This is a genomic window from Kosakonia sp. HypNH10, from assembly GCF_029850615.1.
In the GTDB taxonomy this organism is placed as follows: Bacteria; Pseudomonadota; Gammaproteobacteria; order Enterobacterales; family Enterobacteriaceae; genus Kosakonia; species Kosakonia cowanii.
The window spans coordinates 513157-611807 of sequence record NZ_JAOTIU010000004.1; the positions used below are offsets into that span (position 1 = coordinate 513157).

Below are 98651 nucleotides of genomic sequence, written 5' to 3' on the forward strand. Positions count from 1 at the left end.
GCCGATGGCGACAGCGTGACCGTAATTAAAGACTTGAAAGTAAAAGGCAGTTCTTCAATGTTGAAGATCGGCACTAAAGTGAAGAATATTCGTCTGGTGGAAGGCGATCATAATATCGATTGCAAAATCGATGGCTTCGGGCCAATGAAACTGAAATCGGAATTCGTTAAAAAGAATTGATGATTCGCCGGCGGTGTTTATCGCCGGGCGCACCACCGAAACAGGGAGCCGATCGCGGCTCCTTTTTCTTTTTTCATCCTGGCGCAATCAATACATAACCCAACTGCAACATTCCCGCGGCACCATAGAGCCACATTAACTGAGTCTGCGGGGGAATGATGACAATCCACTTATCCAGACATCCGACCAGCTTCCCAACACGTTACCAGGAGATCGCCGCCAAACTGGAGCAGGAGCTGCGTACCCACTATCACTGTGGCGACTGGCTGCCCGCCGAACAGCAGCTGGCTGCACGTTTCCAGGTGAACCGCCACACTCTGCGTCGCGCCATCGATCAACTGGTCGAAAAGGGCTGGGTGCAGCGCCGCCAGGGCGTTGGCGTGTTGGTGTTGATGCGCCCGTTTGACTACCCGCTCAATGCGCAGGCGCGTTTTAGCCAGAACCTGCTCGATCAGGGGAGCCACCCGACCAGCGAACGTCTGCTGGCGGTGTTGCGCCCGGCCTCCGGCCATGTCGCCGATGCGCTCGGCATTACCGAAGGCGATAACGTCATTCATCTGCGCACCCGTCGCCGGGTGAACGGCGTCGCGCTCTGCCTTATCGATCACTACTTTGCTGACCGCCAGCTCTGGCCGCTACTGCAAGAGTTTGATAGCGGGTCGCTGCATGACTTTCTGCGCGATCGCGCCGGTCTTGAGCTGAAGCGCACACAAACGCGCATCAGCGCCCGCCGTGCGCAGGTGAAAGAGAGCCGCTGGCTGGAGATCCCCAATATGGCGCCGCTGCTCTGCGTGCGTACCCTTAACCACCGTGACGGTGAGATCAACGCGACGGAGTACTCCGTCAGCCTGAATCGCGCCGACATGATCGAATTTACCATGGAGCACTGAATGCAGGTTGATACCCCTACGCGCCACACCGGCCGGGTCGAGGCCTCTGTTCCGGTGCGCGGAGAGAATGCATGACACTACAACCCGCCTTCGCGTCGGCGGTTCACGACGCTCAGCACGCCTTTCGTCGCCTGTTAAAAGCAATGAGCGAGCCGGGAGTGATTGTCGCCCTGCCGCAGCTGAAACACAGCTGGCCACCGCTCAACGCGGCGACCACCAGCGTGCTGCTAACGCTGGCAAACAGCGACACGCCGCTGTGGATCGCAAACGCGCTGGATAACGATCTGCTGCGCCAGAACCTGCGCTTTCACACCCAGGCACCGCTGCTGGAGGCGCCGCAACAGGCGCTCTTCGCCATTGCCGACAGCACGCTTAATCATCAGCAACTTAGCGCCTTGCCCGTGGGTCAGCCGTTAAACGCAGAGAGCAGCGCGACGCTGATTTTACAGCTGCCTGCGCTCAGCGGCGGGCGGATGCTGCGGCTCACCGGCCCCGGCATTCAGGAGGAGCGGATGATCGCCCCGCTGCTGCCGGAGTGCATCACCGATGAGTTAACCGACCGTCCACACTCGTTTCCGAGCGGAATCGATGTGATCCTCACCTGCGGCGAACGCGCGCTGGCGATCCCGCGAACCATCCTGGTGGAAGTGTGTTGATGGGGTAAGAATGACCTTAAACCGGGTGTGAGGCGCTGCACGACTTATCCTAACGCATATCAGATATGCCCTTGATCAAGGGATGATGAAAAACCCGCTGCCGACGGGGCCTGAAGCAGGTTATGATGGCCTGCGGATTGTGCTGGATTAGACTGACCATTGTGGCTATATTGCGTCCCGCAACGCCCGGCAACGCCGGAGCGGAAAGCAGCCAGTATGTGGTCGTTTGTAGGATGAAGCGGACAGACTCGCACCAGAGGGTTGCCAGAAAATAACGCAACCGGGTCTTAATACCCGCGTATGACAAGAGGTAACGGGCTCAGCGCGGCTTGATGAGTATCGACTTGCATGAATGTGCTTTTTATTTGTAGCCGGAACCAATGGCGCAGCCCCACCGCTGAGCAGCTGTTTCGCCGCTATCCTGGGCTGAATGCCCGCTCCGCCGGTATGCAACGCCAGGCAAAAAAAACCGTTTCGCCCGCGATTCTCTCCTGGGCAGATGTTATCTGCGTGATGGAAGAGGAGCACAAAGAGCGCCTGCTGACCGACTATAACCGTCTGGTGCAGCATAAACCGCTGCATGTGCTCAATATCCCGAATCACTACGCCTTTATGGACCCGCAGCTGGTCGCCATGCTGGAAGATATTGTTCCCGAACGGCTAGGGCTGCGCGTCCCTGCATAAGCGCTAAAAATTACCCCGCCGGGTGGAGAAACTGCACACGCGGCGCGGGTGAGATCAGCGGCGCGTGCTTATTGACATACTCCGTCAGCAACTCCGCCATCGGCACATCGTAACGATCGCGGATGGCGATATCGCGAATACCAAAATCACTCACCTGCTCATTACACGCCACGCGATAGATTTTATCCCGCGCCAGCGGTTGACCGTTGACCTCGATGGAGATCATGCGATCCCCGGCAGGCCGCGTGAAATCGACGCTGAAACGCAGGCCGCTGACGTGGGCATAAGCCCCGGAAATAATGTTCTGCTGCGCATAGTTGTGCTCAATGAACGCTTTGATCTGCTCGCCGCTCATCTCCCGCGTCACCAGCGGCAGGCGAAACGGCAGCGCATTCAACACCTCGCCATAGGTCACCGGCCCGGCCGGAATGGTGTCGCGCAGAAATGCGCCGACGGTAAAAGCGATATCAGCGTTGGCATACTCCCGCTCGGCATCGGCCAGCAGGCTGCCGAGGTTGGTCTGCCCGGAGCGCACCCGCTCACGCTGGCCGTTGAGGGTAAAGGGGAGCGCCATCACCACTTTATTAAGCACCTCTGCGCTCGCAGCCCGCGCTTGCTCGATACAGGTCTCGGTTTCGCTATCCGCTTTCAGCGCCGTTAAGCTCGCCGCATCCAGCAGCTTTTCACTCCACGCGACGATCTTTTTATCTTTTACCGTGAGCGTCAGATGGCCGAGGTAATCACCATACTGCCCGGCGTTAACCATCACTGTTTTACCCATCTGCTTACCGGCCTGCACGGCAATATGGTCGTGACCATCCACCAGCACATCGATCTCCGGCACCGCTTCCAGCAGTTTGCTGATATTCACCGCCGGATCGGTTTTCCCCAGATGCGCCAGCACAATGATCAGATCGCTCTTCCCTTTCACCTGTGCCACCGTGTTACGCACCGCCTGAATCGGATCGCTGACGGAAAAACCGGCCAGTTTGCTGTCGGTAGTCGCCACCATCGCATTGAGCGGCGACACGCCGATAATGGCGATATTCAGCCCCGCCATCTTTTTCATCACATAGGGGCGAAAGGCGAGCTTGTCGTGGTAGTAAATATTGGAAGAGACAAACGGGAAGCGGGCTTTATCCCGCAGCGAGAGCAGCTCCGTGCCGCCGAAAATAAAGTCCGCATTGCCGGGCGTAAAAAGGTCATAGCCCATGGTGTTCATGGCGCGCACATTGCTCTCGCCCTGCGTCAGATCGGTCACCGGCATGCCGCTTACCGCATCGCCAACGTCGACAAACAGCACGTTGGCGTCCTGTTGGCGCAGATTTTTTACATAGGCGCTCATTTTGCCGTAGCCAATACCCGATTCGCTCATCCCGCGCCCGTGCGTATCCCCGGTGTGAATAAGCGTCACTTTAGCCTCTTGCGCCTGCGGTGCGCTGATACTCATCAGCAGCAGAAACGCGATAACCCCTTTTTTCATTGTTACGTCCTTTTCCTTTTTATGACCGACAAAAACAAAAAAACCTGAAACGCAGCGCAGAGGTTAATCACCAGTGCGTGGGTTTCAGGTTTAGCCGTGAGGGAGTCACTATCCTTAAGGCAAATAATCTATCGGGCGACAGACGTCCCGGCAAGCCAGCTTTTTATCACCCTGTGAGCGCCGTCACCTCATACCGCGATGCGTTGCAGGGCCTGCGCCAGCTGCGCGCGGGTGAAGGGCTTGCGTAACAGTTCGACCTCCGGCAGCGCCGGGTTGTGGGCAGGGCGCAGATCCTGGCCGCTGATCAGCAGCATCGGCAAGTTTGGCGCGTGCTGGCGAGCGGCGGCGATCACCTCTGCACCGCTCAAGCGCCCCGGCAGCATTAAGTCGCTGATCAGCGCGCCAATCTCGGTAGAGGCGGCAAGCATCTGCAATGCCGCATCGCCGTTTTCCGCCTCCAGCGTCAGGTAGCCCAGCTCGTGAAGCTGCTCGCACAGGGTCTGGCGCACGTCGGCTTCATCCTCCAGCACCAGAATCAGCGTATCGCTGCGCACATGGCGCGCATCGCTGGCGGGTTCAGCATTGCTTACCGCCGGGAGAGTGGCGCGCGGCAGTTGTAAACGCACCGTGGTGCCCTGCCCTGGGTTACTTTCAATCTCCACCCGTCCGCCGGACTGGCGCACAAAGCCGTAAACCATCGACAAGCCCAGCCCGCTGCCGCTGCCGGTCTGTTTGGTGGTGAAGAAGGGTTCGAACACCCGCGCTTTGACCTCCTGCGACATGCCGCAGCCGCTGTCGATCACCTCCAGCGCCACCATATCCTGCCTGCGTCCGTCGGTGCGGGTGACGCGCTGGTTCCAGGTGCGCACTTTGATCACGCCCGTTTGCCCCTCCATTGCATCGCGGGCATTCATCACCAGGTTGATGATGGCGTTCTCCAGTTGCCCGACGTCGATCCACGCCGGCCAGGCGGCGTGCTGCGCTTCAATGTCAAGGGTCAGCGTTGAGGGGAGCGAGTGGCGCAGCAGCTCGTCGAGATTCTCCAGCAGTGCCTGCATCTCTACCGCGTGCGGGTGGAGCGACTGCTTGCGTGAGAAGGCCAGCAGCCGCTGGGTGAGCAGCGCCCCGCGCTCGGCGGCTTTCAGCGCGCGGGAAATGCGCGCCGCGTCCGGCGAGTCGGTTGAGGCCAGCTCCAGGCTGCCGATAATCACCGCCAGCAGGTTATTAAAATCGTGCGCCAGCCCGCCGGTAAGCTGGCCGACCGCTTTCATCTTCTGGCTGTGCAGCAGCGCCTCCTCCAGCCCTTTGCGCTCGGTGCGATCCAGCACCACGTTGACCATCCCGCGCCCCGGCACCGGGCTGAAGCGCAGCTCAATGGTGCGGTTATCCGCCAGCCGCAGCTCCTGGGTTAGCGGCAGCGGGCGCGCCAGGTTCTCCTGCACATGGCCGGGAAGATCGCTCACCTGGCGCAGCAGGCTGTGGTAGTGCTGACCGCGCCGCAGCGGCTCCTCGCCCAGGCCCAACAGCAGCGGATATTGCGGGTTCCACACCACCAGGCAGCCCTCGTTATCAAACAGCGCAAAGCCGTCGCGCATGGCATGAAAGGTGGTCTCCAGCTGCGTGCTCTTCTCTTTCAAAAGCGTGGAGGTGTGTTCCAGCGAGGCGGTGTTGCGGGCAAAGACGTTAAAGGCGCGCGCCAGCTCGCCTAACTCATCGCGCCTTTGCAGCGCAGGCACCGAAACATTCGCTTCCCCGCGCGCCAGCCGCGACATGGCACGCGAAATGGCGGTCAGGTTCGATCCCAGATTGCGGTAGATATACCAACCGGCGCAGGCGGTGATCGCCAGCGCCAGCAGCGCAAACAGGCTGATAAAGATGCTGATGGAGCGCATCTCCTGGTGGCTCTGCGCGGTGCGCTGTTCGGAGGCCTGCGCCACTTCCGCCACATACTGGTTGATATCGTTGTTAAGCAGCGCACCCAGCGCTTTGATATGAAACATCGACCAGGTGATCGCCAGATCGCTCTCTTCCAGCTGGCCCGCGAGTGGCATCAGCTTGTTCAGCTCGGCCTGAAAATCGGGCAGGATAAAATCGAGCAGCGGATCGCCCGCCCGCGCCGGAAGCTGGCCGACAATCTCCGCCAGCTGCGCCAGCGTCGCGCGCGGCGATGGCGTCTGGATGGCGGCGAGAAGCAGCCTGTCCATCTCACTGAGCAGGCGCGGGTCGGGGGTGTTCAGCCCGTCGCGCGCGGCGATGGTCTGCAAATGGCGTAAATAACTCTGATTCTGATAGAGGGAGCTGAGCAGCGCGTTGCGCTCAAGGTGGCGGCGCTGCCCGCGTTGCAGCATCTCCGTGACGCTCTGCTGTAACGCCTGGCTGCGGCGGGTGATCTGCGCCACCAGTTGCGGTTCGAGCCGGGCCAGCGGCGCGTTTGCCAGCTGTGTGAGCGAGCGTTGCAAGGCGCTTTGCGTTGCTTTCAGCCGCTCCGCTTCCCCTTTATATTCCTGCGCGCCAACCACCTGCGAAAGCCGCACCGCAGCAGTGGCGACGCTGGCGGTATCGCGCGCGAGGTTCATGCTGGCGGTCATATCATCCAGCGTCTGCTGCTGCACCTGCTCCTGTAACTGGCTGGCGTGGCGAAAGCCGAGCACCGCCACGGCGCAGACCATTAACGTCACCGCCACCACCAGCACATTGAAAAAGAGCAGTCGCCCGCGGGCGCTGGTGAAAAAGGGGTTGGCGCGATAGGGCATAGCGGCTCCGGAAGAGGTCACAACAGTAGCGTGGCGCCACTATGACAAATATGAACAGCTTCTGACATTCTCCATTTACCAACGTGTGATGAAGTGCGTAAATCGTCACTCGCAGGAGCTTCGTCATGCCTAATGTGCCCGTGCTGGAGATGCGTAATATTGCCAAAGTGTTCGGCAAGTTTTACGCCCTCAAAGGGGTGGACCTGACGGTCTGGCCCGGCGAGATCCATGCCTTAATGGGAGAGAACGGTGCCGGCAAAAGCACGTTGATGAAGATCCTCGCCGGGGCCTACACCGCCACCAGCGGCGAGATCCTGATCGACGGCACGCCTCACACCATTCGTGGGCCAAAAGACGCCCTTGCCGCCGGTATTACCCTGATCTACCAGGAGATGCAGCTCGCGCCCAACTTAACGGTGGCGGAGAACATCTTTCTCGGCAGCGAAATCGCACGCGGCGGGCTGGTGCAGCGCAAAACCATGGCGGCGCAGGCGCAGGCAGTGATTGACCGTCTTGGTGCCAATTTCAGCGCCACCGACCGGGTAATGAAACTGACCATCGCCGAACAGCAGCAGGTGGAGATCGCCCGCGCCCTGCACCGCAACAGCCGTATTCTGGTGATGGATGAACCCACCGCCGCCCTCTCCTCCCGTGAAACCCACCGCCTGTTTGAACTCATCATGCGCCTGCGCGATGAGGGGATGGCCATTATCTATATCAGCCACCGCATGGCGGAAGTGTATGAGCTTTCGGATCGCGTCAGCGTACTGCGCGATGGTCAATATGTGGGCAGCCTGACGCGCGACAACCTGAATGCCGCCGAACTGGTGCGCATGATGGTCGGGCGACCGCTCAGCGATCTGTTTAATAAAGCGCGCGATATCACCCCCGGTAAACCGCGCCTCACCGTTCACCACCTCACCGATGGCGGCAAGATCCAGCCGGTCAGCCTGCAAGTGCGCGCCGGTGAAATTGTCGGCCTTGCCGGGCTGGTGGGTGCCGGGCGATCCGAACTGGCACAGCTGATTTTCGGCGTGCGCAAAGCGACCGGCGGCATGATTGAGATCGATGGCGAGCCGGTGGTGATCCACTCCCCGCGCGCGGCGATCGATCTCGGCATCGGCTTTTTGACCGAGAACCGCAAAGAGCAGGGGCTGTTCCTTGAACTGGCAGCGCAGGAGAACATCACCATGGCGACGCTGGAGCGCGATGCGTCGTGGGGCATGCTGAACCGCAAAAAGGCGCAAACCCTCTCCGATGACGCGATCAAATTACTCAATATTCGCGTGCCGCACGCGCAGGTGCGGGCGGGCGGTTTGTCCGGCGGCAACCAGCAAAAACTGCTTATCTCGCGCTGGGTGGCGATTGGCCCACGCATCCTGATCCTTGATGAGCCAACGCGCGGCGTTGATGTCGGGGCGAAGAGCGAGATCTACCGGATCATGAACCAGATGGCGCGCGAAGGGGTGGCGATCCTGATGATCTCCAGCGAACTGCCGGAGGTGGTCGGCATGAGCGACCGCGTCTACGTGATGCGCGAAGGCACTATCGCTGGCGAGTTGCAGGGCGAGGCTATCACCCAGGAAGAGATTATGACGCTGGCGACCGGCGTTAACGACACCCATCACCAGGCGGTACACCATGACTGAAATGAAACCACACCCGGCCACCACGCCGCAGCAGGAGGCCAAATCTGCCTCCGCCAAAAAAGTGCTGATGGGCGATCTGATGCAAACCGTCGGTATCCTGCCGATTCTCATCCTGATCGTCGCGGTTTTTGGCTTTATCGCGCCGAACTTCTTTACCGAAAGCAACCTGCTCAACATTACCCGCCAGGCGTCAATCAACATTGTGCTGGCGGCAGGCATGACCTTCATCATTCTCACCGGCGGGATCGATCTTTCGGTTGGTTCGATCCTCGGCACCACGGCGGTGGCGGCGATGGTGGTGTCGCTGATGCCGGAGCTGTCGATGCTCTCGGTGCCCGCTGCGCTGATGCTCGGTCTGCTGCTCGGCCTGTTTAACGGCGCGCTGGTCGCCTTTGCCGGGCTACCGCCCTTTATCGTCACGCTCGGCACCTATACGGCGCTGCGCGGCGCGGCCTATCTGCTGGCGGATGGCACCACGGTGATCAACTCCGATATCAGCTTTGAGTGGATCGGCAATAACTATCTCGGCCCGGTGCCGTGGCTGGTGGTGATCGCGCTGGCGGTGATTGCGGTGTGCTGGTTTATTCTGCGCCGCACCACGCTCGGCGTTCATATCTACGCGGTCGGCGGCAACATGCAGGCAGCGCGCCTTACCGGCATCAAAGTGTGGCTGGTTTTACTCTTCGTCTACGGCATTAGCGGGCTGCTCTCCGGCCTTGGCGGGGTGATGAGCGCCTCGCGCCTTTACAGCGCCAACGGCAACCTTGGCATGGGCTACGAGCTGGATGCGATTGCGGCGGTCATTCTCGGCGGCACCAGTTTTGTTGGCGGTATCGGCACCATCACCGGCACGCTGGTCGGCGCGTTAATCATCGCCACCCTTAACAACGGCATGACGCTGATGGGCGTCTCCTACTTCTGGCAACTGGTGATCAAAGGGGCGGTGATCATCATAGCGGTGCTGATTGACAAATACCGTACCCGACACCATCAGGCAGCATAATAAAACCCTACAAAACAGTAACATAAGTGAGGATTACAGCATGCGTCTTAAACCTCTTGTCACTGCGCTCTGCGCCACGGCCCTGCTCGCCGCGACGCCGTTCGTTCAGGCGAAAGAACTGAAATCTATCGGCGTTACGGTAGGCGATCTCGCCAACCCCTTCTTTGTGCAGATCACCAAAGGCGCGGAGCTGGAAGCGCGCAAGCTGGCGGGCGATAAGGTCAAAGTGACGCTGGTCTCCAGCGGCTACGACCTCGGTCAGCAGGTCGGCCAGATTGATAACTTTATCGCGGCGAAGGTCGACATGATCATCCTCAACGCTGCGGATTCAAAAGGCATCGGCCCGGCGGTGAAACGGGCGAAAGAGGCCGGAATTGTGGTGGTGGCGGTGGACGTGGCGGCAGAAGGTGCCGACGCGACAATCACCTCCGATAACACCCAGGCGGGCGAAATGGCCTGTAAATACATCACCGATCGCCTGAAAGGCAAAGGCAATGTGGTGATCATCAACGGGCCGCCGGTATCTGCGGTACAGAACCGTGTCGAAGGGTGCCAGAAAGAGTTTAAACGTCACCCGGATATCAAGGTGCTCTCAGATAACCAGAACGCCAAAGGCAGCCGTGAAGGCGGGCTGGAAGTGATGACCTCCCTGCTGGCCGCCAACCCGAAAATCGATGGCGTGTTCGCGATTAACGATCCGACAGCGATCGGTGCCGATCTGGCAGCCAAACAGGCACAGCGTAACGAGTTCTTTATCGTTGGCGTCGACGGCAGCCCGGATGGTGAAGAGGCGCTGAAGCGTAAGAACTCGCTGTTTGTCGCCACCCCGGCGCAAGACCCGCAGGTGATGGCGGCGCGCGCGGTAGAGATTGGTTACGACATTCTGCAAGGCAAGCCCGCGCCGAAAGAGCCGGTGCTGATCCCGGTGACGCTGATCGATAAGCAGAGCGTTGCCAACTACAAAGGCTGGACGGTGAAATAAGCCCTCTCCCTCCCCGCGCGGGAGGGAAAGCGCGATACGGAGAGACGATGAAACGCTCTGCCATTAATGACATTCTCGGCCACACGCGGCAGTTTTTCTCGAAGCACGACGTGCATCTGCCGCCTTTTGCCAGCTTTGCGCCGACCCAGTGGCGCGAGCTGGATCATGAGGCGTGGCGTGAAGTGTTCGAGCTAAAGCTGGGGTGGGATGTCACCGCCTTTGGCGGCGACAACTTTTACGCCGAGGGGCTGACGCTCTTTACCCTGCGCAACGGCTCGCCGGACGGCGCGCCCTTTGCTAAGTGCTATGCAGAGAAGATCATGCATGTGCGCGACGGGCAGCTAACGCCAATGCATCTGCACTGGCGCAAGCGCGAGGACATCATTAATCGCGGCGGCGGAAACTTAATTATTGAACTGTGGAACGCGGATGCGCAGCACCAGACTGACAGCAGCGACGTTACCGTGGTCATCGATGGCTGCCGACACACGCACGCGGCGGGCAGCCAGCTGCGCCTCTCACCAGGGGAAAGCATTTGTGTCACACCGGGGCTTTATCATAGCTTTTGGGGCGAGCCGGGGTTTGGCGATGTGCTGGTCGGCGAGGTCTCATCGGTTAACGATGACCAGCACGACAACCACTTCCTCAACCCGGCGAACCGCTTTAGCGACGTGCTGGAGGATGAACCGGCACATCTGGTGCTCTGTAATGAGTACTCACTCTTTTTAGGGTAAAGGAGGCGGTTATGCCCATGATCTCTCTCGCCGCAGGGCTGGCGCATGCGCGCGAGCACCACTACGCCTTAGGCGCGTTTAACGTGCTCGACTCCCACTTTCTGCGCGCGCTGTTCGCCGCCGCCAAGCGGGAGCGCTCGCCGTTTATTATCAATATTGCCGAAGTGCACTTTAAGTATGTCTCGCTGGAGTCGCTGGTGGAGGCGGTGAAGTTTGAAGCCGCGCGCAGCGATATTCCGGTGGTGCTTAACCTCGATCACGGGCTGCATTTTGAGTCGGTGGTGCGCGCCCTGCGCCTCGGTTTCAGTTCGGTGATGTTCGACGGCTCCGCGCTGGAGTATGAAGAGAATATTCGCCAGACGCGGGAAGTGGTGAAAATGTGCCACGCCGTGGGCGTCTCGGTGGAGGCGGAGCTGGGCGCAGTTGGCGGCGATGAGGGCGGCGCGCTGTATGGCCACGCCGATGAAGCCTGCTTTACCGATCCGGCGCTGGCGCGGGAGTTTGTCGATCGCACCGGCATCGACACGCTGGCGGTCGCCATCGGTAATGCGCACGGCAAATATAAGGGCGAACCGAAGCTCGATTTCGCCCGCCTCGACGCCATTCGCCAGCAGACCGGCCTGCCGCTGGTGCTGCACGGCGGCTCAGGCATCAGCGACGAAGATTTTCGTCGCGCCATTTCGCTTGGCATTCATAAAATCAATTTCTATACCGGCATGTCGCAGGCGGCGCTCGGTGCCATTGAGCAGCGTATGGCAGATCGCCAGCCGCTGTATGATGAGTTCGCCCAGCTGTTGCTCAGTGTTGAAGAGGCGATTGCCGATACGGTGGCCGGGCAGATGCGCATCTTCGGCAGCGCGGGGCAGTGCTGATGGCCCGCCACGGGGTTATCGCCGCTGGCAATATGCTGGTGGATCATGTGCATCATATTGCCCAGTGGCCGGAGCGCGGCTGGCTGGCAGAGATCGTTCAGAGCGAGCGCTCGACGGGCGGCGCGCCGCTTAATGTGCTGCTGACGCTGGCGAAAATGCATGTTGGCCTGCCGCTGCAGGCGGTCGGGCTGGTGGGTGAAGATGGCGACGGCGACTACATTATGGCGATGCTCGATCAGTACCATGTCAATCGCCAGCATGTGCAGCGCACCCCTTCTGCCCCCACCTCGATGTCGCAGGTGATGACCGATCCCTCCGGCCAGCGCACCTTTTTCCACTCGCCCGGAGCCAACCGGCTGCTGGATATCGACGCCTTTGAGATGCTCAACGGCGAGATGAAGATTTTCCATCTCGGCTATCTGCTGCTGCTCGACAGCCTTGATAAGGCTGATGAGGAGTACGGCACGCGCAGCGCGCGGCTGCTGGCGCAGATGCGGGAACAAGGCTTTGAGACCTCGCTCGATCTGGTGTCGCGCAAAGGCGACCCGCGCTATAAACCGCTGGTGCTGCCCTGCCTGCCGCACCTGGATTATCTGGTGATCAACGAGTTAGAAGCGGGCGAGTTCAGCGGGCTGGCGATGCGCACGGCGCAGGATAAGCCGCACGTTGAGAATATTGGCCGCGCGGCGGCGCAGCTTTTGGCGGCCGGGGTGAAACAGCGGGTTGTGATCCATTGCCCGGAAGGGGCGTGGGGTGAAGCGCCGGATGAAGCCGGAGCGTGGATCCCGTCGCGGATGTTAAGCCAGGCGGAGATTGTCGGCAGCGTCGGAGCAGGGGATGCCTTTTGCGCCGGATTTTTATACGGTTGCCATGAAGCGTGGCCGTTAGCGCACAGCATTCAGTTAGCCCATGCCTGCGCCCGCGCCAGCTTGTTGTCCGCCAATGCGATTGACGGCGCGAAAACCCTCGAAGAGTTACAGCTTGATATGGCGCTTTAAACGTTCGCAGGCCGGGAAGTTGTCGGCGCCATCCGGCATGCGCCGTTTCAGCCACACAGCTCCACATATTCACAGACCGGAGACATTCGTAGGCCGGATAAGCGTTAGCGCCATCCGGCATGCGGTGCCACATTCAGCGCACCGCTCCACATATTCACAGACCGGGTACATTCGTAGGCCGGATAAGCGTTAGCGCCATCCGGCATGCGGTGCCATATTCAGCACATCGCCGGATGGCGGCTGCGCCTTATCCGGCCTACGCCGTTTCAGTCACACCGCTCCACATATTCACAGACCGGATAAGCTAAAGGCGTACCGGCTTGATGTTCCAGATATGCTCCGCGTACTCCTGGATCGTGCGGTCAGAGGAGAAGTAGCCCATGTTGGCGATATTGCGCATCGCTTTCGTGGTCCACTCTTCCGGATGCTGATAGAGTGCATCCACTTTATCCTGACAGTCGACATAGCTGCGGAAATCCGCCAGCACCTGGTAGTGGTCACCAAAGTTAATCAGCGAATCAACCAGATCGCGGTAGCGGCCCGGATCCTGCGGGTTAAACAGACCGGTGGCGATCTGCGTTAACACCTGGTGCAGCTCTTCATCTTTTTCGTAATACTCGCGCGGTTTATAGCCCTGACGACGCAGCTCCTCCACCTCATCCGCGGTGTTACCAAAGATAAAGATATTCTCCTCGCCGACGTGATCCATCATCTCCACATTCGCGCCATCCAGCGTGCCGATGGTCAACGCACCGTTAAGGGCGAACTTCATGTTACTGGTGCCCGACGCTTCGGTACCCGCCAGCGAGATCTGCTCTGAAAGATCCGCCGCCGGAATGATCACCTGCGCAAGGCTGACGCTGTAGTTAGGGATAAAGACCACTTTCAGCTTATCGCCGATATCGGGATCGTTATTGATCACCTGCGCGACATCGTTGATGAGATGAATAATGTGCTTCGCCATGTAGTAGGCCGAAGCGGCTTTACCGGCAAAGATATTGACGCGCGGCACCCACTCCGCCGTCGGATCGGCCTTGATCCGGTTATAGCGGGTGATGACGTGCAGCACATTCATCAGCTGACGTTTGTACTCATGAATACGTTTGATCTGCACATCGAACAGCGCTTTCGGGTTGACCACCACGTTAAGCTGCTGGGCGATCACCGTCGCCAGCCGCTTTTTGTTCTCCAGCTTGGCATGGCGTACCGCCTGGTTCACCGCCGGGAAGTCGATATGCTGCTCAAGCTCGCTCAACTGGCTGAGATCGGTACGCCAGGTGCGGCCGATATGCTCATCCAGCACTTCAGAGAGCGACGGGTTAGCCAGCGCCAGCCAGCGGCGCGGCGTCACGCCGTTGGTGACGTTAAGGAAGCGCATCGGGAAGATGGCGGCAAAATCGGCGAACAGCGACTGCACCATCAGGTTGGAGTGCAGCTCCGACACGCCATTCACTTTATGGCTCACAACCACTGCCAGCCACGCCATACGCACACGGCGGCCGCTTGACTCATCAATGATCGACGTGCGGCTCAGCAGCTCGATATCGTTCGGGTGCTGCTCCTGCAACGTCTTCAGGAAGTAGTCGTTAATTTCGAAAATGATTTGCAGATGGCGCGGCAGAATTTTGCCGAGCATCTCAACCGGCCACGTCTCCAGCGCTTCACTCATCAACGTATGGTTGGTGTAGGAGAAGACCTGGCAGGTCACTTCAAATGCCTCGTCCCACTCGAACTTATGCTCATCAATCAGCAGACGCATCAGTTCCGGGATCGACAACACCGGGTGGGTGTCGTTGAGGTGAATGGCGATTTTGTCCGCCAGATTGCTGTAGGTCTGATGCAGCTGGAAGTGGCGATGGAGAATATCCTGCACCGTCGCCGAGACCAGGAAGTACTCCTGGCGCAGACGCAACTCGCGACCGGAATAAGTGGAGTCATCGGGGTAGAGCACGCGGGAGACGTTCTCGGAGTGGTTCTTATCCTCCACCGCCGCGAAGTAGTCGCCCTGGTTGAATTTACCGAGGTTAATCGCGCTACTGGCCTGCGCATTCCACAAACGTAGCGTATTGGTCGCGTCTGTATCATAACCGGGGATAATCTGGTCGTAGGCCACCGCGAGGATCTCTTCGGTTTCAACCCAGCGGCTCTTTCTCCCCTCCTGCTGAATGCGCCCGCCAAACCGCACTTTGTAGCGCGTGTTGTGACGTTTGAACTCCCACGGGTTGCCATACTCCAGCCAGTAATCGGGGGACTCTTTCTGACGCCCCTCGACGATGTTCTGCTTGAACATGCCGTAATCATAGCGAATGCCGTAGCCGCGCCCCGGCAGCCCGAGGGTCGCCAGAGAATCGAGGAAGCAGGCTGCCAGCCGCCCGAGGCCGCCGTTACCTAAGCCCGGATCGTTCTCTTCGTCGATCAGCTCTTCAAGGTCGAGGCCCATCTCATCCAGCGCGTTTTTCACATCCTCATAAATACCGAGCGAGAGCAGCGCGTTGGAGAGCGTACGGCCAATCAGAAACTCCATGGACAGGTAGTAGACCTGGCGCACCTCCTGGGAGAGTTGCGCGCGGGTGGAACGCAGCCAGCGCTCCACCAGCCGATCGCGAACGGCAAACAGCGTGGCGTTCAGCCACTCATGTTTGTTAGCGATAACCGGATCTTTACCGATCGTGAACATCAGTTTATAGGCAATCGAGTGTTTCAATGCCTCGACACTTAGTGTCGGTGAAGCATAGGTAAACGGAGCATTCATATGCGTGATTCCTGGAAAACTATTTCAACCGAGTGTAAAGATCGCGGTATGACTGCGCTGCGACCTGCCAGCTAAAATCCATTGCCATTGCCTGGCGCTGAACAAAACGCCACAGCGAAGGACGGGACCACAATACGAAAGCACGACGAATCGCGCGAAGCAACGCTAATGCGTTGCTGTCCTCAAAAACAAACCCGCTGGCCACGCCGTCGGCGAGGTTCTCCAGCGAGCTGTCAGAGACAGTATCGGCTAACCCGCCGGTGCGTCGTACCAGCGGCAGGGTGCCATATTTCAGACCGTAGAGCTGCGTTAACCCGCACGGCTCAAAGCGGCTCGGCACCAGAATCACATCCGCGCCGCCCATAATGCGGTGCGAGAAGGCTTCGTGGTAGCCAATCTGCACGCCCACCTGGCCGGGGTGTTCTGCCGCTGCCGCGAGGAAACCCTCTTGCAGTACCGGATCGCCCGCGCCGAGCAGCGCTAACTGACCGCCCTGCTCCAGCAAACCGGGCAGCGCTTCCAGCACCAGATCAAGCCCTTTCTGGCTGGTCAAACGGCTCACTACCGCAAATAGCGGCACTTTGTCGTTCACCTTCAGCCCCATGGCGATCTGCAACTGGCGTTTGTTCTCCGCCTTCTCCTCCAGCGTGTCACGCGTGTAGCGCGCGCCGAGCAGCAGGTCGGTGGCCGGGTCCCAAATCTTCTCGTCAACGCCGTTGAGAATACCGCTCAGGCGGCCCTCTTTCTGACGCTGGCGCAGTAACCCTTCCATCCCATAGGCAAAGTGCGGTTCGGTGATCTCCCGCGCATAGGTTGGGCTGACGGCGGTGATGTGATCCGCGTAGTAGAGCCCCGCTTTCAGGAAGGAGATCTGACCGTTGAACTCCAGCCCGTGCATGTTAAAGAAAGACCATGGCAGATCGATGTCATCCATATGCTGCGCATAAAACATGCCCTGATAGGCAAGGTTATGCACGGTAAACACCGATTTCGCCGAGTGGTCTTTCAGCGCCATATAAGCCGGTGTCAGACCGGCGTGCCAGTCGTGCGCATGCACAATGTCCGGCCGCCAGAAGGGATCGAGGCCACAGGCCATTTCACTGCCGACCCAGCCGAGCAGCGCAAAACGCAGCACGTTATCGGTGTAGGCGAACAGGTTAGTGTCATGGTAAGGGCTACCGGGGCGCTCATAGAGGTGCGGCGCATCGATCATGTAGATCCCCACCCCGTTGAAGTGGCCGAAGAGCAGAGAGATCTTGCCGGCGAAGGTATCGCGGCGGGAGATCACTTTTGCATCGGTTACACCACGGCGAATATCCGGGAACGCAGGCAGCAGAACGCGCGTATCAACCCCATCGGCAATTTGTGCCGCGGGCAGCGCGCCAATCACGTCCGCCAGACCACCGGTCTTCAGCAACGGAAACATCTCAGAACATACATGTAAAACCTGCATTATCGCTCCTGTCAAAACCGTTCGGCTCGCGTTGCCGTTTACGGAAAAACAGCACGCGGACCCCTTCCGCGCAAGGATGTAAGTGGTGCTTTCAACCTTGTAATTTGCGCAGCATTTCGCGCGTAACCAGCACAATGCCCTCTTCCGATCGGTAGAAGCGTCGTGCGTCTTCTTCTGCGTTTTCGCCAATCACCGTGCCTTCCGGTATCTCGCAGGCTCTGTCGATAATGCAGCGGCGCAGGCGGCAAGAGCGCCCGACCCAAACATCAGGCAGCAGAACCGCCGAGTCGATATTGCAAAATGAGTTGATGCGTACGCGGGAGAAAAGCACCGACTGCACAACAACCGATCCTGAAATAACGCAGCCGCCGGAAACCAGCGAGTTCAACGTCATGCCATGGCTGCCGGATCTGTCCTGCACGAATTTCGCCGGCGGCAATGATTGATTATAGGTACGGATAGGCCAGTTTTGATCGTACATGTCCAGTTCGGGCATGACCGAGGCCAGATCCAGGTTGGTTTTCCAGTAGGCTTCCAGCGTGCCGACATCGCGCCAGTAGGGCTCGGAATTCGGGTCGGATTGCACGCAGGACAAGGGGAAAGGGTGGGCGAACGCCATACCGGATTTGACGATTTGCGGAATAATATCTTTACCGAAATCGTGGCTGGAATTTTCGTTTTTATCGTCCGCTTCCAGCAGATCGTAGAGATACTCAGCGTCAAAAATATAGATGCCCATACTGGCGAGCGCGCGGGTCTCATCGCCCGGCATGCTCGGCGGACTGGACGGTTTCTCGACGAAGTCGATCACTTTGTCGTTCTCATCGACCGCCATTACGCCGAACGCGGTGGCTTCATGCACCGGCACCGGTAAACAGGCCACCGTACACTGCGCGCCCTTCTCAACGTGGTCGAGCAGCATGCGCGAGTAGTCCTGCTTATAGATATGGTCACCGGCCAGAATGACGATGTACTCCGCGCCGTAGCGACGAATAATATCGAGGTTCTGCGTGACCGCATCGGCGGTGCCGCGATACCAGTTTTCACCGTGAACGCGCTGCTGAGCGGGCAGCAGATCGACAAACTCGTTCATCTCGTTGTTGAAGAAAGACCAGCCGCGCTGGATGTGCTGAATCAGCGTGTGGGACTGATACTGGGTGATAACGCCGATGCGGCGGATGCCTGAGTTGATGCAGTTGGAGAGCGCAAAGTCGATGATGCGGAATTTGCCGCCGAAGTGGACGGCGGGCTTGGCGCGTTTTTTGGTTAAATCTTTCAGGCGTGTGCCGCGTCCACCCGCCAGAATCAGGGCGACGGATTTTAACGGCAGCTGGCGCGCCAACATTGTAGGGTCGTTCTTATCTAATCTCACCATGACTGACTCCGTTTATCTGACCGCTGAAAGAGGCACACGCCGTGCTTTGGTGCCTGCCAGACAGTTATCACCACCGGATTCTCTTCTCCGGCAAAGGGCGACAGGGCATGCCAGTCGCCGGTCGGTAACGCTATTTCCGCCAATTCAGAGGTGGCGTTCATCACAAGTAAGTAGTTATTCGATAACAGGATTTGCAGGCGAGGCGCCCCCTCCTGCCACTCCTGCGGCGTTAATGGCCGCCCATGCTGATTAAGCCAGGCGACGTTGCCGTCGCCCTCTTCCCACCACGCATCGTCCGTCAGCGCGGCGATGTGCGACCGCGCTTTGATAAGCGCAGCAGTAAAGTCGATTAACCCTTGATCCGCCTGGCGCCAGTCGAGCCAGGTGAGCGCGTTATCCTGGCAGTAAGCGTTATTGTTCCCATGCTGGCTGTGGCCCATTTCGTCGCCCGCCAGCAGCATCGGCGTCCCCTGCGACAGCAGCAGCGTCGCCAGCAGCGCATGCTGGCTTGCGCGCCGACGCGCCATCACATCGGCGCTGGCGTCCAGCCCTTCAACACCGTGGTTAAAGCTATGGTTATCGTTAGTGCCGTCGCGGTTATCTTCCCCGTTGGCCTGGTTGTGCTTGTGGTTAAAGCTGACGCAATCGCGCAGCGTAAAACCGTCATGGGCCGTCACCAGGTTGACCGTCGCCGACGGCAGGCGTCCGTTGCGCTTAAAGAGATCGCTGGAGGCGGCAAAGCGCCCGGCGAAAGCGCCCATCGGCAGCGACTCCGTTAGCCAGAAGCGGCGCGCGGCGTCGCGGAAATGGTCATTCCACTCGGCAAAAGGCGCGGGGAAATTGCCCACCTGATAGCCGCCTTCGCCGATGTCCCACGGCTCGGCAATCAGCTTCAGATCGCGCAGCAGCGGATCGTTTTGGATCGCCGTAAATAGCGGTGCCTGCGGGTTAAATTCCGGCGTGCGCCCCATTACCGGGGCCAGATCAAAGCGGAAACCGTCAATGTGAAACGTCTCTACCCAATAACGCAGGCAGGCGTGGGCATACTCCACCACGCCTGGCTGGCTCAAATTGAGGGTGTTACCGCAGCCGGTCCAGTTGTGGTAATCGCCATCTTCTCTGATCCAATAGTAGCTACGGTTGTCGATTCCGCGCTGGCTGAAGGTCGGGCCTGCAAGATCCGTCTCAGCGCTGTGGTTCAGCACAATATCGAGGATCACTTCGATGCCCGCCGCGTGCAGCGCTTTCACCGCTGCGCGGAACTCGTTAATCGCCTGCTCAGGATCGTGGGCGTAAGCCGGATGCAGCGCAAAAAGCGCCAGCGGGTTGTAGCCCCAGTAGTTGCTTAGGCCCAGGCGTTGCAGGCGCTGCTCGTGAGCAAAATGGGCGATGGGCAGCAGTTCGAGGGCGGTGATGCCGAGTTGTTTAAACCAGGCGATCATCACCGGATGCGCCAGCGCTTTATAGGTGCCGCGCATTTCATGCGGAATGTCCGGATGCAGCCAGGTCAGCCCTTTGACATGGGCTTCATAAATTATGCTGTTACCCCACGGCGTGCGCGGCGCTTTATCCCCTTCCCAGTCAAACGTGTCATTCACCACCACGCTGCGTAAGCCGAGCGGCGCGCTGTCGTGGGGATCGGGTTGGTCGAAACCAGCGTGGAACAGCGGGCTGTCTACCGCCTCGCCCTCCACGCGCCGCGCGCAGGGATCGAGCAGCAGTTTCGCCGGGTTAAAGCGGTGTCCCTGCGCCGGTTGCCACGGGCCATGCACCCGGTAACCGTAGCGCTGGCCTGCTTTCGCGCCGGGAAGAAAACCGTGCCAGATATCGCCGCTGCGCGCCGGGAGATCGACGCGCTGCTCATTGCCCTCAGCGTCGAACAGGCACAGCTCCACGCGCTCAGCATGGGCCGAGAAGAGGCTAAAGTTGACGCCCCCGCTCTGCACTTCTGCGCCGAGCGGGCTCACGGAGCCGGCCGTCAGGGAGATCATTCCCCCTCCCGCACCAGCCAGATGGTGCCGAGCGGCGGCAGGTTGAGCAGCAGCGAGTTGTCACGCCCGCGGTTGGCAATCTCGTCGCTCTGCACCAGGCCACCGTTGCCGGTGTTGCTGCCGTGGTAGTGCATCGAGTCGCTGTTCAACACTTCGCGCCAGCGTCCCGGCTGGTTGATACCGAGGCGGTAACCCTGGCGCGAGACCGGCGTAAAGTTGCTGACGACGATAATTTCGTTGCCTGCTTTGTCGCGGCGGACAAAAGCAAACACCGATGCTTCTTCATCGTCGACCACCAGCCACTCGAAGCCGTAGGAGTCAAAGTCCATTTCATGCAGCGGCTTATGGTGACGGTAGAGGGTGTTCATATCGCGCACCAGGCGCTGTACGCCGTGGTGCCAGTTGTCGTCGCCTTCCAGCAGATGCCAGTCGAGGCTGCTGTCGTGGTTCCACTCGCGGCCCTGGGCAAACTCGCAGCCCATAAACATCAGTTTCTTGCCGGGGAAGGCCCACATCCAGGCGTAATAGGCGCGCAGGTTGGCAAACTTCTGCCACGCGTCGCCCGGCATACGATCGAGAATCGACTTCTTACCGTGTACCACTTCGTCATGGGAGAGCGGCAGAATAAAGTTTTCGGTGTGGTTGTAGACCATGCCGAAGGTGAGCTTGTGGTGGTGATACTTGCGGTAGATCGGGTCGAGCTTCATGTAATCGAGCGTGTCGTGCATCCAGCCGAGGTTCCACTTGTACCAGAAGCCAAGACCACCGCCTGATGGCGGGCGCGAAACGCCGGGGAAATCCGTCGACTCTTCCGCCATCGTCACCGCGCCCGGTGCCAGCTCGCCGATAATGCGGTTGGTGTCGCGCAGGAATTTGATCGCTTCAAGGTTTTCGCGGCCGCCGTATTCGTTCGGCACCCACTCGCCCTCTTTGCGGCTGTAGTCGCGGTAGATCATCGACGCCACCGCATCGACGCGCAGCGCATCAATGCCGAAGCGTTCAATCCAGTAGAGCGCGTTACCGACCAGGTAGTTGCTCACTTCCCGGCGGCCATAGTTGTAAATCAGCGTGTTCCAGTCCTGGTGATACCCTTCGCGCGGATCGCTGTGCTCGTAGAGGTGAGTGCCGTCAAACTCCGCCAGACCGAAATCATCGGACGGGAAGTGGCCCGGCACCCAGTCGAGGATCACGCCAAGACCGGCGGCGTGCGCGGTATGGATAAAGTGCAGGAAGTCATCGCGGGTGCCGAAACGGCGCGTTGGCGCATACATCCCGGTGGGCTGATAACCCCAGCTGCCATCAAACGGATGTTCGTTGATCGGCAGCAGTTCAAGGTGGGTAAAGCCCATCCACTTGGCGTAAGGCACTAATTGATCGGCTAACTCACGGTAGCTGAGCCAGAAGTTGTTATCCGTATGGCGTCGCCAGGAGCCAAGATGCACTTCATAAATACTGATAGGCGCATCGAAATTGTTCGCCTGCTTGCGCTCTTCGCTCTGCGTTTTTTTGCCCGGCAGGCCGCAAATCAGCGAGGCGCTGTCGGGGCGCATCTGCGCTTCGAAGGCGTAAGGGTCGGATTTGATGCGCAAATGACCGTTCGCATCGAGCAATTCGAATTTATAGAGCTGGCCGTTGAGCGCGCCGGGAATAAATAACTCCCAGATACCGCTTTCGCGGCGCAGGCGCATTGGGTGGCGGCGGCCGTCCCAGAAGTTGAACTGACCGACCACCGACACGCGCCGCGCGTTCGGTGCCCAGACGGAGAAACGCGTGCCGACGACGCCATCCATCGTATCGGCGTGGGCACCCAGGGTCTCATAGGGACGCAGATGGGTGCCTTCACTCAGCAGCCAGGCATCCAGCTCCTGAATTAATGGGCCGAAACGGTAAGGATCATCAATCAGATTCTGTTGGCCGTGCCAGAAGACGGCAAACTGATAATTAAAGGGATTTTTGCGGCGCGGCACGATGCCGCTGAAAAAGCCGCGGGAGTCGATACACTCCAGTTTTGCCACTTTACGCCCGGTTTTGGTTTCAATCACCCAGACTTCCGTGGCGTCGGGTAAAAGCGCGCGAACTTCCAGACCCGCATCGGTACGGTGCATTCCGAGAACAGAAAATGGATCGGCAAAATGGCCGACAATAAGCGCATTAATCACGTCTTTATCAACATGAACAGACATGGTTCTCATCCTGTTGTTGTGTTATCGCCTCTTCCACCGCCGTTGCGTGCGGTTGCGATACTCTTTTGAACCTGAACGGTGCCGCACGTCATGTGCAATCTGATGCTCCGTTCCACTTTCAGGCAAAATGTAAGACACCCAGCCTAAAGCATAGCCAACGCTTTCAGACTTCTGGGAAAATAAACGCCCATCTTTTAATTTCATTTAAAAAGATCAAAAAAAAGGGTGCCGAAGCACCCTTATAAGGAGGATTGTTCTACGCCAGCTGGCGCAGCATGCGCCGAAGCGGCTCTGCGGCACCCCAGAGTAACTGGTCGCCGACGGTAAAGGCGGAGAGGTACTCCGGGCCCATGTTCAGCTTGCGCAGACGGCCAACCGGAGTGGTCAGCGTGCCGGTGACGGCGGCAGGCGTCAGCTCGCGCATCGAGATCTCACGATCGTTCGGTACCACTTTCGCCCACGGATTGTGTGCCGCCAGCAGCTCTTCGATGGTCGGGATGGAGACATCTTTTTTCAGTTTGAGGGTGAAGGCCTGGCTGTGGCAGCGCAGCGCGCCGATACGCACGCAGAGGCCATCAACCGGAATGACTGACGCGGTGTTGAGGATTTTGTTGGTTTCCGCCTGCCCTTTCCACTCTTCGCGGCTCTGGCCGTTATCGAGCTGTTTGTCGATCCACGGGATCAGGCTGCCGGCCAGCGGCACGCCAAAGTTCTCGGTGCTGAGATCGCCGCTGCGGGTCAGCGCCGTTACTTTACGTTCAATATCGAGAATGGCAGAGGCCGGGTTTTCCAGCTCGGCGGCGACGTGATGATGCAACTGGCCCATCTGCGTCAGCAGTTCACGCATATGGCGCGCACCGCCGCCGGACGCGGCCTGGTAAGTGGCGACCGATACCCACTCGATAAGATCGTTGGCGAACAGGCCGCCGAGAGACATCAGCATCAGGCTGACGGTACAGTTGCCGCCAACAAACGTTTTGATGCCTTTATTCAGCCCGTCGGTGATGACGTCCTGGTTTACCGGGTCAAGAATAATGATCGCGTCATCTTTCATGCGCAGCGAGGAAGCCGCATCAATCCAGTAACCCTGCCAACCGCTTTCACGAAGCTTTGGATAGATTTCGTTGGTATAATCGCCGCCCTGGCAGGTGACAATGATGTCGAGCGCCTTTAGCACCTCCAGATCGAACGCATCCTGCAACGCGCCGGTCTCTTTGCCTGCAAACGCGGGCGCGGGCTGGCCGAGCTGGGAAGTAGAGAAGAAAACAGGGCGAATGGCGTCAAAATCATGCTCTTCAACCATGCGTTGCATGAGGACGGAGCCGACCATACCGCGCCAGCCGATAAAACCAACATTTTTCATAACGAGTTCCTGCGAAGATGTGTGCTGTGTATGCGAGCCAGCGATAACTGGACATCGCTCCACATTACAAAATGCAGCCAAAGTCGCAAGTGAAATTAATAAATGATCGCCACTGCGTTAGAAATGCCGCTAATTACGCCATTTTCGCCGCAAATGTCCGGAATAATAATCAATGAATGAAATCATCTCTGCCGCCGTATTGTTGATATTAATAATGGATCCGCTGGGCAACCTGCCGATATTTATGTCGGTGTTAAAACACACCGAGCCAAAACGCCGCCGCGCGATCATGATCCGCGAGCTGCTTATTGCGCTGCTGGTGATGTTTATTTTCCTCTTCGCCGGCGAGAAAATTCTTTCTGTGCTCAGCCTGCGTGCCGAAACGGTGTCGATCTCCGGCGGCATTATTCTCTTTTTGATTGCTATCAAGATGATTTTCCCGAGTCCCACCGGCAGTAGCTCAGGGCTGCCCGCCGGGGAGGAGCCGTTTATCGTACCGCTGGCGATCCCGCTGGTTGCTGGCCCGACGCTGCTGGCGACGCTGATGCTGCTGTCGCATCAATACCCGAATCAGATGGGGCATTTAGTCATTGCGCTGCTGATTGCCTGGGGCGGCACGGTGGCGATTCTGCTGCAGTCATCGCTGTTTTTGCGCCTGCTGGGCGAGAAAGGGGTGAACGCGCTGGAGCGGTTGATGGGGCTGATCCTGGTGATGCTCGCCACGCAGATGTTCCTCGACGGCATACGCATGTGGATGAAAGGGTAACGGGTGACGATTGCCGGATGGCGGCTACGCCTTATCCGGCCTACGCCGTTTCAGCAACACCGAATCTCATTCGTAGGCCGGATAAGCGCAGCGCCATCCGGCACATGCCGTTTCAGCAACACCGAACCTCATTCGTAGGCCGGATAAGCGCAGCGCCATCCGGCACATGCCGTTTCAGCAACACCGAACCTCATTCGTAGGCCGGATAAGCGCAGCGCCATCCGGCACATGCCGTTTCAGCAACACCGAACCTTATTCGTAGGCCGGATAAGCGCAGCGCCATCCGGCACATGCCGTTTCAGCAACACCGAACCTCATTCGTAGGCCGGATAAGCGCAGCGCCATCCGGCACATGCCGTTTCAGCAACACCGAACCTCATTCGTAGGCCGGATAAGCGCAGCGCCATCCGGCAAAAACTATCCCCTACGCCGCTTTCTCGCCGTGCGCGACATCGGCGGCAAACACATATCCCAGGCCGCGCAGCGTTTTGATAAGCGCGGGCTGATGCGGGTTGACCTCAATCTTGCGCCGCAGGCGCATAATCAATACATCAATGGTGCGGTCAAACACCTCCACACTTTCACTGTGCGTCAGGGTTAAAAGCTGCTCGCGGTTCAATACGCGCCGTGCATTTTGCACCAGCGCCAGCAGCAGGCTGTACTCCCCCTGCGTTAAATCGACTACCTGCTGCTGCGGGTTGATCAATTCACAACGTATCGGGTCAAGATGCCAGCCGTTAAAGGCAAAACCACCGCTTTTCGCTGGAGCTGTTTCAGCCGCCAGCACGCCGGTACGGCGCAGTACGGCGTTGACGCGTGCCACCAGCACGCGGGCATTAAACGGTTTGCCGATATAGTCATCCGCGCCCATCTCCAGGCCGACCACCACATCCGCTTCGCTGCCCATCCCCGTCAGCATGACTACCGGCAACGCAGGGCGGATCTTCTGCAACTGCTGCAACACGCGCAGGCCGTTGATATCGGGCAGCACCATATCCAGCAGCACCAACGCAATCTCAGGATGCTGCGCGCAGAGCGTGATCGCATCCAGTCCGTTATGGCAAAGATGAACCGTAAAGACGTGCTCGCTCAGCACATCCTCCAGCAGCGCACATACCGCCGTATCGTCATCTACTACCAGGATCGCAGGTTTCATTATTCGCTTCCACAGCCTCGCTTTGCTCACTCTTATCTATTCTGTTGGCTGCCTTTAATAAATGCAGTGAATAAATGCTGATTTTTTAAGCGCGGTCACATCCCCTTCGCCTTTCGACACGTCACATTTGACGATGGACTGCGCTTCGTCACTATTTTGCCTGGATTTGCGCCGTAATATCCCCTCACGCCCCTCTGCATTGCGATGGCATAAAAGATGCATAACCGGGAGCGACAGCGGAAACGCAATTTTTTAACTGGAGCGAAAGTGATGGAAAAAGTCGTCACGGTTTGCCCGTATTGCGCCTCGGGATGCAAGATTCACCTCGTGGTCGATAACGGCAAAATCGTTCGGGCGGAAGCAGCGCAGGGGAAAACCAACCAGGGAACCCTCTGCCTGAAAGGCTATTACGGCTGGGATTTCATTAACGATACCCAGATCCTGACGCCGCGCCTGAAAACCCCGATGATTCGCCGCCAGCGCGGCGGCAAACTGGAGTCGGTCTCCTGGGACGAGGCGCTTGATTATGTCGCCAGCCGTCTGAGCGAGATCAAAGCAAAATATGGCCCCGATGCGATCCAGACCACCGGCTCATCGCGCGGCACCGGCAACGAAACCAACTACATCATGCAAAAATTCGCGCGCGCCGTTATTGGTACCAATAACGTCGACTGCTGCGCGCGTGTCTGACACGGCCCCTCGGTTGCAGGTCTGCACCAGTCGGTCGGTAATGGCGCGATGAGTAACGCCATCAACGAAATCGATAACACCGATTTAGTCTTTATCTTTGGGTACAACCCGGCGGATTCGCACCCGATCGTCGCCAATCATGTGATTCGCGCGAAGCAAAACGGGGCGAAAATCATCGTCTGCGATCCGCGTAAAATTGAAACCGCGCGCATCGCCGATCTGCATGTCGCGTTGAAAAACGGTTCTAACATTGCCCTGTTGAACGCCATGGGCCATGTGATTATTGAGGAAAAACTCTACGACGAGGGTTTTGTCGCCAGCCGCACGGAAGGCTTCGAGGAGTACCGCAAGATCGTTGAAGGCTATACGCCGGAGTCGGTTGAAGAGGTCACCGGCGTCAGCGCCCAGCAGATTCGCCAGGCCGCGCGCATGTATGCCGGGGCGAAAACCGCCGCCATCCTGTGGGGCATGGGCGTCACCCAGTTCTACCAGGGCGTGGAGACCGTGCGCTCGCTGACCAGCCTGGCGATGCTCACCGGCAACCTTGGTAAAGCGCACGTTGGCGTCAACCCGGTGCGCGGGCAGAACAACGTGCAGGGTGCCTGCGATATGGGCGCGCTGCCGGATACCTTCCCGGGCTACCAGTATGTGAAAGAGGAGGCCCACCGCGAGAAGTTTGCCAAAGCCTGGGGCGTGGAGAGCTTACCGGCACATACCGGCTATCGCATCAGCGAACTGCCGCACCGCGTGGAGCACGGCGAAGTGCGCGCCGCCTACATCATGGGTGAAGATCCGCTACAAACGGACGCCGAGCTGTCGGCGGTGCGTAAAGCGTTTGAGGGTCTGGAACTGGTAATTGTGCAGGATATCTTTATGACCAAAACCGCCTCCGCGGCGGATGTCATCCTGCCCTCTACCTCATGGGGCGAGCATGAAGGAGTCTACACCGCAGCGGATCGCGGCTTCCAGCGCTTCTTTAAAGCCGTCGAGCCGAAGTGGGATCTGAAAACGGACTGGCAAATTATCAGCGAGATCGCCACCCGCATGGGCTACCCGATGCACTATCGCAACACGCAGGAGATCTGGGACGAGCTGCGTCATCTCTGCCCGGACTTCTACGGTGCCACCTACGAAAAAATGGGTGAGCTGGGCTACATCCAGTGGCCATGTCGCGATGAGTCAGAGGCCGATCAGGGCACGTCGTATCTGTTTAAGGAGCAGTTTGATACGCCGAATGGCAAGGCGCAGTTCTTCACCTGCGACTGGGTCGCGCCGATGGATAAACTCACCGAGGAGTATCCGATGGTGCTCTCCACCGTGCGCGAAGTGGGCCACTACTCCTGCCGCTCGATGACTGGCAACTGCGCCGCGCTCGCCGCACTGGCGGATGAGCCGGGCTATGCGCAGATCAACACGGCCGATGCCGCAAGGTTGGGCATTGAAGATGAAGCGCTGGTGTGGGTTAACTCGCGCAAAGGCAAAATCATCACCCGCGCGCAGGTGAGCGATCGCCCGAATAAAGGGGCGGTGTATATGACCTACCAGTGGTGGATCGGGGCCTGTAACGAGCTGGTGACGGAGAACTTAAGCCCGATAACCAAAACGCCGGAGTATAAATACTGCGCCGTGCGCATTGAGCCGATCGCCGATCAGCGCGCCGCCGAGCAGTATGTCATTGATGAGTACAGCAAGCTGAAGACCCGGCTGCGCGAAAGCGCGATGGGTTGAGAAAAGCGGGGGCAAATGCCCCCGTTTTTTTGCTTTTCACCCCTGCACGCAAAATTTTTGCGCCCTTCATACAAAGTTAAAACATTATTTCATTAACCTATTGTTTTATCTTCTATTCCTGTAAAGCCCCTCACTTAAGAATTACCGCATGGCTCACAATTCAAAAACGCAAAATTTTTTCGTATTGCGCATTAAAAAATCAAAGTGATTTAATCAACGCATAAAATAATTTTCAGCGTGGGATTAAATATGCAAATGCGAACATTAAGTGATCAATTAAATTTATTATTGCTGGGCTTTACCTCATTAAAAGATGAGGGGAAATTTAATGAGCCAAATCTCGATGGTACGCCTGGGGATTATATTTCCTTTACCAGCTGGGAGTGGCCGCAGGGCGTCGGGTTATTTGGCATGGTCAGGCTGTGGGAATTTACGCGCCGGGATGACATTTATAACCAAATCGACCGCTGGTTTGAGGAGAATATCGCCAAAGGGTTACCGCCGCTTAATATCAACACCACCGCGCCGATGCTGCCGCTGTCGCTCTTCTGGTCTCATCACCGTAACCCGCGCTATCAGCAGGTGCTGGATGCCTGGGCCGATCGCGTGATGAGCGAATTGCCGCGCACGCCGGAGCGCGGCTTTCAACATGTGGTCTCCGACGGCATCAACGAGCAGGAGATCTGGGATGACACGCTGTTTATGGTGGTGCTGTTTCTCGGCCATTACGGCACCGTTTCCGGCCGTCAGGAGCTGGTAGATGAAGCCGTGCGCCAGTTCCTGCTCCACGCTCGCTACCTCAACGATCCGCACACGGGTTTATGGTTTCACGGCTGGAGCTTCGCCGAAAAGAGCAACTTCGCCAATGCGCGCTGGGCGCGCGGTAATGCCTGGATCACCGTCGGCATTCTGGAGTTTATTGAACTTACCGATCTCGGCGGCGGCGTGCGCGATTACCTGCTGGAGTGCCTGAAAGCGCAGGTTAACACCCTGCTCGATCTGCAGGCAGAGAGCGGCGCATGGCACACCCTGCTCGATCACCCCGACTCCTATGAAGAGATTTCCGCCACCGCCGGGTTTGGTTACGGGCTGTTAAAAGGCGCGCGGCTCGGCATTGGCGATGCACGCTGGAAAGAGGCGGGATTAAAAGCGCTGGCCGCGGTGCAAAATAATATTGATAGCCGCGGCACCGTGCACAATGTCTCCTACGGCACGCGCATGGGCAGAACCCTGCAATTTTATAAGGATATTCCATTACAACCGACGGGCTACGGCCAGGCGCTGGCAATTCTATGCCTCAGCGAAGGTCTGCGTCTGACAGAAAATAAATAAAACAACAGCTCTGTACCTGGAGAAAATAATGACAACGCCGCAAAATAATTATTGTTATTTTCCGCTCGCGATAAATAACGCCGTGCGCTACTGGCAATTATCGCCTGTTTCTTCCCTGCCCTATGATGTTGCTGACCAGCCCATGCAGGGCGAAATGGATCCCTTTTTCTTTTTAAGTAAACATAAAAACTTTATTCCCCACACCTACCCGTGCCGCACGGAATTCCAGCGCGATTTCGCCGGCAAAAAGCCGACGCCATTTGGCGAGACCGCAATGACAACGTGGTGGTTTCCGTTTGGCTCGGATCGCGTCGATCTCTCCGGCTTCTGGTTTCGCCCGACGCGCGTCGGCGCGCTGGCAAAAAGTCACTTTGTGGCAGAACAGTCCGGCGAGCACACCTTTCGGCTGACCACCTGCGGCGCAGCGGTCGTGTCGGTGAATGGCAACGAGGTGGCGTGGAAGGCGGATTACCAGCGCAACCTCGAGAGCGTGTTTGAGTTTACGGTCACGCTAGACGCCGGGTTAAACGAGATTGCCGTCTGGTTTGACGATCTGGCCGAGCGCGATATTCGCTTCTTCTTTCAACTCGACTATCTGCAAGGCGCGCCGCTGCACATTGCGCTGCCGACGCCGATCGGTGGCGAGATGACCCGCCATATGGAGCAGTTGCTCGACGGCATCTCCTTTGACCAGGCGACCTACACCTCCGGCCCGGTGCGTCTGCGCTTCCCGCAACCGGCAGCAGAGACCCTGCATCTCGCCATTCGCGTGGTAGGGGATTTTATCTCCTTAGACAGGCCAGTCGAACTTTCGGCAACGCTGGAAAAAGGTGAAACGGAGGTGGAGATTGCGCAGAGCGAAGCGCTGCCCGCCGATTTCCGCAATTTTGTTATCAGTTTAGAGAAAGCAGGCTTTCGCATCACCCGCACGCTGGGGGTGGAAATTTGCCACGCCGAACAGCAGGCGCAGGTGCCCGCCAGCCAGCAGGCGCGCATCGACGAAGCGCTGCACTATGTGGCGACCCGGGGCGAGTACAGCAGCGTCAAAGCGCTGGCGCGGCTGGCCTGTCATATGAATGACGCGCAGACCCACGCGATGCTTGAAGGGGTGCTACCCTCGGTCGAAGCGTGCCATGACTGCGCGGATTTCACCCTTGTGCCGCTGCTGTGGTGCCGTATCGCCTGGGGCGAGCAGATCGCCGCCGACACGCGGGCGAAGATCGATCATGCGATCCTCAACTTCCGCTACTGGATGGATGAGCCGGGCAATGATGTGCAGTGGTACTTCTCCGAAAACCACGCCCTGCTGTTTCACACCGCCGCCTATCTGGCGGGCAGCTTTTTTGCCGACAGCACCTTTGCGCGCAGCGGTAGAAGCGGGCGGGAGCAGGCCGATGCTGGGCGCACGCGCGTGCTGGCGTGGCTCGACCATTTCGAGCAGTGTGAAATGGCGGAGTGGAACTCGGCCCCCTATTTCCCGATTGATTTAAAAGGGTTAACCGCGCTCGCCGCGCTGGCGGACGATGCTGAAATCGTTGCCCGCAGCCAGCGCGCGATTGCCCGTTTATTAGAACAGATTGCGCGTTCCGCCCACCAGGGAACGCTTACCGCCTCGCAGGGGCGCTCCTACGAATACACCTTACGCGCCGGGCGCTCGCTGGAGCTCTCTGCCCTCTCCCGCCTGCTGTGGGGCAAAGGCAACTACGGCTGCCGCTTCCACGCCCTGCCGCAAATTGCACTGTTGCTGCGCCAGCAAAAACTGTCGCTGGCGCCGGAACTGGCCGAGGTTGCCGTCTGGCAGGGTGATAGCGCGCTGGAGTGGTGTTTCGCCCAGGGCGCAAACCGCATCGCTCGTCTCTATCACTACAAAACACGCCAGGCGGCGATGGGCTCGATTGCCGGCTATCGCTGGGGCGAATGGGGATATCAGGAGACGCCGATCCACCTGCGTATCGGTGACAGGCCGGAAGCGCAGATGTGGATCAATCACCCCGGCGAAACCCTGCACGGCGGCTTTGGTCGCCCTTCCTACTGGGGCGGGTGCGGCACGCTGCCACGCGTGCAGCAGTATCGCGGCCTGGCTGTAGTCCTCTTTAATACCCATGACGGACAACCGGACTTTACTCACGCCTGGCTGCCGCAGAGCGCCTTTGATGAGAAGCAGATCGATGCAGCGCGTATTCTGCTGCGCGGTGGTGAAGGCATGGTGCAACTGACCGGCAACCGGCCTTTTGAGGTGGTCGATGGCGGCCCGACCCGCGAATGCGAAGTGCGCCTCTCCGGGCGTGAAACCTGCTGGCTGATCCGCCTCAATGACGATCCCGCGCTCACCACCCTGTCGCAATTTGCCAGCCACTTTGCTGATTTGCAGGTTGAAACGCGGGACGACGGCACGCTGCACGTGCGCGATGCGAATTACGGTGAGGTGCTGTTTTATGCCGACGGACGCGTGCAGGCGCAGGGGCGCACACTCGATCCGGCGACGTGGACCGTGGATGGCGAAAGCCGCGAACTCACTCTCTAATCCCTCTGGCGCGTAACGACCCGGCGGGTGACCGTGCGGGTCGGGAGACAGTTTATGGAAACGCAAATTGATAAGGCGCGCAGCCCAAAGGCGGCGGCGCAAAACGACGTTAACCCGAATGCGATCTACAACCCCGCCCGCGCGGTGGCGAAGCCGAAAAGCAACTACCGGTGGGTGATCTGCTCAATGCTGGTGTTCGCCACCACGGTCAACTATATGGATCGGCAGATCCTCGGCCTGCTGGCACCGATGCTGCAAAAGGATATCGGCTGGACGCAGATCGAATATAGCTGGCTGGTGAATGCCTTCACCATTGCTTACGGCATCGGCACGCTGGTGTGCGGGCGCATTATCGACAAGCTCGGCACCCGCATCAGCTACGCCATCGCGATGGTGGTGTGGAGCGCCGCCGCCATGCTGCACGCGGTGGTGGGCACCGTGGTCGGCTTTATGATTGTGCGCGTGATTTTGGGGCTGGGCGAAGCGGCTAACTTCCCGGCGGCGATGAAAGTGATCTCCGACTGGTTCCCGAAAAAAGAGCGTACGCTGGCGACCGGTATTCTTGGCGTGGCGGTCAACATTGGCGTGGTGATCTCACCGGCATTGATCCCCTTTATCGCCATTCATTACGGCTGGCACGGCGCGTTTCTGATCCTCGGCGGCGTCGGCTTTGTCTGGCTGATCCCGTGGTTTTTAGCCTTTGGTAAAGCGAGCGATAAAGCCACCCAGGAAGAGCTGACATGGATCCGCCAGGATAAAGAGGAGGCGGTAAATGTCTCCGCCATCAAATGGACGCAGTTGCTGAAGTATCGCCAGCTGTGGGCGTTTGCGCTCGGCAAGATGCTGACCGACCCGATCTGGTGGTTCTTCCTCTTCTGGCTGCCGAAGTGGCTTAACGAGTCGCGCGGGCTGAATATGGAGGGCTTAGGTTTACCGCTGATCGTAATCTACCTGTTTGCGATTGTTGGCAGTCTTGGCGCGGGCTGGCTGCCGGGCAAACTGATGAATATGGGCTTTAGCGCGGCGAAAGCGCGTAAAACCACGATGCTGATTTGCGCCTGCCTGGTGACGCCGATTTTTGCCGCCACCCAGGTCGATAATTTGTGGGCAGCGGTGGCGCTGGTCGGTCTGGCGGCGGCTGCGCACCAGGGCTGGTCGGCGAATATTTTGACCTCGGTTTCCGATCTCTTCCCCAATGCGGCGGTCGGTTCAGTAGTCGGGATTGGCAGCACTTTCGGCATGATTGGCAGCGTGATTTTCTCGACGGTTATCGGTGCCGTGCTGGAGTCATCAGGCAATTACTGGGCGCTGTTTGCCATTAGCTCTGTCGCCTATCTGGTCGCCTGGGGCGTGATGTACCTGCTATTGGTGCCAAAAATGGAGCGGGCGAAATTCGATTAACCCGCTCGCGCTTAAAACGGGGACGCTTCGGCGCCCCGTTTTGCTACCGACTGACGCTCAACCATCGTGCAGGCCAGCTCAATCCGCCGCGGGGTTTCAACGCTGCCGGCAATCATATCCTGCAACAGCTCCAGCGCGAGGGTGCCCATCTCCTGCACCGGTAGATGCACCGTGGTCAGCGCCGGGGAAGCAAACTCCGCCTGCGGCAGATCGTTCATGCCGACCACCGACACCGCCTCCGGCACGCCGATGCCCAGTTTTGTCAGCCCCTGCATCGCCCCCAGCGCCAGCGAATCATTGGCGCACAAAATCGCGGTATGCGGGTGTTTCCCCTTCGCAAACCACGCCATCACCGCCTGCTCAGCCAGCTCCGGTAGCCAGTCGGTCACGGTGAGAATATCGCCCTCGTCGCAGGAGAGGTGCGCATCGCGCATCGCTTCCCGCCACCCCTCCTCCCGCTGCGCAATGGTGCGCCGACCGGGATGGGTAAGAAACAGAATATGCTGGTGCCCGTGGGCAATAAGATAGTCGCAGGCCATGCGGGTGGCAGAGCGGTTACAGGGCAGCACGCTGGAGAGGCGCATCAACGGATCTTCGCTGTTAACCAGCACCGCCGGTTTGCGCAGCCCGGCCACGGCGGTGAGAAAACCGGGGTCATCCACCGTTAACGCCAGCACGCCGCCGATATCGGGTTCGCTCAGCAGCGCCTGCAACGCAGGGTCATCCTGGCCGCTCAGAGCATGGGTCGTTAGCTCGACGCCGAGCACTTTTGCCCGCTCTTTTAACCCCTGCAACACATACCAGCTGAACTGATAGCGGTTGTAATCGAGCATCGCCGCCTGCGACACCGCCAGCACAATACGCGTGCCGCCAATCTCCTGGGCCGGTGTGTAACGCATGGCGCGAGCGACCTCCTGAATGCGGGCGCGCAGCGTCTCGCTCACTCCCTTCTCGCCCGAGAGTGCGCGCGAAACGGTGCTGAGCGAGGTACCGCAACGGGTGGCGATATCGTCCAGCCGCACGCGGCGCAAGGCCGCACCATTCTGATCATCATCCGGTTTACGCGAAACCATTATTGCGTCCATCCTTCTGCCGGTTCGAAGGCATCAGCATGGCATTTACATAAAGGGTGTCAATGAGTTGGAGAGAGCGAGGTGAAGAAATGAGAGGCGCGTCGTTTTCGCGACCGCGAAGAGAAGAAACGCTCCCCGACGCACACGCACCGGGGAGCGTACGCCGGTTACTGCCCGGCGGTTTTATCAAATTTGCCCAGCATTTCGCGCTCGTAGGCCTGCGCTTTTTTGCGGTCAAACTGGTGTTCCCACTTGGCGATCACCAGCACCGCCAGCGCGTTGCCGACCACGTTCAGCGCGGTACGCGCCATATCGAGGATACGGTCAACACCGGCGATAAACGCCAGCCCTTCCAGCGGAATACCAACGCTACCAAGGGTCGCCAGCAGCACCACAAACGACACGCCCGGCACACCGGCGATGCCTTTCGAGGTCACCATCAGCGTCAGCACGAGGACGATCTCCTGCCACAGCGACAGGTCGATGCCATAAAGCTGGGCGATAAAGATTGCCGCGATGCTCTGGTAAAGGGTCGAGCCGTCGAGGTTAAAGGAGTAACCGGTCGGCACCACGAAGCTGGTGATGGACGGCGGCGCGCCGTAGGCTTCCATCTTTTCGATAATGCGCGGCAGCACGCTTTCCGAACTGGCGGTGGAGTAAGCCAGAATCAGCTCATCCTTCAGGATGCGGATTAAGGTCCAGACGCTCAGCCCGCAGACGCGCGCCACCAGACCTAACACCACCAGCGCAAAGAAGATAATCGCGACATAAACGAGGATCACCAGCTTGGCCAGCGGCCAGAGCGAGGCGAAACCAAAGTTAGCGACCGTCACCGAAATCAGCGCGAAGACGCCAACCGGCGCGTAACGCATCACCATATGGGTGACTTTAAACATGGTTTCGGAAATGGAGCGGAAGACGGTTACCAGCGGCTCGCGGTGCGTTGCCGGCAGCGATGAGAGACCCAGGCCAAACAGCACCGAGAAGAAGATGATCGGCAGCATGTCGCCTTTCGCCATCGACGCGATGATATTGGTTGGCACCAGCGACAGGATGGTTCCCATCAGACCGTGAGCGTGGCTCTGCACGTCCGCGGTGGTGCTTTGGTATTTCGAAATATCCACCGTTGCCAGCTGCGACATATCAATGCCCGAGCCCGGCTGGAAGACGTTGGCCAGCGTGATGCCGAGCACAATCGCAACCGTAGTGATCACTTCGAAATAGATAATGGTTTTCGCGCCAATTCGACCAAGCTGCTTCGCGTCGCCAACGCCTGCAATACCCACAACCAGCGTGGAGATGACAATCGGCACCACGATCATTTTGATCAGATGAATAAAGATATCGCCCGCCGGAGACAGGAAATTCGCAATCAGCCATTCACGGCTGTCGCTCTGATAATGCAAGTAACTACCCAGAAGAATACCCAGCACCAGAGCCAGCAATATCTGCCAGGCGAGGCTGATTTTCATATTTTTCATCACTACAGACATCCTCAATGAAGCGCCATTCCATGCACAGGAACGACACATACTGAAAGGGTATGATTTGCGTTGCACGGTATTGCGGGGGTTTTTAACGCGCATTATCAGTACCATTTGCAAGGTGTAACGCGCAACCCTATAGCGGGAGGGGGTTTGACTGATTTTTTAAGGAAAAACCGTCTTTTATTCCAGTTATGAAAAATAACTACTTGTTATAAAAAACTTTTCACTCTGCGTAATTCCAATATTTAACTTTGGAAATTAATACACTGAAATTGTTCGGTTGCGCACTTTTTAATCATCAGAAATGTCGTACAACCGATCCCACACCGAAATTTCCACTGCGATTTTCTATTTAAAGAGTGAATAATCCATGACAAAAATTATTAATAGCCTATTGGTTCAGTGGTTTATTTTCAGGTGCTTACGCTTGTACACCTTTCATCCAGCGAATAGCGCGGTAATCAAATTGCCTTATTCCATAACGTGCTGTTATGAAGGAAATTTCTCTCTTCGCGCGCTTTTGAGCGCCTTTCAGGTGCGGCACAAACGGTTTTGCCAATTTGCAGTTGCGTTGCCTAATGCGTGATCTATCGCGCAAATAATAAACAAAGCAGGCAAAGGCCCTACAATTAACGTTCTTGTGACATATTATTAACATCTTACAAGGAGAGCAACCGCCATGAGCCAAATACATAAACACGATATTCCCGCGAACATTGCGGAGCGTTGCCTGATCGATCCACAGCAGTATGAAGCCAAATATCAGCACTCCGTTAGCGACCCCGAGACCTTCTGGGGCGAAGAGGGCAAAATCCTTGACTGGATTAAACCTTATACCACCGTAAAGAACACCTCTTTCGCGCCCGGCAATATCTCCATCAACTGGTATCAGGACGGCACCCTGAACCTGGCCGCGAACTGTCTCGATCGCCATCTCGCCGAGCGCGGCGACCAGCCAGCGATTATCTGGGAAGGCGATGACGCCAGCCAGAGCAAAACCATTACCTACCGCGAACTGCACCGCGATGTCTGCCGCTTTGCCAACGTGCTGGTGGATCTGGGCATTAAAAAAGGCGATGTGGTGGCGATCTATATGCCGATGGTGCCGGAAGCGGCGGTAGCGATGCTCGCCTGCGCGCGTATTGGCGCAGTCCACTCGGTGATTTTCGGCGGCTTCTCACCGGAAGCGGTTGCCGGGCGCATTATCGACTCCAGCTCGCGCTTAGTGATCACCGCCGATGAGGGCGTCCGCGCCGGGCGCGCCATCCCGCTGAAGAAGAACGTCGATGACGCACTGAAAAACCCCAACGTGAAGAGCGTTGAGCATGTGGTGGTGTTTAAACGCACCGGCGGCAATATTGAGTGGCATGAAGGGCGCGATCTCTGGTGGAGCGATTTAACCGCTAATGCCCGCGATGAGCATCAGCCTGTGGAAGTGGGCGCGGAAGATCCGCTCTTTATCCTCTACACCTCCGGTTCGACCGGTAAACCGAAAGGGGTGCTGCACACTACCGGCGGCTATCTGGTCTATGCGGCAACCACCTTTAAATATGTTTTTGATTACCATCCGGGCGACGTCTATTGGTGTACGGCGGATGTTGGCTGGGTCACCGGCCACAGCTACCTGCTCTACGGCCCGCTGGCCTGTGGTGCCATCACGCTGATGTTTGAAGGGGTGCCGAACTGGCCGACCCCGGCGCGCATGAGCCAGGTGGTCGATAAGCATAAGGTCAATATCCTCTACACCGCGCCGACGGCGATCCGCGCCCTGATGGCGGAAGGGGATAAAGCAATAACCGGCACCGACCGCTCTTCGCTGCGTATTTTGGGTTCCGTCGGCGAGCCGATCAACCCGGAAGCCTGGGAGTGGTACTGGTCGAAAATCGGTAATGGCAAATGCCCGGTGATGGACACCTGGTGGCAGACAGAAACCGGCGGTTTTATGATCACCCCGCTGCCCGGCGCAACCCGGTTGAAAGCTGGTTCCGCCACGCGCCCCTTCTTTGGCGTGCAGCCTGCGCTGGTTGATAACGAAGGCAATGCGCTTGAGGGCGCGACCGAAGGCAACCTGGTGATCACCGACTCGTGGCCGGGCCAGGCGCGGACGCTGTTTGGCGATCACGATCGCTTCGAGCAGACCTACTTCTCTACCTTTAAAAATATGTACTTCAGCGGCGACGGCGCGCGCCGGGATGAAGATGGCTACTACTGGATCACCGGGCGCGTGGACGACGTGCTGAACGTCTCCGGCCACCGTCTCGGCACGGCGGAAATTGAGTCGGCGCTGGTGTCGCACCCGAAAATCGCCGAAGCGGCGGTGGTCGGTATTCCGCACAATATCAAAGGCCAGGCAATCTACGCTTACGTGACGCTCAATCATGGCGAAGAGCCGTCGCCGGAGCTCTATACCGATGTGCGTAACTGGGTGCGTAAAGAGATTGGCCCGCTGGCGACGCCGGATGTGTTGCACTGGACCGACTCGCTGCCGAAAACCCGCTCCGGCAAGATCATGCGCCGCATTTTGCGCAAGATCGCCGCTGGCGATACCAGCAACCTCGGCGATACCTCAACCCTCGCCGATCCGGGCGTAGTGGAGAAACTGCTCGAAGAGAAGCAGTCCATTACGATGCCGTCGTAACCCTGGGCCGGATGCGCTGGACGTCGTTATCCGGCTGGCTTTGAAGATAACCATTACGCCGGATGGCGGCTGACGCCTCATCCGGTCTACATAAGCCCGCTGCGGGTTGTAGGCCGGATAAGAGGCGTTGCGTCGCCATCCGGCAAAGAAAGCCCCTATAAACCTCTGGAGACCTGCGATGAATAACATTTATCAGCAGATAGAAAACAGTGCGCATTTCAGGGAGTTAGTTGAAAAACGGCAACGGTTTGCCTTTCTTTTATCCATCATCATGCTGATTATCTACGTCGGCTTTATCATGCTTATCGCTTTTGCCCCGCACTGGCTCGGCACGCCGCTGCATGCGGGCACCACCGTCACGCGCGGCATCCCGATTGGTATCGGCGTGATTTTGATTTCGTTCGTGCTGACAGCGGTCTATGTCTGGCGCGCCAACAGTGAGTTTGAACGGTTGACCCGGGCGGTACTGAGCGAGGTAAAAGCGCCATGAAGAGAGTCCTGACGGCGCTTGCCGCCACACTTCCGCTGGCGGCAAATGCCGCTGATGCCATTACCGGCGCGGTGCAGCGCCAGCCAACCAACTGGCAGGCGATTATCATGTTCCTGATTTTCGTCGTGCTGACCCTCTACATCACCTACTGGGCTTCAAAACGCGTCCGTTCGCGCAACGATTACTATACGGCGGGCGGCAATATCACCGGTTTTCAGAACGGGCTGGCGATTGCTGGCGACTTTATGTCTGCCGCCTCGTTCCTCGGCATTTCGGCGCTGGTCTACACCTCCGGCTACGATGGGCTGATCTACTCCCTCGGCTTCCTTGTCGGCTGGCCGATCATCCTCTTCCTGATTGCCGAACGGCTGCGTAACCTCGGGCGCTACACCTTTGCCGATGTCGCCTCCTATCGCCTGAAGCAGGGGCCGATTCGTATCCTCTCCGCCTGCGGTTCGCTGGTGGTGGTGGCGCTTTATCTGATTGCGCAGATGGTCGGCGCGGGCAAACTTATCCAGCTGCTGTTCGGCCTGAACTACCATATCGCGGTGGTGCTGGTTGGCGTGCTGATGGTGATGTATGTGCTGTTCGGCGGCATGCTCGCCACCACCTGGGTGCAGATCATCAAAGCCGTGCTGCTGTTGTTCGGTGCCAGTTTTATGGCCTTTATGGTGATGAAACATGTCGGCTTCAGCTTCAATAACCTGTTTAGCGAAGCGATGGCGGTGCACCCGAAAGGCGAAGCGATCATGAGCCCAGGCGGGCTGGTGAAAGATCCAATCTCGGCGCTGTCGTTAGGCCTTGGGCTGATGTTCGGTACTGCCGGTTTACCGCATATTTTGATGCGCTTCTTTACCGTCAGCGATGCGCGTGAAGCGCGCAAAAGCGTGCTCTACGCCACCGGCTTTATGGGCTACTTCTACATCCTGACCTTTATCATCGGTTTTGGTGCCATCATGCTGGTCGGCGCGAATCCGGCGTTTAAAGATGCGGCGGGCGCGCTGATTGGCGGCAACAATATGGCCGCGGTGCACCTCGCCGATGCCGTGGGTGGCAACCTGTTCCTCGGCTTTATCTCCGCCGTCGCCTTCGCCACCATTCTGGCGGTGGTCGCAGGCCTGACGCTGGCGGGCGCTTCGGCGGTGTCGCACGATCTCTACGCCAACGTCTTCCGCAAAGGCGCGACGGAGCGCCAGGAGCTGCGGGTGTCGAAAATCACCGTGCTGATCCTGGGCGTAGTGGCTATCCTGCTGGGCATTCTGTTCGAGAATCAGAACATCGCCTTTATGGTGGGGCTGGCCTTCTCTATCGCCGCAAGCTGTAACTTCCCGATTATCCTGCTGTCGATGTACTGGTCGAAACTGACCACGCGCGGCGCGATGATTGGCGGCTGGCTTGGCCTGCTGACGGCGGTCATTTTGATGGTGCTTGGCCCGACTATTTGGGTGCAGATCCTCGGCCATGCTGCACCGGTCTTCCCGTATGAATACCCGGCGCTCTTCTCGATTGCCGTGGCCTTTATCGGCATCTGGGTCTTCTCGGCAACCGACAACACCGAAGCAGGCAAACGCGAGCGCGAGCTGTTCCGCGCCCAGTTTATCCGCTCCCAAACTGGCGTCGGTATCGAGCAGGGCCGCGCGCACTAACCTCCCCTCTCCTCCCCGGCCACTTTTGGCCGGGGATCACACTTTCCCCTCTCTGCCATAGGCATATTTCGCCATCGCGCTACAGTAACCTCATCGAATTGAAACAACGTTCCATTAATTCAGCCGGTCAATTCATAAGAGAGGATGCGATGAAGAGCTATGCGTTAGTGGGCACGGGCGGGCGTGCCGGTTTGTATATCTCCGCCATTGGCGGCCAGTGGAGAGAGAATGCCCGCATGGTGGCCTTTTGCGATACCAACCAGACGCGGATGGATTATGCCAACCAGCTATTAATGCAGGAGGGCGCGGCTTCTGTTTCCACCTGGCAGGCGGCGCAGTTTGAAGCGATGATCCGCGAAACGCAGCCCGATACGATTATCGTCACCACCATGGACAGAACCCACGATGACTATATCGTGCGCGCTCTGCGCGCGGGCTGCGATGTGATCACCGAAAAACCGATGACCATCGACGAGACGCGCGCGCTGCGTATTCTCGATGCTATTGAAGAGACGGGCAAAACCGTGCGTGTGGCCTTCAACTATCGCTATGCGCCGCACCACAGCAAAGTGCGCGAACTGCTGATGAATAACACCATCGGCGAGGTTTACTCGGTGCACTTTGAGTGGCTGCTCAATACCGAACATGGCGCGGACTACTTCCGCCGCTGGCACCGGGAGAAGCGCAATAGCGGCGGCCTGCTGGTGCATAAATCGACTCACCATTTCGATCTGATGAACTTCTGGCTTGATAGCTTCCCGCTGCGGGTTTACGCCGAGGGCGGCCTGCGCTTCTACGGCAAAGAGAACGCCGAGAAGCGCGGCGTGACGCACTTCTACCCGCGCGCGCACGGCTATGCCGCGGCCCAGGACGATCCGTTTGCCCTGCATATGGCCGATAACCCGCAGTTAAAAGCGCTCTATCTTGATGCGGAACATGAGGATAACTACTGGCGCGATCAGAGCGTATTTAGCGACGGCATCACCATTGAGGATACGATGTCGGTGCTGGTGAAGTACCAGAATCAGTGCCAGCTGACCTACTCGCTCAACACCTATCTGCCGTGGGAAGGGCTGAACGTGGTGTTCAACGGCAGCCTCGGGCGGCTGGAGATGAAAATCGTCGAGAAATCCTATGTGAATGCGGGCGGCGAGCGCGCCAATGAGGGGAGCCTGACTTCGTGTGATATTACCGTTTTCCCGATGTTTGCCGCGCCGTGGAAAGCGGAGTTTACCCTCGGCGAAGGCGGGCACGGCGGCGGGGATAACGCGATGCTGGCAGATCTGTTTGGCACACCGGAGCATGACCCATTGCAACGCGCAGCCGATCACCGCGCGGGGGCGATGTCGATATTGACCGGCATTGCGGGCAATATCTCCCTCCAGCAGCAACGGCCGGTCAATTTTAACGAGTTTGAGTTGGTCGCCCGGTTGAAGAAGGCGGCGCACAGCGCATAAAGAGAGGCATTGAAGCCGTTTAATGCCTGATGGCGCTGCGCTTATCAGGCCTACGGGTTGGCATCACGCCTACGGGTTGGCATCATGCCCACGGTTTTGTAGGCCGGATAAGGCGCAGCCGCCATCCGGCATTGCTGTCCTGCTTACTTGTTCTCGATCAGCAGCGCTTCCAGCAGATCGAGATCGTGCAGCATCTTTTGCAGCGTCTCGTTACTGATCTGCCGCGTGGCGCGCAGGTGATAAAGCTCGGCACGCTCCGAGCGCAGCGCCGCCAGGCGGAAGCGGCGTTCGAGGTTCTCTTCCTGCAGCGTGTTTTCCACATCATTGCGACCATCGGCGCGGCGGCGCAGGTTACCAATCACCCGCGAACTCACCTCTGTCAGCAGCTGGGTATCGATATTCTCTTCGGTATCCGCTGCCAGGCGCTCTTCCATTTTCTGGATCGCCACAATCGCCACATCGGCGGTCGCCGCGCGCGCCATGCGCTCCTCTTTCTGCTGCTGGGCGTGGTCACGCACTTCGATACGCTGCAACAGCATCGGCAGGGCAATCACGCCGACAAAGAGTGAAAAGAGGATCACCCCGGCGGCGAGGAACACCAGCTCATAACGCGCCGGGAAGACATCGCCGGTCGGCAGCAGGAGCGGAATCGACAGCACACCAGCGAGGGTAATCGCCCCGCGCACACCGGCAAAGGTGGCAATCAGCAGCTCGCGGGTGCTCCATGCGCCAAACTCCATCGGCTTGTTGGTCAGGAAGCGGCGGCTGAAGTTCTTCATCACCCACAGCCAGCCAAAACGCACCAGCATCAGCGCGGCGTAAATCAGCAGGATATCGGTAAACAGCATCCAGGTTTCGACGTTCGGATCGGCTTCTGCCGCCACCAGCGAGGACTCCAGAATACCTGGCAGTTGCAGGCCCAACAGCAGGAACACCATGCCGTTAAAGACAAACTCCAGCATCGACCAGGTGCTGTTTGCGCGCAGGCGCATCGCCAGCGGTGCGCTGCGCATCACGCCGGAGCGGGTGATGGTCATCCCGGCGGCGACGGCGGCAAGGATGCCAGAGAAGCCGATATGCTCGGCAATCAGGTAGGAGGCGAACGGCAGCAGGAACAGCAGCACGATTTGCGTGGCCGGTTCGTCCCCGCCCCAGCGGCTGAGGAAACGCAGCGAACGGCCATAGAGCCAGCTGACGGCGAAACCGGCCAGCAGGCCGCCAATCGCCACTTTGAAGAACTCGACCGTGGCGCCGCCGACGGTAAAGACCATCGTGCCCATCGCCACGGCGACCGCGAACTTCAGCGACACCAGGCCGGAGGCGTCATTCATCAGCGCCTCACCCTGCAAAATGCCCATGATCTTTTTCGGGATGCGCCCTTCCCCGACGATGCCAGAGAGCGCCACCGCATCGGTTGGCGACAGCACCGCGGCCAGCGCAAAGGCGGGCACCAGAGGAATACCTGGCACCATCCAGTAAATTAAGAAGCCGATACCCACCACGGTGACCAGCACCAGCGCCAGCGCGAGACCAAATATCTCGCGCCCGTGCTCAAGGAATTCGCGCGTCGGCGTTTTCCAGCCGTCGGCAAAGAGCAGCGGCGGAATAAACAGCACGAGGAAGAGTTCCGGGTCGAACTCAACGTGCAAACCGAAGGTCGGTAAGGCGAGTAACGCGCCGATGGCGATCTGCATCAGCGGTAAGGGGATTTGAAACGGCAGAACTCGAGTGATAACACCGGAGAGCGATACCACAAGGGTCATGATGAGAATGGTAAAGAAGATTTCCATGCGTTCCCTGTTTGCAGTGTGTTGTTATACCCGCATCAGACCTGAGACGGGGTCTTTCAGCTTAACGCAAAGCAACCGGGCTGTGGGCAAAAAAATGGGCAACCGAAGTTGCCCATTGTCCGAATGTTTAATGATTAGATAGCCCAGCCGCCGGCATAAAACGCTACCAGCGCGATAGCGATCACCACGGTGCCGATGTTCAGCTTGCGCCATTCACCCGACACCACGCGGCCAATCACCAGCGAAGCGAAGCCGATCATAATGCCGGTCACGATGTTACAGGTCAGCACGATAAACACGGCGGTAATGAGGCCCGACATGGCGTCAACGAAGTCGGCGAAGTCGATTTTCGCCACGTTGCTCAGCATCAGCAGGCCAACATACATCAGCGCCGGTGCGGTGGCGTACGCCGGCACCAGGTAAGAGAGCGGAGAGAGGAACAGGATCAGCATAAACAACACGCCGACGGTGATCGCCGTCAGGCCGGTTTTGCCGCCCGCCGCGGTGCCTGCCGCCGATTCGATATAGACCGCAGCCGGTGCCGCGCCAACCAGGCCAGAGAAAACGCTGCTCAGGGAGTCGGTGGTCAGCGCTTTGCCGCCATCGATAATCTGCCCATCTTTATCCAGCAGGTTCGCCTGGCCTGCGACCGCGCGGATGGTGCCGGTGGCGTCAAACACCGCCGTCATCACCAGCGCCAGCACGCTTGGCAGCACCACCGGGTTGAGCGCGCCCATAATATCGAGGCTGCCAATCAGTGAGTTGCCTTTGTCATCGCTCAGGGATGGCATGGCGAAAATACCGGAGAAGTGCACGGTCGGGTCGAAAATCAGGCCAACAACGGAGATGCCGATAATGGTCAGCAGAATGCCGCCCGGCACTTTTAGCTTCTCCAGACCGATAATCACCGCCAGGCCAATCAGCGACATGATCACCGGGAAGCTGGCGAAGTGGCCAAGGGCAACCGGCAGCCCGTCAATCGGGTTTTTAACCACAAGGCCGACGCCGTTGGCGGCGATCAGCAGCAGAAACAGGCCGATACCAATACCGGTGCCGTGCGCAACGCCCTGCGGCAGGTTACGCAAAATCCAGCTGCGAATGCCGGTAGCGGAGATAACGGTAAACAGCACACCCATCAGGAACACCGCGCCGAGCGCGACCGGGACGCTGATCTGCTGACCCAGCACCAGGCTGAACGCGGTAAAGGCGGTAAGCGAAATCGCACAGCCGATGGCCAGCGGCAGGTTGGCCCACAGCCCCATCACGATGGAGCCAACACCGGCAACCAGGCAGGTGGCAACGAAAACGGCGGCCGGCGGGAAACCGGCTTTGCCCAGCATGCCGGGCACCACGATGACGGAGTAAACCATCGCCAGGAAGGTGGTTAAACCGGCCACGATCTCCTGACGAACGGTGCTGCCACGGGCAGAAATTTTGAACAGTGCGTCAAGCGAACCGCCGGTACGCGCAGATGGCGTAGACATAGATACATCCCCTGAGAATTTTATTGTGCGTTGGCATGCGTGGTGGACAGTCCACTGCCGGTCAAACGTCTTCTCCCTGTGCTGCGTTGTGGCAAAGGGCCACAAAAAAGCAAACGTTTAACTCCGCGCATACAACGGGTGGTCAAAAAAAGGCAAACGATTATCCAGCGTTTAGACGCCGCTTTTCAACCAAACTTTGCCGCTTTCTGCCAAATATCGCCGAAAGCGGCGAAGAAGTACCCGCCGGATGCGCAAACGTTATCGTCGATGCGCAACTTTGCAACATTCTACGAACATTCTCACTCGCCGGGCAGCGAGAAGGGGCCGCCCTGTTCAATGGCGCGTTTCCAGGTTGGGCGCATTTCGACGCGTTTTTTCCATGCCTGCAAATTAGGCAGATTCTCAATGCCGCCGCGCGACAGCAGCGCAAATACCGGGAAGCTCATCTGCACATCCGCCATGCTCAGTTCATCACCGGCAAACCATGGGCGGTGCGCCAGCTCCCCTTCAATAAAGCGGGCGTGGGTCTCCAGTTGCTTATTGAGAAACGCGTTTTCGATTCCCTTACCAATCAGCTTGCCGACGCTGCGCACGCCGAACGGCACCGGCGGTTTGCCGAGTTGCCCCACCACCAGCTTCATTAATAGCAGCGGCATCAGCGAGCCCTCCGCATAGTGCAGCCAGAAGCGGTAATCGATTTTCTGCTGCGCCTCGTGCGGCTTGAAGCGCTGCTCCGTGTCGTAGGTCTCTTGCAGGTATTCGAGGATCGCCCCCGATTCGGCGAGGATAAAGCCGTTATCTTCCACTACCGGCGATTTTCCCAGCGGGTGGATCTTTTTCAGCTCGTCCGGTGCCAGCATGTTTTTCTGCCGCTCATAACGCACGATATTGTAGGGAACGCCCAGCTCTTCCAGCGCCCAGAGGATGCGCTGCGAGCGCGATTTATTCAGATGGTGCACTGTAAGCATGACTCTCTCCCGCGTTTATATTCGTTTTAACTATAGAGAAGCGCGGGCAAAGCGCCGAAAAAATCATAATGGATGCGATTAAAAAGTGAGCAGAAAGGCGATGAGCATCTATACTTACTTTGTCAGCACAAACCGGAACCTTACTCGCTACACAAGGGGTGTTGATGTCGGGGGAAACCCTCCCGTTTCGATGCGGGATAGAGCGAAAGACAATGACCGGAAAACGACTAAAGCGCCCCAGCGGGCGCTTTAGTTTTTTTAGGCTCACTCATCTTCCAGCAACCGCGCGCCAGGCCCCTGTCTGCCCAGCGTATCGCCAGGGTTGCGTAGCGGGCAGTCGCTGCGCGACAGGCAGCCGCAGCCGATACAGCCATCGAGTTCATCGCGCAGTGCCACCAGCGTGTGGATACGTCTGTCCAGCTCTTCACGCCACTGGGACGAGAGCGCCTTCCACTCTTTTTTACTCAGCGTGTGCCCTTCCGGCAGCACGCCGAAGGCCTCGCCGATGGTCGCCAGCGGAATGCCGATACGCTGCGCGATTTTGATAATCGCCACATGGCGCAATACATCGCGCTGATAACGCCGCTGGTTACCGGCATTGCGTGAACTTTTTATCAGCCCTTTGCTTTCATAAAAGTGCAGCGTCGAGACGGCGACCCCGCTGCGCTTCGCCACTTCACCGGGGCTGAGAAGGGCTTTGATTCTCGGCGTTTTCTTTTCCATAAAACCTCTTTACCTCAAGTTAACTTGAGGAATTATACTCGCCCGCAGACAAAACGACGAATCGGGAAAGAGGAAGCTTTATGTCCCATCAGCAGATTATTCAGACCTTGATTGAATGGATTGATGAACATATCGACCAACCAATGAACATTGATGTTGTCGCCAAAAAGTCAGGCTATTCAAAGTGGTACTTACAGAGGATGTTCCGCACGGTGATGCATCAGACGCTCGGGGAGTATATTCGTCAGCGCCGCCTGCTGCTGGCCGCCGAAGCGCTGCGCACCACTAAACGGCCGATTTTTGATATTGCGATGGATTTGGGTTACGTCTCGCAGCAGACTTTTTCGCGCGTTTTCCGCCGCGAGTTTGATCGTACACCGAGCGACTATCGCCACCAGGCGTAACTCACTTTAGCGAAGGCGGCTGCTGCACCCAGCGTTTAAACTCCTGCGGCGGCAGCGCCTTCGCAAAGTGCCACCCCTGGCAAAACTGCACGCCGCGCTTAAGCAGCCAGGCGACCTGCTCTGCCGTCTCCACCCCTTCCGCAATGATCTTCAGCCGCAGGCTCTGCGCCATATCAATAATATGTTCCGCAATTAAGTGGCTGGTGCTGTTAGTGGAGAGCGTGTCGATAAAGGATTTGTCGATCTTCAGGATGTCGACATTGAGCGAGTAGAGGTTGTGCAGGTTGGAGTAGCCGGTACCGAAATCATCGATCGCCACTTCATACCCCGCCTGGCGAAACGCCTGGATCACCGGCGTGGTTTTTGGCACATCAATAAAGCCCCGCTCGGTCACTTCAATTTTGATCTGCTCGGCGCGCACCGCATAGTCGCGTGCTTTGTTGGCAATCAGCGAAATTAAGCGCGACGAGTGGAAGTCAGAGGCCGAGAGGTTGATGGAGATATAAAGATTCGGCACCACCGCCAGAAAATCCCCTAAATCGTTGAACACCTCATCGACGACATAATCCGTCACGCGCTCAATCATCCCCTCTTTTTCCGCCAGCGGAATAAACTCCGTCGGGCTCATCACCTGGCCGTTAAAACCGGGCCAGCGCAATAGCGCCTCGGCACCGACGCAGGTGCCGTTTTTAATATCAATAATAGGTTGGTAATGAAGGCGAAGCTGACGACGGGTTAAAGCACGGTGGAGCCTGCGGCGTGGTGAAGTAAATTCCCGCCGTGTTCGCGTCCAGATAAAAAAGATCAGCGCGCTACAGATCATCCCTAACGGCAGCGTAAAAACCGCCTGCCGGTAGAGGGAGTGGAAATAGTTTTCGCGCGACGTCGAAACAATAATAGCGATCGGCCGGGAAGATGCGTACGCAATGGTATAGAAGCGGTCGCCCAGTAAAAAAGAGCTATCCTGGCGGTGAATTAGCGAGGCAAAGGTCTTCAGACGGGCGTTCTTGCTGAGGGAGAAAAAGCCGCCGGAGCGCGTATCGTAAACACCATATGCCAGACGCGGATCGTCTGATGTTACATCGCTATAAGTGAGCGGATTAATCACCGCGACATAATTTCCCCGCTGCACATAGACCATTTTATAGCCAGCATAAAAGGGGGTATCGCGATAGTAATAGAGCGCCGTGCCATGCTGCCCCTGATAATCCGCTGGTGAAATAGCATACGATTGCGCGGGCGTAACGGCGCTGGAACATAAAAAGTGGTTGCCCTCGGCATAAATAAGGTCGGCGACATACTGGCTGCCGTGAACAATATTAAGCATCTGGGCGCGATGTTGCGGCGTACACGGCGTGCCGCGATAGGCCTCCGCCGCGCGGCGCACGCTATCTGCCTGCTGGATAACAAGATCGGTTTTATTCAGTGCCTGGCGGGCAAATGCGCGCAGGTGCGTGCGCGTATCTTTTACAGCGTGGATATGCGCAACCCATAGCGAGATCATTACCGGGATAAGAACCACCAGTATCATTCCGCTAATTCTGAGCAATTTACGAGGCACACTGAGCTTCATGTCCGCCGAAATCCATGCATTTTATGTGCCTTTTATATTGTTGGGCAGGAGGCTTTTAGAAACAGGTGATTACGTTGCATCAAACCCTGATCATTAGCAACTGACTTTTCTCTTCCGGATCCTGATATTTAACGATGCTGAGAATATTCCACCGTAAGGCAAACTAAAAGTGTGCCCCTGGTTTTATATTTAACTAAATATTTCGCCGTGCCGTTCCCCAGCGCAAAACGGCCGCGAATAAGAGAGCGTGACCATATAGGTAATACAGCGCCCATATTGTCTATTTTTCACTCGACTATCCGCCTAAAAGTAGCCATAGCATAAACTGGTACTTAATAGTTAAGTTACAATGTACTCACGCTTAATAATATAAGTCGCCTTAATTATCTGGCGAAAAGTAGCGCAATTTATGCGCCGCGCTTTTCCACAATCAGAACATCCTCATGACCACGATTATCGCGATTTTGTCGTTTTATTGCTGCGCTTATGTAAAATTTATTTCTTATTTCCATGCGAGGGTTAGTTAAATAAAAATATTGAATAAGATCGATCTCGCCTGACCACGATAATGTTTCAAGCCGCTTTTTTCCGACTTAAAAAACTAAAAAAGCTCTCTTTTTGTACTGGTGAATAAAACAGCAAATGTGATAGAGTTCACAAATTCCGTGTATGCGGAACCCCACTTTTACATTGTTGTGTTAACCCGACGGACAACTGCTTTCGCGCGCTGCGCAGGCCTTTGCTCGCCAGGTGTTTGATTCTCCTGAGGATAGTAAGATGGCAACCCTTACCACCAGCGTGGTGCTGTTCCGCTGGCAGTTATTGAGCGCACTTTTAATGTTTATGGCCAGTACGCTGAACATTCGTTTTCGCCGTTCAGATTACTTCGGACTCGCGGTGATCAGCAGCGGCATGGGGCTGGCAGCCGCCTGCTGGTTTGCCACCGGCCTGCTTGGCCTGTCGGTGATGGATTTCGCCAAAATCTGGCAACACTTTGCGTCGGTGTGGGAAGAGATGACCCGCAACGCACCGCCAGAGTGGCCAATGGTGATGACCTGATAAGCAGCTGGCCCGGATGATCCCCCCAGCAAAGCGCTATTTCCCCAGCTTTGACAGCATCTCCGGGCGCATAAATTTCTGAATAACCAGCATAAAGAGCACCGACGGCACTAGCAGAATCAGCGCGGTAATCGACGAGATCTGATAATTCCCGGACATGCTGGCGGTATAGAGCAGGATCGGCAAGGTGGTGATATCCGGCGCGCCGACAAAAAAGGTGGCGGTGAACTCATCCAGCGACTCCAGAAAGACGAAGATACTCGCCGCAATCAACCCTGGCGCCGCCTGCGGCAGCGTAATGTGGAAAAAAGTATAGAGCGGCCCGGCACCCAGATTGCGCGAAGCCCTTGCCAGCAGCGGATCGAGTGACGAGAACGCCGCGACGCTGATCCAGATTGAGTAGATCAACCCATGCACGCTGTGCACCAGCACCACCCCGGCAATCGTACCGTTTAAGCCCCACTGATAAAAAAGCCGCGCCACATTCATATAGACCGTTAAATTCGGAAAGGCCTGCGGAATCAAAAAGAGCAGCATAAAGAAGGCGCGCCACGGCATTCCTCGCTGCGCAAGCGCATAACCCGCCGGCACCGAAATCAGCAGACAGAGCAGCACCGACAGCAGCGCAATCAGCACGCTTATCCCCAGCGAGCCGGAGATGTCGCTATAGGGGCTAAATACCTGATTCCAGTATTTCAGCCCCCACTGGCTCGGCAGCGCATGGGGAAAAAACCAGCTCTCCGCCACCGTCCAGATCAGTAAATTAAGCAGCGGCCCGAACAGCGCCAGCACCAGAAAGGTGAGCAGCAGCGTTTGTAAAAGAAAGCTGCCGCGAATTTTTTGCCGTAACCGGTTCATGCCTGCTCCCCTTTTGCCTGCAACGTATGGCGTAAATAGAACCACGACAGCGCGGCGCAAATCAGATAAGAGATCACGCCCATCGCGTTGGCGACCGGGTAATCACCGTACGAGTTGACGCGAAAAGCCATATCTACCGTCATCATGGTCGGCGTGCCGGTGCCAATCATCAACGGTACCGAAAGTACCGACATCATCGTCACGGTCGAGAGCACCATCGCCACGCCGATGGTCGGTAAAACCTGCGGCAAAATAATGTCGAACAGAATACGTACGCGCGACGCGCCGAGGTTTTGCGCCGCCAGAATATGGCTGCGATCGACCGCCGCCATCGCCCCGCAAATCAGCAGGGTTGAGAAGGCCATCTGTTTCCAGACGAAGGTAATAATGATCCCGCTCCAGCCGAGCAGCGAGGTGGTCTCTGTCGGCGTCAACAGACCGGCGGCCACCAGCGCATTGTTCATCAGACCGTTTTTCGCCAGAAAGGTACGCATCATCTGCGCCGTAACGATAAAGGGAATAAAGAGCGGCAGGCGGTAGAGAAACGCCAGTGCACAGACAATGCCCTGCCAGGGCGAGAGCACAATGATGGCGGAAATCGTTATCGACAGCAGGGCGAGGATCGCCAGCGATACCAGCACAATGATCACCGTAAACAGGATGTCGCTGGAGTAGAGCGAGAACATCTTCGCAAAGTGCGCCAGCGTTAACGCGTGGCTCTCGTCGGTAAACGCCGAGATTAGTGAATAGCCGAGCGGCCAGAGAAACAAAACCGCGATGGTCAGCGTTGCCGGGCCAACCAGCAAAAGGGATTTCATCGTATGTCGCATGGTAAACCTGAATAGTCACAAAAACGCCCGGATCGGCGATCCGGGCATGGGGTTAATCAGTTCGATACCTGGCGCTCGTAGCCCTCTTTGATATCGGTAAAGTACTGATTAATGGGGAAGCTTTTACCGTAGCGGCTCAGCGTTTCCGGTGAGATCTCGGCGAACAGTTTCTGCCAGGTCGCCGCGTCCAGCTTCTCTTTGACATATTTCGCGTCGATGCCCGGATACCAGTTGAACTGCTTCACAATCCCCTGCGCCTGCACCTCCGGGCTGGTCGCCAGCGCGATAAACTCCTGCGCCAGTTTGGCCTGCGCCGCGTGAGCTGGCACCACGTAGTACATCGGCTGGCCCGGCATGCCCGGCGCGATTAACGTCAGTTTGATGGAGGGCGGCAGCTTGCCCTGATCCCGCCAGCTGTAGAACATATCGACCCATACTGGCCCCATGGCGATCTCGCCCCGGCTCAGCATATCGAGCGTGCCGGCGTTGCCCGGTGTGAAGGTGACGTTCTGATTGAACGCTTTCAGTTTGGCGAAGGCCTGATCCCAGCTCTTTTCAACGCTTTTATCGTAGGGCTGTGCCGATAAGCGCGCAGCATCGGTGCCGTAGGCGTAGATCCAGCCGACCACGAAACTGACGCCGGACATGCCGTTTTTAATGCCGTTGTAGCCGAAGGCCTTTGGGTTTTTCGCCGACCACTGCACCAGCTCGTCATAGGATTTCGGCGGTGTGCTCACCAGGTCGCTGTTATAGGCAATCGCCGTCTGGCTAAGGAACATCGGCATCACATAGCCATCAACATTGACGCCCAGCGCATTTTTCGCGTTATCGGCGCTGACCAGCGAACCGGTGTTAATAGCTGCGCGATACTTCTCCAGCAGCCCTTTCTCCACCAGTTGACCGCCGACCGCCTGATGCACAACGGCAACGTCGATATCCCAGCTTTTCGCCCCGCTCGCCTGCTGTGCGCTCAGTTTTTCGAGGATTTTGTTCGACCCGGCATCGCCAGGGCCGGTGCCGACAACCTGCACTTTTACCCCGGGATGCGCGGCTTCAAACTTCGGCCCAAGCCACGTTTTTACGTAATCCACCATATTCTGATCGCCTGCCGTTGCCACATTGAGCACCGTTTCAGCTTGTGCGCCCTGCGCGACAGCGCCCAGACCGAGCGCGGCGATAACCGCCAGTTTCGTTGTTACGGACATGTTTTTCCCCTAAAAGAAGCCCTGTTGGTTGGCATTAAAAAGTGGTCTCAAAGCGATGCAGCGCCGGTGCCGGGATATGGAGTTTTACTGGCGTTTGCACAGGCCAGCTCTGCTCTGCGTCGGCAAGCAGGATCTGCCCGTTACAGCGCACGCTGTGGCGATAGTGATGACCCAGAAACGCGCTCTCCTCCACGATGCCCTCCAGCACCAGGCCCTGTGGCAAGTCGTATTGCGCGTTTGCGGGCAGCAACTGCACATCTGCGCTGCGAAAATAGAGGCGTTTATCGCTGCTCTCTTGTTCAATCAGGCAGTTATCCGCCCCCATAAAATCAGCGACAAAAGGCGTGGCCGGGTGGTGGTAGATCGCCTCCGGCGTGCCAATCTGCTCAATGCGCCCTTGATTGAGCACCGCAATGCGATCGGCCATTACCAGCGCCTCTTGCTGGTCATGCGTCACAATCAGCGAGGTAAAACCGAGGCGCTTTTGCAGCGCTTTAATCTCATGGCGCACATTGAGGCGTACTTTGGCATCAAGGTTTGATAACGGCTCGTCGAGCACCAGCACATCCGGTTCGATAGCCAGCGCACGCGCAAGGGCAACACGCTGGCGTTGGCCGCCGGAAAGCGCCGTGACTTTACTCTCGGCATAGGGTTCAAGATTGACGATGCGTAATAATTCCCGCACCCGTTGCCGGATATTCTCTTTTTTCCAGCGCTGCACTTTGAGGCCATAACCAATATTTTGTGCCACGGTGAAGTGAGGCCAAAGCGCATAACTCTGGAACACCATGGTGATATTTCGCTGCTCTGGCGTGAGGTGCGTAATATCCCGATCGTTAATTGCCACCGTGCCCGATTGCGCCGGGATAAAACCGCATAATGCATTGAGTAGCGTCGTTTTTCCGCAGCCGGAGGGGCCAAGCAGCGCAATCATTTCACCCTTTTCGACGGATAAATGAATATCGTGCAGCACCACTTTCTCGCCATAGGAAATTTTTAGTTTATCAATATGCAAATAACTCACGGGCGATCCCTTATTGCGCATCTTATTTAGCAATGAACACGTGTTCATTTATTTGTAAAAAAAATGCAACTTTGTAGCGACATGATGTGAGCCTACTTTGTCCGCTATTTGTGACAATTTGATTAAGTGATAACGCTTTTTAGCGAGGCGACATGAAAATAGATGTGCTGGGGTGCGGGAGCGCCTTTTCGCGGCAGCAAAATACGTCCGCTATTCGGGTCATTGACCGGGAAAAACGCCAATGGTTGATTGACTGCGGCCCCACTATCCCGCGCGCGCTCTGGCAGCGAGATCTGGAGATTAACGAGATTGACGCCCTCTACTTTACCCATGTGCACCCGGATCACTGCACCGGCCTGACGGCACTGCTCAATTTCTGGAAAAGCTTTCAGCGGCGTAAGCCACTGATTATCTGGTCGCAGCGTGAACAGCGCCCGGTGCTGATGCAGCTGGCAAGCCTGGCAAACTGGCCGCAGACAGAGCTGAGTTTTCCGATTGAGTGGCGCGACAGCGAAGCCGCTTTTCACTGGCAGGGTTGGCAGATCCGCACCGCTTTTACCCACCATGAAATTCCTAATCTCGCGCTGCGTATTGAGGCTGATGGGTGCGCGCTTTTTTACAGCGGCGACGGTCGTCCGACGGCAGAGAGTATCGCCCTGATGCATAACGCTGACCTCGCCTTCCAGGAGTGCGCCTCGTTGACGGCGTTAGGCAGCGACGCCTCCCACGGCGACTTTCCCGATTGCCTGGCGCTCTATCAGCAATTACACCTTTCAGCGCTCGGCTTATACCACTGCAACGATGCCGTCCTTGCGGCACTGGCACAGGCGTGCGCACCCTATCCGGGGCTGTTTCTCAGTGAGGATGGCAAGCAGTTTGATCTCCTCGCGCAGCAGGCGGCTTATTATGGCTAAACAGACGGTTACCGCCGAGGATGTGGCGAAACGGGCTGGCGTTTCCCGCGCGGTGGTCTCGCGGGCGCTCAGCAGCAATGGCAGTATCTCGCCCGCCACGAAAGAGCGGGTATTGCGTGCCGCACAGGAGCTGGGCTATCAGGTCAATTTCCTTGCCCAGGGCTTAAACCGCCAGCGCAGCCACCTGATTGGCGTGATTGTGGCGCGTATAGCCGATCCGTTTCGCAGCCGCCTGCTGGAGGAGCTGCTGCATGAAATTCAGCGGCGCGGCTACCAGGCGCTGGTCACCGAGATTTCCGGGGAGCAGGATCTGGTTGCCACGCTGCGCCGTTTTACCCAGTTTCGCGTCTCGGGGGTGATTGTGACCTCCGGCCAGCCGCCGCAGGCGATTGTGAATGAGTGCGTAAACCTGCAAATCCCGGTGGTGGGCATCAACCGCGACCCCGATATTCCACTGGTCGATTTCGTCTGCTCCGATAACCGCGCCGGAGCACAGCTGGCGGCAGAACAGCTGCTTCACGCGGGCTGTCGTCGCTTCGGCTGGCTGAATACTCACGGCTCAACCTGGGCGGGACGCCGCCGGGGTGAGGCCTTCTCCCAGGCTTTAGAGGATGGCGGCGTTGATACGGCGCAGCATCTGCAGATCATCATGGCGCATGAAGAGGGTTATGCGGGCGGTTGGCAGGCGGCGCTGGCGCACGACGCTGAACTGCCCGACGGCATTTTTTGCGCCAACGCTCAGCTGGCCTGCGGCTTTCTCGACGGCATGCGTCAGCGCGGCAAACAGGCACCGCACGATTTTCACCTGATCGGTTTTGATAACACGCCGCAAAGCGGGCAGTTCAGCTACCAGTTAACCACACTGCATCAGAACACAGCGGAGATCGCCCATCGCGCGCTGACGCGCCTGCTGGAGCGGGCGAAAAATCCGTTGCAGCCTTCCCACGTCGAGTGGGTTAAGGTGGAGCTTATTCATCGACATACATCGCCACGCATTGGCTAAGAGCTATCTATGACAGAAGAGTTTACCCGCGCGCTCTGCGCGCTGATTCGCCGCCTGGGCCTTGAGGCCAAACAGCTTCGTGATAAGGGGCTGACCGTTGAGCAGAAAGGCCGCCAGGATTTTGTCTCGCAGGCGGATGTTTATGTCGAGACGCAGCTGCGCGAGTGGCTGAAGGCGCAGCGCCCGCAGGATGGCCTGCTTGGCGAAGAGCGCGGCCTGGAGCCGGGCAGCGAAGGCACCTGGGTTATTGACCCGATTGATGGCACGACCAACTTTATTCTTGGTATGGATTACTGGTGCATCTCCGTCGCCTGGGTACGCAATGACCGCATCGAACTTGGCATTATCTACGCGCCGGATCGAGATGAGTTTTTCTTTGCCCGCGCGGGCCACGGCGCGTTCCTTAACGATCGTCGCTTAACCCTGACAGAACCCTCGCCGGACGCAGTGGTGCTCGGCGTCGGGCGCTCAAGCCGCCGCGCGCCGCGTGAATATACCGATGCGCTGGAAAAACTGCTCGATCAGGGCGTGGAACACCGCCGGTTTGGCGCAGGTGCGCTGATGCTGGCCCACGTCGCCGCAGGGCTGGTGCACGGTTATTACGAAGCGCACCTGCACAGCTGGGATGCGCTGGCCGGGCTGGTGCTGATCAGCGAAGCGGGCGGTCGGCACAATGACTTTCTTGCTAATGATGGCTTAACCAACGGCAACACGGCGTGGGCCGCCACGCCTGCGGTGTGGCAGCAGCTGCAACCGCTGCTGCTGCCGGCAGGGAAGTAACCCGCTTAGCGGGCGGGCCACTGGTTGAGATCGATTCCGCGCTGCGGCGCGGTTTTGGCAAACTCCCGCAGCACCGCTTTCACATCCGGATCGAAGTAGTCGACATTCTCATGCTCAACCACCACCACGCTGCGCTCCGGGATCTTCGCCAGTAACGCCTGTAAACGGGGGTTATGCAAAAAGGTCAGGTTCTGCTGGATGCGCAGCACATAGTGATCGCCGCGACGTGCAAGCTGCAACGCATTGCGATGGCAGTGGTAGAGACTCAGCGCCATCTGCACCGCCAGCCCCAGCGCAATCCCCATCAACATGCCGAAAATGATAATCCCGGCGACGGTGGTAAGAAACGGCACATACTGCTGATACCCGGCGCGAAACTGCTCGATAAAGAGGCGCGGCGTTGCCAGTTTATAGCCGGTGTAGAGCAGCACGGCAGCGAGGCTCGCCAGCGGGATCACCGACAGCAGCTCGCCAAACCAGAGACCACACACCAGCAGCAGTACGCCGTGCAGCAGCACCGAGAACTTACTTTGCGCGCCGTTGCTGACGTTGACCGAGCTGCGCACAATCACTGCGGTGATTGGCATGGCGCCCACCAGGCCTGAGAGCAGATTGCCCGCGCCCTGCGCGACCAACTCTTTATCCGGCGATGGCGGCGGGTTCTGCGGACGTAGCTTCTTCAGCGCCTCCTGGCTAAGCAGGGTTTCGAGGCTGGCAACCAGCGCCAGCGTGATCGCCACGGTGTAGACCGCCGGGTTTTGCCAGGCACTCCAGTCCGGCCCTTCGAGTTCGGCCATCAGATCGCTAAGGGAGCCAAACTCCGGCAGGGTGATGCGCGGTAACGCGGGAAGCAGATGCGGCGCAAGGTAGCTCAAGGCAATCACCATCACGCTGCCGAGCAGCACCGCCACCAGTGGACCGGGGATCCAGCTCAGGCTTTTTACCCGCTTCATTGCCGCTGAGTCCCATCCCCACAGCAGGAGCAGACCGCCTGCCGCGACAACAAACGAGGTCAGCGAAAAGGTAAAGTCGCCGCTGAAGAGCTGGCCTAAACCGCTCTCTTCCACTTCGCCAAGCGCGACCGGGATCTGCTGCATGATTAGCAGCAAACCGATCGCCGCCAGCATCCCTTTAATCACGCTACCGGGGACCAGGCCGATAAACCGCCCGGCGCGCAGCAGGCCCATCGCCAGTTGCAGCACGCCTGCCAGCACCAGCGCGAAGAGAAATGCAGAGAAGGAGCCGAGCGACTCCACCGAGGCGACGACAATGGTTACCAGCCCGGCGGCCGGGCCGCTGACGGCAAAACGCGACGGACTTAGCGCGGTGACCAGTAGCCCACCGATGATCCCGGTCAGCAGGCCAACAAAGGGCGGCAGCCCGCTGGCGTGGGCAATGCCCAGACAGAGCGGCAGCGCCACCAGAAAAACGACGACGCCCGCCAGGGTATCCTGGCGTAATGTGGCGACGGGAAGAGAACGGGCCAGCAACGGTTTTAACCTTTTCACAGTGCGACTCCCTTATGGACGGTGAACAAAATCTGGCTGGTTTGATGCGGGAACTTTTACTAGTAGCACTGTCCGGGGAAATATAATCCTAAGGAAAATCTTATTGTGGAATTAAATTAGTAAAAAAAGTCTGAATGTAAAATTATGAAAAATAAATTCGCGCGAAATATACAGATATCAAGAAAATATTGAGCTTATTGATAACTTGATAAACAGTAGGGTTTAATTCCTGTATTAAACCAGATGATAGTTAAGTTATATCACTGCGTTGTTTGGATATAAGTAATAATTACTCTATTAGAAACACTCTCATTAGCAGGAAGTTACGTCAGTTCACGTTTTGCATGGCGGCCAAAATCATTATCTTTCCGCAACTCTTTTAGTGCTTCAATAGCCGCAGGCTGCTGTTTATGCTGGCAAATCAATGAGAAGGTAGCGTGTTTAAACAGGATGTAAGCGTCTCCTTGAATAATGCTCAACGCAAAGGCGATCTCTTTCTCATTCACAGTTAATAACGCAAGGGTATTAATGCAGTTGACAATCAGGCTGTCATCTTCAATAGCATCATGACTAATTATCTGAACCAGCGCCTCTTTAATAAACGCATCGTCATACTCGCCATGATATAAGCCGAGGATCTTTACCGCTTCGATATGGATATCGTCATCACCGCCGGTATCCGTGGCAATATCAAGCAGCGCTTTTGCTGAACTGCGATCGAGTATTTGATTAAAACCGCGCAGGGTTGTGCCTCCGTCCATGGAAGCACGCTTCCAGGCAACTCTATTTCACGACCTTATCCCAGGCCATCTGCCAGGCGCTGCCGGCACCCGGCGCGTAGGCGCTGGCAAGCCCTGCACACCAGCCGGTGTAGGGATAGGGTTTGCACTTATACAAATGAGTGTCGCTGCCGAGCACAATATCTCCGGCTTTATAAGCATGGCCGGCGACATATTTCGGGTAGCTCTGGTGATCCGGGGTATCGTCGCTGTGATCGGTTGTCATGACATTTAATACCGCCGACAGAAGTGATTTATTCCCCGCCTTATCAATAGCATTTACGCTGTAGGCGTAGTTACTGTTCGCCGTCAGATCGTCATCGGTATAGGTGTTACCGCTGGCATCAGCCACTTTCTGCTGATTGCGGAACACTTCATAATGGTCCACGCCCGAGCCGCTATCGGTGGAGGCTTTCCAGGTCAGATGGACGCTGGTGGCGTTCGCCTCGGCGTTCAGCGCGGTGGGTATGCTCGGCGCAGTGGTATCTTTTTCCGGCGTCTCAATCACGCTGCCGTCGTGGATCAGCTGAGTGTAGGCTTTGCGGAACTGCCCGTTGTAAGGCACATGGTTAACGTTTTCGCCTTCATCCCAGTTGATGGACCAGGTCATTAACCCTCTGAGCGGCAGCCCCTCTTTTTCCATGTCAGCGAAGACGCGGTAAACATCCTGCGGCGTTTTAACAAACCCGGTCGCGGCGGCAGCGCCATTGCTCGGCAGGCCGATGACTAATTTGCTGGAGGGAATTTTCACCGCAGAGAGGCCGTGCTTATCGGTAATGATCTCTTTGCTGAAGTGGTAGAGAAACTCATATTTTTTGCTGTCGTCATTCTGCGCGTAATTTACCCACCAGCCATCTTTCTTGGTGTCGTCCGGCTGGAAGCCAATACCAAACGCGCCCTGGTTATAGAACTGCGGTGCGATAAAGTCGTAATACCCTTCGAGGCTATTAATATATTTCTGGTACTGCGGATTCGCTTTAGTCAGATAGGGAATTTCTGGCGCCATACTGATAATAAAGTGTTTACCCTGCTGCTGATAATGATCGCGCACTTTTTTCAGCGCCGCCGGAATAACGGTTTCGTTATCGGCTTTTTTAATCGCGCTCTGTTCAAGATCGATATCCAGACCGTCAAAACCATAGAGATCAACCAGTCGGATAATTTCGTCAGCAAAATGCTGCGTATCGCCGTTGGCTTCGTGCAGCTCAATATGCGCATCCGCGCCGCCAAGGGATAACAACACCGCCTGGCCGCGTTCGTTCAGTGCCGCTACTTCAGCGCGGAAGCTCTGATCGGTGCCGTAGTAGGGAACAAAAGTCGGCATACTTTTGCCATCTGACGACTTCATAAAGGAGGCCATCACCACGTTATAGGCTTTCGGCGTATCTTTTAATGCCAGTTTCAGCGGGTAACCCTGCTCATAATCGCCGGAAAAACCCTGATCCCAGTTGTGCCAGTAGCCAACTAATAACTTTTTACCTTCGATGGAGGGCATAGTATCGGCGTAATCGGTGTTGGCGAAAGCATGGCCGCTAAAACCGACCATTCCCGCCAGTGCCAGCGAGGCGAAGACATTATTCATCTTAAATATACTTTTCATGATAATCCCTTAAATATGACCCACACAGCTCGGATGACAAATATCGAGTGCAAAGTACAAACAATGGAAATCATATTAAAGGGTGTCAGGATAATTTCATTATTTAAGTGACTGGAAGATTCTGCTCTTTATATGGCGAATTTTATTGGCTTAAAGAAGCTTCTGAATAAGTGAGGTAGTTATAGCGGCGAATAAACTTATACCCTGTTTAATATCACATTTTATTTATCAGAAGATTGCGCGCAGAACAGTACGGGTTTCCATCGCCAGATCGCTGTGTGAAAGACAGAGAAACAGCATCAGCAGGAGAGTGACGATAACAATAAGCGTGACCCGGGTTTTCATCGCGATTTGCCTCCTGCTTGTTGGAAATGCGTGGCAGCGTTAGTGCGTTAGCAGCATGCGCTATTTCAGTCGCTTGCACTAGCCGGACATTGTTAACGGTGTAATAAAACGAAACGGTAATTTCATTTCGTGATTACAAGTTTTTAATATAATCACGCCGCCACACGATGAGAGAGGCTCCTTTGCCTGACACGGTGGTTAACAGGAAAGCGCTTCACTGCAACATGAGATACACGCCCATCTATCGACTTCGGAGAGTGATTATGGACTACAAGCTTTACTCCGCCGTGGTGATGCTCGCCACGCTCAGCTTTTCCACTGCCGCTGCTGTCACGGCCGATGCTTCCCTCGGCAAACTGATTAACGAGCGGTTGTCATGGATGAAAGATGTCGCAGGTGCTAAAGCACAGCAGCACCAGGCAATAGAAGATTTGGCCCAGGAGCAGAAAGTGCTGGCGCGCGCCGTTATCGACGCCGAGTCGCTGGGGCTGGACGGTGAGAGCGTGAAGCCCTTTATTCAGGCGCAAATGGATGCCGCGAAGGCGATTCAGTACCGCTACCGCGCTGACTGGCTGTCGACACCGGAGACAAGCTGGCAGCCGCGTCCGCTGAATGAGGTGCGAAAACAGATAAGCGAGCTGAGCGATCGTATCCTGCGCAAAGTGGCGGAACGCCTGAAAGCCAGCGGCAAGCTGACCGAGGCCGATAGAGAAGAGTTTATGCGCACGGTGCAGCAGCACAACTTAACCGAGCAGGATAAAGCGCATATGTGGCAGGCGATAAAATTGGTTTCGCTGAAAGCGTAAAAACAGAAGACCCCGCCGGGGCGGGGTCTTACCGTTAAAATTACGACATCAGTGAAAAACGCTGAATCAAAATGGGTGGCAGTTACATTTTCGGCTAAATTATATTGTTACGGCAACAGAGGTGCGAAATACACTAATTTATGCAAACCAATCTTTTACCAAAATTCAAACCGTTTCTCTCAATATACTTCTCACCTCCATAAGAATCTTCCCTAGCATATTTTTACCTGAGCCATCACCGCCATCAGCCCAATAGCTATCGTTTTTTGTGTGTTCAACTAATATAAGATCATTGGTGGCTAACAAAATACTTCTTGCTTCATCATTTTGCTTAAATTTTTCCATGACAGCAAGACGCATTATATTATCCCTGACACAATCCCAGTCATCTCTTAACAGATTATCCCGATCTCTTCCTGATATAGCAGCATCCATTGGTGACGCGAGCTTTCTGATTTTTTCTCTAAGCGCTTCGTCATCAAATTTTTGAGCCTGAAAGAAGTGCTCTACCGTAGGCCAATATTTATCAACAATAAAGAAACCGCATTTATAGAAGTTTGAAAATAATCCATAGGGTTCATTTACTTTATAAAATAATATTTTACCACTCATTTATATAATCCTTGGCCCGTTGTTTTTTTATTTTCAATCGACTCTCCATCCAGAATCATATTGAAACACTCCATTAACCCAGCAGAAACAGATGCAAGAAAATCATTTTTATAATAGAGATTTTCACAATCGACCCCGACGGCAACGAGATGAGTCTCTGATAAAAACTTTTTAGGCACTAAGTCCTCTTCTTTCAATAATATTGTAGCTTGCTCTGCGATTGTCACAAGCTCATCAAAAGCCTGTTTATTTATCAGCCCTCCCATTTTTAATGGATAAACGGAGTCAGTGATTTTTTCTTTAAAAAGCTCCAGAAGATTGTCTTTTTCAATATTCATTGAATAAAACCTTTCATATTAGCCCCGACTTTAAATCTAGCACTTCTTAGATTGATAACTTATTGACTTAGAGTAATTTTCAGCTGAATCGCCACGGATAATCTGGACACTTCTGAGCAGTTGATAATATAGGTTTTCATATTCAGCCGGTGGCATCTGCTCGCTCGAACCATGCCGACTCATGCTGCCTTCCAGACCGTGTGATTTCAGGAACGACTGCCACTCATGGCTTGTGTACTGACTGCCCTGATCAGAGTGAACCAGTACCTGCTTTTGAGGATTACGCCTCCACACCGCCATAAGTAATGCGTTCAGGACAATCTCTTTTGTCATGCGGGGTTGCATTGACCAGCCGATAACTTTTCGGGAGAGCAGGTCAACCACCACGGCCAGATACAGCCAGCCTTCGTGGGTTCGGATGCAGGTTATGTCCGTCACCCAACGCTCATCCGGTGAGTCCGGATTGAACTGCCGCTGGAGCCTGTTAGGTGTCACGATGCTGGCTTCGCCTATACGTGCCCGTGGGCTACGGTACCCAACCTGAGCTTTTATTCCGGCACGCTTTATCAGCCGCCAGACCCGGTTCACTTCGCACTGCTGTCCGGTATCATGCAAATCGAGATGGATCTTGCGATAACCATAGACGCATCCCGACTCAGGCCAGAACTGTTTGATCTGCCCGGTCAGCATCTGGTCTGTCTGGTGACGCTGAGAATGTGGGTGCTGAAGCCAGAAATAAAATCCACTCGGATGGACATCCAGAACCCGACAGAGCAAACGAACAGGCCAGCAACGGCTGTTGTCGCGGATAAAGGCGTACCTCAGTCGGACTGCTTTGCGAAGTACGCCGCGGCTTTCTTTAATATGTCCCGTTCGTCCGTAACCGGCTTCAACTCTTTCTGAAGACGGCGGATCTCGGCGTGAGCATCTGACTGTTCATTATGAGTGGAAGAATCCGGACCGTACTTGTTTATCCAGGCGTAAAGACTGTAAGTGGTGATATCGAGACGTGTTGCAACACTGGAAACAGCATGACCACGATCAACAACCTCTTTGACAGCTTCAATTTTAAACTCTTCAGGATAACGCTTACCGCTCATGGGCATCTCTCTTTAAGTCATCTTATATGACTCTGAGGTGTCTGTTAAACCCGTGGCGATTCAGAATTATGGGTAAGCAAAGCCTCATCTTAATATCCTCATGTAATAACTATCACCCGACAAACTTAGCAATAAAAGATTTCGTTGCAGCATAAGACGATCGCTGTCAGTAAATTTTTGCCAGATAAGTGAGGATGGATGTTTAAGCGTTTTTGCATACAATTAACAATAACTACAAATATTCCTTTTTCCAACAGCGCTTTATCGCAATTAATTTTTGTCTATTTATATAAAGGTCTCACGCTTTCTTGTTCTCGTGCCGTATAGTGTCGAGAGTAGCGAGCCAGTAAAATACCGCTAAAGAAAGAGAGTAACGATACAAGACCCTGAGTTTAATAGAGTGTATTGCTGTGTTAGGGAATGCTCCTTATTGTGCAGCAAGATGTGTTAACAAACCCATGCGTCCTCGTAATAGCCGATTTTTCTAATCAATTAAATATCAAAATTCATCTCTTTTCGTCGCCTTGGCCTGAATGGGGCACATACCTTAATTTCCCATTCATAATTCTCTCTTCAAATTCATCAGTACGTTTATAATCATTCAGCGTAAAATGGTTACAACCGCTGAATTGCCCGCCCTTCGTGCCATCATTTTGCCACAAACATACTGGACATATCTCAAAAAGAGCATCGTCTTGACTTTCGAAAACAATATAACCGCAAGCCTCGCAGCACACGCCCCTTATCTCAAGATCAGAATGATCAATTATGATAATATCGCTATCGCATATTTCTTTTACGACTGCCTCCCAAAAGGAATTTTTTATTAACCTGGAGTAAATAATGTTGCTATGGATGTATTTATTGTAGTTTTGCTTTAATGCCTCTAAGGGTAGATTGTCCTCAATAATACCGTTTTCAACCAGAGCATCGACCCGTTCTTCTACACTCTTTGAAAATAATGTATGAAGCCTTATAAAATCCATTACTTCCTTATAAGTAAATTCAATGTTCATCATCCCTCCTGCAAGGTTTATCGCTCCTGTAGAAGCGTTATTGGCAAATCAATTAGTAGTATAATACATTCTTAAATCAAACCGCACACAGTAAGACCTGCTTTTAGAGTAGTTATAGTCAGCAAGCCCAACGGGATGATTTTCTAAAAAATATAACCCCATTCCTGATATATAATTTCTGGATTAGGTCATACATGGAAAGATGACTCTCTTATACATAGGATGGGAAATTGGTATCCTGTAGCTGTCTATTTCTTAATTAACTCTAATACAGATTTCTTTTCCATACGTTACTTAATCTAACCACCTCGGTAAACACCCCCTCATCATCCAGATCGTTAGCCTCGCTTAACTCAGACTCAGCGCAGTAGGCATCTAGAGTCGTTAATATCCTATCGAAGAAAATTTGTTGCGCTTCATTAAGCTTACTGTAGCCATCACTGTCTCTAAGGTTTCGCCATGTGGACATGTATCTTTTTTCAAATTCACATGCGGAAATATCACCACTGATAAACTTGTCTATTACCTTAAGCAACTTTTTTGCATTTGCATCGACATTCACTGGCTCGCTCCATAAAAATATACGACTCTATTTTATGTCTTATTATCAGCTTGTTCACCACAAAATAGCCTTGCTGATTTAAATACGACTATCTATCGAAGTGATAACCCCATCACCGATTATCTTCCCATCACGTATAGTGAATCTTGTTCCAACCTGGATGTATGGAAATATTTTTTCTGGCGATAAAAAAGCTATAGGCACATTATCTATCTCCTCCCCAGGATCAACTCCCTTTGCACATTCCTCAAAAAATATACGACAATCATATGGGTATGCAGATAATTCTTTTACTCCTGCAAATAACAATAAGCAGCGAAACTGTACCGGTGGTATAGGGCTAGCCCTTCCATCATTTTCCTTATCCAGGAGTTTAATAGAAGCGTATATTTTTCTCACATTTCCCGCCCGATGATGATTCTGGTCCAAAGTCATTAATCTGATTCATTCCAACATATCATAGCCAAAACCTATGAAAGCACGTTCCGACTGTGCTCTCTCTAGAACAGAGAGTAAGAAAAACTATCTATCATGCTTAACGTACTCCCGTATCCCGGCGGGTTAATCGCCAGACAGATTGAGTTACACTCCGCCTTTAAAAATATTTAATCAAAAAAAGATCGGGTTCATGAATCTTAGGAAAGTAGCATTCTGTTTATTTATTAAGATAAAATTCATCCTTCGCTCTATATAATCCTTGGCCCATGGCACCTTTGGTCTTCAACGGTTCTTCCATCTATGATTAAATTAAAGCAATTTAACAACCTTGCTGAAATTTCTGATAAAAATTCACTTTTAAAATATTCGTTGTCGCCAGCAATAGCTCCTGACGCCACATATATTTCCAGTAGCAGTTTTTTTGGGATCAAATCATCATCCTTTAATAACTTTGTAGCTTCCTCTGCCACCAATAAAAGCTCATTGAATGCTTTCTCATCAATGTGCCCTCCCATTTTTAATGGATAAATAGAGTCGGTGACCTTTTCTTTAAATAATTCTAAAAGCTTATCTTTTTCAATATTCATTTACATTCCTATGGAAGCTAAAGTATTCCTGCGCGTGAAGTGCTTGTTATTAAGCACTTTTATTGCCTCGATTTTATTTAGATTACTAACGACTGCAATTTAATAGCATTTTTAATTATGTAGTGCCGAAATTGACTAAAAACGATAATATTTTGTAGAGCCATCTGTCAATGTTGAACATCCGTTAATATTCAGCATGGATGACAAACACACCTATCTCTTATTTCCCGAAACTCCCCTCAGTTAATCGTCCAGAATTTTAAGATTCAATTGCATCTTTCTGTCTAAAGCATCCGTATCAATTAGATACAGGCACTGTTTTGCAGTGATTACAATGGATACGCTGTATCTCGCGACGAGTCTGCAAATTCTTCCAGATTTATATTAAGGTTGCTCAACCTGGTTTTCAGTTCATCGATAGAAGAAATTTCTTCATATCTCCCAACATATTTATATGAGGGGTCATACTCATTTTCTATGTCAGAAGATAAAAATGATGATATTCGGATTTTGAATTTAGCATCTTCTTTATTACATTTATTAAAGTAAGGGGAGTGCCCGACCATAGCATAGGCATCAACTCTGAGTGGATAGGATGGCTTTAGTTCATCTTTCAGTGAAACTTCCACCCATGTTCTGTACTCGGGCATTAAAGGACTAACTTCTCTGAGCAATGTTTTCCCGCTTAATAATTTATCAATATTTTTCATGATGAGGTCTCTGATGCGAAGAACAGACGTATGACATTACTTGCCCGTGGATCAGCCCACCCAGCAATCCAATCCGCTTTACCGGGTTTAGCACTCATGAGCCTCTTTTCAGTAGTATACAGTGTGAAGCATAGAGTAGTTTCCTGCTTCAGATCATGACTTTGAAGAGGCAACTTCAACATCGTGGCCAGCTTAAAGCATTGTCCTCAAATCCAGTAAGTTACTATGTCTCGCTCATGCTGCCAGGCTAGCATGCAAAATGTAATCATTGCTCTATTCTTTTTTTAAGATAGTAATCTAAATATTTCTTAGGCCTTCCCTGAAATGCTCTCTTTTTTCCGAAACTATAAGCCTCATCAAAATACTTTATAGCTTCATCGTATTGACCAAGCTCATAACAAACCATGCCAAGATCGATCATTGGGGAGGTATCAATATCTGAACTACACGTTTTAAGAGCGATCTCACCCCACCTTTTCGCTGTTGTGTAACGTTCCAAATCAAAATAAACACTATACAAACAGGCTGCTACCCAATTCGAAATATCCCATTCTAACTTTGGTTCCGGAATTAAAGACCAGGCATAGAGATACAAGGCCAACGCCTCATTTAAATTCTCGTTCTCATGTTCGATATTACCACTTTCAACGACAGAAATAACTTTACCTTCGATTTCCCCATCAACTTTATATAAGTCGTTCATGAGTTTCATCCAGAGTCATTAAATGCCCGATTTCACACTTACTTTATAGCCCATCAATACTTATATCTTAAGATAAAAGAAACTACACGTAGTAAAGGGCGTGAGTAGAGAGATGTTTGGGTCGCAAAAAACATGCATGATCTAACCATTACCCAATAAAGATACTAACTCGTCATACTTTCTATCAAATGATGAATCTTTTTTCCTAAGGTAATCAAAAAAAGCAATCACATGTTTTGATATTTCATTCACAAACTCTTTTTTAGCAACTTTAACTTTCATTTCTTCATCACAGGTTACGCTCACAGATACACCTTCTTTTATTGGCATAAAACTAACTTTAATCGGCTGATCTGGGAAATAGGTTTCAAATGGGTGATTATCCTGGATGCATATAATGCCATCGGCAATATATGACCATAGCTGATCTATATAGTCCCACATTTCTTTATCGAATATAACCACACCATTAATTGTTAATTCGATAGCTCCTTCAATATAGAAAGAATCTTTGAACGCTTCTGTATAATGGCTAAACTCTACAAATTCATTATTATTCTTAATATATGTTTTTACTGAAATCATAATTTCTTCCTGTAATGGATAAAATTGACCTATGCGCTCGCTCATTACCTAAAAGACACTTGATTTCCTTATATGCAACTGTTATAGCTGTTATGAAGGTAACCTTATTTTTTATTTTGATAGACGAGCTTACTTCAACTCTAACAGCAAGAATCGTAAACAATTAACTGAAAAATATAAACCTGAGCAGTTGCATATATATGTTTAGCATACGGCTAAAGATTATGAGGCCCACTCTTCCTGTTCTGGCAGGCTCCCTTGTCGCCAGCAAGTTAATATTTTAAAACTTGCTCTCATGTAATAATTATTTTTCACATCGGCAGTCACGCCTTTCAAAAGAGTTATCTCGCCTGTTTTTGTATTTATCTCAAACAGCCCATGATCGTATGAATGATAGCTGGAAGATGTGGGCCCGAATTTATACTTTACACTTCCCCCACTGTCCTCAACTTTAATTATACTGATATGATATGCCATTTTTTATATACTCTTCTGATGCATATAATAATGCTTATATTGCTCTGCGACTTTTACGAACAATTATTCGAGCAAATCGCGGTGTAAGTGATTTAAATCAAACCAGAATGAGCTCGTACCTCGGGCAGCTTGAGACATTTACCTTTCGCACTCTGAATCAAACCCTGAAAGCCAGCTATTTAATGGCCGCCGCCATAAGGGGTACACCACTTACACCCGACCAGGAGCCAAATCGGACTCATCTGCCTATGGCCTCTAACCGCCGGGTTAGAGCAGCGGAAGATGTCGCTGTGCAGACCCTATTCACCGTCTGTGTACAGATTCAGGAAATGCAGGTATTGCGGGTTGCCGAAGTGACCGGCGTGCTTACGCGCAGGCTACCGCCTCTGGCATCAGACGACGGGTGCCAGACGGTGTTGACGTTGATGTCGGCCACGCCTCCGTCAGGCCGCATGAGTCCGTGTGATACCAGATGGTTTACGCGCCCTCACTGTCGACGCGCGTCAAAAGCTCATAGCTTTTTCGGTGTAAATATACTTCACCGTCGCATACAGGCTTTGGTTTCTGGTTTATCCCATCCTCTGCAGACTGGACCATCAGGGAGGAGTTCCACCGCGAGCAAAGTAACATCGCTAATTTGAAACTGACGCGCTTGCGCCGTTTCAGCCCGCTCCCCCTATCCAACCCCCAGAGGGAGTTAATTGTGGATGGCTCGATATTATGCCAGAAGTTACATGTTCCAAAACCTGATGTAGCCTCAAAGCCAGCTATCCAGACATCTCTCACGTCGAGCATAAACAAACTTCCTGCATCATATTTGCGCCCTGCAGGCATACTCCTTGAAGGCAACTGACTTTAAAAGGCAGAGTTCGAGACCGGATGTGGCAGGACCAAAATAATGCTTTCATCTTTCTTTTTGGTGTCAGAGACAATAACCCAATACTGTCATCCATAGGTTGTTATATGCATTTATGCATTTACTCTATTCATCAAAAAAATAGTTACCGGAAGGTGCGAGTGTGCTGCCTCTCCCTGTCACCTGCGGCCCCACCCCAAACGATGTCAACATTGCCGCCAGACGCTCTGTCTGGCAGACGATAGGGGCCCGTATGATACCAAAAGATTAACGCCTGCTTGCCGTGGACGTTAACACGCACTGGCGGCTGGAAGCGGTTTCATATAGGGCTCTGACAGCAGGTTTCACTCACCAAATACAGGACAATCAAACGTGAGAACGCTCCTTCAAATCAACCCGGTTATATATTACTAGCCTTATATAAATAGATGGGTTTCATCGTTCCTCTTTCTCCACTCTCACAAAGGCAAAAAGCTAATGTATTGTTAATGAAGTAAACGGCCGGGAACAAACCACCCTCTCGACTCTCAAGGTATTTGATAAAATCTATCAGGGTAGAGTCAAAAATAAAAACCTCTTTACTTTTGCACTCTGCAAATATATACCCAGAAACGTTTTCATGTAGATTTATATCACAAACGGTAATTACTCCCTGCGGACAGGCGTATTGGCTCCATAAGGGACCATGAGAATTCATATCTTTTTTTATATACGGCAGCCTAAAATTATCCATGATATCCTTTCTGATTTTCCGCCCCTTCACCTGTTCTATTGCCGGACCAAAAAAATCTTTGAGTGTAGAAATTTGCGTTATCATTGAACAATCCTATACATTTTAGAATCAATGTCCGCTTGCACTTTGTTTCGTCCTTCAGCAATACATTCCGTGTGCTGAAATACCTCATCAACCGGAACCGCAGATTGTAACGGTCTTTAAAGCTGTTACTCACTGTTAATGGTTTTTAAGCTCTATCCCTTCACCATCCGGCGCATAAGCTCCATTTATCGCTTTTCAAGGCATTACCTTGCGTAGGTACTTATAGATTCTGATTATTGTTGCATGTACTCTTTTAACATTCCAACCTGCAGATTTTGTTTCTTCAACCGACTCTTTTCATGCTTTTATACCTATTCTCGCAAAGTGAAATACAGATATTATCAAAGGCCATCATTATAAGTAGTTGAGTTAATATTATTCAAAATGTACATCTGCCCGCATATATTCACCTATGTAAATACACTTCATTCATTTCATCTTATACCCTTTAAATTTTTATCTCCTTTACGAACAGGAATCAAAACGTCAATTTGAAACCTATAAGTAGGAAAAGTAAATTTTCATAAACAATAAAACCTCCTGTCTCCAAATACTTAGCCATATTTTCAATGCTATGTTTACAGAAGTCGCATACAGGCAGACGTGCAATAGTAAAAAGATTATACCAAAATCTCTGGGCGCAGTTCTGTCCGATTTGAGCCAGTAGAAATTTCACTTTCTTATAGTTGTTTTTTATAAAGAGGTAAAATATTCAGTGAAATACCCACCTTTTATCGATACGAATAGACCGTGCCCTATAATTACATAACCGACCTTATCTTTTCTTCCGTCTATATCCTCATAAAAACCGGGAGTCATAGCGGAACCTTTCTCATAGACAGATAAACCTGATAAGTTATCAGAGAAGTAGAACTCATTAATAGAACGAAAATTAATATGCAAAATTCTATACCCAGCATTATTATAATTTTCATCAGGAATATCATCCTGAGAAACCAACTTATTTTGGGACACATATTCATTCAAGTCTTTATTTCTGGCTTCTTCACCCATGAAAACCATAAAGTAAACCTCTAACCCATTATCATCATAATTGAAAAATGGCTCAGTAACGCTTTCCATTTTCCAGGATGATTTTACCATCTTAAGAGTATTTTTCATTGTACCAGCCTTATAATATCTCAAATGCTGCTATTTTCGGCCCCTGGTAGTGGTAATAGAAGATCCCGGAATAAAATATACTTCACCCCCGAGATCGTATTGGGTTTGCACTACGCGATCTAATAAAGTATTGGTGAGGGGCAGTTCATGTAAAATTGTTGCCGTCTCATCCGCAGTAGAAAGTACAGCCAGCTTTCTATGACTTTCAGCTACTTCCTGAACTTTTTCTAAAGAGATAACGTGGCGAGCGTGGTTATCAAACTGACTGACCAGGAGGAATATGTAAAGTCGTTAGAAGCGCGAGATGTTGCGGATAACGCGCCTTAACGCGTTTAAGTTGAACCGTTCCAATGACCTTTTTCTTTCTGGTGCCTGACCCTATTTAAATGTTTCTGTACATATTGGCGGATTAACTCATTATCAGCGTTGGCTAATAATTCGATTTTTTCAATAGCATTTTGGTTTTGTATTTTCTCTAGCGCCATTATGCATTTATTCGCCAGTACGAAATCCTCGTCGTAATCCCTGTAATCAAGATTGAACAACGCAGCTTCATAGAGATGGTTCGCGCTGGAAGGCTGCTTATAATGCGCTAACAATCTTACGACCTCTTCATGTTTCTGATGCCAGGAGGCAGTCACAAGTTGGTTTAATATGTCGCCATCGTAGTAACAAAAATTCACTACTGCGCTGAGATAAAGAAGAAGGTCAACCAACTCTGCACCTTCGGCTTCTCGCGCAATGGTTAACTCTTTGCATAAATCTACGTTTCCAGAGCAATCACCAAACTGGCACATAAAATCAGAGATATTAAGTTGATTCATCATTAACTTTAGAATCAAAGTTTTTTTGATTGCCAGCCACTTCATCACTCCTCATCCTTATATACCAAACAATGAGTTTTGAGTTATGTTCTTTTATATATTTGCTTTCCCACTGATCGTAATCATCAGGTACAGCATACCTAAAGCCCTTTTCAAAATACCGTTCACCAAGAGCAGTAATCATAACCCAATAATATTCCTCTTCGTGTACCAGCAAGCAAGCTGCAAGGTAATTTTTGGGTAAAACGGTAAGCATAGGCGAGCTATTAATTATATACTTCGCCTCAGTTTCTGATATTTCACCATACGCGATAATTATCCCTTTGATAAGACAAACAAAAGTGTAGAAATTAACTATTACGGACTCACCTGGATTATCTTCATTTATGAAAAGCAAGCCATCTCTCAAAAGCTCCTTGTCCATTTTATATATCTCTTTTTTAATTAGCAAAGATGATACACAATGCCTTTCTAAACACCCCGTAAGACATTATATTCTAAATATTAAACCCATCCTTTATTTCTACGGCATAGCTTATCTTTTACTTATCTTGCCGGAAAATGTTCTTCAATATATTACATGAAAAACGCCCCATTGATACCAAACAGCAAAAAACAATAAATACGAGCAAAAAAAACCCATTAATCAAGGCATTACAGAGTTGACTTATGAATTATGAATTATGCGATTGACGTTTTACCCATAAGACCCCAGCCCAGCAATTAGATGGATCAGATATAAAATTGACAATCTCTTTGCCATTTGAAAAATAACTTACAGGACAATACTCATCGCCACTTAATGGTTTAAAACTCGTCAAAACATCACACCGTAACTGTAGAGAAAGCACTTTGGAAATAAAATCAATGTATGCAGGAAAATAATTACTTTCAACAGAAGTGACAGATGTTCCAAAGTCAACTTCATAGATAAAATCCACATTACTTAATATTTCAATATATTTCGAGTTTTCATCGGGGCTTATACTGCTTGCCTCAATACGCTTTTTATATTCATTAACATCAAAATAATCATACTCCATAATAGTAAAGTCAACATCAGCCCTCCCTAATAAATTAGCTATTCTTTCTCTCAACACTTCTTCATTTTTATAACTGATAAGAATGCTTGATTTAGTGATCACGATTAAATTCTCCAAAAAGTATCAAATACTGTTTGCTTTATTACCTCTATACGAACATCACTGTTATAGAGTTTAAGGCCGTCAAAGAACTCATAAAATTGTTAGAGCGTATTTTTAGAATTAAGATTTCTTTTACCTGAACAATATTATTGTCACAACTTGACGTATGCCTTATTGACATTTTTTGCAGCATTTCCACCCATTTCATTTATCTGCTGAGCTTTCGCGCAGGCTACCGCCGCTGTCAACGCGCGCCAGCAGGTCATGACAGCTTTCTATACAGAAATTCCGCAGCGACGCTTACGCGTTCTGGTCGCCCGTTTTCACCAATATCTTGAGGTCCGTCCATGCTTACTGCATGCCACAACCTGCTTTTAGGGGGTTAGTGGCTGAACACAATTTTACGCCAAGTCAACCTTTCCAAAACGCAGCACCGACTTAAAGTCTGCTCCGTCGGCATGTTCCACACTAACCGGAAAACCGAGGCCTCTACCAGATATTCTCACAGCACCAGCCTGCACCTTAGTGTGGCTGGCTGAAAGGGCGGGATCTGAGACCGGCCATGGCGTGATGGTGAAGATTTTGGAAGGATGCTTACCCATCATCCCTGTCAATAATGAGATGCAAGAATTGCGCGAAAATCTATGCCGGGGTTATAAAGTAAATGAGGCACATGTTGGTTTAGTAGATTAAATGGAGAATATATAATAAAAAACCAGGAAGAATTAATTGTATTTCCTCCTTTTATTGCAAGGTAGTAACTACCCCTTCCTGTAAAAAACATCTTCTTTTGATATTCCACCCAATTTTAACAATCGGTAATCTTTTAATGAGGAATGATTAGCTGTGCTGTATGAATCTATCCATTCCTCCGATCGTCCATCATCTTCCCATAAACAAACTGGACATACATCGTATTGCCCTCGTTCTGGTAGAGTTAAATAACCACAGCATGGACACTTATTAAGTTCGGGCTCATCACCTAAAATTACAAACTCGCAATTAAAGTGTTTTTTTCAAAAAGGAAATTAGATATTCATTTGATATACCAAAGAAGACAACATCAGTATGGAAATTAATAAGAAAAGCCTGAACTTCATCATCATATATACTTTCATATATAATAGGCTCGCCAGATTCCTCATCATTATACCCTGCAAATAAAAGGCTATCTATATCCATCCTAGACAATAAAGCCACTTGGTATATGGAGAATATTTTGAGTGCTGATCTTCTTGTCATTACAGTCATTTTTACACCACATCAGATGGAGACAGACCTTTTTTATAAAGCCATATCAATTACATCAGTAAATGGATATTTTTTTACAAATTCAGGTTATGCTTTATAGAAAGGTAATGTTTCTCTATTTTTAGCATTTCCAACAAGAATTTGATTAGTGTCCGAGAGAAGTTTTAAAATTCAATTTTCATTTATTTTTATAACTCAGAGCGTTATTCATAAGAAATTCTTCCATACTTTCATAATATCTTTTCATCGAAATATAAAAAATTCGTCTCGCCCAAGGACATGCTTTTATAGTGCTCACTGAGCTTAGCTTTTGCCCACTCATTAGTTTCCCTTCATCCAATTCACTCCAAAGATAAATAATGCTAACGGCTCCATCCAGGAGAGAGGATTAGGCGCATAAGGATACAGGTATAATCCGCCTTCCGGCCCTGCGGATCCCTCTGCGTGTAACATCTGCCCGCAGGGTCATAGTAACGAAAAGTATGGTAGCTCAGGCCCGTTTCGCGTTCAGGTGCTGGCCTGGAAGCACATGTTCTGCGGAGCGTCCCGCTCGGCCAGTGTGCTCACATGCAGGCTGCGGCCTCAGGCACTTGATTCGCCGCGCCAGACAACGTCGAATCCCCTAAATGACTGGCGGTACTTTTCAGTCGGGATGGAGGGTGCGCGGTCGGGACTGTCTGAACACTTTTTAAGTAAGGAAGATCCCGGCCTTATTGTATATTTTTCCAAAAGTCTTGATTGGTTGCACCTGTGAGCTTAATCGCATCCTGCGAGGAAATTTTCTTTAGGAATAAAGAGCCGACCACTCTAACAAATAATTCAAAATTGTCTGCGACTGACTTTTCATCATTTATGCCAGGCTCACTGGTGATTGCATATATCTTTCCTGTCACTGTATTCAAGAGAATAGCGTATGGATCTGACAAAGCAATAATAATCATTGATTTTGGCCTTGACTGCCTATTCCACCAATTATTAAAGCCATTGCCTTCATTTAAATGAATTAATTTCTCAAAATAATCACCACCTGATCCAAATGATATATTCCCAAGAGAGGAATTATCTAAATTGTATTTCATAACGAAAGACAAAAAAGTGTCTTTCAGTTCCACATGGAGGTTCTGCTCAAGTTTTGATAAGTTATTTAAAGGCACTCCTCTTTCCCTCAAAATTAAATCATCCATCTCCCCTTGAAAAGGAGAAAACTTGTTATCCAACTCAAACTCAATTTCTTTAATGCTTGATAACATTACTCCTCATGGCATTTTGTATGTCAAACACTGCTGCAACCTACATGTGTTTTACCCAGTACAGGTATAGCATATGGGCAAAAATAAACATGGTGATGGCTAATTAAATTTATAATTTGTAGGTTTTGGGAATGATTAATCCAGGCACTACTTATTTTTGATGATAGCCCCGATTTTTGTATCTTACAAAGATTATTTTTACTTGATGAGTCTGATTGTAAATAAAAACTTTGCTGCCAAAACTTTTTTATTCCGGATGCCACCTTTTTGCTTGGAATGCCGCTATTAAACGTACGAGAATTTATCAAGAAAATAGTGGATCGAATCTTTCTGTGAAATGAAGAGCTATCCTACTTTGATAAGAAATATTATCTCTGCATATATTACAGAAGCTTAATTCCTGCGGCTTCACCACATATGTATAGGTATTCAGCCCATCTATTAGCCCTGGTGGGCTCACCTGCTTGTAACAGCCGCCCGCCGGGTCTTGATAGCGGTCTGTGCTGTAGTGTTGGCCGTTTCGCGGTCTAGGTACCGGCCCTGAAAACGCAGGTTGTGTATGGAGTCTCAGTAACCGGCATGCTTTCACGCAGGCTACCGCAGGGCGGCGGAGGCTCCGCGCCAGACGGTGTTGCCGTTATATCGATCACGCTGTCCGGTAGACCGTGCAGCTCCATGTGACGAAAGATTTTCGCGGGCTCGCCCTGGCTGTCGACGCGCCAGCTGCTTGTAGTGCTATTTGGCTCTGATGTATTGCCCGTCAACTTCGATTTCACAAGACCTGGGCGGGTTTGCTCATTTTAGCTGAAGCGCTTGCCACACCTCAGACTGCCGCCACAACCTCCTGTCAGGAGCTGTTAATTATGGCTGAAGGAATATTACGCCTAAAGTCGACTATGTCACAGCCCGCAACCGGGACCGCACAGCTACATACAGACAGGGGTTATTACCCTTTAACCTGAGCGTGGCTGAATTGAAAAAGCATCCCCCTCTGTTGCGGATTTGAGTTATTAAAAAAGAGTGGCCAAGAAAACAGAAGGCGGGAAGAGCGCTCCATCACCATGCAGTATCGCTCTCTACTATCGGTGACAAAAGTTGTAGCCATGTCTTTATCCTTCATACTCCATACACTTAACGTAAGTGCTAAATATGCAATATGCGAAGGATGTATTAAGGCTTAATTTTAGGACGAGGAAAACAAAAAGCCCCTGTATTAACAGAGGCTTGGTAGATAAGTATAACAAACAGTACAGCTAAATCCTAGAATGGGATATCGTCGTCGAAATCCATCGGCGGTTCGTTGTTAGACTGTGCCGGGGCAGACTGCTGCTGCGGACGAGACTGCGCGCCGCCGCTGAACTGGTTGTTGTTGCCCTGTGGCTGCTGAGGCTGACCCCAACCGCCCTGCTGCTGGCCACCGCCTGCCGGTGCACCGCCGCCGCCCTGGCGACCGCCCAGCATCTGCATGGTGCCGCCAACGTTCACTACAACTTCGGTAGTGTACTTTTCCTGGCCGGACTGATCGGTCCATTTGCGGGTGCGCAGCTGGCCTTCGATGTAGACCTGAGAACCTTTACGCAGATACTCACCGGCAACTTCCGCCAGCTTGCCGAACAGCACAACGCGGTGCCACTCGGTCTGCTCTTTCATCTCTCCGGTCGCCTTGTCACGCCACGATTCGGACGTAGCCAGCGTAATGTTGGCAACTGCGCCACCACTCGGCATATAGCGTACTTCCGGGTCCTGGCCCAGATTACCGACGAGAATAACCTTGTTTACGCCTCTGCTGGCCATGATCGTGTCTCCTGAAATCGTTTCGTAGTAGTGTAAACGCGCGAGTGTACCATTTCCACGTAGCATTTTGATAGCTGCGAAGCAGGTTCCAGACATCGTCCGCGAAGTGCGTATTTTACACACTTACGCGGAAGTTGCATTCCTACACTGTATATTCATTCAGGTTAATTTGTGTCATAATTAGCCGTTTGTGATCGCCGGTTGTCCTTCAAACACACCGGGCATTACGTGTTCCACCGGGTAAAAGGTGAATGGATTGGATAAGATAGAAGTTCGGGGCGCGCGCACCCATAATCTCAAAAACATCAACCTCGTCATCCCTCGCGACAAACTGATTGTTGTCACCGGGCTGTCGGGTTCGGGCAAATCCTCGCTGGCTTTCGATACGCTCTATGCAGAAGGGCAGCGTCGCTACGTCGAATCACTCTCTGCGTATGCCCGCCAGTTCCTGTCGTTGATGGAAAAACCGGACGTTGACCACATTGAAGGTCTCTCGCCTGCCATTTCTATTGAACAGAAGTCGACATCGCACAACCCGCGTTCCACCGTCGGCACTATAACCGAAATTCACGATTACCTGCGCCTGCTCTACGCACGCGTTGGCGAGCCGCGCTGCCCGGATCACGGCGTGCCGCTGGCGGCGCAAACCGTCAGCCAGATGGTGGATAACGTGCTCTCGCAGCCGGAAGGCAAGCGCCTGATGCTGCTGGCACCGGTGATCAAAGAGCGTAAAGGCGAGCACACCAAAACCCTCGAAAACCTGGCAGGCCAGGGCTATATCCGCGCCCGTATCGACGGCGAAGTGTGCGATCTCTCCGATCCGCCGAGCCTCGAACTGCAAAAGAAACACACCATTGAAGTGGTGATTGACCGCTTCAAAGTGCGCGACGATCTCACGCAGCGCCTGGCGGAATCTTTCGAAACCGCGCTGGAACTCTCCGGCGGTACGGCCATCGTTGCCGATATGGACGATCCTAAAGCCGAAGAGCTGCTCTTCTCGGCGAACTTCGCCTGCCCGATTTGCGGCTACAGCATGCGCGAACTGGAGCCACGTCTCTTCTCGTTCAACAACCCGGCGGGCGCCTGCCCGACCTGCGACGGTCTTGGCGTTCAGCAATATTTTGACCCTGACCGCGTGATCCAGAACCCGGAGCTGTCGCTGGCTGGCGGCGCTATCCGCGGCTGGGATCGCCGTAACTTCTACTATTTCCAGATGCTGAAGTCGCTCTCGGATCACTATAAATTCGACGTCGAAGCGCCGTGGGAAAGCCTCAGCGCCAACGTGCAGAAGGTGATTCTGGCAGGTTCCGGCAAAGAGTCGATCGAGTTCAAATACATGAACGATCGCGGCGATACTTCCGTGCGCCGCCATCCGTTTGAAGGCGTGCTGCACAATATGGAGCGCCGCTACAAAGAGACCGAATCGAGCGCGGTGCGCGAAGAGCTGGCGAAATTCATCAGCAACCGCCCTTGCGCCACCTGCGAAGGGACGCGTCTGCGTCGCGAAGCGCGCCATGTTTACGTTGAAGATACGCCGCTGCCGACCATCTCTGATATGAGCATCGGTCATGCGATGGACTTCTTCACCAACCTCAAACTTTCCGGTCAGCGTGCAAAAATCGCTGAAAAAGTGCTCAAAGAGATTGGCGATCGTCTGAAATTTCTCGTTAACGTCGGCCTGAACTACCTGACGCTTTCCCGCTCGGCAGAGACCCTCTCCGGCGGTGAAGCGCAGCGCATTCGTCTGGCCAGCCAGATTGGCGCAGGCCTGGTCGGCGTCATGTACGTGCTGGATGAGCCTTCTATCGGCCTGCACCAGCGCGATAACGAACGTCTGCTTGGCACTCTTGTGCACCTGCGGAACCTCGGTAACACGGTGATTGTGGTTGAGCATGACGAAGATGCTATCCGCGCCGCGGATCACGTGATCGATATCGGCCCTGGTGCCGGTGTGCACGGCGGCCAGGTGGTCGCGGAAGGCCCGCTGGAAGCGATCATGGCGGTGCCGGAATCGCTGACCGGCCAGTTCATGAGCGGCAAACGCAAAATTGAAGTGCCGAAAGAGCGTGTGAAAGCCGATCCGCAGCGCGTGCTGAAGCTGAGTGGCGCACGCGGCAACAACCTGAAGGATGTGACGCTGACGCTGCCGGTCGGCCTCTTTACCTGTATTACCGGCGTTTCCGGCTCCGGCAAGTCGACGCTGATTAACGATACGCTCTTCCCGCTCGCCCAGCGCCAGCTTAACGGCGCGACGATTGCCGAGCCTGCGCCTTACCGCGATATTCAGGGGCTGGAGCACTTCGACAAAGTGATCGATATCGACCAGAGCCCGATTGGCCGTACGCCGCGCTCCAACCCGGCGACCTACACCGGCGTCTTTACGCCCGTGCGCGAACTCTTCGCTGGCGTGCCGGAGTCCCGTTCACGCGGCTATACGCCGGGTCGCTTCAGCTTTAACGTCCGCGGCGGACGCTGTGAAGCGTGCCAGGGCGATGGCGTGATCAAAGTCGAAATGCACTTCCTGCCGGATATCTACGTGCCGTGCGACCAGTGCAAAGGCAAGCGCTATAACCGCGAAACGCTGGAGATTAAATACAAGGGCAAGACCATCCACGAAGTGCTGGATATGACCATTGAAGAAGCGCGTGAGTTCTTCGACGCGGTTCCGGCGCTGGCGCGGAAACTGCAAACGCTGATGGATGTCGGCCTGACCTATATTCGTCTCGGCCAGTCGGCCACCACCCTTTCCGGTGGTGAAGCGCAGCGCGTGAAACTGGCGCGTGAGCTGTCGAAACGCGGCACCGGGCAGACGCTCTATATTCTTGATGAGCCGACCACCGGTCTGCACTTTGCGGATATTCAGCAACTGCTTGAGGTGCTGCATCAGCTGCGCGATCAGGGCAACACCATCGTGGTGATTGAGCACAACCTCGACGTGGTGAAAACCGCAGACTGGATTGTCGACCTGGGGCCGGAAGGCGGCAGCGGCGGCGGCGAGATCCTCGTCTCCGGCACGCCGGAAACCGTCGCCGAATGCGAAGCATCGCACACGGCACGGTTCCTGAAACCGCTGCTCAGCTAGTCAGACGGAGAGCTGTTGCCGGATCCCCTCCGGCACCAGCTCCATCGCCTGCTGGTAAGAGGCGTCCACCAGGTAGTAGATTTGCGAGTCTGGCAAAGTGCCGTCCAGATAGACCGTGCTCCAGTGCGCTTTATTCAGATGGCGGCTGGGGCGCACATCGCTATGCTGGTCGCGCAGCAGTTCCGCCAGCGCCGGGCTGGTTTTCAGTGAGACCGCCGGGCGGTCCTCAATCTCTTTCACCATCGCAAACAGTACGTCGGCGACCTTAATCTGCGTCGCTTTCCAGTCGCTGTGCACGCTCTGCTCCGCGCCAGGCTTGGCCATGCAATATTGCAGTAACTCCGAAATTGTCATCGTTTATTCCCCTTGTAGTGTCGCGATAATCCGCCGCGAACCGCCGTGGATGCGATGCTCTCCCAGCCAGATCCCCTGCCATGTCCCCAGCAATACGCGCCCATTCTGCACGGGCAGCATCAGCGACACGCCAAGCGTCGATGATTTGATATGCGCAGGCATATCATCCGGCCCTTCATAATCATGCTCATAGGGCGCATTGTCCGGCACAGCACGTAAAAAGTGGCGCTCCATATCCTGGCGCACCGTGGGATCGCAATTTTCATTCAGGGTGAGAGAAGCGGACGTGTGCTGAAGCAGCAGGTGCAACAAACCGGTTTTCACGCTCTTTATCGCAGTAATCTGCCCGAGCACCTCATCGGTGACCAGGTGAAAGCCGCGCGATTTCTGGCTAAGCGTAAGCGTCTGTTGATGCCACATAAACTGCTCCTTATCAAAAATGAACCTCTGTAAGTGTGCAGCATGTGGCCAAAAGGGGAAACCCGACGCCCTTTTTTTCTCTAAAAAAGGGCGCTGGATTAATAGTCGGAGTCGACAATCACCTCTTCACCAAACGCACCGGCCTGCGGCAGCGGTTGGTAGGTTGAGTTCGCGGCGCGCAGCACGCGGATCGGGCGCGCTTCGCTTTCGCGCGCGGCGGTGATGTCACCGTCAGAGTCGCCGTAATAGATGCGGATTTTTTTGTCCTTCAGCCACTGCACCTTGTTGTTCTGGCCCGGCTGATCGCCGGCAAAAATCACCGGATTCATATTGGCAGCCGGGATATGAAAATCATCCTGCAAAGTTTTGCTCACCGTCTCGGTTTTGGTCTGGCTGCGGCCGGTGATAAAGAAAATCGTGTCGCCGCGTTTAACGTGCATGGCGATCAGCTGACGCGCGACCTCTTTGGGAATGCTGAACTCATCCCAGCCGTTATTCATCTTTTCCCAGAATTCCGGGTTGTGCAGATAGGCATCGCTATCCGGAGACCAGGTTTTCTTACCGCGCCAGAAGCCGGGGCTGGAGAAGAGCACGGTATCGTCGATATCAAACCCCACCGCCATCGGCGGGCGTTCAACCAGCGAGCTTTCAATTTGCGCCACGGAAACCCAGTGTACCGCCGCCTGCTCAGAGAGTTTTGCAGCGTTAGTGCCCGTTGCAACCGGGGTCGGGACCGAGGCGTATACCGCCGCGCTGCTGAAGGCCGCCCACAGGCAGAGCGCGCCGAGCGCGTGTCTGAACTTTTGCATAATTTTCCCTGCTTCTTAATGCTTTAGTTTTTATAAATGAGGTGAATAGTCTTAAACCTGAGTGACCATAACCGCAGGGCGAGGCGAAACAAAGTTTTTTCTGGGAAATCCGCCAGCTTTGGTGGGTCACCCTCTGCCGGTTTGCAGAGGGTGAAGAGAGAGGTAAGTGAATACTTACATCACCGCCGCGAAGGCTTGTGCCACGCGGTGCACATTGCGGTTATTAAGCCCGGCGACGCAGATACGACCGCTGGAAACGAGATAAATGCCAAACTCTTCGCGCAGACGATCCACCTGCGCAGCACTCAGCCCGGTATAACTAAACATGCCGCGCTGCTTGAGCAGGTAGGTGAAATCCCCTGTCGGCATCGCCGCATTCAGCGCATCAACCAGCGTCTGACGCATCGCCAGAATACGGGTGCGCATCGCTTCCACTTCCGCCAGCCACGACGCCTTCAGCCCGGCATCGTTCAGCACGGTCGCCACCAGCTGCGCGCCGAAATTCGGCGGGCTGGAGTAGATACGGCGCACAGTGGCTTTTAGCTGTCCGAGTACGCGATCGGCGGCATCAGCATCTTCGCAGATCACGGAAAGGCCGCCAACGCGCTCACCATACAGAGAGAAAATTTTTGAGAAAGAGTTGCTAACCAGCGCAGGCAAACCGGCATCGGCAATCGCGCGAATCGCATAGGCGTCCTCCTCTATGCCCCCCCCAAAGCCCTGATAGGCAATATCCATGAAAGGCAGCAGTGTGCGCGCTTTCAGCACCTCGACCACCTCATCCCACTGCGCAGGCGTTAAGTCGGCACCGGTCGGGTTATGGCAGCATGGGTGCAGCAGGATAATGCTCTGCTCCGGCAAGGAGTTTAATTTTTCGAGAAATGCCGCGAAACACACGCCGTTGGTTTCGCTGTCATACCACGGGTAAGTAGCGACCTCGAAGCCTGCGCCTTCAAAAATCGCGATATGGTTTTCCCATGTCGGATCGCTGACCCAGACGCCGGAGTTGGGGAAGTAACGTTTCAGAAAATCTGCACCGACTTTCAGTGCGCCGGAGCCGCCGAGCGTCTGGATGGTGGCTACACGCTTGTGAGACAGCACCGCATGATCGGCACCAAACAGCAGCGGCGCAATAGTATGGCAGTAACGATTAAGACCTTCCATTGGCAGATAGAGCGAGGCACCATGTTGCTGTGCATTGAGGCGCGCTTCGGCTTCTGCCACCGCCTGAAGAAGCGGGATTGTGCCCTCTTCATCATAATAAAGCCCGATGCTGAGGTTTACTTTATCGCTGCGGGGATCTTCTTTGAACCGCTCCATCAACGAGAGGATAGGGTCGCCGGCATAGGCGTCAACTTTCTGAAACACGCAGGTATTCTCCACATTCTGATTAGGCAAGACTCCCACAATAAACCGGAAGCCGGACAAGGTCGAGGGGGCAGTAAAGCGGAAACGAAATAAGGATTAACAGCCCAGCACCACCCGCACTTGCGCGATGCGTTCAGCCACCGACCCGCTGACGCGAATAAACGGCACGCCGCGTTCGGTCAACTGTTCGAGATACCAGGCCTGCTGGCGCTGGCGGAAAGTTTCATCCTGGCGGGTGCCATCCTGCACAAACGGAAAATCATCCTCGCACAACACCACCAGGTGATAGTGCCGCTGCGCCAGCGCGTAGAGCGCCGCAGGCGCTTTGCCAAACATTGTCAGCGTATAAAAGAGCGTGGTCAGCGGCGAGGTATCGCATACCAGCCAGCGCACCGCAGGCGTGCTCTCTTCCCGTTGCACCTGGGTTTGTGCAATCGCCAGCATATCGTCATACACCAGCTCGCCACCCTGCTCTTCCCAGCGCTCGCGGCCATACTCCGCCACATACGCCGTTCCCAGCGCCTCTGCCAGCACGGCGCTGAGGGTGCTTTTGCCGGTCGATTCGCCGCCGAGCAGGCAGATGCGCTGAACAAAGTCGTGATAGACGGGCGCGGCCAGCATCTGCCGCCAGCGGTGGACATCGCTGCGGATCAGCGTCCCGGATGGCGCATCCTCACCCTGCCCGCGCGTCAGCCGCACATGAGCCACCGGGCGGGAAAAACGTTCGCTCAGCACGCGGGCGAAGCCATCGCCATACTCCTCCGCCGTGAAGACCGCGTCAGGCTGGCAGCCCAAAACCTGCAAACAGATATCCGCAACATAGTGACGATGCAGATTGCCATCGGCGTCGTTATGCGGTAACGGGCCTAAACCCAGCGCCGCCACGCGCGCCGGTGTCAGAACGAGGATCTCACATTGGGAAAACCGCGCCCGCAGCCAGCGTTCGCGCTTCTCCGGCTCGCAGCCGGGCAGCTCTGGCACGGAGTAGCTGATGAGCCACAGGCGTTCGCACTGCGCCAGCGCGGTGTTAATTAACCGTTCATGACCGCAGTGCAGCGGCGCGAATTTGCCAACAATCAGCCCGCTGGCGAAGGGTTTCATGGCTTTACCAGCGCCTTGCGCCACTGGTAAAGCCCGTGCCAGGCATTACACCAGAAGATCAGGTAAAGCCCGGCGGTCAGCCACAGATCGCGCGCGGCATAGAGCGGCACGGCGATGGTGTTGACCAGCAGCCAGAAGTACCAACTCTCCAGCCGCCGCCCCATCAGCATAAACTGCGCGAGAATGCTGAAGACCATAATCGCCGAGTCCAGCCATGGCGACCAGGCGTTGGTAAAACGGTGCAGCAGCCAGGCATAGCCGCCTGCGACAATCAGAGCGCCCACCAGCAGGAAAGCAATATGTTGCAGCGGCGTTTTGCGTACCGCCAGTTGATGACCGTGATTGCCCTTCAGCCAGTTGATCCAGCCTGCAACACTGCTGATGATAAAGAAGAGTTGCAGGGTGACATCCGCGTAAAGCTGCACGGAGTAGAAAACCCAGCCGTAGAGCACGCAGCCGATAATGCCCGTCCACCACGTATGCACATTGTTGCGCGCGGCAAGCCACACGGAGAGGGCGTAAGCCAGGCAGGCGGCGATTTCCATCGGCGACACGGGGCGTTCCTTTTAGTCGATGTAGATAAGGGTCGCCCTTGAGGTCAGGCGCGTAATAAGTTCGTAAGCACTCACATTTGTTGCCTGCGCGATACGCTCGACGGGTAAACCCTCCCCCCAAAGCACCACGCGATCGCCGGGTTTATCCTGCGCTTCTGGCCCCAGATCGACGCAAATCATATCCATCGCCACGCGCCCAACAATCGGCACTTCGCGGCCGTTAACCAGCACCGGCGTGCCGGAGGGTGCTGCGCGCGGGTAACCGTCGCCGTAGCCCATCGCCACCACGCCTAAACGGGTATCGCGCGCGCTCTGCCAGGTGCCACCATAGCCGACCGGTTCACCCGCCGCATGCTGGCGCACGGCAATCAGTTGCGAGGTGAGCGTCATTACCGGCTGAAAGCCAAAATCGCTACCCCACGGTTTATGGTCGAGCGGCGAAACGCCGTAGAGAATGATGCCGGGGCGCACCCAGTCGAAGTGGGATTGCGGCCACAGCAGCGTACCGCCCGAAGCGGCAATCGAGCGCATGCCCGGCTTGCCTTCGGTAAAGGTGGTAAAGAGATCGAGCTGGCGCTCGGTCGCGCCGCAGTCGGGCTCATCGGCGCGGGCAAAGTGGCTGACGATGTTCACCGGCTGACGCACATTTTTGCACTGGCTCAGCCGGGCGTAGAATGCTTCCGCTTCGTGAGGGTGTACGCCCAGGCGATGCATGCCGGTGTCGAGCTTCATCCAGACATCCACCGGCGCGCTCAGGGTGGCGGCTTCCAGGGCTTCAAGCTGTTCAACGCTGTGGATCACCGTATGCAGCTGATGCTCTGCTACCTGTAGCAAATCGCTGGCGGCAAAAAAGCCTTCGAGTAACAGAATCGGTTGAGTAATGCCCCCTGCGCGCAGTTGCAGGGCCTCTTCAAGACGGGAGACGCCGAAAGCATCGGCATCGGGGAGCGTTCGCGCGGTCTCAAGAAGACCGTGTCCATAAGCGTTCGCTTTCACGACCGCAACCAGTCGGCTGGCGGGAGCCAGTTCGCGCAGGCGTTGCAGATTGTGTCGCAGAGCGCGGCGGTTAACTACTACGGTTGCCGCTTGCATGTTTTTCCTCAAAAACAATTTTGTCGATCGTTCGTGTGCAGGTGCGTTGAAGGCACCTGCGGCGCGAAGAGTAACGAAACGTTATTCGTCGTCGTATTGTGGCCCGGCATAGTTATCGAAGCGTGACCACTGCCCATTGAATGTCAGACGTACCGTGCCGATAGGACCGTTACGCTGCTTACCAATAATGATTTCAGCGATGCCTTTTAAGTCGCTGTTTTCGTGATAAACCTCATCACGGTAGATAAACATGATTAAGTCGGCATCCTGTTCGATGGAACCCGATTCACGCAGGTCGGAGTTGACCGGGCGCTTATCGGCGCGCTGCTCCAGCGAGCGGTTAAGCTGCGACAGCGCCACCACCGGCACCTGCAACTCTTTCGCCAGCGCTTTCAACGAGCGGGAGATCTCGGCAATTTCCAGCGTACGGTTATCCGACAGCGATGGCACACGCATCAGCTGGAGGTAGTCGATCATAATCAGGCCAATGCCGCCATGTTCGCGGGCGATACGCCGCGCACGAGAGCGCACTTCCGTCGGCGTCAGGCCGGAGGAGTCATCGATATAGATATTCCGTTTTTCCAGCAGAATGCCCATCGTGCCGGAGATGCGTGCCCAATCCTCATCGTCGAGCTGCCCGGTACGGATGCGGGTCTGATCGACGCGCGACAGCGACGCGAGTGAACGCATCATAATCTGTTCGGAGGGCATCTCGAGACTGAAGATAAGCACCGGCTTATCCTGCAACATCGCCGCATTTTCGACGAGGTTCATCGCAAAGGTCGTTTTACCCATTGAGGGACGCGCCGCGACAATAATCAGATCCGACGGCTGCAAACCGGCGGTCTTTTTGTTCAGATCGTCGTAGCCGGTGTTCACGCCAGTCACGCCGTCATGGGGCTGCTGGAACAGTAGCTCAATACGCGCCACCGTCGCCTCAAGCACATCGGCGATGTTCTTCGGCCCTTCATCTTTATTGGCACGGCTTTCGGCGATTTTAAACACGCGGGACTCGGCCAGATCGAGCAGATCTTCACTGCTGCGGCCCTGCGGATCGAAACCGGCATTGGCGATCTCATTCGCTACCGCGATCATCTCGCGCACTACCGCACGTTCACGCACGATATCGGCGTAAGCGCTGATGTTCGCCGCACTTGGCGTATTTTTTGACAGTTCAGCGAGATAAGCGAAGCCGCCGACAATATCGAGCTGGCCCTGTTGCTCCAGCGATTCGGCAAGAGTAATCAGGTCGATGGGTTTGCCCATCTCCTGCAGGCGGTGCATTTCCGTAAAGATATGGCGATGCTGGCGAGTATAAAAATCCTCGGAAACGACGCGCTCGGCGACGTCGTCCCAGCGCTCATTATCCAGCATTAAACCGCCCAACACCGACTGCTCCGCTTCGATCGAATGCGGAGGCACTTTCATCCCCTCAAGCTTGTGGTCGCGGGGCTCAGTCTGTTTGTTGAAGGGTTTATTTCCTGCCATAGTGAATGGAGTTATCCGGGTAATGAATGGGTTGAGAGATTATCACAGATCAGGAGGAAGCATGGCGACAAGAATTGAGTTTCAACAGCACGGCGGCCCTGAAGTGCTGAAGGCGGTGGAGTTTACGCCCGTCGATCCGGCAGAAAATGAGGTGCAGGTCGAAAACAAAGCCATCGGCATTAACTATATCGACACCTACATCCGCAGCGGTCTCTATCCGCCGCCGGGCTTGCCAAGCGGGCTGGGAACCGAAGCCGCCGGCGTGGTCAGTAAAGTGGGTTCCGGCGTCACGGAGGTGAAAGTTGGCGACCGCGTGGTTTACGCTCAATCGGGGCTGGGCGCATACAGCTCCGTGCACAATGTGCCCGCCGATAAAGTCGCCGTTCTGCCCAACGCCATCTCCTTTGAACAAGCCGCCGCCTCCTTCCTGAAAGGGCTGACCGTCTTCTATCTGCTGCGCAAAACCTATGAAGTGAAGCCCAATGAGATGTTCCTGTTTCACGCTGCGGCGGGCGGCGTTGGCCTGATCGCCTGCCAGTGGGCAAAAGCGCTCGGCGCGAAACTGATTGGTACCGTTGGCTCGGCGCAAAAAGCGCAGCGCGCCCAGCAGGCGGGTGCCTGGCAGGTGATCAACTACAGCGAGGAGAGCGTGGTTGAGCGGGTGAAAGAGCTGACCGGCGGTAAAAAAGTGAGTGTGGTGTACGACTCCGTTGGTAAAGACACCTGGGAAACCTCCCTTGACTGCCTGCGCCGCCGCGGCCTGATGGTCAGCTTTGGCAACTCCTCCGGGCCGGTGACCGGTGTCAATCTGGGCATTCTCAACCAGAAGGGATCGCTCTACGCCACCCGTCCTTCGCTGAACGGTTACATCACCACGCGTGAAGAGTTGCAGGAAGCGAGCAATGAGCTCTTCTCGCTGATCGCCAGCGGCGTAATCAAAGTGGAGGTGGCTGAGAGCCAGAAGTTTGCGCTCGCCGATGCGCAGCGCGCCCATGAAGCGCTGGAAAGCCGGGCGACCCAGGGATCGAGCCTGCTGATCCCGTAAGTGATTGTGCAGAAAGAATTAGGGCTTCCCGCAGGAAGCCCTTTCTTTTTTAGTTCGGCTGTATTGTAGGGTACAGCGCGATGAATTCGTTACGCCGGAATAGTGACAGATTTACGCGCTAAATCCTATTTGCTTCACCGGGCTGCACGGGGAAATGTTTCAAGGTTGTGACGAAGCGCTCACTCCTTTGCTAACCGATCCCACGATTGCGCAATAAATCTGCACGCCTTAGCGTTTCGACGCCACCAGATTGAGGGCGTGTTCCACCACATTGATATCCGCTCCCGCTTTGTGCGCATTTTCACTCAGGTAGCGACGCCACTGACGCGCGCCAGGCACGCCCTGGAACAGGCCCAGCATATGGCGTGTGATATGGCCGAGATAAGCTCCCTGGCTCAGTTCGCGCTCAATATAAGGGTACATCGCGCGCACTACTGCCACCGGGTCGGCATCCGGCGTATCGACGCCGAAAATCTCTCTGTCCACCGCCGCGAGGATGCCAGGGTTCTGGTAGGCTTCGCGCCCGACCATTACGCCATCCATATGTTCAAGATGCGCTTTCGCCTCTTCCAGCGATTTGATACCGCCGTTGATCGACATCGTCAGGTGCGGGAAGTCGCGTTTCAGCTGATAGACGCGTGGGTAATCGAGCGGCGGAATTTCGCGGTTCTCTTTCGGGCTGAGGCCAGAAAGCCAGGCTTTGCGGGCGTGGATCGTGAAGCTTTCACACTCACCTTTACCGGCTACGGTGCCAATAAAGTCGCAGAGAAATTCGTAGCTGTCCTGCTCATCAATGCCGATACGGGTTTTGACCGTCACCGGAATAGAGACGACATCGCGCATCGCTTTAATGCAGTCCGCCACCAGCTGCGCTTCACCCATCAGGCAAGCGCCGAAACGGCCATTCTGCACGCGGTCAGAAGGGCAGCCGACGTTGAGGTTGATTTCGTCATAGCCGCGCGCTTCGGCAAGCTTCGCACAGTGAGCCAGCTGCGCCGGATCGCTGCCGCCGAGCTGCAACGCCACCGGATGCTCCTCCTCGCTGTAGGCCAGGTAATCGCCTTTGCCATGAATAATCGCGCCGGTGGTCACCATCTCGGTATAGAGCAGCGTGTGGCGCGACAGCAGACGCAGGAAGTAGCGGCAGTGCCTGTCCGTCCAGTCGAGCATCGGGGCAATCGAGAAACGATGAGCGGGAAATGTTGAGGACGGTTTTTCTGGCAGCATGGCGATTATTTGAACATCAAAAGAAAAAGGGGCGCTACTATAGCACAGGCAAAACCGGAGGCGCAGCGCCTCCGGTTAATCCTTAGAATGTCAGGCTAAGCTGCGCACCGGCACCCCAGGTTTCGTCTTCGCCCACCAGCCCCATCAGATCGAGATGAACGCGGTTGAACGGCGAGAAGCCAACACCAGCGGTGAAGACATCTTTATCATCGCCTTTCACATCAGCGCGGTAACCGGCACGCACTGCCAGCCAGTTAAGCGGACGCACTTCAGCCCCGACGCCGACATACTGCGAGTTCTTCTCGCTCTTAAAGCCTTTGGTCTCGGTTAAATCACCATCAGCACTCAGCGTTACCAGATCGTTATGCCAGGCGGCACCGGCGGTGACGATCGGGCTAATCTGGTAAGTATCTTTGTAGTTACGCACTTCGCCCGTTCTGCCGTTACGGATGATGGCGTCTTGAGTGTCAATGTTACGCGAAATCAGGTTCTGCCCAGTTAAGCCAAGTGTCACGTTTTCATTGAGGTCGGCGGCCAGGCCAACGTCAACGTTGAAGCCGGTGTCATCACGGCGGTAGCGGCTGCTGTTCCAGTCATCGCTGTCGTAGTCATAAATCGACGCCGTGTAGTTGTAGACCCACACTTTTTGCAGCTTCGGCGTTACGCCAACGGAGAGCGGAATGCCGCCCGCGTCAAATTGGTGTGCCAGCGCCACGCCAAAGTCGGTAACAATCGCGCCACGCCCGGAAGCGGTGGAGTTCAGGTTACGGGTGATCTCATCGCTGCCATTTGGCGACAGCGCCGCGCCCAGCGCTTCACGCACCGCAACGGCATCGCTGTTCTGAATGCTGCGCAGGTAATCAATATCCTGCTGATCGATATTGGAGCTTACGCGCGCGTGGGCGTAGGCTTTGGTCACGAAAGCCGCAGAGAGCACATCGTTAGGGATGCTGACCGCAATACCGGCTGCCGCTTTTGCCTGCGCGGTTTTGCCACGCAGCTTAACCAGCTCGTCACCCAAATCTTTGGCCGCATTCTGGAATTGATCGATGGTGCCAAACGGGTTGGTAATAATATCCCGCGCCGTCAGATTATCGACGACATCTTTATACTGATCGACTTTGTCATTGATGTAATCAATTTCGTCGCGCAGATTATCCTTATCCGAAATTTGTGCCTGTACGCTTGGCAGAATAACGGTGACATCATCTTCCGGTTGCCCCTTCGCCAGCAACGCCGGGTTAATCAGTGCTCCACTGCCATAGTTTGCCGATGCGACGCCCGTTCCACCCATTGCATCGTTACGCGCTTCTGCCCATGTATTGGCTGCTCCCGCCTGATTTGCCATAAAAAAGGAGACAGCAATGGCGACCACCGAAAGTTTCGCATTTATTTTCACAGTATGTTCTCGTAGCCAGATGAGTATTTAAGCCTGTTAGTTTGCGCACAAACAGGAATTTATATTGCTGTGAATAACAGTAGAAAAAGGCACTACCTCTTCCGAACGCTCCAGGGCGGCCGGTTCATATTTATAGTGATGGCACTCACTATTTATAGAAGAGGAAAACCGTTTCGGGAAGGAAAGTTCCGAAAGTGTCTTTAAAGTTGGCGGTCTCGGCGTTTCAGGCAGGACATGGTAAAGTGTGAAGCTTCATCTTTTCACCAACCCGAGAGCGCCTATGGATAAGACCACTTCGCAAGAGATGTTAGTGCAGGCTGAAAAGCTGTGCGCGCAGCGCAACGTGCGCCTGACTCCACAGCGTCTGGAAGTTTTACGTTTGCTGAGCCTGCAAAAGAGCGCCATCAGCGCCTACGATCTGCTCGACTTGCTGCGCGAAAGCGAACCCCAGGCGAAGCCGCCCACGGTGTATCGCGCGCTCGATTTTCTGCTCGAGCAGGGTTTTGTGCACAAGGTGGAGTCCACCAACAGCTATGTGCTGTGCCATCTCTTCGATCAGCCGACGCACACTTCTGCGATGTTTATCTGCGATCGCTGCGGCGCGGTTAAAGAGGAGCAGGCGGAAGGCGTGGAAGATATTATGCACGCGCTGGCAGCGAAGATGGGTTTTGCCCTGCGCCATAACGTGATTGAAGCCCACGGTTTATGCGCTGCCTGCGTGGAAGTCGAAGCCTGTCGTCATCACGATCATTGCCAGCACGATCACAGCCTGCAGGTGAAGAAGAAACCGCGTTAGAGATTTTTACTTTTCTGTTTCTGTTTCTGTTTCTGTTTCTGTTTCTGTTTCAGAAAGTAATCCCAAAAGATTTCGCGTTTTAGCAAGGCGGCAAATGAGTGAATCATAGGGAGCATACATAAGTATGTGACCTATGTGAGCGAATGCAGCCAACGCGGATAAAACGTGAAAGATGAAGGGATTAGGGAGGTACATCCTTGTACCTACGGGCAGGGTAGCCTGTGAGGGTTAATACACTTGAGGGGGAAGTGTTGGCTACCAGCGGTATTCGTTACGAGTTTCCCAATCCGTAACTTCCTTCTCCGCTTCGTCTTTCGCGTAACCGTAACGCTCCTGGATTTTACCTACCAGCTGGTCACGTTTACCTTCAATGACGGTCATGTCGTCATCGGTCAATTTGCCCCATTTCTCTTTAACAGTGCCTTTAAACTGTTTCCAGTTACCGCCGACTTCGTCTTTGTTCATAATTGACTCCTTATCGTTCGGTTAAAATGACGTTCTTGCGTGCTGAACGTATTAATTATTGTAGATAAGGATTCGGCGTTCGGTTTTTTATTCGGAATCTTTAACCATACATGCCAGACGAAGCCGCAGATCCTCATGCATTGTCGGCATTGGCAAACCAGCTGCCGTTGCGCCAGTGATGACGCCAGATCAGTGCCAGCGTGAGACCGCGCAGCGCAAGGAAAACGCCCAGAGAGAGCCATAAACCGTGGTTGCCAAGCCACGGTACCGTCAGCAGGGTCAGACCAAAACCGGCAGCGGCAATCGCCATACTGTTACGCATTTCAGCTGCGCGCGTTGCACCCACAAACATGCCGTCGAGCAAATAGCACCACACTCCCACCAGCGGCAGTATCACCTGCCAGATGAGATAGTGTCCGGCAACCGCCTGCAGTTCAGGAATGGAGGTTAACAGCGCAATAATCGTGCTGCCCGCCAGCGCGTAGATAAGGGCAAAGGCGAGCGCCACAAACCCTGCCTGCCGACAGGCCGCGCGCCAGACGTGCAGCAACTGGCTGCCATCACGCGCGCCGTAAGCCTGACCGGAGTGGGCTTCTACGGCATAGGCAAAGCCGTCGAGCGCGTAGGCGGTAAAGGTGAGGAACATCATCAGCACCGCGTTGGCGGCGACCGTTTCGCTGCCGAGGCGCGCGCCCAGCACGGTGATGGAGCCAAAGCAGAGTTGCAGCAGCAGCGAGCGCAGCATGATATCGCGATTGAGCGCCAGCAAACGGCGAACGCCGCCGCGCCAGGCGGATTTCAGCATCGAAAGAGAGATAGCCTGCCGGCGTAAAACCTGCCACACCATCAGCAAACCGATAAAGAAGGTGACATATTCCGCGATAACGGTGGCGAGCGCAGCGCCCTGCACATTCATATGCAGGCCCATCACCAGCCAGAGATCGAGAACGATATTGAAGAGGTTGCCGACCACCAGCAGTATCACCGGTGCGCGGGCATACTGCACGCCGAGCAGCCAGCCAAGCAGCACCATATTGCCCAGCGAGGCGGGTGCACTGAGCCAGCGAATGGCAAGAAAGCGTTGCGCCTGCTCCAGCACCGCCTCGCTACCGCCGGTAATATGCAGCGCCAGGTCGATAAGCGGCATGCGTAACAGCGCAATGACAACCCCTGCGCCGAGCGCCAACAGCAGAGGCTGGACGAGCGCACGTGAGAGTGCAGAAGGATTTTTCGCACCAAATGCCTGGGCGGTCAGCCCGGTGGTGCTCATACGCAGAAACAGCAGCAGCATAAAGAGGAAGCTGGTTGCCGTTGCGCCAATCGCCACGCCGCCAAGGTAGACGGGGCTATCCAGATGACCAATCACCGCCGTATCAACTAAGCCCAGCAGCGGAACGGTGATATTCGATAAAATCATCGGCAGCGCAAGCCGCCACAAAGCTTTGTCGGATGCGGTTAACAGCGGCATAGCGTAAGCGTCGTTAAAGAGAGGAAGCGTGGCGCTGCGGCGCTAAACGGGCGCCACAGCAGAGAAAAGAGGCGTTACAGCCATTCACCGTTACGGATCACGCCAACTGCCAGCCCTTCAATAGTGAAGTTCTGTTTACGCAGATCAACAACAATCGGGGAGAAGTCGCTGTTTTCCGCCAGCAGTTCAACGGTATTGCCATGCTTTTTCAGGCGCTTCACCGTCACTTCATCTTCGATACGGGCAACGATCACCTGGCCGTTACGCGCATCCTGGGTTTTATGCACCGCCAGCAGATCGCCGTCCATAATACCGATATCTTTCATCGACATCCCGCTAACGCGCAGCAGGAAGTCCGCATGCGGTTTAAAGAGATTCGGATCGACCTGATAGTGGCTTTCGATATGCTGTTGCGCCAGCAGCGGCTCACCCGCAGCGACGCGACCAATCAGCGGCAGACCAATATCGTTCTCTTCTTCCAGCAGCAGGCGGAGACCGCGCGATGCACCAGATACGATTTCGATCACCCCTTTGCGCGCCAGCGCTTTAAGGTGTTCTTCGGCTGCATTTGGGGAACGGAACCCCAATTGCTGTGCGATTTCCGCACGCGTCGGTGGCATACCGGTTTGGGTGATGCGATCGCGAATCAGATCGAACACCTCTTGCTGCCTGGCCGTTAATGCTTTCATCCCGCCCCCTGGGTGTATATACAGTTATGCTGTGAGTATATACAGTCAACGGCGATTTTGAAACCACATTTAAGCAAAAATCCAGAGTGTTATAGAATTATGGAAACGCTATCGAAAATGTGACCAAAGAAGCGAGACCCAGGTAAAGACCGCCAGTAAGATTGTCATCAGCACCGCCGCCGAGCCCATATCTTTTGCCCGGCCGGAAAGCTCATGGAATTCAGACCCGATACGGTCTACAACCGCTTCGATAGCGCTGTTGAGGATTTCGACAATCATCACCAGCGTGACCGAGCCAATAAGCAGGACGCGCGTGATGACATCAATATCCAAAAATGCAGCGATAATAATAGCCAGAACAACGGCTACGCCCTCCTGGCGAAATGCAGCTTCATTAATCCAGGCTGCGCGTACGCCTTTCCACGAATATCCTGCGGCTTTAATGATCCGGGTGAAACCGGTGGTATTATTGGCCATGAAAAGAACCTTTTTAACTATTAAGCGTCAATGAGTAGTGGTACACGCAGCGGTACCACAGAAATTATGCGTGCTTTCTGATATTCTTGCGGCGCAATGGCACTATTAATAACCAGAGGCTTTACACCCTTTATGTCCGGCTGGCCACGAATTTACTACAAATTACTGAACTTACCATTAAGCGTGCTGGTAAAAAGTAAATCGATTCCCGCAGAACCTGCACAGGAACTGGGGCTCGACACATCACGTCCTATTATGTACGTGCTGCCTTACAACTCAAAGGCTGACTTAATGACCTTGCGCGAGCAGTGCCTGGCGCATGAATTACCCGATCCCCTCGAACCGCTGGAGATCGATGGCGCGCTGCTGCCACGCTACGTATTTATTCACGGCGGCCCGCGCGTATTCACCTATTACACGCCGAAAGAAGAGTCGATCAAACTCTTCCACGACTACCTGGATTTGCACCGCAGCCATCCCGATCTGGATGTGCAGATGGTGCCGGTATCGGTGATGTTTGGCCGCTCGCCAGGGCGTGAAAAGGGTGAAATCAACCCGCCGTTGCGCATGCTCAACGGTGTACAGAAATTCTTCGCTGTTTCGTGGCTTGGCCGCGACAGCTTTGTGCGCTTCTCCCCGCCAGTTTCGCTGCGCCGCATGGCGACTGAACACGGCACGGATAAGATCATCGCGCAGAAACTGGCGCGCGTGGCGCGTATGCACTTCGCCCGCCAGCGTCTGGCCGCCGTTGGCCCGCGCCTGCCGGCGCGCCAGGATCTCTTCAATAAGCTGCTGTCGTCGAAAGCGATTGCCCGTGCGGTGGAAGATGAAGCGCGCAGCAAAAAGATCTCCCACGATAAGGCGCAGCAGAACGCTATCGCGCTGATGGAAGAGATTGCCGCTAACTTCTCCTACGAGATGATTCGCCTGACCGACCGTATCCTCGGCTTTACGTGGAACCGGCTCTATCAGGGGATCAACGTGCACAACGCCGAGCGCGTACGCCAGCTGGCGCACGAAGGCCATGAAATTGTTTATGTGCCCTGCCACCGCAGCCACATGGACTACCTGCTGCTCTCCTACGTGCTTTACCACCAGGGCCTGGTGCCGCCGCATATTGCGGCCGGGATCAACCTCAACTTCTGGCCCGCCGGCCCGATTTTCCGCCGTCTTGGTGCCTTCTTTATTCGCCGTACCTTTAAAGGCAACAAGCTCTACTCGACGGTGTTCCGCGAGTACCTGGGCGAGCTCTTCAGCCGTGGTTATTCGGTAGAGTATTTCGTTGAGGGCGGTCGCTCGCGCACCGGGCGTCTGCTCGATCCGAAAACCGGTACCCTGTCGATGACTATCCAGGCGATGCTGCGCGGCGGCACGCGTCCAATCACGCTGGTACCGATCTATATCGGCTATGAGCATGTGATGGAAGTCGGCACCTACGCCAAAGAGCTGCGCGGCGCGACGAAAGAGAAAGAGAGCCTGCTGCAGATGCTGCGCGGCCTCAGCAAGCTGCGTAACCTCGGTCAAGGCTATGTGAACTTCGGCGAGCCGATCCCGCTGATGAACTACCTGAACCACCATGTGCCGGAGTGGCGTGAATCGATCGATCCGATTGAAGCGATCCGCCCGGCATGGCTGACGCCGACGGTTAACAGCATCGCTGCCGATCTGATGGTTCGCATCAATAACGCCGGGGCGGCGAACGCCATGAACCTCTGCTGTACGGCGCTGCTGGCTTCGCGCCAGCGCTCGCTGACGCGCGAACAGCTGACCGAGCAGCTTGACTGCTACCTTGAGCTGATGCGCAATGTGCCCTACTCCCCGGACTCTACCGCGCCGTCTGCCAGCGCCGCTGAGCTTATCGCTCACGCGCTGCAGATGAACAAGTTTGAGGTCGAGAAGGACACCATCGGCGATATCATCATCCTGCCGCGCGAGCAGGCGGTGCTGATGACCTATTACCGTAACAACATTGCGCACATGCTGATGCTGCCGTCGCTGATCGCGGCGATTGTCACCCAGCATCGCGCGATCTCACGCGGCGAAATTCTGCGTCATGTGGAACTGCTCTACCCGATGCTTAAAGCCGAGCTGTTCCTGCGCTGGGAAAACGCAGAGCTGGCGGAGGTGCTGGATAACCTGATTCAGGAGCTGGTGCGCCAGGGGCTGATTACCCTGAAAGAGGATCTTCTCAGCATCAATCCTGCACACTCACGCACTCTGCAGCTGCTGGCCGCAGGCGCGCGCGAGACGCTGCAGCGTTATGCCATCACCTTCTGGCTGCTGAGCGCCAACCCGACGATGAACCGCAGTACGCTGGAGAAAGAGAGCCGTACGCTGGCGCAGCGTCTGTCGGTGCTGCACGGCATCAACGCGCCGGAGTTCTTCGATAAAGCGGTCTTCAGCACGCTGGTGCTGACGCTGCGTGACGAGGGTTATATCAGCGATACCGGCGACGCCGATCCGGCGCGCACGCTTGGCGTTTACCAGATGCTGGCAGAGCTGATGACATCGGATGTGCGTTTAACGATTGAGAGCGCGACGCAAGCGGAGTGACGGATGGCGTGTAAACGCTTATCCGGCCTACGTGA

86 protein-coding genes and 1 pseudogene (1 of these 87 running past the window's edge) are annotated in these 98651 nt (G+C 54.5%); 29 read left to right on the plus strand and 58 right to left on the minus strand.

Going from position 1 to position 98651, the window contains the following annotated elements; genetic code table 11:
- The 4 genes from N7V53_RS14805 to N7V53_RS14820 form a co-directional block, all read left to right on the plus strand.
- Positions 1-180, plus strand: partial view of a zinc ribbon domain-containing protein YjdM gene (locus N7V53_RS14805; protein ID WP_023478448.1) — the 3' portion only. Its footprint begins 156 nt before the window's first position; 180 of the gene's 336 nt are visible here — the last part of the coding sequence; its start codon lies off the left edge, out of view; the stop codon is at positions 178-180.
- Positions 181-344: 164 nt separating this feature from the next.
- Entirely contained in the window at positions 345-1070 is a 726-nt protein-coding gene (gene phnF, locus N7V53_RS14810) for a phosphonate metabolism transcriptional regulator PhnF (protein WP_034811988.1), read from the plus strand.
- Positions 1071-1141: 71 nt separating this feature from the next.
- Positions 1142-1726, plus strand: coding sequence for a phosphonate C-P lyase system protein PhnH (gene phnH / locus N7V53_RS14815; protein WP_279793813.1), 585 nt, complete (start codon positions 1142-1144; stop codon positions 1724-1726).
- Between the two features lie 348 nt (positions 1727-2074).
- Complete coding sequence (locus tag N7V53_RS14820) at positions 2075-2410, plus strand: phosphotyrosine protein phosphatase (protein ID WP_124970528.1); 336 nt, start codon at positions 2075-2077, stop codon at positions 2408-2410.
- A gap of 10 nt (positions 2411-2420) precedes the next feature.
- Here the strand turns inward: N7V53_RS14820 and N7V53_RS14825 are convergent, their stop codons facing one another.
- Both N7V53_RS14825 and N7V53_RS14830 read right to left on the minus strand, forming a co-directional pair.
- Complete coding sequence (locus tag N7V53_RS14825; protein ID WP_279793814.1) at positions 2421-3893, minus strand: bifunctional UDP-sugar hydrolase/5'-nucleotidase; 1473 nt, start codon at positions 3891-3893, stop codon at positions 2421-2423.
- Between the two features lie 188 nt (positions 3894-4081).
- On the minus strand, positions 4082-6646 hold the full coding sequence (locus N7V53_RS14830) for an ATP-binding protein (RefSeq protein ID WP_279793815.1): 2565 nt from the start codon (positions 6644-6646) through the stop codon (positions 4082-4084).
- A gap of 125 nt (positions 6647-6771) precedes the next feature.
- Between N7V53_RS14830 and N7V53_RS14835 the strand changes: the two genes are divergently transcribed.
- From N7V53_RS14835 to N7V53_RS14860, 6 genes are read left to right on the plus strand one after another with little or no spacing between them, the layout of a single operon-like run.
- Positions 6772-8295 (plus strand): sugar ABC transporter ATP-binding protein, encoded by a 1524-nt coding sequence (locus tag N7V53_RS14835; protein WP_124970537.1) that lies wholly within the window; start codon positions 6772-6774, stop codon positions 8293-8295.
- Between the two features lies 1 nt (position 8296).
- Positions 8297-9298, plus strand: a complete 1002-nt coding sequence (locus tag N7V53_RS14840) for a ribose ABC transporter permease (RefSeq protein WP_180344267.1) — start codon at positions 8297-8299, stop codon at positions 9296-9298.
- A 40-nt stretch (positions 9299-9338) separates the two neighbouring features.
- Positions 9339-10280: an ABC transporter substrate-binding protein gene (locus tag N7V53_RS14845; RefSeq protein ID WP_042712719.1), complete on the plus strand. Its 942-nt coding sequence runs from the start codon at positions 9339-9341 to the stop codon at positions 10278-10280.
- A gap of 47 nt (positions 10281-10327) precedes the next feature.
- The gene (locus N7V53_RS14850; protein ID WP_023478366.1) at positions 10328-11014 is read left to right on the plus strand and encodes a D-lyxose/D-mannose family sugar isomerase; all 687 of its coding nucleotides are present in this window, start codon (positions 10328-10330) and stop codon (positions 11012-11014) included.
- Positions 11015-11025: 11 nt separating this feature from the next.
- Positions 11026-11886: a ketose 1,6-bisphosphate aldolase gene (locus N7V53_RS14855; protein ID WP_023478390.1), complete on the plus strand. Its 861-nt coding sequence runs from the start codon at positions 11026-11028 to the stop codon at positions 11884-11886.
- Positions 11886-12884: a carbohydrate kinase family protein gene (locus N7V53_RS14860; RefSeq protein ID WP_124970549.1), complete on the plus strand. Its 999-nt coding sequence runs from the start codon at positions 11886-11888 to the stop codon at positions 12882-12884. Before N7V53_RS14855 ends, N7V53_RS14860 begins: the two co-directional genes overlap by 1 nt.
- Before the next feature lie 304 nt (positions 12885-13188).
- Here N7V53_RS14860 and glgP read toward each other — a convergent pair whose 3' ends face one another.
- The 6 genes from glgP to asd form a co-directional block, all read right to left on the minus strand.
- Positions 13189-15636 carry a glycogen phosphorylase gene (gene glgP / locus N7V53_RS14865; RefSeq protein ID WP_279793816.1) on the minus strand — a complete coding sequence of 816 codons (2448 nt, stop codon included), beginning with the start codon at positions 15634-15636 and terminating at the stop codon, positions 13189-13191.
- 19 nt (positions 15637-15655) lie between these two features.
- Positions 15656-17089: a glycogen synthase GlgA gene (glgA, locus tag N7V53_RS14870; protein WP_023478535.1), complete on the minus strand. Its 1434-nt coding sequence runs from the start codon at positions 17087-17089 to the stop codon at positions 15656-15658.
- Between the two features lie 91 nt (positions 17090-17180).
- Entirely contained in the window at positions 17181-18464 is a 1284-nt protein-coding gene (gene glgC / locus N7V53_RS14875; RefSeq protein WP_023478337.1) for a glucose-1-phosphate adenylyltransferase, read from the minus strand.
- Positions 18458-20455 carry a glycogen debranching protein GlgX gene (gene glgX, locus N7V53_RS14880; protein ID WP_279793817.1) on the minus strand — a complete coding sequence of 666 codons (1998 nt, stop codon included), beginning with the start codon at positions 20453-20455 and terminating at the stop codon, positions 18458-18460. Before glgX ends, glgC begins: the two co-directional genes overlap by 7 nt.
- The gene (gene glgB, locus N7V53_RS14885; protein WP_200134513.1) at positions 20452-22638 is read right to left on the minus strand and encodes a 1,4-alpha-glucan branching enzyme; all 2187 of its coding nucleotides are present in this window, start codon (positions 22636-22638) and stop codon (positions 20452-20454) included. Before glgB ends, glgX begins: the two co-directional genes overlap by 4 nt.
- A 256-nt stretch (positions 22639-22894) precedes the next feature.
- Positions 22895-24001 carry an aspartate-semialdehyde dehydrogenase gene (asd, locus tag N7V53_RS14890; RefSeq protein ID WP_279793818.1) on the minus strand — a complete coding sequence of 369 codons (1107 nt, stop codon included), beginning with the start codon at positions 23999-24001 and terminating at the stop codon, positions 22895-22897.
- Between the two features lie 172 nt (positions 24002-24173).
- Here asd and N7V53_RS14895 point away from each other — a divergent pair, with 172 nt between their 5' ends.
- A complete protein-coding gene (locus tag N7V53_RS14895) occupies positions 24174-24767 on the plus strand; it encodes a YhgN family NAAT transporter (RefSeq protein WP_023478474.1) in 594 nt (197 codons plus the stop codon).
- Between the two features lie 424 nt (positions 24768-25191).
- On the opposite strand, the gene N7V53_RS14900 is transcribed toward N7V53_RS14895, so the two are convergent.
- A complete protein-coding gene (locus N7V53_RS14900; RefSeq protein WP_279793819.1) occupies positions 25192-25923 on the minus strand; it encodes a response regulator transcription factor in 732 nt (243 codons plus the stop codon).
- Between the two features lie 270 nt (positions 25924-26193).
- On the opposite strand from N7V53_RS14900, the gene fdhF reads away from it, so the two are divergent.
- From fdhF to N7V53_RS14920, 4 genes are all read left to right on the plus strand, one after another.
- Positions 26194-28341, plus strand: coding sequence for a formate dehydrogenase subunit alpha (fdhF, locus tag N7V53_RS14905; protein WP_279793820.1), 2148 nt, complete (start codon positions 26194-26196; stop codon positions 28339-28341).
- A 249-nt stretch (positions 28342-28590) separates the two neighbouring features.
- On the plus strand, positions 28591-29673 hold the full coding sequence (locus N7V53_RS14910; protein WP_347882218.1) for a glycoside hydrolase family 88 protein: 1083 nt from the start codon (positions 28591-28593) through the stop codon (positions 29671-29673).
- Positions 29674-29701: 28 nt separating this feature from the next.
- On the plus strand, positions 29702-32197 hold the full coding sequence (locus N7V53_RS14915; RefSeq protein WP_279793822.1) for a hypothetical protein: 2496 nt from the start codon (positions 29702-29704) through the stop codon (positions 32195-32197).
- Positions 32198-32251: 54 nt separating this feature from the next.
- Positions 32252-33598, plus strand: a complete 1347-nt coding sequence (locus tag N7V53_RS14920) for an MFS transporter (protein WP_279793823.1) — start codon at positions 32252-32254, stop codon at positions 33596-33598.
- Positions 33599-33609: 11 nt separating this feature from the next.
- Here the strand turns inward: N7V53_RS14920 and N7V53_RS14925 are convergent, their stop codons facing one another.
- Both N7V53_RS14925 and gltP read right to left on the minus strand, forming a co-directional pair.
- Positions 33610-34671: a LacI family DNA-binding transcriptional regulator gene (locus N7V53_RS14925; protein ID WP_279793824.1), complete on the minus strand. Its 1062-nt coding sequence runs from the start codon at positions 34669-34671 to the stop codon at positions 33610-33612.
- A gap of 167 nt (positions 34672-34838) precedes the next feature.
- The gene (gltP, locus tag N7V53_RS14930; RefSeq protein ID WP_023478428.1) at positions 34839-36152 is read right to left on the minus strand and encodes a glutamate/aspartate:proton symporter GltP; all 1314 of its coding nucleotides are present in this window, start codon (positions 36150-36152) and stop codon (positions 34839-34841) included.
- A 685-nt stretch (positions 36153-36837) separates the two neighbouring features.
- On the opposite strand from gltP, the gene acs reads away from it, so the two are divergent.
- The 4 genes from acs to N7V53_RS14950 all read left to right on the plus strand — a co-directional run bounded on the left by acs (position 36838) and on the right by N7V53_RS14950 (position 42389).
- On the plus strand, positions 36838-38796 hold the full coding sequence (acs, locus tag N7V53_RS14935) for an acetate--CoA ligase (RefSeq protein ID WP_279793825.1): 1959 nt from the start codon (positions 36838-36840) through the stop codon (positions 38794-38796).
- A 178-nt stretch (positions 38797-38974) separates the two neighbouring features.
- Positions 38975-39286: a DUF485 domain-containing protein gene (locus tag N7V53_RS14940; protein ID WP_023478497.1), complete on the plus strand. Its 312-nt coding sequence runs from the start codon at positions 38975-38977 to the stop codon at positions 39284-39286.
- Positions 39283-40932, plus strand: a complete 1650-nt coding sequence (gene actP / locus N7V53_RS14945; RefSeq protein ID WP_023478518.1) for a cation/acetate symporter ActP — start codon at positions 39283-39285, stop codon at positions 40930-40932. The genes N7V53_RS14940 and actP overlap by 4 nt, the downstream gene beginning before the upstream one ends.
- Before the next feature lie 149 nt (positions 40933-41081).
- The gene (locus tag N7V53_RS14950) at positions 41082-42389 is read left to right on the plus strand and encodes a Gfo/Idh/MocA family oxidoreductase (RefSeq protein WP_279793826.1); all 1308 of its coding nucleotides are present in this window, start codon (positions 41082-41084) and stop codon (positions 42387-42389) included.
- A 143-nt stretch (positions 42390-42532) separates the two neighbouring features.
- Here the strand turns inward: N7V53_RS14950 and N7V53_RS14955 are convergent, their stop codons facing one another.
- From N7V53_RS14955 to soxR, 4 genes are all read right to left on the minus strand, one after another.
- Entirely contained in the window at positions 42533-44179 is a 1647-nt protein-coding gene (locus N7V53_RS14955; protein WP_023478511.1) for a Na+/H+ antiporter, read from the minus strand.
- A 134-nt stretch (positions 44180-44313) separates the two neighbouring features.
- A complete protein-coding gene (gene ghxP / locus N7V53_RS14960; RefSeq protein ID WP_023478454.1) occupies positions 44314-45663 on the minus strand; it encodes a guanine/hypoxanthine transporter GhxP in 1350 nt (449 codons plus the stop codon).
- Positions 45664-45962: 299 nt separating this feature from the next.
- Complete coding sequence (locus tag N7V53_RS14965) at positions 45963-46631, minus strand: glutathione S-transferase (protein ID WP_023478494.1); 669 nt, start codon at positions 46629-46631, stop codon at positions 45963-45965.
- Positions 46632-46895: 264 nt separating this feature from the next.
- Entirely contained in the window at positions 46896-47354 is a 459-nt protein-coding gene (gene soxR / locus N7V53_RS14970) for a redox-sensitive transcriptional activator SoxR (RefSeq protein WP_023478341.1), read from the minus strand.
- A gap of 80 nt (positions 47355-47434) precedes the next feature.
- On the opposite strand from soxR, the gene soxS reads away from it, so the two are divergent.
- Entirely contained in the window at positions 47435-47758 is a 324-nt protein-coding gene (gene soxS / locus N7V53_RS14975) for a superoxide response transcriptional regulator SoxS (protein ID WP_023478478.1), read from the plus strand.
- 1 nt (position 47759) lies between these two features.
- Here soxS and N7V53_RS14980 read toward each other — a convergent pair whose 3' ends face one another.
- Complete coding sequence (locus N7V53_RS14980) at positions 47760-49331, minus strand: EAL domain-containing protein (protein ID WP_023478371.1); 1572 nt, start codon at positions 49329-49331, stop codon at positions 47760-47762.
- Between the two features lie 777 nt (positions 49332-50108).
- On the opposite strand from N7V53_RS14980, the gene N7V53_RS14985 reads away from it, so the two are divergent.
- The gene (locus tag N7V53_RS14985; protein WP_023478396.1) at positions 50109-50390 is read left to right on the plus strand and encodes a YjcB family protein; all 282 of its coding nucleotides are present in this window, start codon (positions 50109-50111) and stop codon (positions 50388-50390) included.
- Positions 50391-50426: 36 nt separating this feature from the next.
- On the opposite strand, the gene N7V53_RS14990 is transcribed toward N7V53_RS14985, so the two are convergent.
- Genes N7V53_RS14990 through N7V53_RS15005 form a run of 4 tightly spaced genes read right to left on the minus strand, consistent with a single transcriptional unit; the run spans position 50427 to position 54307 of the window.
- On the minus strand, positions 50427-51248 hold the full coding sequence (locus N7V53_RS14990; protein ID WP_279793827.1) for an ABC transporter permease subunit: 822 nt from the start codon (positions 51246-51248) through the stop codon (positions 50427-50429).
- Positions 51245-52078, minus strand: coding sequence for a sugar ABC transporter permease (locus tag N7V53_RS14995; RefSeq protein ID WP_279793828.1), 834 nt, complete (start codon positions 52076-52078; stop codon positions 51245-51247). The genes N7V53_RS14990 and N7V53_RS14995 overlap by 4 nt, the downstream gene beginning before the upstream one ends.
- A 56-nt stretch (positions 52079-52134) precedes the next feature.
- Positions 52135-53283 (minus strand): extracellular solute-binding protein, encoded by a 1149-nt coding sequence (locus N7V53_RS15000; protein ID WP_042712672.1) that lies wholly within the window; start codon positions 53281-53283, stop codon positions 52135-52137.
- Positions 53284-53317: 34 nt separating this feature from the next.
- The gene (locus tag N7V53_RS15005; RefSeq protein WP_279793829.1) at positions 53318-54307 is read right to left on the minus strand and encodes an ABC transporter ATP-binding protein; all 990 of its coding nucleotides are present in this window, start codon (positions 54305-54307) and stop codon (positions 53318-53320) included.
- A gap of 152 nt (positions 54308-54459) precedes the next feature.
- Between N7V53_RS15005 and N7V53_RS15010 the strand changes: the two genes are divergently transcribed.
- The 3 genes from N7V53_RS15010 to N7V53_RS15020 are packed head-to-tail and all read left to right on the plus strand — an operon-like array spanning position 54460 to position 57004.
- Entirely contained in the window at positions 54460-55221 is a 762-nt protein-coding gene (locus N7V53_RS15010; RefSeq protein ID WP_279793830.1) for a ribonuclease Z, read from the plus strand.
- Positions 55214-56224 carry a LacI family DNA-binding transcriptional regulator gene (locus N7V53_RS15015; protein ID WP_279793831.1) on the plus strand — a complete coding sequence of 337 codons (1011 nt, stop codon included), beginning with the start codon at positions 55214-55216 and terminating at the stop codon, positions 56222-56224. Before N7V53_RS15010 ends, N7V53_RS15015 begins: the two co-directional genes overlap by 8 nt.
- Positions 56225-56233: 9 nt before the next feature.
- Positions 56234-57004 (plus strand): inositol monophosphatase, encoded by a 771-nt coding sequence (locus N7V53_RS15020; RefSeq protein ID WP_279793832.1) that lies wholly within the window; start codon positions 56234-56236, stop codon positions 57002-57004.
- A 5-nt stretch (positions 57005-57009) separates the two neighbouring features.
- Here N7V53_RS15020 and N7V53_RS15025 read toward each other — a convergent pair whose 3' ends face one another.
- The 3 genes from N7V53_RS15025 to N7V53_RS15035 form a co-directional block, all read right to left on the minus strand.
- Positions 57010-58491 (minus strand): SulP family inorganic anion transporter, encoded by a 1482-nt coding sequence (locus N7V53_RS15025; RefSeq protein ID WP_279793870.1) that lies wholly within the window; start codon positions 58489-58491, stop codon positions 57010-57012.
- Positions 58492-58835: 344 nt separating this feature from the next.
- On the minus strand, positions 58836-59273 hold the full coding sequence (locus tag N7V53_RS15030) for a hypothetical protein (RefSeq protein ID WP_279793833.1): 438 nt from the start codon (positions 59271-59273) through the stop codon (positions 58836-58838).
- 22 nt (positions 59274-59295) lie between these two features.
- Positions 59296-60891, minus strand: a complete 1596-nt coding sequence (locus N7V53_RS15035) for a glycosyl hydrolase family 18 protein (protein WP_279793834.1) — start codon at positions 60889-60891, stop codon at positions 59296-59298.
- A 608-nt stretch (positions 60892-61499) separates the two neighbouring features.
- Here N7V53_RS15035 and N7V53_RS15040 point away from each other — a divergent pair.
- Entirely contained in the window at positions 61500-62042 is a 543-nt protein-coding gene (locus N7V53_RS15040) for a chorismate mutase (RefSeq protein WP_124970624.1), read from the plus strand.
- 165 nt (positions 62043-62207) lie between these two features.
- On the opposite strand, the gene N7V53_RS15045 is transcribed toward N7V53_RS15040, so the two are convergent.
- The 21 genes and pseudogenes from N7V53_RS15045 to ssb1 all read right to left on the minus strand — a co-directional run bounded on the left by N7V53_RS15045 (position 62208) and on the right by ssb1 (position 78229).
- Complete coding sequence (locus N7V53_RS15045; protein ID WP_279793835.1) at positions 62208-62654, minus strand: NADAR family protein; 447 nt, start codon at positions 62652-62654, stop codon at positions 62208-62210.
- Positions 62651-62992 (minus strand): hypothetical protein, encoded by a 342-nt coding sequence (locus tag N7V53_RS15050; protein ID WP_279793836.1) that lies wholly within the window; start codon positions 62990-62992, stop codon positions 62651-62653. Before N7V53_RS15050 ends, N7V53_RS15045 begins: the two co-directional genes overlap by 4 nt.
- A 165-nt stretch (positions 62993-63157) precedes the next feature.
- A pseudogene (locus N7V53_RS15055) lies at positions 63158-64092 on the minus strand (IS3 family transposase); the annotation flags it as partial.
- A gap of 506 nt (positions 64093-64598) precedes the next feature.
- Positions 64599-65111: a CPCC family cysteine-rich protein gene (locus tag N7V53_RS15060; protein WP_279793837.1), complete on the minus strand. Its 513-nt coding sequence runs from the start codon at positions 65109-65111 to the stop codon at positions 64599-64601.
- A 262-nt stretch (positions 65112-65373) separates the two neighbouring features.
- Positions 65374-65670, minus strand: a complete 297-nt coding sequence (locus tag N7V53_RS15065) for a colicin immunity domain-containing protein (protein ID WP_279793838.1) — start codon at positions 65668-65670, stop codon at positions 65374-65376.
- 78 nt (positions 65671-65748) lie between these two features.
- Positions 65749-66069: a hypothetical protein gene (locus N7V53_RS15070; RefSeq protein WP_279793839.1), complete on the minus strand. Its 321-nt coding sequence runs from the start codon at positions 66067-66069 to the stop codon at positions 65749-65751.
- A 287-nt stretch (positions 66070-66356) separates the two neighbouring features.
- On the minus strand, positions 66357-66695 hold the full coding sequence (locus tag N7V53_RS15075) for a hypothetical protein (RefSeq protein ID WP_279793840.1): 339 nt from the start codon (positions 66693-66695) through the stop codon (positions 66357-66359).
- A gap of 329 nt (positions 66696-67024) precedes the next feature.
- Positions 67025-67405 (minus strand): hypothetical protein, encoded by a 381-nt coding sequence (locus tag N7V53_RS15080; protein WP_279793841.1) that lies wholly within the window; start codon positions 67403-67405, stop codon positions 67025-67027.
- Positions 67406-67670: 265 nt separating this feature from the next.
- On the minus strand, positions 67671-68108 hold the full coding sequence (locus tag N7V53_RS15085; protein ID WP_347882219.1) for a tetratricopeptide repeat protein: 438 nt from the start codon (positions 68106-68108) through the stop codon (positions 67671-67673).
- Between the two features lie 141 nt (positions 68109-68249).
- A complete protein-coding gene (locus tag N7V53_RS15090; protein ID WP_279793843.1) occupies positions 68250-68693 on the minus strand; it encodes a hypothetical protein in 444 nt (147 codons plus the stop codon).
- Positions 68694-69492: 799 nt separating this feature from the next.
- Positions 69493-69624, minus strand: coding sequence for a hypothetical protein (locus tag N7V53_RS15095; RefSeq protein WP_279793844.1), 132 nt, complete (start codon positions 69622-69624; stop codon positions 69493-69495).
- An 802-nt stretch (positions 69625-70426) separates the two neighbouring features.
- Entirely contained in the window at positions 70427-70843 is a 417-nt protein-coding gene (locus tag N7V53_RS15100; protein WP_279793845.1) for a hypothetical protein, read from the minus strand.
- Positions 70844-71536: 693 nt separating this feature from the next.
- Positions 71537-71965 carry a hypothetical protein gene (locus tag N7V53_RS15105; protein ID WP_279793846.1) on the minus strand — a complete coding sequence of 143 codons (429 nt, stop codon included), beginning with the start codon at positions 71963-71965 and terminating at the stop codon, positions 71537-71539.
- 332 nt (positions 71966-72297) lie between these two features.
- The gene (locus N7V53_RS15110; protein WP_279793847.1) at positions 72298-72834 is read right to left on the minus strand and encodes a hypothetical protein; all 537 of its coding nucleotides are present in this window, start codon (positions 72832-72834) and stop codon (positions 72298-72300) included.
- Positions 72776-73213 (minus strand): hypothetical protein, encoded by a 438-nt coding sequence (locus tag N7V53_RS15115; protein ID WP_279793848.1) that lies wholly within the window; start codon positions 73211-73213, stop codon positions 72776-72778. The genes N7V53_RS15110 and N7V53_RS15115 overlap by 59 nt, the downstream gene beginning before the upstream one ends.
- Positions 73214-73463: 250 nt before the next feature.
- Positions 73464-73934, minus strand: coding sequence for a hypothetical protein (locus N7V53_RS15120; protein ID WP_279793849.1), 471 nt, complete (start codon positions 73932-73934; stop codon positions 73464-73466).
- Positions 73935-74695: 761 nt separating this feature from the next.
- Positions 74696-74923, minus strand: coding sequence for a CPCC family cysteine-rich protein (locus tag N7V53_RS22350; protein ID WP_347882220.1), 228 nt, complete (start codon positions 74921-74923; stop codon positions 74696-74698).
- A gap of 13 nt (positions 74924-74936) precedes the next feature.
- Entirely contained in the window at positions 74937-75185 is a 249-nt protein-coding gene (locus N7V53_RS15130) for a hypothetical protein (RefSeq protein WP_279793850.1), read from the minus strand.
- Between the two features lie 710 nt (positions 75186-75895).
- Positions 75896-76435 carry an SMI1/KNR4 family protein gene (locus N7V53_RS15135; RefSeq protein ID WP_279793851.1) on the minus strand — a complete coding sequence of 180 codons (540 nt, stop codon included), beginning with the start codon at positions 76433-76435 and terminating at the stop codon, positions 75896-75898.
- 23 nt (positions 76436-76458) lie between these two features.
- Positions 76459-76698, minus strand: coding sequence for a hydrolase (locus tag N7V53_RS15140; RefSeq protein ID WP_279793852.1), 240 nt, complete (start codon positions 76696-76698; stop codon positions 76459-76461).
- A gap of 997 nt (positions 76699-77695) precedes the next feature.
- On the minus strand, positions 77696-78229 hold the full coding sequence (gene ssb1 / locus N7V53_RS15145) for a single-stranded DNA-binding protein SSB1 (RefSeq protein ID WP_023478365.1): 534 nt from the start codon (positions 78227-78229) through the stop codon (positions 77696-77698).
- Positions 78230-78485: 256 nt separating this feature from the next.
- Between ssb1 and uvrA the strand changes: the two genes are divergently transcribed.
- A complete protein-coding gene (gene uvrA, locus N7V53_RS15150) occupies positions 78486-81311 on the plus strand; it encodes an excinuclease ABC subunit UvrA (protein ID WP_279793853.1) in 2826 nt (941 codons plus the stop codon).
- Here uvrA and N7V53_RS15155 read toward each other — a convergent pair whose 3' ends face one another.
- The 8 genes from N7V53_RS15155 to dnaB all read right to left on the minus strand — a co-directional run bounded on the left by N7V53_RS15155 (position 81312) and on the right by dnaB (position 88497).
- Positions 81312-81665 carry an MmcQ/YjbR family DNA-binding protein gene (locus N7V53_RS15155; protein WP_124970630.1) on the minus strand — a complete coding sequence of 118 codons (354 nt, stop codon included), beginning with the start codon at positions 81663-81665 and terminating at the stop codon, positions 81312-81314.
- 3 nt (positions 81666-81668) lie between these two features.
- Positions 81669-82085 carry a secondary thiamine-phosphate synthase enzyme YjbQ gene (locus N7V53_RS15160; RefSeq protein ID WP_279793854.1) on the minus strand — a complete coding sequence of 139 codons (417 nt, stop codon included), beginning with the start codon at positions 82083-82085 and terminating at the stop codon, positions 81669-81671.
- 98 nt (positions 82086-82183) lie between these two features.
- Positions 82184-82894 (minus strand): acid phosphatase AphA, encoded by a 711-nt coding sequence (aphA, locus tag N7V53_RS15165; RefSeq protein ID WP_279793855.1) that lies wholly within the window; start codon positions 82892-82894, stop codon positions 82184-82186.
- Between the two features lie 174 nt (positions 82895-83068).
- Positions 83069-84262: an aspartate/tyrosine/aromatic aminotransferase gene (locus N7V53_RS15170; RefSeq protein ID WP_279793856.1), complete on the minus strand. Its 1194-nt coding sequence runs from the start codon at positions 84260-84262 to the stop codon at positions 83069-83071.
- Between the two features lie 96 nt (positions 84263-84358).
- A complete protein-coding gene (locus N7V53_RS15175; RefSeq protein WP_279793871.1) occupies positions 84359-85363 on the minus strand; it encodes an AAA family ATPase in 1005 nt (334 codons plus the stop codon).
- On the minus strand, positions 85360-85917 hold the full coding sequence (pnuC, locus tag N7V53_RS15180; RefSeq protein ID WP_279793857.1) for a nicotinamide riboside transporter PnuC: 558 nt from the start codon (positions 85915-85917) through the stop codon (positions 85360-85362). Before pnuC ends, N7V53_RS15175 begins: the two co-directional genes overlap by 4 nt.
- A 12-nt stretch (positions 85918-85929) precedes the next feature.
- Positions 85930-87009 (minus strand): alanine racemase, encoded by a 1080-nt coding sequence (gene alr / locus N7V53_RS15185; protein ID WP_023478382.1) that lies wholly within the window; start codon positions 87007-87009, stop codon positions 85930-85932.
- An 81-nt stretch (positions 87010-87090) separates the two neighbouring features.
- A complete protein-coding gene (gene dnaB / locus N7V53_RS15190; protein ID WP_023478500.1) occupies positions 87091-88497 on the minus strand; it encodes a replicative DNA helicase in 1407 nt (468 codons plus the stop codon).
- Between the two features lie 61 nt (positions 88498-88558).
- Between dnaB and N7V53_RS15195 the strand changes: the two genes are divergently transcribed.
- Positions 88559-89542 (plus strand): quinone oxidoreductase, encoded by a 984-nt coding sequence (locus N7V53_RS15195; RefSeq protein ID WP_023478370.1) that lies wholly within the window; start codon positions 88559-88561, stop codon positions 89540-89542.
- Positions 89543-89770: 228 nt separating this feature from the next.
- Here N7V53_RS15195 and dusA read toward each other — a convergent pair whose 3' ends face one another.
- Both dusA and traF read right to left on the minus strand, forming a co-directional pair.
- A complete protein-coding gene (gene dusA, locus N7V53_RS15200) occupies positions 89771-90769 on the minus strand; it encodes a tRNA dihydrouridine(20/20a) synthase DusA (RefSeq protein WP_279793858.1) in 999 nt (332 codons plus the stop codon).
- Positions 90770-90851: 82 nt separating this feature from the next.
- Positions 90852-92168, minus strand: coding sequence for a conjugal transfer protein TraF (gene traF / locus N7V53_RS15205; protein WP_279793859.1), 1317 nt, complete (start codon positions 92166-92168; stop codon positions 90852-90854).
- A 280-nt stretch (positions 92169-92448) separates the two neighbouring features.
- Between traF and zur the strand changes: the two genes are divergently transcribed.
- Positions 92449-92964 (plus strand): zinc uptake transcriptional repressor Zur, encoded by a 516-nt coding sequence (gene zur, locus N7V53_RS15210; protein WP_023478461.1) that lies wholly within the window; start codon positions 92449-92451, stop codon positions 92962-92964.
- 255 nt (positions 92965-93219) lie between these two features.
- On the opposite strand, the gene N7V53_RS15215 is transcribed toward zur, so the two are convergent.
- The 4 genes from N7V53_RS15215 to N7V53_RS15230 all read right to left on the minus strand — a co-directional run bounded on the left by N7V53_RS15215 (position 93220) and on the right by N7V53_RS15230 (position 96063).
- Positions 93220-93429 (minus strand): CsbD family protein, encoded by a 210-nt coding sequence (locus N7V53_RS15215; RefSeq protein ID WP_023478538.1) that lies wholly within the window; start codon positions 93427-93429, stop codon positions 93220-93222.
- 133 nt (positions 93430-93562) lie between these two features.
- Positions 93563-94897: an MATE family efflux transporter DinF gene (gene dinF, locus N7V53_RS15220; protein ID WP_279793860.1), complete on the minus strand. Its 1335-nt coding sequence runs from the start codon at positions 94895-94897 to the stop codon at positions 93563-93565.
- Between the two features lie 74 nt (positions 94898-94971).
- Positions 94972-95586: a transcriptional repressor LexA gene (lexA, locus tag N7V53_RS15225; protein ID WP_023478391.1), complete on the minus strand. Its 615-nt coding sequence runs from the start codon at positions 95584-95586 to the stop codon at positions 94972-94974.
- Positions 95587-95694: 108 nt separating this feature from the next.
- The gene (locus N7V53_RS15230) at positions 95695-96063 is read right to left on the minus strand and encodes a diacylglycerol kinase (RefSeq protein ID WP_054804254.1); all 369 of its coding nucleotides are present in this window, start codon (positions 96061-96063) and stop codon (positions 95695-95697) included.
- Between the two features lie 132 nt (positions 96064-96195).
- Here N7V53_RS15230 and plsB point away from each other — a divergent pair, with 132 nt between their 5' ends.
- Positions 96196-98616 (plus strand): glycerol-3-phosphate 1-O-acyltransferase PlsB, encoded by a 2421-nt coding sequence (gene plsB, locus N7V53_RS15235; RefSeq protein ID WP_279793861.1) that lies wholly within the window; start codon positions 96196-96198, stop codon positions 98614-98616.
- Positions 98617-98651: the final 35 nt, after the last annotated feature.

Bases quoted from the DNA above. Each gene is read 5' to 3' on its own strand.
- soxR (WP_023478341.1), bottom strand. From the start codon at position 47,354: ATGGAAAAGAAAACGCCGAGAATCAAAGCCCTTCTCAGCCCCGGTGAA.
- glgP (WP_279793816.1), bottom strand. From the start codon at position 15,636: ATGAATGCTCCGTTTACCTATGCTTCACCGACACTAAGTGTCGAGGCA.
- glgB (WP_200134513.1), bottom strand. From the start codon at position 22,638: ATGTCTGTTCATGTTGATAAAGACGTGATTAATGCGCTTATTGTCGGC.
- N7V53_RS14820 (WP_124970528.1), top strand. From the start codon at position 2,075: ATGAATGTGCTTTTTATTTGTAGCCGGAACCAATGGCGCAGCCCCACC.
- N7V53_RS14860 (WP_124970549.1), top strand. From the start codon at position 11,886: ATGGCCCGCCACGGGGTTATCGCCGCTGGCAATATGCTGGTGGATCAT.
- N7V53_RS14990 (WP_279793827.1), bottom strand. From the start codon at position 51,248: ATGAACCGGTTACGGCAAAAAATTCGCGGCAGCTTTCTTTTACAAACG.
- ghxP (WP_023478454.1), bottom strand. From the start codon at position 45,663: ATGTCTACGCCATCTGCGCGTACCGGCGGTTCGCTTGACGCACTGTTC.
- N7V53_RS14850 (WP_023478366.1), top strand. From the start codon at position 10,328: ATGAAACGCTCTGCCATTAATGACATTCTCGGCCACACGCGGCAGTTT.
- N7V53_RS15195 (WP_023478370.1), top strand. From the start codon at position 88,559: ATGGCGACAAGAATTGAGTTTCAACAGCACGGCGGCCCTGAAGTGCTG.
- N7V53_RS15010 (WP_279793830.1), top strand. From the start codon at position 54,460: ATGAAAATAGATGTGCTGGGGTGCGGGAGCGCCTTTTCGCGGCAGCAA.
- glgA (WP_023478535.1), bottom strand. From the start codon at position 17,089: ATGCAGGTTTTACATGTATGTTCTGAGATGTTTCCGTTGCTGAAGACC.
- N7V53_RS15130 (WP_279793850.1), bottom strand. From the start codon at position 75,185: ATGACTGTAATGACAAGAAGATCAGCACTCAAAATATTCTCCATATAC.
- N7V53_RS14840 (WP_180344267.1), top strand. From the start codon at position 8,297: ATGAAACCACACCCGGCCACCACGCCGCAGCAGGAGGCCAAATCTGCC.
- N7V53_RS14950 (WP_279793826.1), top strand. From the start codon at position 41,082: ATGAAGAGCTATGCGTTAGTGGGCACGGGCGGGCGTGCCGGTTTGTAT.
- N7V53_RS14925 (WP_279793824.1), bottom strand. From the start codon at position 34,671: ATGGTTTCGCGTAAACCGGATGATGATCAGAATGGTGCGGCCTTGCGC.
- plsB (WP_279793861.1), top strand. From the start codon at position 96,196: ATGTCCGGCTGGCCACGAATTTACTACAAATTACTGAACTTACCATTA.
- N7V53_RS15030 (WP_279793833.1), bottom strand. From the start codon at position 59,273: ATGGACGGAGGCACAACCCTGCGCGGTTTTAATCAAATACTCGATCGC.
- N7V53_RS14900 (WP_279793819.1), bottom strand. From the start codon at position 25,923: ATGAAACCTGCGATCCTGGTAGTAGATGACGATACGGCGGTATGTGCG.
- dnaB (WP_023478500.1), bottom strand. From the start codon at position 88,497: ATGGCAGGAAATAAACCCTTCAACAAACAGACTGAGCCCCGCGACCAC.
- N7V53_RS15035 (WP_279793834.1), bottom strand. From the start codon at position 60,891: ATGAAAAGTATATTTAAGATGAATAATGTCTTCGCCTCGCTGGCACTG.
- N7V53_RS15215 (WP_023478538.1), bottom strand. From the start codon at position 93,429: ATGAACAAAGACGAAGTCGGCGGTAACTGGAAACAGTTTAAAGGCACT.
- N7V53_RS15135 (WP_279793851.1), bottom strand. From the start codon at position 76,435: ATGTTATCAAGCATTAAAGAAATTGAGTTTGAGTTGGATAACAAGTTT.
- N7V53_RS15110 (WP_279793847.1), bottom strand. From the start codon at position 72,834: ATGAAGTGGCTGGCAATCAAAAAAACTTTGATTCTAAAGTTAATGATG.
- N7V53_RS14915 (WP_279793822.1), top strand. From the start codon at position 29,702: ATGACAACGCCGCAAAATAATTATTGTTATTTTCCGCTCGCGATAAAT.
- N7V53_RS14995 (WP_279793828.1), bottom strand. From the start codon at position 52,078: ATGCGACATACGATGAAATCCCTTTTGCTGGTTGGCCCGGCAACGCTG.
- N7V53_RS14985 (WP_023478396.1), top strand. From the start codon at position 50,109: ATGGCAACCCTTACCACCAGCGTGGTGCTGTTCCGCTGGCAGTTATTG.
- N7V53_RS15015 (WP_279793831.1), top strand. From the start codon at position 55,214: ATGGCTAAACAGACGGTTACCGCCGAGGATGTGGCGAAACGGGCTGGC.
- N7V53_RS15100 (WP_279793845.1), bottom strand. From the start codon at position 70,843: ATGATAACGCAAATTTCTACACTCAAAGATTTTTTTGGTCCGGCAATA.
- N7V53_RS14965 (WP_023478494.1), bottom strand. From the start codon at position 46,631: ATGCTTACAGTGCACCATCTGAATAAATCGCGCTCGCAGCGCATCCTC.
- N7V53_RS14955 (WP_023478511.1), bottom strand. From the start codon at position 44,179: ATGGAAATCTTCTTTACCATTCTCATCATGACCCTTGTGGTATCGCTC.
- lexA (WP_023478391.1), bottom strand. From the start codon at position 95,586: ATGAAAGCATTAACGGCCAGGCAGCAAGAGGTGTTCGATCTGATTCGC.
- N7V53_RS15105 (WP_279793846.1), bottom strand. From the start codon at position 71,965: ATGAAAAATACTCTTAAGATGGTAAAATCATCCTGGAAAATGGAAAGC.
- gltP (WP_023478428.1), bottom strand. From the start codon at position 36,152: ATGAAAAATATGAAAATCAGCCTCGCCTGGCAGATATTGCTGGCTCTG.
- N7V53_RS15000 (WP_042712672.1), bottom strand. From the start codon at position 53,283: ATGTCCGTAACAACGAAACTGGCGGTTATCGCCGCGCTCGGTCTGGGC.
- N7V53_RS14920 (WP_279793823.1), top strand. From the start codon at position 32,252: ATGGAAACGCAAATTGATAAGGCGCGCAGCCCAAAGGCGGCGGCGCAA.
- N7V53_RS14980 (WP_023478371.1), bottom strand. From the start codon at position 49,331: ATGAAGCTCAGTGTGCCTCGTAAATTGCTCAGAATTAGCGGAATGATA.
- N7V53_RS14910 (WP_347882218.1), top strand. From the start codon at position 28,591: ATGCAAATGCGAACATTAAGTGATCAATTAAATTTATTATTGCTGGGC.
- phnH (WP_279793813.1), top strand. From the start codon at position 1,142: ATGACACTACAACCCGCCTTCGCGTCGGCGGTTCACGACGCTCAGCAC.
- ssb1 (WP_023478365.1), bottom strand. From the start codon at position 78,229: ATGGCCAGCAGAGGCGTAAACAAGGTTATTCTCGTCGGTAATCTGGGC.
- N7V53_RS14835 (WP_124970537.1), top strand. From the start codon at position 6,772: ATGCCTAATGTGCCCGTGCTGGAGATGCGTAATATTGCCAAAGTGTTC.
- N7V53_RS14825 (WP_279793814.1), bottom strand. From the start codon at position 3,893: ATGAAAAAAGGGGTTATCGCGTTTCTGCTGCTGATGAGTATCAGCGCA.
- N7V53_RS14830 (WP_279793815.1), bottom strand. From the start codon at position 6,646: ATGCCCTATCGCGCCAACCCCTTTTTCACCAGCGCCCGCGGGCGACTG.
- dusA (WP_279793858.1), bottom strand. From the start codon at position 90,769: ATGCTGCCAGAAAAACCGTCCTCAACATTTCCCGCTCATCGTTTCTCG.
- N7V53_RS15230 (WP_054804254.1), bottom strand. From the start codon at position 96,063: ATGGCCAATAATACCACCGGTTTCACCCGGATCATTAAAGCCGCAGGA.
- glgC (WP_023478337.1), bottom strand. From the start codon at position 18,464: ATGGTGAGATTAGATAAGAACGACCCTACAATGTTGGCGCGCCAGCTG.
- N7V53_RS14845 (WP_042712719.1), top strand. From the start codon at position 9,339: ATGCGTCTTAAACCTCTTGTCACTGCGCTCTGCGCCACGGCCCTGCTC.
- N7V53_RS14895 (WP_023478474.1), top strand. From the start codon at position 24,174: ATGAATGAAATCATCTCTGCCGCCGTATTGTTGATATTAATAATGGAT.
- glgX (WP_279793817.1), bottom strand. From the start codon at position 20,455: ATGATCTCCCTGACGGCCGGCTCCGTGAGCCCGCTCGGCGCAGAAGTG.
- N7V53_RS15160 (WP_279793854.1), bottom strand. From the start codon at position 82,085: ATGTGGCATCAACAGACGCTTACGCTTAGCCAGAAATCGCGCGGCTTT.
- actP (WP_023478518.1), top strand. From the start codon at position 39,283: ATGAAGAGAGTCCTGACGGCGCTTGCCGCCACACTTCCGCTGGCGGCA.
- N7V53_RS14940 (WP_023478497.1), top strand. From the start codon at position 38,975: ATGAATAACATTTATCAGCAGATAGAAAACAGTGCGCATTTCAGGGAG.
- N7V53_RS15080 (WP_279793841.1), bottom strand. From the start codon at position 67,405: ATGAAAAATATTGATAAATTATTAAGCGGGAAAACATTGCTCAGAGAA.
- N7V53_RS15175 (WP_279793871.1), bottom strand. From the start codon at position 85,363: ATGAAACCCTTCGCCAGCGGGCTGATTGTTGGCAAATTCGCGCCGCTG.
- zur (WP_023478461.1), top strand. From the start codon at position 92,449: ATGGATAAGACCACTTCGCAAGAGATGTTAGTGCAGGCTGAAAAGCTG.
- N7V53_RS14855 (WP_023478390.1), top strand. From the start codon at position 11,026: ATGCCCATGATCTCTCTCGCCGCAGGGCTGGCGCATGCGCGCGAGCAC.
- alr (WP_023478382.1), bottom strand. From the start codon at position 87,009: ATGCAAGCGGCAACCGTAGTAGTTAACCGCCGCGCTCTGCGACACAAT.
- N7V53_RS15045 (WP_279793835.1), bottom strand. From the start codon at position 62,654: ATGAGTGGTAAAATATTATTTTATAAAGTAAATGAACCCTATGGATTA.
- dinF (WP_279793860.1), bottom strand. From the start codon at position 94,897: ATGCCGCTGTTAACCGCATCCGACAAAGCTTTGTGGCGGCTTGCGCTG.
- N7V53_RS15115 (WP_279793848.1), bottom strand. From the start codon at position 73,213: ATGGACAAGGAGCTTTTGAGAGATGGCTTGCTTTTCATAAATGAAGAT.
- N7V53_RS15040 (WP_124970624.1), top strand. From the start codon at position 61,500: ATGGACTACAAGCTTTACTCCGCCGTGGTGATGCTCGCCACGCTCAGC.
- N7V53_RS15050 (WP_279793836.1), bottom strand. From the start codon at position 62,992: ATGAATATTGAAAAAGACAATCTTCTGGAGCTTTTTAAAGAAAAAATC.
- aphA (WP_279793855.1), bottom strand. From the start codon at position 82,894: ATGCAAAAGTTCAGACACGCGCTCGGCGCGCTCTGCCTGTGGGCGGCC.
- N7V53_RS15020 (WP_279793832.1), top strand. From the start codon at position 56,234: ATGACAGAAGAGTTTACCCGCGCGCTCTGCGCGCTGATTCGCCGCCTG.
- N7V53_RS15075 (WP_279793840.1), bottom strand. From the start codon at position 66,695: ATGAATATTGAAAAAGATAAGCTTTTAGAATTATTTAAAGAAAAGGTC.
- asd (WP_279793818.1), bottom strand. From the start codon at position 24,001: ATGAAAAATGTTGGTTTTATCGGCTGGCGCGGTATGGTCGGCTCCGTC.
- acs (WP_279793825.1), top strand. From the start codon at position 36,838: ATGAGCCAAATACATAAACACGATATTCCCGCGAACATTGCGGAGCGT.
- N7V53_RS15155 (WP_124970630.1), bottom strand. From the start codon at position 81,665: ATGACAATTTCGGAGTTACTGCAATATTGCATGGCCAAGCCTGGCGCG.
- N7V53_RS15085 (WP_347882219.1), bottom strand. From the start codon at position 68,108: ATGAACGACTTATATAAAGTTGATGGGGAAATCGAAGGTAAAGTTATT.
- N7V53_RS15060 (WP_279793837.1), bottom strand. From the start codon at position 65,111: ATGATGAACATTGAATTTACTTATAAGGAAGTAATGGATTTTATAAGG.
- N7V53_RS15095 (WP_279793844.1), bottom strand. From the start codon at position 69,624: ATGCGGCCTGACGGAGGCGTGGCCGACATCAACGTCAACACCGTCTGG.
- soxS (WP_023478478.1), top strand. From the start codon at position 47,435: ATGTCCCATCAGCAGATTATTCAGACCTTGATTGAATGGATTGATGAA.
- N7V53_RS15090 (WP_279793843.1), bottom strand. From the start codon at position 68,693: ATGATTTCAGTAAAAACATATATTAAGAATAATAATGAATTTGTAGAG.